Raw genomic sequence first — 114072 nt, 5'->3', positions numbered from 1 at the left:
CACGACGTCGCCGAGGACGGCCAGGGCTTCAAGGTCCTGGTCGATGCGCCCGGCGGGCCGCGCGTCGCAGTCGCCCATGATCGCGGTGAACCGCCGCACCACCTGGCGGGGCGCGGGCGCGGCGCCGGGCGCGCCGAGCGCGGGCAGGTCGCCGGTGACGCCTTCCAGCTCACCGCGCGTGCGCGCCGCGTAGGCCGCGGCCGTGCGGTCGGTCAGCTCCTGGAAGGTCAGCCGCCCCTCGACCGACGCGACGCGGAGCCGCTCCACGACGGCCGCGCGCTCGGCGCCGGACGCGCGGACCGGCGCCGTCCCGTCGCGCGAGGGGACCGGGCCGTGCTGCGGGGTGGGCGTGCTCATGATTCCGAAGGTATGCCCCCGCGGACGCCGGGCAATCCGCCGCGCGGACGAGATGGGGCCGCGCCCTAGGGAGGATGCCGGGGTTGCCGGAAAGAATGAACTGAGGTTCAATCCTTCCCGTGCCCTATCGGAGGACGCCCGGCGTGCAGGCGCGGCTCAGCGCGTCCCGGGACCGCGTCGTCGCCGCCGCGCTCGAACTCGTCGCCGAGCACGGCTACCGGGGCTGCTCGGTCGGCGCGGTCGCCGAGCGCGCGGGCATGGCGACCGGCAGCGTCTACCGGCACTTCCCCGCCAAGGCCGACCTCATGGCGGAGGTGTTCCGGACGGCCTCGCAGCGCGAGGTCGACGCCGTCGCCCGCGCCGCCGAACTGGAGACCACCGCCGCCGCGCGCACCGCCGCCGTCATCGAGACGTTCGCCGGCCGCGCGCTGCGCAACCCCCGGCTGGCGTACGCGCTGCTCGCCGAGCCCGTCGACCCGGCCGTCGAGGCCGAGCGCCTGGTGTTCCGCCGCGCCTACGCCGCCGTCTTCACCCGTTTCGTCGCCGCCGGGATCGCCGCCGGCGAGCTGCCCGAGCAGGACGCGGCACTTTCGGCGACCGCCCTCGTCGGGGCCATCGGGGAGGCGCTGGTCGCGCCGCTGGCGGCCGGCTCGATCGCGCCCGGGACCGTCCCGTCCCTCATCGCCTTCGCCCACCGATCGCTGGGAGTACGACCGTGACGACGCACACCGTGTTCAACCAGGTCCCCCCGCTCGTCGGCCACGACCTCGCCGACGACCCGGCGCTGCTGGCCGGGCTGGAGCGCGAGGGCGCGGGCTGGGCCGCCGGCGAGGTCCACGAGCTGGGCGTCCTCGCGGGCACCGAGCAGGCGCAGGAGTGGGGACGGCTGGCGAACGAGCACCCGCCCGTCCTGCGCACGCACGACCGCTACGGCCACCGCACCGACACGGTCGAGTTCCACCCGGCGTGGCACGAACTGATGAACGTGGCCGTCACCCGCGGCCTGCACGGCGCGCCGTGGGCGGACGGCCGTCCGGGCGCGCACGTCGCCCGCGCCGCGAAGTTCTTCGCCTGGCGGGTCGACGCGGGCCACGGCTGTCCGGTGTCGATGACGTACGCGGCCGTGCCCGCGCTGCGCCAGGCCCCCGAACTGTCCGCGCTCTACGAACCGCTGCTGACCGAGCCTGTTTACGACTTCGGGCTGCGCGCTCCGCTCGGCAAGCGCGGCCTCCTGGCCGGGATGTCGATGACAGAGAAGCAGGGCGGTTCGGACGTCCGCGCCAACACGACCACCGCGACCCCAACGGACGACGGAACGTACCGCCTGGTGGGCCACAAATGGTTCACCAGCGCCCCGATGTGCGACGTGTTCCTGACACTGGCGCAGGCGCCGGGCGGACTGACGTGCTTTCTCGTCCCGCGCGTCCTGCCCGACGGCACCCCGAACCCCCTTCGCCTCATGCGCCTGAAGGACAAGCTGGGCAACCGCTCCAACGCCTCGTCCGAAATCGAATACGAGAACGCGACGGCATGGCGCGTGGGCGATGAGGGACGCGGCGTCCGGACCATCATCGAAATGGTCAACATGACCCGCCTGGACTGCGTGATCGGCGCCGCCGCCGGAATGCGCCAGGGCCTCATCACCGCCGCCCACCACGCCGCGCACCGCAAGGCGTTCGGCTCCTACCTCATCGACCAGCCGCTGATGCGGAACGTCCTGGCGGACCTGGCGATCGAGTCCGAGGCGGCGACCGTCCTGATGACCCGCCTGGCCGGCGCCGCCGACCGCGCCGTCCGCGGCGACACCCGCGAGGACGCCTTCAAACGGCTGGCTCTCGCCGTCGGAAAATACTGGGTCTGCAAACGCTGGCCGTCCCACACGGCCGAGTCTTTGGAGTGCCTGGGCGGCAATGGCTACGTGGAAGACTCCGGAATGCCCCGCCTCTTCCGCGAAAGCCCTCTCAACGGTATTTGGGAGGGCTCGGGAAACGTAGCCGCTCTCGATCTCCTCAGAGCCATGGTGAAAGATCCCCAGACCGTCGAAGCGTTCTTCACCGAGGTGGAGCTCGCCAGCGGGTCCAACGCACACCTCGACACCGCCATCCGGCAGGCCAAGGACTCCCTCACCGACGTCGCCACCGCGGAGCTCCGCGCCCGCCGCATCGCCGAGCGGTTCGCCCTCGTTCTCCAGGCATCCTTGCTGGTCAGACACGGCCACCCAGCAGTAGCGGACGCCTTCTGCTCGACCCGCCTAGGCGGCGACTGGGGCCACGCCTACGGCACTCTCCCGCCGGGCCTGGACCTCGCCCCGATCATCGAACGAGCCACCCCCAAGATCGCCTGAACCGCAACCTCAGGGCTCGCACAAAGACCCGCGCCGGACGGGCCGGGTGATCAGGAGCACCGAGACCGCCCCGCCTGAGAACACCGGGCAATGCGATCTCCACGCGCGCTCATCGCATCTGCCCGCGTCCGGGTAACAACCTTCCGCTCGCCGATACGCCCGGCCGTCTCCCCCGCCCGCCGTTCCGGCACCGGAAGAAAAATCCCGCGCGGGCTTTAATCCGGCGGCCGGACCGCAGTCTCAACCTTCACGATGGTTCACCCCTCAGAAGGACTACACATGCCCAAGCACACCAAAGGCCGTTCCACCTCGCCCGCACAGGACTGACCGTCCGGCACCTACTGGCCCTCCAGCTCTGGGATGGCACTGAACGGCCCTTGAAACGGCGCGCCGTTCCTCGAGTTCGACCTCACATCCCCACCCCCCGGAGTCGTGAATGTTTCATCCAAAGCGAGGGCTCACCGGCCGCGTCACAGCATCATGCGGCGCGTTGATCATCGGCGCGCTGACGGCGTTCGTCACGCCCACACCGGCCACGATGGCCTCGGCCAAGGCCGCCGAGCCGCCCCGCACGTCAGCCGCCGCGCCGACCCTGGCGCCGGGTGACAGTCTGGCGCAGACCCCTCAGATGGGGTTCAACAATTGGAATGCGACCTGGTGCGGCAGGCAGTTCAACGAAGCCATGATCAAGGAAATCGCCGACCTGATGGTCTCTGGGAGGCTGAAGGACGCCGGGTATCAGTACGTCAACCTCGATGACTGCTGGGCGCTGCCCAAGCGCGATAACGCGGGCAACCTTCAAGCCGACCCGGTGCGCTTTCCCCACGGAATCAAAGCGCTCGCCGACTATGTCCACTCCAAGGGCCTGAAGTTCGGCCTCTATTCCAGCGCCGGCACCAAGACCTGCGACAGCCAGGGCTTTCCCGGTGGTCTCGGGTACGAGCAGAAGGACGCTCAACTGTGGGCCTCGTGGGGCGTCGACTACCTCAAGTACGACAACTGCAACAACCAGGGTGTCGACGCGCAAAAGCGGTACAGGGCCATGGGTAAGGCGCTGAAGGCGACCGGGCGGCCGATCTTCTACAGCATCTGCGACTGGGGCGAGAGCAAGCCCTGGACGTGGGCCGCAGGAGTAGGGCACTCCTGGCGTACCACCGGCGACATCGGCGATAGCTGGTCCAGCATGATCTCCATCGCGCACCAGAACCAGCCGCTCGCGTCCTACGCCAAGCCCGGCGCCTGGAACGACCCCGACATGCTCGAAGTCGGCAATGGCGGCATGACCGACACCGAGTACCGCACCCACTTCAGCCTCTGGGCGCAGATGGCCGCGCCGCTGCTCATCGGCAGCGACCTGCGCACCGCGACCCCGGCCGCCCTCGCGATCTTGAAGAACACCGACGTCATCGCCGTCGACCAGGACCGGCTGGGACGGCAGGGGCAGGTGATCTCACGCTCGGACGGCAAGGTGGTGATGATCAAGCAACTGGCCAACGGCGACCGCTCGGTCACGCTCACCAACGAGAACACCACCGCCGTAACGGTCGCGACCACCGCGGCCGCGACCGGGCTGCCATCGGCGCCTTCCTACAAGCTGTTCAACGTGTGGACCAAGGCCGTCTCCAGCTCCACGGGCGCGATCAGCGCCACCGTGCCCGCGCACGGCACGGTCATGTACCGCGTCTCGGTCGGTAGCGGCAGCACCGTCGGCACCGCCCGTCCGCTGGTCGGCGCCTCCTCCAACCGGTGCCTGGACGCCGGGGACGGCACTACGGGCACGAAGGTCGTCATCTCGGACTGCAGCGGCGGCCGGCAGGCGACCACCTTCACCACCGCCGGCGAGCTGCGCCTGTCCGGCGGCACGCAATGCCTGGACGCTCCCGGCACCCGGTCCGGCACCACTGTTCTCGTGTGGGACTGCCACGGCGGCGCAAACCAGAAATGGCGCTTCAACCCCGATGGCACCATTACCGGCGCACAGTCCGGGCTGTGCCTCGACGTGACCGGCGGCGACCAACCCGCAGGTAACCGCAACGGGACGCTGCTGGAGCTCTACACCTGCAACCAGGGCGCCAACCAGAAATGGTCTTTGGGCTGATCAACGCGCTGGAGCCGCCGGGCCGCGGAGGCGAGAACCGCTCCACGGCCCGGCACCAGCCCCGCGATCTACCACCCGGCCTGCTGGGCAGTGCTCGGGGACGTTAGCCCGTTTCAGGACGTCCAGCAGCTCGCGCACGTTCCCTCTCGACACAAGGATCATGACGCGTTCCGCGCCAGCGGCCAGGTCGGCGTCGGTGGTCGAGTAGACGGAAGCGCTCATGTGCGCCCGTCCGGGACCGGCGCGAAACCGCGCGGGTCAGCCGTTCCACGCGGCGGCGACCCCGGCGGCTTGGTCGGCGGCTTGCCGAATGCCCGCCTCGTAGGCGGCCCGGGGGGCGGTGGATTCGAAAAGGGCCATGGAGAACAGCTCGACCGTCGGGGGGTCCGGGCCGATCACGGTGACCTCGGCGTCACCGAGGCGGTCGATCTCCCGTTCCAGTCTGTCGGCCGGGACGAGATGGCGGAGCGGCATCATGACCACGACGCGGTCGCAGCCGGCGGCCAGGTCGGCGTTGGTGGTGGAGTAGGTGTCGCCGTCGATGTAGGCGTGCCCGTCGATCTCGGTGGGCGGGTGCTCGCTCGGCCAGCTCGCCGACGCGCGGACGGCCTGCGGCAGCGTCGCCGTCCCACCGCGCCGCCAGGCGACCCGCTCGCCGGTGTCGGCGTCCACGGCCATGAGGACCAGCGGACGGTCGGGCCAGTCCCGCACGGGCAGGCAATCGGTGATCGGATCCAGCCGGAACGCCCTCTCCCGCGTCGTCGCGCGGCGAGCGACCCGCCCGACGCGCCGCCGCCGCTCCCGGCCCGGGATCGACGTGTCGGACAGGGCGGTGACCACTTCCGTCAGCCGGGCGAAATCGGCGCTGGGGCAGCCCAGCCGGTCGGAGGCCGCGGTGACGTCCTTGATCACCGCGTTCAGATCGACGCCCGAGGCGAGGCAGGCGGCCACCTGCGAGCCCCAACCCGTCCCGACGAACACGTCGGCCGCGCCGAGATCCACTCCGGCACGGCGCAATCCCTCGACCAGACCCGCCTCCCACGGCGCCGCGACCCCGCCACCGCCGCCGATAACCAACGCCCGCCTCACGTCCACGTCCCTCCCCTCCCCGAGATGCCGTCGCCGCCCGTCCCGGTGGACGACGGACGGGATGAGCAGCGGATGCGCCGACCGGTCCGCCGCAATCCCCTCCCCGGGGCGCGGCGATGCCCCCATCGCCGCCCACGACCAGCGCTCACCCCACCTGCACCCGCCTACCCGCCGCGAAACGTCCCCGACGGCGGCGACCCTGATCAGGCCCGCCGGTATCCGCACCTGGCGCCACCGGCCCGGTTTGGCGGAGTCGGCACGCCTGCCATGGACTACCGCAACAGATCGGTGTAATCGCCCGAAGCGATACCAGTCACCAACGATGACGCATCGCATGGCAGCGGAACGATGAGATGACAGGTTGAGGATGAACGTGACGCGAGCCCTCGGAACGGCTGGAACCCACCGACGCCGACCGTTTCGACGGCCACCGGTCCTTTTGCGGCGACTGCCGCGCGCGTCGCGCACCGGCCGCCCGTCACGACTGACGACACCATGCCGCTGACCGTCCTTCTGTTTCCCTTCTTCCCGCCCGCTGGAAGCAATTTTGACCGGAGGCACGGTGCCGCCTATCACTCACCTCCTGCAGCCCGTCGGCCTGGGACCGGTGGAAAGCGATGTCTACCTGCACTTGCTTTCACACACCCAGCAGAAGGTGCCGCAGATCGCCGAAGCGCTGGGCATCGGGGAGCCGCGCGTACGCACTGCGCTGGACCATCTGACGGCCGCCGGCTTGTCCAACCGGTTGAACGGCCGCCCAGCCCGGTGGATCGCCGCACCGCCCCAGGTCGCCCTTGATGCGCTGGTACTGCAGCATCATCACCAACTCGACGAACTACGCGTCCGCGCCCGGGAACTGACCGTGCGCTCCCCAGCCCACCACCACGCGGGGCCGGCGGAACTGATCGAAGTCCTGGACGGGGCGGACGCCGTACGGCAAGCGCTGGGCATCCTGGAACTCGGCGCCCGCACGGAAGTTCTGATCATCGACAGCCCGCCTACCTGGAACGGGCGCTCAACACCAATGAAATGCAGGCGTTGGCCCGCGGCGTCAGCTACCGGACGATCTACCACACACCGGCGCTGGTCGAGCCGGGAGGGATGGAACTCCTCGACCAGTACCTCGCCGTGGGAGAGCAGGCACGTTCCCTTCCCGACGTCCGGATGAAGATGCTCATCGCCGACCGGGAGTACGCCGTCATCCCGACCAGCTTCACCAGCGACGACGCCGCGACCCGGTTGCTGATCCGTCCGTCACCGCTGTTGGACGCGCTGCTCCTGGCTTTCGAAGCACTGTGGGAGCGGGCCACCCCGCTCGGCACCGCGGCCGCGCACGCGCCCGGCGGCGACGGTACGTCCGGCGGAGCCCGGAACCAGCCGACGTCACGCGACCTGGCGATCTTGCGATTGCTGGCCAGCGGCGCCAAAGACCGGACCATCGCCCGCGCGCTCGGAATCACCGAACGCACGGTCCAGCGCCGCATCGCAGAGATCCTGCGCCTGTTGAACGCCTCCACACGGTTCCAGGCGGGAGTCCAGGCCATTCAGCGTGGATGGCTGCCGACGCAACCGCCGATCGACACGCCCGGCTCATCCCCGAGCCTGGCCGCGAGCCTCCAGACACTGATGAACCAGCCTAAAAAAATAGCGCTTTAGCACATCTGCCAGCGCCGGCGCTGCAAGAACGGTAGATTGGATAGCCGCCCCCCTGTCGACAGAAAGCGGGATGGCTTCGTACTACTACTCGCGTGGGGCAGCGCAGAACAACGCTGCCCCACGCTGAGTGCGGGGGTCCCGCGGGGCTTTAGGCGCCCTTGTAGATCTGGTAGCTGAAGGTGGTCGTCCCGAAGTTTCCGTCGGTGTCAGTGGCCTTGACGGTCACGGCGTAGGTACCGACGGTGGTCGGGGTGCCCGACAACAATCCGCTAGTACTGATCCGCACGCCGGGCGGAAGGCCGGTCGCGGTGAAGGACAGGTCTTCACCGTTGCTGTCGGTGGCCTGTATCTGCAGGGGGAACACCGTGTAGCCGGTGAAGCCGAACTGTCCGAGGGGCTTGGTCACGGTGACGGTGCCGCCCCCGCCCCCGCCGCCCTTGACGGTCCAGGTGAAGGTCACCGATCCGGTCTTGCCGACGTTGTCCTTGGCGGTCACGGTGACGGTGAAAGTGCCGGCCGTGGTGGGGGTACCGCTGATCTCACCGGTCGAGGAGTCGATGCGCAGCCCGCCGGGCAGGCCGGAGGCCGTCCAGGTGTAGGGCGCGGTGCCTCCGGTGACCGAATCCTTGACGGGGGTGATGGCTTTGCCGACCGTGCTGCTCTGGTCACCGGGGTTGGCGACGCGCAGGTCACCGGGCGGCGGAGTGACGCCGCCGGGTGTGAACGCCCCGACGCCCTTGGGCGTGCCCAGGCCGGTGGGACCGTCCCATCCGGCGCGGGCGGCGCACATCGGTGCCCCGCAGGTGCCGTTGGTGCCGGTGGTCACGTCGTTGAGCTGGCCGGTGTGGGCGTAGGGGTAGGAGGCCGGGTTGTCGTTGGCGCCCGGGGTGCCGGCGAGCGCGTACATGGCGGTGATCAGCGGTGTGGCCAGGCTCGTCCCGCCGTACTGCTGCCAGCCCGGCGCGGAGTAGGTGTCATAGATGGCCAGGCCGCTTTGCGGGTCGGCGTCGGCCGACACATCGGAGTTGGCCTTGCGCGCGCATCCGGTGCCGACCTTGGCCTGCCAGGAAGACTGTGTGCGGTAAGCCGAGCAGCCCGAGCCCGCGCCGCTCCACACCGATTCCGACCAGCCCCGGGTACTGGAGTCGGATCTGAGTGTCGTCCCGCCGACGGCCAGGGTGGACGTCGAGGAGGCCGGGTACTGTGTGCCGCCGTTGTAGCCGTTGTCACCGGTCGCGAACGCGAACAGCACGCCCGGCACCTTCCAGTGACTCTCGTACTGGCTCTGGCTGGAGTCTTCGGGTGAACTCCAGGAGTTCGACACCAGTTTGGCGCCGAGCTTCACCGCCTGGTCATCTGCGGCGTACATATTCGGGTCGTTGTTGTCGTTCGCCTCCACGAGCAAGATCTTGCAGTTCGGGCATGCCGCCGACACCGCGTCGAGGTCGAGGGTGATTTCCTCCGACCATCCCGCGTCGCCTCTGGGGTAGGAGGTTCCGCCGCGCTGGTCCACTTTGCGGAAGCAGCCGTTGGCGGTGGTGCAGGCCGGCAGCCCGTATTGCTTGCGGTAGGTGGCCAGGTCCGATTCCGCGTTCGGGTCGTCGTAGGCGTCGACGATCGCGACGGTCATGCCGCTGCCACCGCTGGGCAGACCGTAGGCCGACTGGATATCAGCGGAGCTCTTACCCGACGGCGCCGCGGGCTGCACGCCTCGCACGCCTTGCACGCTGGTCAGCCTTTCGGCCCAGCAGTTGGCATGTCCTTTCTGCACGGTCGCGCACGCGGCTTGTTCGACGGCGGGTGTGCCCGCACGGGCCACGGGCGACAGGAACGCCAGGCTCGCGACGACTATCGCCGCCAAGCCGGTCGCACCCATCTTGCGTGGTACTGACGTGGACTTCATGACTGTCCTCTCGCGGGGGGACCGTCGACCCTTTCGGGCCGCCCGCGCTGGATCTGCGCGGAAGGCAATCGACGGCCGGGGGTGACCGCTGCACCGTAAATGCACCGCCCTCGCCCGCGCACCGGCGGAAAACGACAACGTCGGCAATACGACAATCAGCGCGCTCCGCGCAATGCAGGATTCTCCGAAGAGGCGTCGTCCGCTTGGCTGAAAAGGCTGGCTCCCACAGGGGAAAACCATGCGCAAAATTGCCGTTCCAGCGAAAATATTCCTTGTGCTCTGCGCACCGACTCGCCGATGCCTCCCGCGGAGGAGCCGCCGTGTTCTCGGCAGAGCATGCGTGCCTGAGTTCCGCCCTTGCGCGGGTGGCCCTCGGAGCGGGAGCAGCGCCCGCTAGCGCCTTTACTTCCGTCGGCCGGCGGGCGATCCGGGTCGCCGAACCTGGTGCTGCCCGGCATCGGCCGGGCGGCGGGGAGGCGGCCGACCATCGAGGACGGTGTCGCGGGCGCGGTCACCGGTCGTGCCTGCGGAACGCGTCGGGCGGGTCCGGAGGCTTTGACGTCCCGATCCGGTTCCGTTAACGTCAATAACGTTATGAACTATAACGAAATGGGCGAGGGCGGGCCGCCGGACCGGCTCGGTGGATCGACGGGCTTCCTGCTGGCGTGGGTCTCGGCCCAGGCGGGCGAGCGGTACGGCGCAGCGCTCGCGGCCGAGGGCCTCAACGCCCATCACGTCGGCGTGCTGACGCTCCTGACCGGCGGCCCCATGCCCCAGTCGCGGCTCAGTGAGCGCCTCGGCGTGTTCAAACCGGCCATGGTCGGCATCCTGCGGGACCTGGAAGGCATGGGTCTCGTCCAGCGGTCGCCGCACCCCACCGACCGCCGCGCGCTGGAAGTCCATCTCCTCCCCGAGGGGCGACGGCGCGTGCAGGCGATCGAGGCCGTCAACCAGCGCGTCACCGACGAGTTCTTCTCCCCGCTCACGGCCGGCGAACGCGACGTCTTCCACCGGCTGCTGACCAAGCTGGCCGGCCGGCCACCGACCAAGGAGTGACCATGCGCCCAGCACTGCAGCGACGGCTGACCCTGACCGCCGTCATCGGGCTCGCCTACTGGCTGTTCGGCAACCTCTACGAGGCCGTCGTCTTCTCGCCGAACTGGGTCAACGACAGCCCCGACCAGTTCCGCCGCATCAACGCGTTCTTCTCGACGACCGGCCCGACCCTCTACTTCGTCCCGCTCACGATCCTCCCGCTCGTGCTCCTCTGGTTCCTGTGGTGGCGCAACCAGGACCCCGCACTCGCCCCCGACTACCGGCGGGCCGGAATCGCCGCCGTGCTCCTCGCCGCGCTCAACGCCCTCATCGTCTCGACGGTCATCCCGCACATGTTCGGCTCCGACGCGCTCTCCCACCCCGGAAACCTGAACACCGCCGCATGGGAATGGAACATCCTCAACGTCGTTCGGATGATCCTCACCGCCACAACGGCGTCCTTCGGATTCGCCGCCTTCCGTAAACTCGACAGACACTCCACCGGACACCCCGGCGACGCGGCGTCATAGCAACCGGTGCCAGCCCCTGCACGTCGACGGCGGCTGGCTCCTCCTGAACCCGCGCCGACCTGGCTGCAGCCGGAGAGGACGGGCGTCCGTCCCACGAACCGGCTCCAGCCCGTCAACGCGCGCCACGATGAGCCGCAACCGGTCGAGCGGCCCGACCTCGAACCGGACATCGTGCCGATCTGGCAACCCACCGAACGTCTCCCGCTCCCACCGCTGCGCCTCGAACGGCGACCACTGCGGCGGTGCGCTCCTGCACCGTCACGCAATCCCTAAACGCCGTCATGAACGAGACCTGGCTTCTTCCGCGCGGAAGGGCCCCTCTTAATAGACGGACGGGTCCGCCGCCGATTACAGCCGACAGCCGCCGAAAACTTGAAACGCCTGCGAGCTTCTTTGTCGGCACGCCGCGAGGTTGTCACTCGACTTGAGAGCCGCGCCGCCCCGGACTCGTGTTGCGCTCAATCCGCCCTGCTCCCTTGTTTAGTTCAGATGTCGAATACATACTCCCGAACACCATCCCGCAATTCCGTTTTCCCACTGCGTGCGCAGCGCACACCCGGTGCTTGCCCGGCGGCAAGAGCCCGTGCATCTGCCGCCGTCGCGGGGCGTCTGGAGGTTCGATGATTCCGCACTGGACAAAGACCGTTCGCTGGACGAGTTTCATCTGCGCCCCGCTGCTGCATCCGCTGCTGGGCGCGGGGGTGGCGGACGCGTCCGCGGCCCCGGCGCCGCACGGCACAATGCTCCCCCGCCCCGCCAGCGGCGACCACCGCCTCGGCGCCTGGGCCGCCGTCACCGGCAGCGTCCCGGGCGCCACCGGCAAGAACGCCGTCAAGCTCGCAGGCGCGGCGGGAAAGAAGTTCGCGCAAGAGCGCGCCACCGCGCAGCGACAAGGACGCGTCAGCGCGCAGGCCGTGCTCCACCGGGACTGGGGCGCCTACCCGCCGGTCAACGCGTCGAACGGCATGATGGCGACGCAGAGCATCCTTCCCGACAAGCCCATCGGCGGCGGCGACTTCCTCTACGCTCCCACCGCCAAGTCGACCGGCCATTCCTGCATCGAACTCACGACCGCCTACCACGGCGCGGGAGCGGTCCTGTGGGCCTGGGACTGGTGCGGGCAGCCCGGAGCGGCAAAGACCGTCCGCATGGACGCCGCCTTCCGCGCCACCTACACCACCACCGTCAACAGCCGGCCCGCCTACACCATGAGCCAGGTGCGCTCGAACACCGCGCGCAACACCTGGACCGTGTACCTGTACAACTACAAGACCCAGTCCTGGGACACCTTCTGGAGCCAGTCCGGAACCGACAAGACCAACTATTCGTTCGGCTGGAACACCTACGAGATCTGGTCGAACACCAACCCCTCCACCGGCCACGGCTACTTCTGCGACGCCACCCGCAACACCACCATCGAAAGCAGCGACATCCAGATCTACGCCGGCAAATGGACCCCGGCCACGGCGGCCAACGCCCCGCTGTCCTCCCGCCCCCCGGCCGGCTCCTCGTACAACTGCCCGACACTGAACTTCGCCGTCGTATCCCCCAACAACGACTGGACCGCGACCAACCGCTGAAACACTCACCGGCCCGCGCCCACCCTAATTACGAATCGTTCCCGGGCCTGTTCACCCGGCTACCAAATCACCTCGGCCCGAATCCCCGGAAGAACCGCCACCTGGCACCCTGCCGAGCACCTCGACGGCCACCCCGCACGCGTCGCCGCCGTCGAGGTCAATGCCGACTGGCGCCGTCAGGGTCAGCGCCTGCGCGGTGTCCGGGGTGAACTGTCGGTGGTGGGCGTGACAATGGCGCCATGACCAGGACTTCGGGCATGGATCCGGTAGTTGCCGGGATCGCTGATGAGGTCGCGTACGCCGCTGCCGTGCAGACCGCCGTCTCCGCCTCGGCGGCGTACTACGGCACAGGGACGTCGGCGCTCGATGACGACGCCTTCGACCGGCTGGTGCGCGGGATCGCCGCCTACGAGAGTGCTCACCCTGATCAGGTGCTGCCGGATTCTCCGACCGGGAAGGTCGCCGGTGGGGCGGTGGTCGGGGATGTGCCGCACACGGTGGCCATGCTGAGCCTGGACAACGTGTTCCACGCCGATGGCTTGGCAGCGTGGGTCGCGGGTCTGGAGCGGCGGATCGGGCGGCCGGTCGCGCAGTGGAGTGTGGAGCCCAAGCTGGACGGCCTGGCGATCTCCGCCCGGTACCGCCAGGGCCGGCTAGTACAGCTGGTCACCCGCGGCGACGGCGTTGCCGGGGAGGACGTCAGCCACAACATCGGTGCCGTCGCCGGGCTGCCCGAGCGGCTCGGCGAGCCGGTCACGGTGGAAATCCGCGGGGAAGTGCTGATGACCCGGGCGCAATTCGAGGCGGCGACCGCTTCGCGTGCCCAGGCGGGCGGTGTCCCGTTCGCCAATCCGCGCAGCGCCGCCGCCGGTTCCCTGCGCGCCAAAGACCGTGCCTACGCCGTGGAGATGACGTTCTTCGGGTACGGCGCTCTTCCCCTGCCCGGCGGTTCTGGGTGGGGCGCCGGGACCGAGCCCGCGCTGGCGGCGCGGCTGCGGGAGCTGCCGCACAGCCAGGTCATGGAGCTGGCCGCCGGGTGGGGCGTGCAGACCCCGGCCGCGATCGCGGGCGCCCCGGCGGTGTGCGGCACGGTCGAGCCGCTCGTGCAGCGGGTCGAGGCGATCGCGGCACTGCGCCCAGAGCTGGAGTTCGGGATCGACGGCGTCGTGGTCAAAGCGGATCTGGCCGCCGACCAAGCCGACGCGGGAGTGTCGTCGCGGGCGCCGCGGTGGGCGGTCGCCTACAAGCTGCCCGCCGTGGAGAAGATCACCACGCTGCTGGCGGTGGAGTGGAACGTGGGCCGGACCGGGATCATCGCGCCGCGCGCGGTGCTGGAACCGGTCGAAGTGGACGGCGTGGTCATCACCTACGCCACCCTGCACAACGCCGGTGACATCGAACGGCGCGGACTGCTGCTCGGCGACAAGGTGACGGTCTACCGCGCCGGCGACGTCATCCCACGGGTCGAAGCTCCCGTCGCGCACCTGCGCACCGGCGCCGAGACCCCGATCGCCATCCCCGGGGTGTGCCCGCATTGCGGGGATGCGATCGACACGTCGCAGAAGCGGTGGCGGTGCGTGCGCGGCCGGGCGTGCACGGCGGTGACCTCGATCCGGTACGCGGTGGGCCGCGACCAGCTCGACATCGAGGGCCTCGGCGAGAAGATCATCGACCAGCTCGTCGCCGCGAGCCTGGTCACCGACTTCGCCGACCTGTTCACTCTCACCCGCGAGCCGCTGCTGGACCTGGACCGCATGGGCGCCACCAGCGCCGACAACCTGCTGAACGCCATCGAGGCGGCCAAGACCAAGCCGCTCGGCAAGGTGTTCGCCGCACTCGGCGTCCGCGGCACCGGCCGGGCGATGTCGCGGCGCATCGCCCGCCACTTCGCCACCATGGACAACATTCGCGTCGCCGACGCCGCCACGTTTCAGGACGTCGAGGGCATCGGACCGGAGAAGGCCCCGGTGATCGTCGCCGAACTCGCCGAACTCGGCCCGCTGATCGACAAGCTGATCGCGGCCGGTGTGAACATGGCCGAGCCCGGCGCCACTGCTCCGGCCGAGCGCGCCGCCGCCGAAACCGAGTCGCCCGGTGAGTCGGACCCCGCGCCGGCCGATGGTGGCGGCGGTCTGCCGCTCGCGGGCCTGACCGTGGTGGTCACCGGCGCGATGACCGGCCTGTTGGCCGACCTGTCGCGCAACCAGATGAACGAGCTGATCGAGCGGGCGGGCGGACGCGCGTCGTCCTCGGTGTCGGCCAGGACCAGCGTCCTGGTGGCAGGCGAGAAAGCCGGGTCCAAGAAGGCCAAAGCCGAGCAGCTCGGCATCGAGGTCCTCTCCCCCGCCGCGTTCGCCGAACGCCTCACCGGCCTGCTGTAATGCCCGGGTTGCACCACCAGACCAATGGGCTGAGGCGGCACAGGTGAACGAGGGCATCGGCACGTACGTGTACTGGTCCCAGCGCACGATCCAGGCGACGGCCGAATGCAACGGCATTCAGTTGACCGACCGCCGGAAGGGGTCGATCGGGTTCAAGCTCGGCCCGCTGCAGTCCACGCTGAAGACACGGGAACGGGTGACGCGCGACCGGCTGCGCGAGGCCCAGCGTCTCGCGGCAGGGCTCGGCGACGCCGTCACCCGAAACCTGGACGACCCCGAACCCGTCATGTTCGTTGCCGGGGCGGGAGGCTTTGAGTTCGCCCGGTTCGACGATCGGCGCCCCGACGGCATGAGGTCCGCAGTCGTAGTCGAGCCCGCAGCCCCCGGACATCTTCTCCGTGGCGAGCTCCAGCACCGCGCGGGCGATGACGGGGGGCGCGGTCGATCTGTTTCCGCATCTCGCCCCAGGTCACTGCGGAGGTCTTGACCGAAAGGTACAGGGACTTGCGGACCAGGTAGAGCACCTTGCCGGGGACGCCGAGCGTCGGGCCGCGGGGCGGGCGATGTGCGTGCCGATCTGTGGCGGGCCGCACGCGGCGGGCTGGAGATGGCGACCGGCAAAGGCCGCTTTCCCGTGCCGAGTTGCATTATCACCGGTTGACAACGTCCCGGGATTCGTTGTTCAGGCTGGCATTGTCCGCGTCGAGTGTCGTGCTTACCGTTGTGGTCGGCGATGGCGAGCGCGAGGAGCAGTGCGTGGGTCGCAATTTTTCGGCTATCGATGAACAGAAGTCTGGTTTTTGTCACTCAGGTCCTCCAGACAATTACTTTCGGCCATTCGCATGGCGGTCGTGCCGCTCGCCGGACAGGGCGCACGGCGCGAGCCGTCGCCGCGGGGTGACTGCGTGACCCTCGACTTCACAAGCGCCGACGGCCTGCGGCTGCACGTTCATGAATGGCTGCCGAGCGGTGAACCGCGCGGCATCGTTCAGTTCTCGCACGGCATGGGCGAGCATGGCGGGCTGTATTCCGAGTTCGCGGCCGAGTTGACCCGTCACGGTTACGCTTTCTATGTCCACGACCACAGGGGCCACGGCAGGTCCGCGCAGAACGGTTTCGGCCATCTCGGCGTGGACGGCTGGAATCGCCTGGTCTCCGACCTGCGCGCGCTGGCCGAGACCCTTCACCGCCGTCATCCGCGCCTGCCCCTCGTGCTGATCGGTCACAGCATGGGCTCCTACGCCGTTCAGCAATTGCTGCTCGGCCATGCCGATCTGCTGGCCGGCGCGGTGCTGATGGGAACCACGGCTCTGGACGGCCTGGCCGCCCGGCTGGAGCACGAGTCCGATCGCCTCGGCTTTTACAATGCTCCCTTTCAGCCCGTCCGCACGCCTTTCGACTGGCTCAGCCGTGATGCGGCCTTCGTCGACGCGTTCATCGCCGATCCGCTGTGCGCCGCATCGCTCGACGGCGACGGTCTGAAGGACATGTACGCCGCCGCGCCGCGGCTCGCCGCCCCGGCCACCGGCGCGTCCCGCATCCCGCTGTGCGTGATGGTCGGCGACCAGGACCCGCTCAACCTCGGCCTCACCCTGTCCGACCTGCTCGTGCGGCGGTACCGGCGAGCGGGGCTCACCGACATCGTCTACCGCACCTACCCGGGCGCGCGGCACCACCTGCTCAACGAGACCAACGGCGACGAGATCACAGCGGAACTCATCGCCTGGATCATCCGCGTGACCGGCTGAAAAGGAGAACCGCCATGCGGTGCTGTCAGGATTCGCCATGCTAGACATCTCCGGCCTGACCGTCCGGTTCGGGGGAATCAGGGCGCTGGACGGCGTCGGATTCACCGTCCGGGCCCATCACATGGTCGGGCTCATCGGACCGAACGGCGCGGGAAAGACCACGCTGTTCAACTGCCTCACCCGGCGTTATCAGGCCGACGAGGGGACGGTCGGTTTCGAGGGCGTCGACCTGCTGTCGGTGGCCCCGCACTCCATCGCCGCGCTCGGCATCGCGCGGACGTTCCAGAACCTCGGTCTGTTCGCCGAGATGTCCGTCCGCGACAACGTCCTGGTCGGTGCGCACAAGCGCGCAGGTGCGACTTTCCTTTCCGCCGGGCTGCGCCTGCCGTCGGTGCGCCGGGAGGAGTCGAAGCTGCGTGCCGAGGCGGACGCCCTGCTGCGCCGCCTCGACCTCGCCGACGTCGCCGAGTACCCCGCGACGGGCCTGCCGTTCGGGACGCTCAAACGCATCGAGCTGGCCCGCGCGCTGGCCGTGAAACCGCGGCTGCTCCTGCTGGACGAGCCCTGCAACGGGCTGAGCCACGGGGAGGTGGACGAATTCGCCGCCCTGCTGCGCGATTTGCGCGAGGAATACGACCTGACGGTGATCGTGGTCGAACACCACATGGGCTTCGTCATGGGCACCTGCGACCGCGTCGTGTGCCTGGAGTTCGGCCGCAAGATCGCCGACGGGACGCCGGACGAGGTACAGAACGACCCGGCCGTCCGCGACGCCTACCTCGGGCTCTCGGCATGACCGCGCGGACGGGGCGGCCGGGGTTCCTCACCGTCGAGAACCTGCGCGCCGGATACCGCGCGGGCCGGGTGCTGCACGGCGTCGGCCTCACCGTCGCCGAAGGGGAGATCTGCGCGATCCTCGGTCCCAACGGCGCCGGGAAGACCAGCCTGCTGCGCGCGCTGTGCGGAATGATCCGCACCGAAGGCACCTTGCGGTTCGACGGAGCCGACCTGCCGCGCCGCAGGCCGGAGGCGGTCGCCCGGATGGGCGTCGCGCACGTCCCCGAGGGACGCGGCACCTTCGCGCCCCTGACCGTCGAGGAGAACCTGCGCCTGGGCGCCTACACGCGGCGGGACCGCGCCGGCGTCCGGGACGACCTCGAGCGGACCTACGGCTACTTCCCCGTGCTGAAGGAACGGCGCGGCCAGGCCGCGGGCAGCCTCAGCGGCGGCGAGCAGCAGATGGTCGCGATCGGCCGCGCGCTGATGGCGCGGCCCCGGCTGGTCCTGCTGGACGAACCGTCGCTCGGCCTCGCCCCGCTGGTCACCCGCGACCTGTTCCGCATCGTCCGGGCCATCAACGAGGAGAAGCGCACGACCGTGATGCTGGTCGAGCAGAACGCGCACCTGACGCTGGAGTTCGCGCACCGCGCCCACGTCCTGGAGACCGGGCGGATCGTCCTGTCGGGCACCGCCGAGGAGATCCGCGCGGACGAACGGACGGCGCGCGCCTACCTGGGAATCGGGGTGTAGCCGTGGCGGACTTCGCGCAGCAGGTGGTCGAGGGGCTCGGCGCCGGAGCGATCTACGCGAGCCTGGCCCTGGCCCTCGTCCTCATCTACCAGTTCACCGGCATCGTGAACTTCGCGCAGGGCGAGCTGGCGATGTTCTCCACCTTCGTCGCCTGGCAGTTCGTGCACGCGGGCGTGCCGTTCTGGCTCGCGCTCGCCCTCACGCTGGCGGTGTCGTTCGCGGGCGGGACGCTCATCGAACGCGTCCTCATCCGGCCGGTCGAGGGCGCGCCCGAGCTGACGCTCGTCATCGTCACCCTCGGGCTGTTCCTGGTGGTGAACGCGGCGGCCGGCTGGATCTGGTCGTTCCTCATCAAGGACTTCCCGAGCCCGTTCCCGAGCGGCGCGCTGCACGGCGGCGGCGTCGACGTCGGCTACTCGACGCTCGGCGTGCTCGGCGTGGTGGCGGGCGTCATGGGCCTGCTCTACCTGCTGTTCCGCTACACCAAGGTCGGGCTGGCGATGCGGGCCGTGGCGAGCAACCCGCAGTCGGCCCGGCTGTCGGGCGTCCGGGTGAGCCGGATGCTCGCGCTCGGCTGGGGGCTGTCCGCGCTCGTCGGCGCGGTCTCCGGGGTGCTCGTCGCGCCGGTGCTGTTCCTGGAGCCCAACATGATGGGCGGCGTCCTGATCTACGCGTTCGCCGCCGCGACGCTCGGCGGCTTCGACAGCCCGCTCGGCGCGGTGGTCGGCGGGCTCGTCGTCGGCGTCGCCGAGACGCTCGCCGGGGCCTACGTCCACGCGATCGGGTCCGACCTGAAGATCGGCGTCCCGCTGGCCGTGATCCTCGTCGTGCTGCTGTTCCGGCCGCAGGGCCTGTTCGGACGAGCGGCGGTGGAACGGGCATGAGCGCACCGAACCGGGAGGCCGTCCTCCCGCAGGAGACGGCGGCGGCCGTCCCGTCGCGCATCCGCCGGATCGCACGGCACCGGCACCGGACGGTCCCCGTCCTGCTCCTGCTGGCGGCGCTCGTGGCGCCGTTCCAGCTCGTCCCGTTCCGGGTCTTCCAGCTCACGATGGTGTTCGTCTACGCGCTGGCGCTGCTCGGGCTCAACCTCCTGGTGGGGCACACCGGGCAGATCTCCCTCGGGCACGGCGGCTTCTTCGCGGTCGGTTCCTACACCGCCGCGGTGATGATGGACCGCTGGGACGTGCCGTACCTCCTGACCCTGCCGGCCGCCGCGGCGCTGGCGTTCGCGGTCGGCCTCGCCCTCGGCGTCCCGGTGCTGCGCCTGCGCGGCCTGTACCTGGCGCTGGTCACGATGAGCATCGCGATCTTCCTGGTGCCGCTGCTCAAACGGTTCGGGTCGCTCACCGGCGGCTCGATGGGCCTCACGCTGGCCCACCCGGAGGCGCCGTCCTGGACGGGCCTCGCCCAGGACCAGTGGCTGTACTTCGCAGCGCTCGCCGTCACGGCCGCGTGCGCGCTGGTGAACCGGTCGCTGCTGCGGTCGAGGGTCGGCCGGGCGCTGCACGCCGTCCGCGACAACGAGGCCGCCGCCGAGGTCATGGGCGTGCGCCCGGCCCACTACAAGACGCTCGCCTTCGCCTGGAGCGCCATGTTCGCCGGTGCGGCGGGCGCGGTGAACACCTGGGTCATCGCGTTCGTCTCGCCCGACTCGTTCACCGTCAACCTGTCCATCATGCTGCTCGCCGGGATCGTCATCGGCGGGCTCGGCTCGACGTACGGGCCGCTTCTCGGCGGGGCGTTCGTGATGTACGTCCCGACCGTCGCGCAGGGGCTCAACGAGGCCGCGCCCAACGTGGTCTTCGGCGTCCTGATCATCGCGGTGATGTACGTCGCCCCCACCGGCCTCGCGGGCCTGGCGGGACGTGCGGGCCGTTCCTTCGAGCAGATCCAACGGAAGAAGTGAGCCACCATGCGCGACACGAAGTTCCGCTTCGTCCCACCGCTCACCGCCGCCGCCCTGCTGCTCGCGGTCGCGGGGTGCGGCCGGGGCGGTGACGACGGCGGCACCGCCGCCCAGGGCGCGTGCAAAGGCCAGCAGACGACCGGGATCACCGCCACGAGCGTGAAGCTCGGCGGCATCTACCCGCTGTCGGGCCCGACCTCCGCCTACGGCCAGATTCCGAAGGGCATCAAGGCGTACTTCGACTACGTCAACGCCGAGAAGGGCGGCATCGGCGGACGCAAGGTCGACTTCACCGTCCGCGACGACGGATACCAGCCGCCCAAATCGGTGGAGGAAGCGCGCCGGCTCGTCGAGCAGAACCACGTCTTCGCCCTCTTCCAGACCCTGGGAACGCCCACGTCCGCGGCCGTGATGCAGTACGCCAACCAGCAGAAGGTGCCCCAGGTCTTCGTTTCCAGCGGCGCCTCCAAATGGGGCGCGGACCCGGTGAAGCATCCGTGGACGATCGGCTGGCAGCCCAGCTACTCCTCGGAGGGACGGGTCTACGGCCAGTACCTCAAGAAGGACATGCCGAACGCCAAGGTGGCGATCCTCTACCAGAACGACGACTTCGGCAAAGACCTGCGCGGCGGCTTCCTCGACGAGATCAAGGGAAGCGGCGTGACGATGGTCGCCGAACAGAGCTACGAGGTCACCGATCCCAGCATCGACCCGCAGATGCGCCTCCTCGCCGGTTCCAAGGCGGACGTGCTCCTGGACGTCACGACGCCCAAATTCGGCACCCAGGCCCTGGCCGCCGACGCGAACAACACCGGCTGGAACCCGCTGCACATCATCAACAACGTGGCGTCCTCCACGACCGTCCTCAAACCCGTCGGATTCGGCCGGGTGCAGAACGTCGTCTCGGCCGCCTATCTGAAGGACCCGTCCGATCCGCAGTGGGCCGGCGACGCGGAGATGAAGCTGTACGGAGAAAAGCTCAGGAAGTACGCTCCCGGACTCGACGTGACGAACTCCTTCTACACGCTCGGCTGGGCCTCCGCCAGCGCCATGGAAAAGGCCCTCGGCGCGATGAAATGCCCCACCCGCGAGGGCCTGATGGAGTCGGTCCGCAACTTGCGGAACGTCCGCTCGGACCTGCTGCTCCCGGGCGTCGCGATGAACACGTCCCCGCAGGACGGCTACCCCCTGGAGACGCTGCAGCTCCAACGGTTCAAGGGCGCGCGCTGGACCCTGTTCGGCCAGGCCATCGACACCAGGAAGGCCGCGTGATGAGACGAGTCGCACTGAGCGCCGTGCTCGCCGGGGCGGGCCTCGCGGGCCTCGCGCAGAGCCCCGTCGCGGCCGGGACCGCCGGCCCGCCGACCGTGCGCACCGACAAGGGCGCGCTCCGCGGAAAGGCGACCGCGGCGACCGACCAGTTCCTCGGCGTTCCGTACGCCGCACCCCCAGTCAAGAATCTGCGCTGGAAACCGCCGCGGCCGGTGGCACGATGGCGCGGGGTTCGCGACGCCACGAGTTTCTCTCCGAGTTGCGTCCAGAACACGACCGCGCCCGTCTCGGAAGACTGCCTCTACCTCAATGTCTATACGCCGAAAGGCGCGTCCCGGAACGGACGGCGCTATCCGGTGATGGTCTACCTCCACGGCGGCGCGTTCGTGTCCGGCGCGGGCTCACAATACGACCCGGCCGCGATGGTCGAGCAGGGCACGATCGTCGTGACGCTCAACTACCGGCTCGGCGCCCTGGGCTTCCTCGCCCATCCGGCGCTCGCCGCCGCCGACGGCTCCACCGGCAACTACGGCCTCATGGACCAGCAGGCCGCGCTGCGCTGGGTCCGGAGCAACATCGGACGGTTCGGCGGGCAGGCGGGCCGCGTCACCGTCTTCGGCGAGTCGGCGGGCGGCGACAGCGTGCTGGCCCACCTCGCCGCGCCGGGATCCGCCGGGCTGTTCACCGCCGCGATCAGCCAGAGCGGCGCCTACGACCTGCACCTCCAGTCGCGCGCGGACGCCGAGACCGACGGCCAGGCCCTCGCCGCCGCGGCGGGCTGCGCGGACCAGACGGCCTCCTGCCTGCGCGCCCTCCCGCCCTCGGCGCTGCTGGCGCGGCAGCGGCCGGTCACCTTCCTGCAGACCGACGGGGCCGTCCTGCCCCGATCGCTGGACGACGCGTTCCGCACCGGAGCCTTCAACCGCGTCCCCGTCATCAACGGGACGACCCATGACGAATCAACCTTTTTCGTCGCGACCGGCTACGACCTCGCCGGACACCGGGTGACACCGGACAACTACCGCGCCGGAATCCAGGCGATGACCGGCGTCTCCGCGGACGCGGCCGAGAAGGTCGCACAGAACTATCCGCTCGACCGTTATGAAAGCCCGGCGTCCGCACTCGCCGCCGTCGCCACCGACGCGGGTTTCGCCTGCCCTGCGTTCACGCTCGACGGCTGGCTCTCCGAACGCGTCCCGACCTACGCCTACGAATTCAACGACCGGAAGGCGCCGCAGCTCTACCTTCCGCCGGTGACCTTCCCCTACGGCGCGTCCCACGCCTCGGAACTGCAATACCTCTTCACGGTGGGCAACGCCGTGTACCCGGCCTCATTGTCCCCGGATCAGCGGACGCTGGCCGCCACGATGCGCCGACACTGGACCGATTTCGCGAAGTTCGCCCGTCCCGCCGGACGGGCTTGGCCCGCCTTCTCCGGCGCTGCTCCGCGCATGATCTCCTACACGTCCCCCGAACCCGGAAAGGTCGCCGACTTCTCCGGCGAGCACCGCTGCGTCCTGTGGGCCGAGTTGCGAAAGGGATAGGGACTGCTCCGCGAACCACGCGGCGATCTGGGCGCGCGTACGGAAGCCGAGTTTGTCGAGGATGTTATGGACATGGGTGTCGGCGGTCCGCTGAGAGATCACCAGATGGGCTGCGATGTCCCGGTTGGACAGCCCTTCGGCGACCATCCCCGCGACCTGCCACTGGCGCCGGGTCAGCGACCCCGGCCGGGCGTCGGCGGCGGGGCCGTCCGCGCCGAGCGCGAACCGGGCCGCCGCCTCCGGGGACATACCGCGCCCGGCGGCGAACGCCTGGTCGAAGCGGTCCGGCCCGAGCGCGGCCAGGGTGCTCGCCCGGTGGACGCGGCGCGGGCCGGACCCCGCGACCTCGGGCGCCGGTTCGATCGCCCGCCCCGGGGCATCCGCCGTGCCGAACAGGGTCGCGGCGCGGACATGGTCGCCCGTTCGGTCGGCGATCCAGGCGAGGACGTCGAGCACGGACGCGGTGCCGGCCCCCGCGCCGAGCGTCAGATGGTCGCGCAGCGCCGCACGGGCCAGATCCTCGGCGACGGCCGCGTCGCCGTGCTCGACTTCGAGGCGGGCGAGCCCGAGCCGGGCCATCGCGCGGTACCGCGTCTCGCCGAGGGACTCGCAGAGTCCGAGCATGCGGCGCAGAGCGGCATCGTCACCGCACATCCCGAGGATCCAGAGCGGATGCAGTTCCCGCCGGACGTCGCCGCGCGCACGGAACGCCGCCGCCGCTCCGGCGGCGAGGCTGGCCGCGCGCTCGTCCGATCCGACATGGGCGGCGTGGGCGCGGACGTAGCCCAAGAGCGCTTCGTCCGTGCCGACGGTCAGCCGCTCGGCCTCGGCGAGCCGGGCGGCGGCGGCGTTCAGGTCGGCGGTCCAGGCCGCGTGGAGCGCGCAGAACGCCAGGGCCCGGGGACGGTCCGGGTGATCGGACGGCGTCGCGTCGAGCGCCCGGTCGAGCCACCGGCGGCACTCCGCGCTGCGGCCGGAGAACGCCCAGTACTCGTCCAGGCGGGAGGCGATGCGCAGGACGGCGCCCGCCTCGCCCGGTTCGGTCAGCGACCATTCCAGCGCACCGCGCAGATCGGCCCGCGCCGAGTCGAGCGTGGCGATCAAGGCCGGCTGCCCGGGGCCGGCCCAGCGCGCGTCGGCCTTCGCGGTCAGGCCGTCGATCCAGTCCCGGTGCCCGCGCGACACCGGTGTGCGCTCGCCCGCGTCGTCCAGAAGCTCACGGCCGCGCCGGCGGATCGTCTCCAGCATGCGGTAGCGGACGACGTCCCCGTGCTCCTCGCCGAGCAGGACGGACTTGTCGAGCAGGCCGTCCAGGGCGTCCAGCAGTTCCTCGCGCGCCACGCCCGGTCCCGCGCAGACCTGCTCGGCGGCGGGCAGGTCGAACGAGCCGGCGAAGACCGACGCCCGCCGCCACACCGCCCGCTCCACCGGCGAGCACAGCGAATAACTCCAGTCGACGGCCGTGCGCAACCGGGAATCGTCGGTGGGCAGCGGCAACCGGGCGAGCCGGTCGGCGAGTTGCCGGGGCGACAGCGACCGCAGGCTCGCCGCCGCGAGTTCGATCGCCAGCGGCAGTCCGTCCAGGCGCCGGCAGATCCGGCCGATCGCCGCGCTGTTCTCCGGGGTGAGGGCGAAACCGGGACGGACCGCCGAAGCGCGCTCCACCAGCAGGCGCACGGCGTCGGACCGGGCCAGGTCCCCGGGCGAGGACGCGACGGGCGGCACCTCGAAGGGGAGCACCTGGAACAGTTGTTCTCCCGCGACGCCGAGCGACTGCCTGCTCGTCCCGAGCAGCGCCGTGCGCGGACACCCGGCGAGGACGGAGGACGCGAACGCGCCGGCAGCGTCAACCACGTGCTCGCAGTTGTCCAGGACCAGCAGGTGGGGACGCTCGGCCAGCCGGTTCACCACGAGCCGCAGGACGGACCGGCCCGACCTGTCGCGCAGGCCGAGCCGGGCGGCCACGAGATCGGGCAGCAGGGCGCCGTCGCGCAGTTCGGTGAGATCGACGAAGACGACCCCGCCGGCGAACGCGGGTCCCGTCCGCGCCGCCGCCAGCGCGGCGAGCCGGGTCTTGCCCACGCCGCCCGGACCGGTCAGCGTCACCAGCCGCCCCCGGCCGAGGAGGGCGCGCACCTGCGCGGCCTCGTGCCGGCGGCCGATGCAGGCGTCGGCGGTGCGCGGCGGGTCCATGAGGCCATCACCGTAGCCGATCGCGGTCGACCGCGCCACGAATTCATCGGGTCAGCCGAATTCCCCGAGCATTCGGTTTCTCCGCCGGGCGTGCAGCAGGAGATGCATTTCCAGTTGCCTGCGCGGATCGTGCAGATCGTCGCCGAAGAGCGCTTCGAGTTTGCGGAGCCGGTAACGGACCGTCTGCGGGTGCACCTGCAGCATCTCGGCGACCGTGACGGCCCGGAAATGGCATTCGAACAGCGCCAGGAGGGTCACTTCCAGCTCATGCCGCAGCGTGGACCGGACGCGCGTCAGCGGGGCGAGCCGGTCGGCCGCGACGAGGTCCACCAGATCGGCGCCGGACGCCGTCAGCAACGAGGTGAGATGGTCCGACGCCCGGATCGGCCGTCCGTCGGGGTGCGGAACGCGTCCCTGCCGGGCCAGGTCCAGCGTCCGGTCCGCCCAGCGCAGGGAGGTCGCCGCGTTCGCCGCCGCGACCGTCGGGCCGATGACCGCCGTCCGGCCGCGCAGGGCCGCCTCCAGGCGGCCGCGCCGGCCGGGGCCGTCGGGGTCGGGGACGACGGCGCACGGAGGGTCGCGGTGCAGGCCGCGCAGCGCGTCGGACGGGAACACCGGCGCCACCGAGTCCTCCTGCCGGAACACGATCACCGCGAGGCGCCGGGGCACGCGCCACTCGGCCCGCCGCGCGGCCTCCCGGATCTCGGCGGCCGTCGGACGGGCGCCGAGCAGGAGGTCGAGCAGCCTCTGGCGCCGCCGTTCCGGCTGGTCGAGCGGCGACCCGTCGCCCCGGACATGGCCCGCGACGACCGCCTCGGCGATGCGGTCGGTGGCGGCGAACGCCGTCTGGGCGAAGCGTCCGACGGTGCTCGGCTCGACGCCGACTCCCAGCCGTTCGGCGTGCTCGGCGAGCCGCGCGATCGCGATCCCGGCTCCCAGCCGCACCGCCGCGGGCAGGACGTCGGGCCGGCGGTCGGCCGCCGCCTCGTGCGCGCCGGCCGCGCGGGCCCGCCGCACGATCTCCTCCGGTGACGTTCCGGGCTCGCCGAGCAGCGCGACGAAGTGGCCGATGAACTCCTCCACGAAGGCGTCGAGGTGTCCCGCTCCGCCGAGTGCCGGGAATTCGCGCCGGATCCTGACCGTCACCTCCGCCGCCACCTCGGGAACGCAGGAACGGAGCGTCCTTTCGAATACGGTGCCCTGTGGCGTACTACTCACCGTAGCCTCCTCGTCGCTCTCTTGATGCCTGGGAGAAAGGATCCGTCGGGAGGCCCGGTTCGCGCCATCCGCGAAACTACGCGCCTGAGCCCCGGCGCCCGTACGGCGCCGGGGCTCGCCGGACCGATCGGTCACTGCGCGCAGTTCTCCTGATGGGAGGAGAGGAAGGAGTCGGCCGAGACCGGGCACACGAACTGCGCGTAGCGCGAGTCGCCGCTCAGGTACACCTTCAGCCAGGGGACGACGTAGCGGGCGATGTTCGTGCTGGCGGTGAGCACCGTCCCGTGGTTGCCGCCCGCGATGTAGAGCAACTGCTTGGGGGTGGAGGCGGGAATCCCGTTGTAGACGGTCGGGGACTCGGAGCTGAGGGTGTCGTTCTGCCCGGTCAGGATCATCGTCGGCGTCGTCACCTTGCCGAGCTGCGCGGAGGACACCGCGGGCATGTTGACGGGGTCGAGCAGGATCGCCGCCTTGAGGGACGGCTTGGAGAACTCCTCGAGGAGTGACCCGCCGCCGCCGAAGGAGTGCCCCAGGACGCCGACGGAATTGGCGTCGACCCGGCTCTTCACCGTGCTGCTCTGGGTGAGGTAGGTCAGCGCCCTGTCGATCTGCGGCTGCCGCTGCGCCGGGTACAGCATGGTGCTGGTGAAGTTGACCGTCATCGCGACGAACCCCTGCGACGCCAGCGTCTTGCCGTACCAGGACAGGACCGACTGGGAACTGGTGAGGCCGGGCGCGAGGATCACGCCGGGGTAGGGCCCGTCGGTGGTGGAGGTCGGGTAGTAGATGGTGGCCGCACCGAACTGGCCGGTGTTCCGGACGGTGGCGGTCGACGTCTGGTAGGGCCCGGTCAGGGTCTTGACGTTGTCCAGTGTCGGGTCGGGTCCGGCTGCGGCCGTCGCGGGGGCGGTGGCGACGGCGGTCGAGAACAGTCCGGCGGTCGCGAGCGCGGCCACCGCCGCGGTCGTTGCGCGAGCGGCGCGTCTCGTACGGGGCTCCAGCCACGTCTTCATGCGGATTTCCTCCTGGGGTCGCGGCGGGTCCTCGGTGCCCGCCGCTTGGCATGGAGTTTCCGCCGAGCGGCCGATGCGCTGCCATCCGTAGAACTACCTGTCCGCCTACGCGTCCGGGCCGAAGGGCGTGGTCGGCGGGGGCACGGTCGGGTGTCACGCCCAGGCGCCCGACGCGTCCTCGCCATGCCGGACCGTCCGGCCACCGAATCACCGTCGCATCGTGGTGATTGGTGACGGTTCGATAACCCATCGCTCATCGCCGTCGTCCACAGTTACGATCGATCCCCCTCATCCGTGCTCCATCTCACCGGTCGACGCCTTCCTCCCACCCCGTGCTTTTCGGAGGCTCCCGTGTCCGAACCGATCGCACCGCAGGTGCGCGCTGACCGCCGACCCGGCTTTCCGCCGGCCTTTCCCGGCGCCGCCGAGACGGGTGGCGGGCGGCGCGGGCAGTTGCCCGCCGAACTCACCAGTTATGTGGGCCGGCGGCGTGAGCAGGCCGAGTTGCGGGAACTGCTGCACCACGCGCGGCTGGTGACGCTGACCGGCCCCGCCGGAGTGGGCAAGTCCAGGCTGGCCGCTCGCGCGGCGGGCCAGCTCGGCCAGGGATGCGCCGACGGCGCCGTGTTCGTCGGCCTGGCGGAGTTGAGCGATCCGGACCGGGTCCCCGATCTGGTCGCCGGGAGCCTCGGGCTGCGGAACCTGGGCGGCGGCTCGATCTGCGACGTCGTGCTCCATCACCTGCGGGACCGGCAGACGTTCATCGTGCTGGACAACTGCGAACATCTACTGCCGGACTGCACCGAGTTCATCGGAACGCTGCTGGAGCGGTGCGGTCGCGCGGTCGTCCTGGCGACCAGCCGGCAGTCGCTGGGAATGGTGGGCGAGCGCATTCTGCAGGTCGCGCCGCTGCCGGTCCCGGCTGCGGACGGCGGTCGTCCCGAAGAGCTGGAGCAGTACGACGGAGTCCGCCTGTTCGTCGACCGCGCCACGGCCGTCTGCTCGTCCTTTCAGGTGACGCGGGAGAATTGCGCGGACGTCGCCCGGTTGTGCCGGAGCCTGGACGGGCTGCCGCTGGCGCTGGAACTGGCCGCCGCGCGCGTCCGGGTGCTGTCGCCGGGCCAGATCGCCGACCGGCTCACGAACCGGCTCGGACTGTTGACGAAAGGGCCGCGCTCTGCGGCGGAACGGCACCGGACGCTCCGCGCGGCCGTCGAATGGAGCTACGACCTGTGCTCCCCTGCCGAGCAGTTGATGTGGCAGCGGCTTTCGGTGTTCGCGGACGGCTTCGACCTGGAGGCCGCCGAACACGTATGCGCCGATGCGAGAACGCCCGAGAGCGCGGTGATCGACCTGGTCGACGGCCTCCTGGACAAGTCGATCCTCGCGAGCGCCGGGCAGAAGCCGGGCGTCCGCTACCGCATGCTGGCGACGCTCCAGGAATACGGCAGGGAACGGCTGGCCGGATCGGGAGACCTCGCCCGGGTCGCCCGCGCGCACCGGGACTGGTTCGCCGCACTCGCCACCGCCGCCGACGAACGGTGGGTCAGCCGCGCCCAGTCGGAATGGGCGGCACGGCTCTACCGGGATCTCGCCAATCTCCGCACCGCGCTGGAATGGTCGATCGGCACTCCGGGAGAGGCGGGAGCGGCCATGCGGATGATGCGCCGCCTCGGAGACTTCTGGGCCATGCAGGGGTTCAACGCCGAAGGACGGACCTGGCTGAACCGCGCCGTGGCCGCCGCGCCCGCCGACCATCCCGACCGGGCGTGGGCGCTCGCCACCAACGCTTCGTTCACCTTCTGGATGACCGACCTCACCGGAGCGCTGAAACTCCTGGACGAGGCCGACGCGCTGAACGGCGGCGCGGACGAGTTGCTGACCGGGTACATCGCCGGACTGCGGGGCCTGGCCCATCGACGCGATCCGCGCCGCTCGGCCGTGTTCGCGCAGGAGGCCGTGGACATCTTCCGCGAACACGGCGAGGCGCGCGGCGAGATGCATCCGCTCTTCGCGCTCGCCATCGCCCGGGCCTATCTGGGCGATCTCGCGGGCGCGCGTGCGGCCCTGCGGCGCATGACCGCGCTCAGCGAGGCCGCCGGGGACGTCCTCTTCCGCAACATGGCCCGGTTCGCGGTCGTTGCGGTCGAGGTCACCGGGGGCGACGTGGACGTCGCGTCCCGGACCGCGCGCGAGGCGCTCGCGGCGTCCGCGTCCACGCGGTTCCACTGCCTGGATCTGGCGTACTGCCTCGAAGCGCTCGCGTGGACGGAATCGCGGCGCGGAGAGCACCACCGCGCGGCGACCCTGTTCGGAGCCTCCGCCGAGCGCTGGAAAGACCTCGGCATCGAACCGGAGCAGGTCAGCGCCCGAGCGCATCAAATGTTCTCCGCCGCCACCGAAGACTCCCTCGGGGCGGAGGGTTTCGCCGCGGGGTTCGCGACGGGCGGCCGAATGAGCGACGACGAAGCGGTCGCTTACGGGCTCGAAACGACGGGCGCGGCGACGCCCCGTGCCGTCTCCTACGATCCGCTCTCGGAACGCCAGTGGGAAATCGCGCAGCTCGTCGCCGAGGGCCTGACCAACCGGGACATCGCCGCGAAGCTGTTCATCTCGCCGCGGACCGCCGAAGGCCACGTCCAGCGCATCCTCACCCGGCTCGGACTCGGAAAGCGCACGCAGATCGCAGTCTGGGTGACGCGCTGCCGGAACTCCGGCGTCTGACGCCCGTCGGCGATGCCCGCCACCCGCCCAGGCGCCACGGCCATCCCGCCGTGGCCGAGGCCTTCTGGTTCTTCTGCAAGGGGGGAAACCCTCTTCCGGTGGGCTGGGTGCCCCCTTATCGGATTGCGGGTGGCGCTGGGAGGCTGGCGTCGTCCTCACCCCGGGGAGAGGAGAAGGAGAGACATGTGACGTGCGCGCCGGCTGACGGCCGGGCATGAACGGAGGCCATGTCCGGTGCCGCCCGTCCGGACATGGCCTTCTCGTTGGAACGTGCCTTCGTCGTTCAGGCGTTGCGCAGGTAAGTCAGGACGGCCAGCACGCGGACATTGATGTCCGAGCGTTCGTCGTCCTGGGGCAGGCCGAGCTTTCTCGACACCGCCGTAATGCGCTTCTCGACGGTCTTCAGGCTGTAGTTGAGTTCCCGCGCGATGGCGCCGTTGGAACGTCCTTCGGCCATCAGCGCCAGCACGTGCTTTTCGCCGTCGGTCAGGTCGCGGAGCGGGTCGACGGTGCGATGGCGATGCATGACCCGCTGGATCACCTCGGAGTCCACGACCACCTCGCCCTGCGCCACCCGCCGTACGGCGTCGACGAGCCGGTCGGTGTCCTGCACGCGGTCCTTGACCAGGTAGCCGACCGATCTGGTGGCGATCTCCAGCAGGCGGACGGCGTAGGACGTCTCGGCGTAGTGCGAGAGCACCAGCAGGGCGGTGGACGGGTGGTGGGCGCGGATCCAGGTGGCCGCCTGAAGCCCTTCGTCCCGATGCTCGGGCGGCATCCGGATGTCCAGGACCACGACGTCGGGCGGGTCGGCCGCCACCCTGCGCAGCAGTTCGGGCAGGGACGCCGCCTCGCCGGCCACCTCGAAACCGCGCCTGGTGAAGGTTTCGGCGAGCATCTGGCGCAGCAGCCCCGAATCGTCGGCGATCAGCAGGCGCACGGCGTGCTCCCGGTCGGCCGGGTGTGGACAGATGATCGTCCGGCGGGGGCCGCTGGAACACAATGGCGCCGTGTCATCGGACGGCACCCTCGGCGGCGGACGGCGCACCCGCCCGGTACGCGCGCTCGCGCTGGCGGCGGCCGGGCTGCTGACCGCTCTCGTGGTGACCCTGCTGACCTGGCATGACGCTCCGTATCGCGCACCGGTGTGGCTCATGATCGAGTTGCCGGGCGTGTCGTTCACCGTCTCGGGGCTCGTCCTCGGGCTGCGGCGTCCGGGACGGAGCGTCGGCCCGCACATGGCGGTCGTCGGCTGCGTCTGGTACGCGGGGGCGCTCCAGGCGAGCGACCATCGGGCGCTGTTCGTGGTCGGGTACGTGCTGTTCTTTCTGCCGTTGGTGGCGTTCACGCACATGGTGCTGGCGCTGCCGGACGGCCGTCTCACCCGGGGCGAACGGCTCAACGTCGCCGGGCAGTACGTCACCGCCGTGCTGCTCCAGGCGGTGAACCTGCTGCGGGAGGGCACGCCCGAGCCCGAGATGTGGGGACGGCACTCCGAGGATCAGGCCGGCTCGTTCTGGAGCTGGCTGGGCAACGGGATGATGCTCGGGTTCGTCGTCGTCTCGGCCGGCCAGGTCATCCGCAAATGGCGCCGTTCGGGCGGTCCGGAGCGCCGGGAGTTCACGCTGGTCTGGGCGTCGGTCCTCGGCGTCGGCGCGGTGACCGGCGGCACCGCCGTCCTCTACCTGGTCGGCGTGAGCTGGTTCGACCGGCAGCGGCTCGGGGCGGCGTTCGGGCTCAGCGTGCTGGTCATGCCGGTCGCGGTGGCGGTCGGCCTGCTGCGCGCGCGGCTGGCCAGGCTGGAGGTCGCGCGGCTGGTCGTCCGGCTGGACCGGGCGGTCGAGCCCGCCGAGGTGCGGGACGCGCTGGCCCGCGCGCTCGGCGATCCCGGTCTCGAACTGCACTTCCCGCTGCCGGACGGGGGTTTCGTCGGGGTGGACGGAAGAACGGTCCCGTCGCTGATCCGTCCCGGCCAGGCCACGACGGCGGTGGAGCGGCAGGGACGGGTCCTGGCGGTGCTCGTCCACGATCCCGCGTTGCGTCAGCAGCGGTCGCTGGTCGAGTCCGTCGTCGCGGCGGCCCGGCTGTCGCTGGACAACGCGCGCCTGTACGCCGCGCAGCACGCGCAACTGGAGGAGATCCGCGAGTCGCGGGCGCGGGTGGTGGTCGCGTCCGACGCCGAGCGGGCGCGGATCCAGCGCGACCTCCACGACGGCGTCCAGCACAAGCTGCTGGCGCTCGGGCTGTTCTTCGGCCGGGCCCGCGACGGCCTGTCGGACCGCGACGGCGGGCTGGCGCGGCACCTGGACGCCCTCGGCGGCATGATCCGCGAGGTCGTCCGGGATCTGCGCGACCTCGCCGAGGACATCTGCCCGCCCGCCCTCGCCGAACAGGGGCTCGCCGTCGCGCTGGAGTCGGTGGCCGAACGCGCGCCGCTGCCCGTCGTGGTGGACGTTCCGCCGACGCGCTGGCCCGAGCACGTCGAGCGGGTGGCGTACTTCGTCGTCACCGAGGCGCTGGCCAACGTCTACAAGCACGCCGGCGCCGGCGAGGTGGCGGTGCATGTGGCCGACGAACCCCTCCGGCTGGTCGTCACCGTGCGCGATGACGGGCTGGGCGGCGCGGACCCGGACAAGGGGAGCGGTCTCCGCGGCCTTCAAGACAGGGTCGGCGCCCTCGGCGGGACGCTGGCCATCGACAGCGTCCGGGATTCGGGCACCACGCTCATCGCCACATTACCGACGTGACACGGCGCCGGAAGGAGGGATTTCCCTCTTTCCGGCGCGGTGCGGGAATCATTTCAGGAGCGGGCGGCGCGCAGTTCCACGGCGTCGAGGAAGAGGGCCAGCGCGGTTTCGAACTGGTCCTCGGCGTCGGCTTCGGCCAGGTGCCCGGCCACCGCCGCGATCGACGGGTAGCGGTCCGCAGGAAGGGCGCGGTATTCGCGGGACCAGGCTTCGTGGTCGCGGGCGCGGGCGGAGTCGGGCAGCGTCAGATGGACGGCCTCGTAGGTCGAGTACGCCAGCGCCGTGTCGACCAGCGCCCGGTAGCAGGAGGCGGCCTCCCGGCCGCGCAGCCCGGCCTGGAGCAGGGCGCCGAGGACGATCTCGGCGCCGGCGAACTCGGCCGCGCCCCGGGACGTGCGCCCGGCGACCAGGGCCGCCGAGTGCGGGTGGGCGCGGCAGGCCCGGCGGACGCGGCGGGCCAGGTCGGTCAGCGTCCGCCGCCAGTCCGCGGCGGCGACGAAGCCGTCGAGCGATTCGGCGAGCAGCCGGTCGGTGAGGGCGAGCAGCAGGTCGTCCTTGCCGCCGAAGTGGCGCAGGACGGCGGTGTGGTCGACGCCGAGCTCGGTGCCGAGCCGCCGGAACGTCAGCGCCTCCGACCCCTCCCGCTCCATCAGCGCCATGGCCGCGTCCATGATCACTTCCGGGTTGAGGAAGCCCGGGGAGCGGCGGCGCCGCACGGGCCGGGGGGCTGCTTCGGTCATCGCCCCAGGGTAGCGGCCGACCTTGCGCACCACTGTTGACACCACTGGTGCACGGATGTTTCGATCGGGCCTCCCCCCACCGAACGGAGAGCCCGACATGTTCAAGCGAGGCGCCTTCGCGGCCGTTTCGGCCGCCGTCCTCCTGACCTCGGCGCTGACGGCGCCGGTCCGCGCGGACGACGGCCCCCTCCCCCTGCCGCTCCTGCCGCACGTGCCCTTCTACCCGACGACGACGGTCGCGCCCTCGGCCACGCCCGAACCGCTCGCCGTGCACAGCCGGCCCGTCAACCCCACGTACGTCTTCGGCGGACGGACCAGCACGCTGGACGACTTCCTCACCCGGTCCTCGACGCTCGGCTACCTCGTCCTGCACGGCGCGACGATCGTCGACGAGCGCTACTTCTCCGGCTACGGCGCCACCAGCCGCTTCAACTCCTGGTCGGTCGGCAAGTCCATCACCGCCACCGCCGTGGGCGCCGCCCTCGCCGACGGCCGGATCGCCTCGGTCGCCGACCCGGTGACGAAGTACGTCCCCGAGCTGCGCGGCACCGGCTACGACGGCGTCGCGATCCGCGACCTCCTGCAGATGGCGTCCGGCCACAAGTACGACGAGACCGACTACACCAACCCGTTCCAGGGCTCGACGTTCACCACGATCCGCATGGTGCTCGGCACGTCGCTCACGAGCCAGGCGCGCGAGGCCGAACGCGCGTTCCCGCCGGGGACGCGCTGGAACTACGACTCGATGAACACGTTCGTCCTCGGCTGGCTCGTCGCCAAGGCCACCGGCGAGCCCCTGTCCGCCTACGTGCGCGAGAAGATCTGGCAGCCCGCCGGCATGGAGTCCCCGATGCTGATGGGCCGCGACTACCAGGGCAGCGACATCGGCTACTGCTGCTACCACGCGACCGTCCGCGACTTCGCCCGGTTCGGCCTGCTCTACCTGCGCGACGGCCGCGCGGGCGGACGCCGGGTCATCCCGAGCGGATGGGTCGTCGACGCGACCCGTCCCACCGCGCCCTACCTCCAGCCGCACCACCTCACGCCCGACGCGCCCGGCAGCGCCGAGAACGCCTACGGGTACGGCTACCAGTGGTGGATCGGCGACCAGGGCGACTACGCGGCCATCGGCATCCTCGGCCAGTTCGTCTACGTCTCGCCGCGCCGGGACGTCGTCATCGTCAAGACCAGCCAGGATCTGAACTCCGAACTCCACATGGCCGAAGCGCTCCCGGCCTTCCGCGCCGTCGCCGACGCGGTGGCCGCGCCCTGACGCGTATCGCGAGCGAACGGCGCCCTTTTGTGCGGGAAACGGCGCTAGGCTCGCCCGCGGAAAAGGAGCGCTCCCCATGAAACGAATTGCCTTTGCGGCAATCTGCATAGCAATGGCCGGTTTGGCGTGTTTGGTCGGTTTGACCGTCTCACGGTCGTCCACCGTGACGCCCTCGGCCGCCGCCGCGCCGTCCGTCACGTTCAAGGCGCAGCGGATCACCGGCCCGCGCCCGCCGAAGTCGGGAATCGACCACAACGTCGTGGCGCTCGGCACGGTGCGGCTGGCGATGTCGGCGAAGCAGACCGCGTACGTGGTCTCCGCGCTGCGCGCCAACGCGGCCACCGTCCGGACGATGGTGGACAACGAAGTGCGCTGCACCTGGCCGGGCGGAAGCAAGAACCTGGTCATGGGGCAGAACGTCTACGCGGGCACCGGGAAGGACCCGCGGTGGGAGGACATCTGGGTCGTCACCAAGTTCCTCCTGCACCCGGGCGTCGCCACGACCGCCACCTGCACGGCGTACGCGCGGGTCGCCTCGCTCTACTCGCAGCCGTCCTCGGTGATGATCGCGGGCGGTTCGCTTCGGTTCGCCGACACCTCGGTGGCGAACGCGGCGAACGGCAAGCCGCTGGAGTACGACATGCCCTACGGCGACCTGCCCGTCGACGCCAAGCGCCGGACGCTGCGGCAGCCCGCGCTGCCCGTGACCGCCGCGCCCTCGGGGTTCCGGGAGCTCAGCGCGTTCGGCGACGTGGACTTCCAGGTCTGCCAGCGCGGCGTCGCGTGCGACAAGAACGGGTCCACGACGGCCAAGTTCACGCTGATCGTCAATCAGTGGGACTCCAAGGGCACACACCTGTGCCACAGCGACGCGACGACCAGCGTCACGAAGACGGTCCCCTACTGGGTGCACCACGCCGTGGTGCCGCTCTACAAGCCGCACTTCAAGGTGTCGACGGCCGCCGGCTGCGCGCCGAAGTTCAGCGTCTACGTGCGCGTGGACTGGCTGCGCGGCCAGCCCGGCGCGGTGCAGGGCACGGCGGTCGGGCTGCCCGACCGGCGCGGCTCCACCACCACGCACCGCTCGGCGATGAGCCACGCCTACATCGTCCCGGCGTGATCTGACCCCGGCCGGCCCGCGCGGGCCGGCCGGACGGTCAGGCGCTCAGGGTCACCGCGCCGCCGGAGAGGGCGGCGAGGTGGGCCGCGAAGCCCGGGTAGCTGGTGGCGACCGAGTCCCAGCCGTGGATGACGGTCGTGCCTTCGGCGATCAGGGCGTTCACGCAGGCGGCCATCGCGATGCGGTGGTCGCCGTGGCTGTCCACCACGCCGCCGCGGGCCGGGGCGCCGCCCTCGATGACCATGCCGTCCTCGGTCTCGTGCGCCCGCGCGCCGAACGCCCGCAGCATCCGGACCGTGCTGGCGATCCGGTCGCTCTCCTTGACGCGCAGCTCCTGCGCCCCGCTGATCGTGGTCGTGCCGGTCGCGGCGGCGGCGGCGACCGCGAGGATCGGCACCTCGTCGATGATCGACGGGATGTCCGCGCCGGCGATGTCGATGCCGGTCAGCCGCGTGCTGCGGGCGCGGATCAGGCCGGTGGACGCGTCCACGTCGATGTCGGCGCCCATGCGGCGCAGGACGTCGATGAACCCGGTCCTGCCGAAGCCGAGGTAGACGTTCTCGACCGTCACCGACGCGTCCGGGACGATGAGGGCCGCGACGGTCCAGAAGGCCGCCTGCGACGGGTCGCCCGGGACGTCCACGTCGGTCGCGCTGAGCGGGGACGGCTCGATCGTCACGCGCGTCCCGTCGACGGCGACCTTGCCGCCGAAGTCCCGCAGCATCTCCTCGGTGTGCCGCCGGGTGGCCGCGGGCTCGCGGACGCTCGTGGGGCCGCTCGCGCCGAGGCCGGCCAGCAGGATCGCCGACTTGACCTGCGCGCTCGCGACCGGCGAGTCGTAGTCGATGCCGGTGAGCCGCCCGCCCCGGACGCCGAGCGGCAGCAGGTCGCCGTCGCGGCGCCCGTCGATCGCGGCGCCCATCGCGCGCAGCGGGACCGCGACCCGGTTCATCGGGCGGGCGCGCAGGTACTGGTCGCCGGTGAGCACCGCGTAGCCGTCGCGTCCGGCGCACACGCCCGCGAACAGGCGCGTGGCGGTGCCGGAGTTGCCGAGGTCGAGAGGTTCGTCCGGCTCGTCCTGGAGGCCGCCGCGCACGCGCAGGCCGTCGCCCGCCGGTTCGATCTGGACGCCGTAGCTCTCCAGCGCCAGCCGGGTGCGCCGCACGTCGTCGCCGCCGGACAGCCCGGTGATCAGGCTCTCCCCCTCGGCCAGGCCCGCGAGCAGCAGCGCCCGGTGGGAGATCGACTTGTCGCCCGGGACGCGCAGGCTCCCCGACAGGTGTCCGGGCCCCGTCAGCGACACCGTCCTCGCGGCGTCGACGTCCGACGATACGTCCGGTGCCACCACTGCCCGACCTCCCTGGAAACCGAATCCGCCCGTGCCCCGCAACCCTACCGATTCACTGCGTACCGCCGGGCGTGGGACGTCAGCGGACGACGTCGAAGATCTGCTTCTGCACGCCGTTAACGAACGCGGTGCTGATCAGAGTGCGCATGAGGAGTTCCTTTGCGGTTTCAGGCGAAGGCTGTCGAGCCATCGTCTCCACGCCCGCGACGGCGTCGGCGAGCCCCGCGCCGCGCCCGGTTGGGACAACGCGGTCAGGAGACCTTGCGGGCCACCCCGGCGACGAAGATTCCGCTCGCGGGCCGCACCATCGTCGGCACCTCGGGACGCCACAGCGCGACGGGGACCAGGCCGGGGTCGAGCATCTCCCAGCCGTCCCGGCCGAAGAACCCCTGGATCTGGCCGAACGGACGCAGCGCGCCCACGCCCATCTCGCGCTGGTACTCCTCGGCGATCGCCGCGAACTCGGGCCGGTCGATCGCGTGGCTGATCACCAGGTGGCTCCCGACGGGCAGCGCTTCGCGCAGCCGCGCGACGACCGGGTCCGGGTCGGGGATGAAGTGCAGGACGGCGATGAGGTTCACCGCCACCGGACGCGTGAAGTCCAGCGTCTCGGCGGCCAGTTCCACGATGCGGTCGGGGTCGCGCAGGTCGGCGTCGATGTAGCGGGTCGCGCCCTGCGGGGTGCCGGTCAGCAGCGCGCGGGCGTGCGCGAGCACGATGGGGTCGTTGTCGACGTACACGACGCGGGCGTCGGGCGCGGCGTCCTGCGCGACCTGGTGGACGTTCTCCTGCGTCGGCAGGCCCGTCCCGATGTCGAGGAACTGCCGGATCCCGACCTCGCGGGCCAGGTACCGGACGGCGCGCGTCATGAAGCCCCGGTTCTGCCGGACCTCCCACTCGAAGTCCAGGTTCGGGCACCGCGCCGCCAGCCGCCGCGCGAACTCGCGGTCGACGGAGTAGTGGTCCTTGCCGCCGAGGAGGAAGTCGTACACGCGGGCGACGCTGGGGACTCCGGTGTCGACTCCGGGACGTTCGGTTCCCGATTCCATCGCGCCTCACCTCGTCCGCCCGACCGGACGATCAAGGTAACCCATGATCCCCGGCGCCCGCAGCCGGTCGGCGCCCCTAGCCGAACGCCCCGCGTTGCGCCACCGGTTCACCGGACGAGCGGTACCGAAAAATCCGCAGGTCAAGCTAGGTTCCGCCGGAATCCGTACGGAGATCGGTATCGCTACCGATGCACACGCCCCGTCCGGGCCGACACGATGAGAGTCGATGCCGATCCGGGAGACGGTCCCGTCCGGAGCGAAGGGGACGGGCCGTCGGCGGCGGCCGGGTGGGACCGTGCGGCGCACGGCCGGCCGCGGCTCGGAACCCCGGACGGCACTCGGCGCGGCCTTGGCACGGTCGCCGGTCCGGCGGTCGGGGGACTGGGGGGTTCCCGGCCGCCGGACCCATCCCCCGTCGCCGTCCGGGCACGCGGTGGCAAAGCTCGCGAGTTGCCCTCTTCGCCGGGAGTTCATGCGTTAGGGTCGGCCCGCATATCCGGTCGTCCGGGTGCGCCGCGGGTCCCGCACGGCCCGCCGCGCCGCCGGTTCGTCCGCTTTTCGTCCGTGTTCTCTCGATCCCCCCGGGAGCTGGGCCAATGTCGTTCGCGTCGGATGTCTCCCCGCGGCGCGCACGCCGCGCGGGCCGCCTGACCGCGCGGCTGGGCCGCCGCCGCGGCGAGTCCCGCGACGGGGGGCGGCGGGCGCGGCTGCGGGTCCGGCTCGCCCGCTGGCTGGTGGCCGCTCCCGGACACGACCTGGTGGACGACCTCCTCGACGCCGTCGGCCGCACCGGCGGCGGACGCGGCTCGGCCGACGCCTGGCGCACGCTGAACGACGACGTGGGCGCCCGCCTGCTGCTGCTCACCGAGCAGATGCTCCCGCCGCTGACCGCGCTGGAGGCCGACGAGGCCGACGAGGAGCGCATCGCCCACCTGTACGCCGTCGACCACGCGCTCGCGCGGATCCGGCGCGTCGCCCGGGACCTGCGGGTCCTCGCCGACGGGCAGGAGCACGAGGGCGAGGACTTCGCCGTCCCGCTGTACGAGGTCGTCCTGCAGGCGATCTCGCCGGTGCAGTTCCCCGACCGCGTCCGGCACCAGCCCGGCCCCGCCGGGGACGCGGCCGTCCCCGGCTACGCCGCGCACGACGTGGCGATGCTGCTCGCCGCGCTGATCGACAACGCGGTGCGGTACTCCACCGGGCCCGTCCACGTGACCGCGCACCCGTTCACGAACGGCAGCCTGGTCGTCCAGATCGCGGACGCGGGCGTCGGCATGGCGCCGGACCGGGTCGAGCTGCTGAACCGGCTGTTCGCCGGCGAACCGCTTCCCGTCGGCGCCGAGACCGGGCGCCACCTGGGCTTTCCCGTCGCGCACCGGCTGGCGCGGCGGCACGGGATCGGGCTGTCGCTGGCGTCCCGGCACGGCGGGCCGGGCGGCGGGCTGATCGCGATGGTGACCGTCCCGGCGCACCTGCTGACGTCCCCGGCGCCCGCGCGCGACCCCGCGCCGCGCCCGCCCGTCCCCGAACCCGAGCCCGCCGCGCCCCCGGCGGCGCCGGCCGCGCACCCCGCCGACGGCGGCCTCCCGAGGCGCAGCGACTGGCGGCGCGGCGCCGGGACGCCCGGCCCGGACGCCCCCGCCGCGCCGCCCGCCGCGCCCGCGAACACGCTGGCGGGGTTCGCCGACGACCTCGCCGCCTTCACCGCTCCCGAGACCGGCGGCGCGGACTCCCCGGAAGGTGAGAAGTGGTGAGTACCCAGGACACCGTCCCGCTGGACCGCCTGGTCGGCAACCTCCTCGGCTCGGTCCCCGGCATCGCGGGCGCGGTGGTCGCCTCGTCCGACGGGCTGCTGCTGTCGAGTGTCGGCCTGGCCCGCGACCAGGCCGAACGGCACGCCGCCGCCGGGATCTCGCTGCTGGCGCTCGGGCACGCGATGGGCGGCACCACCGGACGCGGCTCGTGCGAGCAGATCCTCCTGCGCTACACGCGGGGGCACCTAGTGTGCATGCGCATCCAGGCACCCGCCGCGCTGATCGTCGAGGCCGAGCCGGGCGCCAACCTCGGCGCCGTCGCGACCGCGATGACCCAGTTCGTCACCAGCGTGGGGCCGGCCTTCGCGCCCGAGCTGCGCGGCGGACGGGAGTCCGGATGACGCGGCGCGCCGGCCTGGACCCGACGCGCTGGGGCCGTCCCTACACCCGCGTCGGCGGACGGATCCGCACGCCCCGGCCGCTGCTCGTCCACACGCTCGTCCACGTCCCGCAGTACGACGCGTCGGTCGCGGCGACGCTGCCGCCGTGGGCGCGCACCCTCTACCAGCGGGCGGCGGCGTCCTCCCCGGTGTCGCTGGCCGAGCTGTCGGCCGAGTGCGCGATCGCGCTCGGCGTCGCGCGGGTGGTGCTGAGCGACCTGTCGGCCGCCGGCCACGTCCATCTCGGCTCGGGCGCGCAGGATCCGCGCGACACGGTCGTCCTCGGAAGGGTGCTCGATGGTCTCCGCAAGCTGGCCTGAACCCCGGCGCACGCCGTCGGCGCGACGGCACGCCACCTCCGTCAAGATCATGGTGGCGGGCGGGCTCGGGGTCGGGAAGACGACCGCCGTGCAGTCCATCTCGGAGATCGCGACGATCAACACCGACAACTGGATGACCGAGTCGGGCCGTCCGCTGGACGCCCTCGCCGACGGGCAGGGCAAGACGACCACCACGGTCGCGATGGACTTCGGCCGGATCACGCTGGAGAGCGACCTCGTCCTCTACCTGTTCGGCACGCCCGGCCAGCCCCGGTTCTGGACGATCTGGGAGGACCTGTGCCGGGGCGCCAGCGCCGCGCTCGTCCTCGCCGACGCCCGGCGGCTGGAGACCAGCTTCCCCGCGATCGACTACTTCGAGCGCGACGCCGACATCCCGTTCGCGGTCGCCGTCAACCGGTTCGACGACGTCCTCGCCCATCCGGTCGAGCGGATCCGCGCGGCGCTGGAGCTGCCCGAGCACGTCCCGCTGACCACGGTGGACGCGCGCAGCCGGTCGTCGGTGGCCCGCGCGCTGATCACCACGGTCGGGCACAGCCTGCGGCAGGCCGTCCTGGCGTCGGGCGGCGACGCGTCCGGCGCCGGCCGGTAGCCCCCCACCCCTGCGAGCACACGGAAGAGAGAACGTCCGACGATGCGCAACATCCTGATCATCGGTGCGGGCCAGGCGGGTCTCCAGCTCGGGCTGGACCTGCTGCGCCACGGCTACCGGGTCACGCTGATGGCGGCCCGCACCCCGCAGGAGACCCGGGCGGGACGGGTCATGTCGACCCAGGTGATGTTCGCGCCCGCCCTGGACTTCGAGCGCGCCGGCGGGCTGCACCTGTGGGACGGGCGGGTGCCCGCGATCGAGGGGATGCGCGTCATGGCGGGCGGGCCGGACGGGTCGGTCGCGCTCTCGTTCAGCGCGCCGTTCGAGCGTCCCGCGCACAGCGTCGACCAGCGGGTGAAGGTCGCGGGCTGGCTGGAGCTGTTCGAGCAGCGCGGCGGACAGGTCGTCTACGGGTCGGTGCTGACGTCCGACCTGGAGGGCCTGACCGCCCTGTTCGACCTGACGATCGTCGCGGCCGGGCGGGGCGACCTCGCCGCGCTGTTCGACCGCGACCCGTCCCGCTCCCCTTACGACGCGCCGCAGCGCGCACTGGCGTGCGTGTACGTGCACGGGATGGAGCCCGACCCGGAGTACCCGGAGCCGCACGTCGGGATCAGCGCGCTGCCCGTCGGCGAGCTGATCACGATGCCCGCCCTCACCGTCGGCCGGGACGGGGACGCCGCGCCGTGCGACATCCTCTTCATCGAGGCCGTCCCGGGCGGGCCGCTGGACCGCTGGGACACCGGCCGCAGCCTGGACGCCGCCGCCCACCTCGACCTCACCCGCCAGGTCCTCGACGAGTACTTCCCGTGGGTGGCGCCGCAGTGCCGCTCCCTGGAGCCCACCGACGGACGGGCCGCGCTCGCCGGGGCGTTCACGCCGGTCGTGCGGCACCCGGTCGGACGCGTCGGCGGCGCCTCGGTGCTCGGGATGGCCGACGTCGTCGTCACCAACGACCCCATCGCGGGCCAGGGCGCCAACAACGCCGCCCACTGCGCCGCGATCTACCTCGCGTCGATCCTGGAACGCGGCTCCGAGCCGTTCGACGCCGCCTGGATGCAGGACACCTTCGACCGGTACTGGGACTACGCGCAGTGGTCCACGGCCTGGTCGAACGCGCTGCTCGGGCCGATGCCCGAGCACGTCCAGCGCGTCCTCGGCACGGCGGCCCAGGACCCGCGCGTGGCGCGGCGCTTCGCCGCGGGCTACGTGACGCCGCCCGAACTCGCCGAATGGATCCTCGACCCGTCCGCGACCGACGCCTACCTGACGTCGCTCACCTGACCCCCCGGGGCGGGGCGGCGGGCGGAAAGGCGGGCGGCGGAAACCCGCGTCGATTCGGCGGCGGGCGCGCGGGCTGACTTTCGTTCACGCGCGGGCGTCCGCAGTTCGGCGGACGGGCATTTGCCGGGGCGGGGAAGGCGGCGGCCGGCGCGGCTTTCCGGGACGGCGGGGATCGGCCGGGTTTTCCTCTGCGGTTCGAACGTTCCCGGGGCGCGGGGCGGCGCCGGGAAGTGCGTCGGCTTCGTCCTGCTTTGCCGGTCCGGCGGGTGCGCGGGCCATTCGGGGCCCGGAACGGGTCGAGGGCCTGACCGGTCCGCGGTCAGGCCCTCTCATGCGGCGCTCCGAACCGTGGAGCGCCATTGGCGGGGACGGCCTAGTGCGCCGCCTCGTACTGCTCGATCACGGTCGCCGGAATGCGGCCCCGTTCGTTCACCGCGATGCCCTGCGACCTCGCCCACTCGCGAATCTCGCCGGACCGCTCGCGGTTGGACTGCGTCCTGGCCGGTCGGCCGGCCTTGATGCCCTTGGGACGTGCCCGGCGGGCGCCCTGCACGAACGGCTCCAGGTTCTTGCGGAGCCGGGCGGCGTGCTGCTCGCTCAGATCGATCTCATAAAGAACTCCGTCCAACGAGAAGCTGACCGTCTCGTCGGCCACGCCACCGTCGATGTCGTCAACGAGGCGTACCTCGACCTTCTGTGCCATGCGGGGCCTCCTTTCCACAGTTCCGAGGTAGCCCGCAGCATAGACGGTCGGACGGTCGATAGCGAGGCCGCGCGTTGAAATTTTCATAAATCGCGCCATAGTTAACTCGGAGGATCGGCGACTAGTCACCATGCCGCGAGCAGCGGCGGACCGGAACGGTCGCGGCACGCGATGTCGGACGGGTGAGATCCCGATCGCCGCGCCTTCTCTCCACCGCACGCGGGGACCCGGGCCGGGGCGTTCAGGAAGCCCTTCCTGCCCAGCGCGCAAAAATCAAGATCGAGTCAACTCCGCGACGCCCGTTCCGAATAGCCGGGCAATGCGCCGGACATACCGGATATGGATGATGTTTCCTTACCGCGCCACCGAACCCCGGCGTCCACCGGCGGCCCCGCGCCGCGAACGGGTGACCAGACCGGTCAGGATTCGAGAAGCGCCGCTTACCGAGCCCCGCCTAGCGTGACATCGAGATCCGCGAACGAAGGAGACATGATGAGCGACACGCCGTCGATCAAGACCGTCCTGCACCCCGTCACCGACCTGGCCAAGGCCAAGGACGTCTACACCGCGCTGCTCGGCACCGCGCCGCAGACCGACTCGGAGTACTACGTCGGCTACGACGTCGGCGGCCAGCACATCGGGCTGCTGCCGGGCGGCGGGCCGCAGGGCTTGACGTCCCCGGTCGCGTACTGGCACGTTCCCGACATCGAGGCGAAGCTCGCCGAGGTGACCGCCGCGGGCGCGGCCGTCACCGAGGCCGCGCACGACGTCGGCGGAGGACGCCTGGTGGCGAGCTTCACCGACCCGGACGGCAACGTTCTCGGGCTCGTCCAGGACCGATGAGCACCGCACCGCCGCGTCCGGGACCGTCCGGACGCGGCGGCACCGCGCCGAGATGCGGCGAACTTCGCGAACCTGGTTGGATCGGACCAGGTCACGACGGGGACGGGAGACCAGCATGGGCACGCCGACGGGGGCGCACGCCGCCGACAGCCACGACCTGATCCGGGTCCACGGCGCACGCGAGAACAACCTGAGGGACGTCAGCGTCGAGATCCCCAAGCGCCGGCTCACGGTCTTCACCGGCGTGTCCGGGTCGGGCAAGAGCTCGCTCGTGTTCGGGACGATCGCCGCCGAGTCGCAGCGGCTGATCAACGAGACCTACAGCGCGTTCGTGCAGGGATTCATGCCGACGCTCGCGCGGCCGGACGTCGACGTCCTGGACGGCCTCACCACCGCCATCATCGTGGACCAGCAGCGGATGGGCGCCGACCCCCGTTCCACCGTCGGCACCGCGACCGACGCGAACGCCATGCTGCGCATTCTGTTCAGCCGTCTCGGGCAGCCGCACATCGGGCCGCCCGGCGCGTACGCGTTCAATGTCCCGTCCGTCCGGGCGAGCGGCGCGATCACCGTCGAGCGCGGCGAGAAGAAGGCGGTGAAAGCGACCTTCACCCGTACCGGCGGCATGTGTCCGCGTTGCGAGGGACGCGGCGCGGTTTCCGACATCGACCTCGGTCAGCTCTACGACGACGCCAAGTCGCTCGCCGAAGGCGCACTGACCATCCCCGGTTATACGCCGGGCGGTTGGAACTACCGCTTGTACGCGTCGTCGGGGTTCGTGGACGCGGACAAGCCCATCCGCAAGTACACCAAGAAGGAACTGGACGACTTCCTCTACCACGAGCCCGTCCGGATGAAGATCGAAGGCATCAACATGACCTACGAGGGTCTGGTGCCGCGCATCCAGAAGTCCATGCTGTCCAAGGACAAGGAGGCGATGCAGCCGCACATCCGGGCGTTCGTGGACCGGGCCGTCACGTTCACCACATGTCCCGAATGCGACGGCACCCGTCTCACCGAGGCGGCGCGCTCCTCGAAGATCGGTGGCATCAGCATCGCCGACGCGTGCGCGATGCAGATCAGCGATCTCGCCGGATGGGTCCCGGGCCTGGACGAACCGTCGGTCGCTCCCCTGCTGGAGGCGCTCGGCGACGCATTGGACTCGTTCACTGAGATCGGGCTCGGTTATCTCTCGCTGGACCGTCCGTCCGGGACGCTGTCGGGCGGCGAGGCGCAGCGCGTCAAGATGGTCCGGCATCTCGGGTCGTCGCTCACCGACGTCACGTACGTCTTCGACGAGCCGACCACCGGCCTGCACCCGCACGACATCCAGCGGATGAACGACCTGCTGCTGCGGCTGCGGGACAAGGGCAACACCGTCCTCGTGGTGGAGCACAAGCCGCAGACGATCGCGGTCGCCGACCACGTCGTGGACCTCGGGCCCGGCGCGGGGACGGCGGGCGGCACCGTCTGCTTCGAGGGCACCGTCGAGGGGCTGCGGAGCGCCGGGACCGTCACCGGGCGGCATCTGGACGACCGGGCGTCGCTCAAGGAGACCGTCCGCAAGCCTTCGGGCGCGCTGGAGATCCGCGGCGCGTCCGCGCACAACCTCCAGGACGTGGACGTCGACGTCCCGCTCGGGGCGCTCGTCGTCGTCACCGGCGTCGCGGGTTCGGGCAAGAGTTCCCTGCTGCACGGGTCTCTGCCCGCCGGAGCCGGTGTGGTGTCAGTCGACCAGGCACCGATCCGCGGATCCCGGCGCAGCAACCCGGCGACCTACACGGGGCTGCTCGAACCGATCCGCAAGGCGTTCGCCAAGGCCAACGGGGTCAAGCCCGCGCTGTTCAGCGCCAACTCCGAGGGCGCCTGCCCCACCTGCAACGGCGCGGGCGTCATCTACACCGACCTCGCGATGATGGCCGGCGTCGCCACGACCTGCGAGGACTGCGAGGGCAAGCGGTTCCAGGCGGCGGTGCTGGAGTACCGGCTCGGCGGACGCGACATCAGCGAGGTGCTCGCCATGTCGGTGGCCGAGGCGGAGGGGTTCTTCGGCGCGGGCGAGGCGAAGCTGCCCGCCGCGCACCGGATCCTCGCGCGGCTCGCGGACGTCGGGCTCGGCTACCTCGGCATCGGGCAGCCGCTCACGACGCTGTCGGGCGGCGAGCGGCAGCGGCTCAAGCTGGCCGTCCACATGGCCGAGACGGGCGGCGTGTACGTCCTGGACGAGCCGACGACCGGGCTGCACCTGGCGGACGTCGAGCAGCTCCTCGGCCTGCTCGACCGGCTCGTGGACTCCGGCAAGTCGGTCATCGTGATCGAGCACCACCCGGCCGTCATGGCGCACGCCGACTGGATCATCGACCTCGGCCCCGGCGCCGGGCACGACGGCGGACGGATCGTCTTCGAGGGCACGCCCGCCGACCTCGTCGCCGCCCGCTCCACCCTCACCGGCGAGCACCTGGCTGCCTACGTCGGCGCCTGACTGGGCGTCCGGCCGTCGGAAGGACGCTCGTCGGCGGGCGGGAGTTCACCGCGTCCGGAAAACCGATTGTCCGCCGTCGCGGGGCCGCACTACGGTGCCCGGGTGGACCTCTTCTCCCGCTCGTGGACGGCCCTGCGCGCGGCCGTGGACGCCCTCGCCGACGACGACTTCGCGCGGCCGTCGGGCTGCGCCGGGTGGCTCGTGCGGGACCTGGTCTGCCACCTGGTGATCGACGCGCAGGACGTCCTGATCACGCTGGTGACGCCCGCCGACGGCGAACCGACCGCGGACGCCACCACCTACTGGGAACTGGTCGACCCGCCGACCGGGGACGATCCGCTCGACGCGCTGATCCCCCGGCTGGCCGCCGCGTACGGCGACCCGGGGCTATTGAAGTTCCATCTGGACGACCTCGGGGCCGCGGCCGGGCGCGCCGCCGAACTCGCCGACCCGTCCGTCCGGGTCGCGACGAAGGACGTCGTGCTGACCGCCGGCGACTACCTGACCGCCTACCTCATGGAATGGACGCTGCACCACCTCGACCTGGTGGCGCACCTGCCGTCCGCCGCCGGGCCGCCCGCCGACACGCTCGCGGCGGCGCGCACGGCGCTGGAGAAGATCGCCGGCGCCGCGTTCCCCGCGTCGTTCTCCGACACCGACGCGCTGCTGGTCGGCACCGGCCGCCGCGCCCCGACGTCCGCCGAGCAGGCCGCCCTCGGCGACCTGGCCGCACGGCTCCCGCTCGTCCTCGGCTGACCGCCCGGACCCCACCGGGGCAGCGGCCTCAACCGGTGACGCCGGCGCGGCTCGGCATTTTGTTCAGGTCCGGTCGGCGCCTGGAGCCGGGTCCGGCGGTCCGTCCTGGTCCGCGTGCTTTGCCGCGTCCGAAAGCTCGTCCGGGACGGCGGACGGAGTCGCGCCCAAGGGGCCGTTCTGGTCGGAGTGGGGCGGTTTGGCCGAGCCGGCGGCGGGAGGCGGTGCGGGCCGGGCCGGGCCTTGGGCGGCTCCCGGGGGCGTGGGGCGGTCGGCGCGCGGAGGTGCGGGGGGCCAGGCTTCGTAGCCCGGGGACGGGTGGGCGCTCATCTCCGTCAGCGCCTGTTCCGCCTCCGCCGCGACGGTCGCCGAGCCGCTGCGGGCGGCGTCGCCGTACAGCCTGCGGGCCAGCGCGTGGTCGCCGCGACGCGCCGCCAACTGGGCCAGCCGCAGCGTCGCCTTCGGCGCGATGTCGTGGTGGCCGGACGCGGCGGCGAGCGAGAACCACCTCCCGGCGGTGTCCAGCGCGCCGAGCTTCTCGTCCATCGCGCCGAGGGTGAGCATGGAGCGGGCGGCGACGAAGCGGTTCGCGGACGTCGCGGCGCGTTCGAGCAGCCGCCGCGCCCGGTCGGTCTCGCCGCGGGCCCGCGCGGCCAGCCCCCGGTCCAGCTCGGTGGACGACGCGAGCGCCGCGTCGGCGTCGGACGCGCCTTCGCCGCCCGCCGGGCCTCCCGCGCCGGGCACGCCCGCCGGTTCCTCCCACGGCAGCGGCGGCGGCGCGCCGGGACCGCCGGGCGGCTGGTGGCCCGGCGGCGGAGTGTTCCCGTATCCGGCGCCCGGCTGCCCGTCCTGCGGCACGAACGCGGCCCGCACTCGGGCCGCCAGCCGGTCCACGTGGCCGAAGATCGCCGGACGTCCGTCCTGGGGGCCGGACGGCGCACCCGGTGCGGCGCCGAACGGCGGCGCGGGCGGCCTGGGAAGCCCTTCGGGCGCCGATCCTGGCGGCCCGCCCGCCTGCGGACCGGACGTCCTCTCGTACGGCCCGCCGAACTGCGGTCCGGACGGCGGCGCGCCGGGCGGCGGCCCGGACGGAACGCCGAACGGCGGCCCGGCAGGCGGATACCCGCCGGGACCGTCCGGCGGCGGACCCGCCGGAGGTCCGGGCGGTCCCCCGCCCTGCGCCTCCTGCGGCGCGCCCGGAAACGGCGCGGGCGGCATGCCGTACGGCGACGCGCCGAACTGCGGACCCGACGACCTCTCGTGCGGCACGCCCGGGGCGCCGTACGGCGGCGCGACGCCGGGCGACGCGGACGGCGCCCCTGCAGGGTCGCCGTACGGGACGCCCGGCGGGGTCCCGTACGGCGACGTGCCGACAGGCCCGGCAGGTGGGACGCCCGGCGTCCCGCCGTACGGCGGGACGCCGGAGGGAGAGGCGGGCGCGGCGCCCGGCGGGGTGCCGTACGAAGGCGCGGGCGCAGGGGGCGGGGTGTCGGTCAGCGCCGCGGCGGTCGTGCGGCGGCGTTCCTCGATCATGCCGACGACCGCGGGCGGCAGCCAGGACGCCGGTGGCGGGGCCGACGCCATCAGGCGGTCGATGACCTCTTCGAGCGGCGGACGGTCCCGGCGGTCCTTGGCCAGGCAGGCGGCGACCACGGCGTGCAGGACGGGCGGAAGACCCGAAAGGTCCGGCTCGGCGTCCAGGATCCGGTACATCACGGCCGCCTGCGGCAGGTCCCCGAAGGGCGGACGGCCCGTGGCGGCGTGGGCGAGCACCGCGCCGAGGGCGAAGACGTCCGTCCGCGCGTCCAGGTCCCGTTCGCCGCGCACCTGCTCGGGCGCCATGTACGCGAGCGTCCCGATGACCGACCCGGTGACGGAGTGGCGCGGCGTGTCCAGGGCCAGCGCGATCCCGAAGTCGATGATGCGCGGGCCGTCTTCCGCGAGGACGATGTTGCCGGGCTTGAGGTCCCGGTGGACGAGCCCCGCGCGGTGCACGGCCGCCAGGCCCTCGGCGAGGTGCGCGCCGAGGACGCGCGCGGAGTCCGGCGGGAGCGGGCCGTACCGGTCGACGGCCTCGTCCAGCGACGGCCCGGGGACGTAGGCGGTGACGAGCCAGGGCGGGTCCGCGCCGGGGTCGGCCTTGACGACGGCCGCGGTGTAGAGCGCGCTCACCCGCCCGGCCGCGCGGACCTCCCCGGCGAACCGGCGGCGCAGTTCGTCACGGCCCTGGAAGTCCGCGCGGATCGACTTGACCGCGACGGCCCGGCCGGTGCGGGTGCGGCCGAGGTAGACGGTCCCCATGCCGCCCTCGCCGAGCCGCGCGAGGAGTTCGTACTCGTCGACCCGCCGTGGATCGCCCGGCCCCAGCGGCTTGATCCCCACCCCGGCTCCCCGTCCTCGGCCCAGCGCCACGTTCCGGACGAATCGTACGGCGGAACGCGGCGCCCCCGCGCCCGTCAGGCGGCCGGGGCGGCGGCCGGACGAGGCCGGGCCGCCAAGGCGCGGTCGCGGACGACCAGCACCGCCAGCGCGATCATCCACACGCTCCAGGCGACGTAGCCGAGGAAGTTGGCGGCGTCCGCGCCGGGCACGTCGAGCGGCACCAGGACCCCGGCGGCGACGGCGAGGGCCGAGACCGCGCCGAGTCCGGCGAACCAGCGCGGGGCGCCGGGCATGGCGCGCAGGACGAGCAGCGTCCAGGACGCCGTGAGGAGGTAGCCGAGGGTCTCGCCGACGGCGGTGCCGAGGTAGTGGTGCAGCACCGTGAAGACGGTCTCGGTCGTGGCGGGGTCGGCGGCGTGCGCGCTCGCGAGCGCCGGGACGGCGAACGGCCACCGCAGCAGCCCGAGCACCTGGACGAGCCCGGCGAGGACCCCGGTGTGCACGGCGAGGGTGGTCGCGGTGCCGGGCGGCAGGCGGCGCCCGAGCAGGACGGCGGCCGGGACGAGCAGCCCCGCACCGAACGCCAGGAGCAGGAACCACCCGCCGATGACGTGCGGGTTCGCGGCGAACCTGTCGAGGATCTTTCCGGCGGGCTCGGCGAGGACGCCGGGGTAGTCGAACACCGACCCGAGGCCGGCGAAGGCCGCGTTCGCGGCGGCGACGCCGCCGACGAGGGCGGCGGCGAGGGTCCATCGTCCGTCACGCATGGCTGTGCTCCCAAAACTCTGAACGGTGTTTAACGTTAAACAGCGTACAGTATTGCCATGCCACCACGGAAGCGCGGCCCGAGAAGATCCGTCGACCGCTCGACGGTCCTGGACGCCGCCCTGGCGCTCGTCGACTCCGGCGGCCTCCCGGCGCTGACGATGCGCTCCCTCGCCGCCGAGGTGGGCCTGACGCCCGGCGCGCTCTACACCTACTTCCCCGACCGCGCGGCGATCGTGTCCGCGCTGGTGGACGCGCTGCTGGCCGAGGCCGACACGTCCGTCCTCGCCACCGCGCGGCCCTGGCGGGAGCGGATCACCACGTTCGCGCTCGGGCTGCGGGACGTGCTCCTGCGGCATCCGGGGATCGTCCCGGCACTGCTCGGCGACGCGTTCCGGGGACCGGTCGCCCTGACCGTCGGCGAGCACCTGCTGGACGCCCTCGCCGACGCGGGCCTGCCGCCGGACGAGGCGGCACGCGCGTCCTACGGCGTGATGGTCTACGTGCTGGGCGCGATCGCACTGGAGGCGGCGGAGATCCCCCCGGGCGCTCCGGCCGCGCCGGAGGACGTCCGGATCGCCGAGCGCCGCGCCGCCCTCGGCCATCTCGACCCGTCCACGCATCCGCGCACGCACGCGGCGGCCGACACGATCGCCGCCTACGTCTCCACCGGGCAGTTCCGCTGGGGCCTGGACCGGATGCTCACGGGTCTGCGCCGCTGACGAACGGGCGACACTTCGGTGACATTCCGTGTGGGAATCCTCACGGGCTGGCACCATGCGCTGCATGGCGCGTGAACGGTCGGCGCGGGCGCGCAGCGCGGGCGCCGCGCTCCTGGCCCTGATGATCGTCGCGATCTGCGGCGGGCTGGTGGCGGTGCTGCGGCGCAGCGGGCTGGAAACCACCGCGAGCTGGGCGCAACTGGCGTCGGTGCCGCTGGCGGTCGCGCCGCTCGTCCCGCTCGTCGTCGGCGGCTGGCGCCGGCACGGCACGGCGGTCAGCACGCCCGAGCAGGTCGACCGCGCGCAGGAGACGCTGGCCGGGCTGGTCGCCGAACAGTGGCGCGCGGAGATCCTCGCGCGGCGCCTGGACGACCCCGCGCCGCTGGCCGTCCGGTGGCGCCTGACCGGGCTGCCCGTCATGGACCGCGCGGCGGCGGGCGGGCGCCGGTTCCTGTCGGCCGGGCCGCGCCTCACCGTCCGCAGCGACCGCGTGGACGACCTCGTCCGCGCCTTCCGCGACCTCCCCCGCCGCCGCCTGGTCGTCCTCGGCGATCCGGGGATGGGGAAGACGACGCTGGCCGTCCTGCTCCTGCGCGGGCTGCTGGGCGACCGGCGGCCGGGCGACCCGGTCCCCGTGCTCGTGACGCTCGCGGGCTGGGCGCCGGACGCCGTGCCGTTCGACGCCTGGTTCGCCTCCCGGCTCGCCGCGATGTACCCCGCTCTGCGCGCGGACGCGTTCGGCCCGGACGCGCCCGCCGCCCTGGTGCGCCGCCGCCGGGTCCTGCCGGTCCTGGACGGCCTGGACGAGGTCCCCGAACCGCTGCGCGCCCCCATGATCACCGCGTTGAACGCCGCGCTGACCGCCGCCGACGGGCTCGTCCTCACCTGCCGCACCGCCGAGTACGCCGCCGCCGTCGCCGCGCCCGGCGGGGACGTCCTGACGGCCGGCGCGGTGATCGAACCGCGTCCGCTGCGGCCCGCCGACACGGCCGCGTACGTGGCGCGGAGCCTGCCGCCGCATCCGCCGGGCGCGTGGCGGGACCTGGTCGCCGTCCTGGCCTCGGGCGAGCGGACGCCCGCCGCCGAGGCGCTGGCGACGCCGCTGGCGCTGTGGCTGCTGCGCAAGGTCTACGCCGACACGCGCACCGACCCGGCCGTCCTGCTGAACCGGACGTACTTCCGGACGCCCGCCGCGATCACCGGCCATCTGCTGGACCATCTCGTCCCGTCGCTCGCCGGGCGGAACCGCGCGTGGACGTCCGGACGGGCGTCGGCCTGGCTCGCCTACCTCGCCCGCCACCTGACGGCCACCGGCACGACCGATCTGGCGTGGTGGAATCTTCGGCTCCGGCACCGCACGCTCGTCACCTCGTCGCTGGTCGGCGTGCTGGCCGGGCTGACGCTCACGCTGACGAACGCCGTCCTCTACGGATTCACGAGCAAGCTCGGCAACGGCCTGTCCTACGGGCTGGGGTTCGCGGCACTGTGCGGGTTCTTCGGGTGGGCGTCGGCGCGTCCGGCCCGGTCGCCGCTGCGCAAGGCCGCGCTGTGGCTCGGGGGCGGGCTGGTGTTCGGGCTGGCGAGCGGGCTCGGCGACGCCGTCACCGACGGTCTCGCGGACGGGCTCACCGACGGCCTCACGATCGGTCTCGCCGACGGCCTGTGCGTCGGCCTCGCCTACGGCCTCGCGACCGGCTTCCGCGCCCCCGCCGCCGCGCCCGCCCACGCCGAGTTCCGGCTGCGCGGCCGGACGCGCGCGCTGCTGCACCACCTGGCGATCTGCCTGACCGTCGGGCTGCTGTTCGGCCCGGCGGCAGGCCTGGTGAAGGTGCTCGCGGGCGAGGCGGGGCACGAGTTGGCCTACGGGCTGTCGGCCGGGCTGGCGGTGAGCGTCCACAGCGCGTCCACGCTCGGCATCGTCTTCGGGCTGACGTTCGGGCCGGCGCTGGCCGTCCGGAACTGGGCGCGGACGCCGCAGCCGACCGGCGGGCCGCAGACCCCGCGCGACTCGCTGCGCCGCGACCTGCGGCTGGCGTGCCTGGAGTCGGCGGCGCTCGGGCTCGCGACGGGCCTGGCGTTCGGGCTGTCGACGGGCCTGGTCGCGGGACCGGTGAACGGGGTGAGCTACGGGCTGCTGTTCGGGCTCGCGTTCGCCGCGATGATCGCGCTGCGGAGCCCCGGCGTGACCTACCTGGTCACGCTGCTGTTCCTGCGGCGGCGCGTCCCGTTCCGGCTCATGCGGTTCCTGGACGAGGCGCACGAGCTGGGCGTGCTGCGGCGTGCCGGGGCCGTCCACCAGTTCCGGCACGCCGACCTGCAAGAACGGCTCGCGGACGTCAGGCCGGCCGCGGGAGCGGCACGCCGCATCGCCGTGTGAGCCGGTTCACCCGTCGGCGAGGCGCTGGATGGTGGCGCTCAGCCATTCTTGGAGTTCGACGGGGTCGCCGAGTTCGGACCGCAGGAATCGGCGGCGGGTCGAGACGCCGAGCACGAAGGCGTCGATCGCGGCGGCCCGCCGGCGGGCGTCCGCGTCGTCCAGTCCGCCGGCGCGGAGAAAGCGGTGCAGCGGCTCCAGCGAGTTCGCGTCGAGGAACGCGGCCAGCGCCTCCGCCGCCTCCGGCCGTTCCCCGGACGCGCGTTGCAGCACGAGCAGCGGGTCCTCTTCCGGCGCGCCGGACCAGCGCCCGACGATGCTCGCCGCGAGGCGCGCGCCCAGCGTGGAAAGGTCGCCGTCGAAGGATTCGGCGACCGGGATCTCCACCCGGGTCGCGGCCAGGAAAAGACCGTCCTTCCCGCCGAAATACCGCGTGATGAGGTTGGGCGACACGCCGGCCGCGTCCGCCACGCCTTTCACCGTCGTCGCCGCGTACCCGTTCCGGGCGAACTGGCGTCGCGCGTGCTCCAGGATGCGCCGCCTGGTGACGGCCGCGTTGCGGGGCCTCATGTGTACGAGCATACACATGAGTGGGTAGGCTGCTGCGCATGAAGGATGAACTGCGCGAACGGCTCCGGCGGACGCGGCGCGTCACGACCCCGTGGAGCGGCGACGGGACGCGCGGCGTCACCGCGGCGCGCCTCGACGAACTGCTCGGACATTGGACGGACGGCTACGACTGGCCCGCGCACGAACGCCGCATCGCCGCGCTCCCGTGGGAGACGCTGCGAAACGGCGGCCTGCGCGTCGTTCACCGGCGGGCCGCGGACCCCGATGCCCCGGTCGTCGTGCTGCTGCACGGCTGGCCGGATTCCGTGCTGCGTTACGAACGCGTCCTGCCCCTTCTCCCGGACATGAACGTGGTGGTCCCCGCTTTGCCGGGATTCCCGTTCGCGCCCCCGCTCACCGGCCCCGGCATGACGATGAACCGGATCGCTGAAATCCTCGCCGCCGCGCTCGGCGAACTCGGCTACGGGCATTACACGCTGTCCGGCGGCGACGTCGGCGGCACCGTCGCCGAAATCCTCGCGGGCCGGCACCCCGACCGGGTGACCGCTCTGCACCTCACCAATGTCGCCCCGTGGCGGACGCTCACGGCCGACCCGTCGAAACTCCCCTCCGACGCGGCGGACTACCTCGGCCGGGCGGCGGGATGGTTCCGGCGGGAGGGCGGCTACATCGCGGAACAGTCCACGCGCCCGAACACCCTCGCCGTCGCCCTCGGCGACTCCCCCGCCGGGCTCGCGGCCTGGATCGCCGAGAAACTGGAGGCGTGGTCCGACGATTCCGCGTTCACGACGGACGACCTCCTCACGTGGATCACCGCCTATTGGGTCACCGGCACGATAGGCACGTCGTTCGCCGCCTATGTGGAACCGGTCACCCTTCCCGAGCGCATCGAGACACCGACCGTCCTTTCGATCTTCCCCCGCGATATCAAGCCCGAGCCGCGCAGCTACGCCGAAGCCTTCCTGAACGTCCAGCACTACGAGGAACACGATTCCGGCGGCCACTTCGCGGCCTTCGAAGTGCCCGAGGCGTACGCCGAGGACCTGCGCCGAGCGGTGAACCTGCGCGCTAGCCGGTCACTCGGGTGATCCAGGCGACGAGGTCGGACTCGACCTCGTCGCGGTTGGTCTCGTTGAGGATCTCGTGGCGGGCGCCGGGGTAGGTGCGGTAGGTGAGGTCCGTCAGGCCCGCCGTGCGATAACGCTGGACGACCAGGTCCGAGTGGGACAGGCCCGCGTTCAGGACGTCCTCTTCGCCGACCATCACGTAGACGGGGAGCGCCGGGCGGACGCTGGACGGCGCGGCGAGGCGCTCGGCGGCGGCCACCGCGAGGTCGCCGGTGCTGGCGTCGTCGATCGCGAAGCCGCACCACGGGTCGGCGATGTAGGCGTCCACCTGGGACTCGTCGCGGCTCAGCCAGTCGGCGTCGGTGCGCGACGGCTGGAACGGCGCGTTGAAGAAGGAGAGCAGGTCGCCGCCGGACGCGATGATCCGTTCCATCAGCGCGTCCACGGCCGTCGTGCCGGACAGGGCCACGCCGGCGAGCAGGTCCGCGTAGTCGAGGACGTACTGCTGCGCGGCGAACGAGCCGAGGCTGTGGCCGACGAGCACGAGCGGCACGCCGGGGTGCCGTTCGCGGACGATCCGCGAGAGCGCCACCATGTCCTCGACGAGCAGGTTCCAGCCGTTGGCGCCGAGGTCGCCGGGGGTGCCCTTCATGGTGTGGCCGTGGCCGCGGTGGTCGTCGGCGTAGACGGCGTAGCCGAGGCGGTTGAGGCGTTCGGCGAGGTGGGCGTAGCGGGCCGCGTGCTCGCCCATGCCGTGGGAGATCTGGACGATCCCGCGCGGTTCGCCGGGGGCGGGCCACTCGTGGACGTGGATTTCCAGCCCGTCGCTGCTGGTGAACGTGAACATCTAGCGGCTCCTCAGCATCTCGGTGACCTGCGCGCGGATCTCGGGGGTGTCCAGGCCGCGCAGGGTGAGGGTGGTCCGGCGGCGGAGGACGTCGTCGGAGGTGGCGGCCCACTCGCGGTCGCGGGCGTAGACGACCTGCGCCCAGATGTCGGGGCCGTCCGGGTGGATCGGGGCGCCGAGCGCCGGGTCGGCCCGGACCAGGTCGGCGAGGTCGAACGCGAGCGTCCCGTAGTGGGTGGCGAGGTGGGCGGCGACGGCCGGGTCCATCGGCGCGGCGGCCAGGCGCTGCGCGACGGCGGCGGGCGAGGCCAGGCCCGGCAGCGGGACGGTCTTCAGCAGTTCCCCGCCGACGCCGAGCCGCTCCAGGATGACCTTGCCGATGTGCCGGTAGGTCGTCCACTTGCCGCCCGCGATGGACAGCATCCCGCCGGGGCCCTCGGTGAGGACGGTCTCGCGCTTGGCGGTGGCGACGTCGCCGGGCCCGCCGGGCAGGACGCGCAGGCCCGCGAAGGCGTAGACGACGTCCTCGCGGCGCAGCCCGTCCAGGCCGACGGCGGCCTCGGCGAGGATCTGGCCGATGTCGCCCTCGGTCGCGCGGACCTCGCCGGGCTCGCCCTCGTACGCCTCGTCGGTGGTGCCGAGCAGGAGGTGGTCCTCCCAGGGGATCGCGAACGACACGCGGAACTTGTCGATCGGGATCGTCAGCGCGGCCTTCCACGGCCGGTGCCGCTTGAGGACGATGTGCGCCCCCTTCGACAGCCGGATGCTCGGCGCGGCGCTGGCGTCCTCCATCGCGCGGAGCCGGTCCACCCACGGGCCGGTCGCGTTGAGGACGAGCCGGGCCGACACGCCGAACTCGGTGTCGTCCAGGCCGTCGCGCAGGTCGGCGCCGACGACGCGGCCGGCGGACATGCGCAGCCCGACGACGCCCGCGTGGTTGAGCACGACGGCCCCGGCGGCGACGGCCGCCCGGACGGTCATGATCGCGACGCGGCTGTCGTTCATCTGGTGGTCGGTGTAGACGGCGGCGGACTTCAGCCCCTCGGTGCGCAGCGCCGGGACCTGCTCCAGGGCGTGGGCCTTGGTGATCACGCGGCCGAGGCCGTCGCCGAACGCCGACAGCGCCGAGTAGAGGAACACGCCCGCGCCGAGCTTGGCGGCGCCGTGCGGGCCGTCAGCGTAGATCGGCACGACGAACCGGCGCGGGTTGACCAGGTGCGGGGCGACCTCGGCGGCGAGGCTGCGCCGCTCGCGGTGGTTCTCGGCGACGAGCCGGACGTTGCCCGTCTGCAGGTAGCGCAGCCCGCCGTGGACGAGCTTGGTGGACGCGCTGGACGTCGCCCCCGCGAAGTCGCCCGCGTCCACGAGCGCGACGCGGAGCCCGGCCTGCGCGGCGGTCCACGCGGCCGAGATCCCGACGATCCCGCCGCCGATGACGAGCAGGTCGAACTTGCCGCGGCCCAGTTCGGCGCGGATCTCCGAGCGTCCCGCGGCCGTGGTGGTCACGTTCATCGCCCCTCCACTTCCAGGTCGTCCTCGTCGATCCAGCCCTTGGCCAGTTCGACGGCCTTGCGGTATTTGCGGAGCATGCGGTCGCGGACGCGGTCGTCCAGCCGGGGCGTCCACTCGGCGGCCCGGCGCCACTCGGCGCGCAGCGCGTCCAGGTCGGGCCAGACGCCGGCGACGAGGCCGGCGGCGTGCGCGGCGCCGAGGCAGGTGGTCTCGGACACGAACGGACGGGTGACGGGCGCGTCCAGCATGTCGGCGATGGTCTGCATGAGCAGGTTGTTGGCGGTCATGCCGCCGTCGACCTTGAGGGCCTTCAGCTCGACGCCCGAGTCGAGCACCATCGCGTCCACGACGTCGCGGGTCTGGAACGCGGTGGCCTCCAGGACGCAGCGCGCGAGGTGGCCCTTCCCGGCGAACCCGGTGAGCCCGACGATGACACCGCGCGCGTCCGGCCGCCAGTGCGGCGCGAACAGCCCGGAGAAGGCCGGGACGAGGTAGAGGCCGCCGTTGTCCTCGACCGACAGCGCCAGGGTCTCGATCTCGGCGGCCGTGCCGATCAGCCCGATGCGGTCGCGGAGCCACTGCGTCAGCGACCCGGTGTTGGCGATGGACCCTTCCAGCGCGTACACCGGGGCGTCGCCGCCGAGCTGGTAGCCGATCGTGGTGATCAGCCCGTGGTGCGACCTGACGGGCTCCTTCCCGGTGTTGAGCAGCAGGAACGATCCGGTGCCGTAGGTGGACTTGGCGTCGCCGACCGAGAAGCACGTCTGGCCGAACAGGGCGGCCTGCTGGTCGCCGAGCGCCGCCGCGATCGGGACGCCCTCCAGCACGCCGCGCCCGGTGCCGTACACCTCGGCGGACGAGCGGATCTCGGGCAGCAGCGAGCGCGGGATGCCGAAGTCGGCGAGGATGCCGTCGTCCCAGTCCAGGGTCCGCAGGTCCATGAGCATGGTGCGGCTGGCGTTGGTGACGTCGGTGACGTGGACGGCCCCGCCGGTCAGGTTCCAGATGACCCAGGTGTCCATCGTGCCGAACAGCAGCTCGCCGCGCTCGGCGCGCTCGCGCACGCCCGGGACGTGGTCGAGCAGCCAGCGAATCTTCGGCCCGGAGAAGTAGGACGCGAGCGGCAGGCCCGTCCGGTCGGCGAAGCGGTCGCGGCCCTCGGTGCCGGCCAGCTCCGCACACAGCGCCTCGGTGCGGGTGTCCTGCCAGACGAGCGCATGGTGGACGGGACGTCCGGTCGCCCGGTCCCACAGCACCGTGGTCTCGCGCTGGTTGGTAATGCCGACGGCGGCGAGGTCGGACGGCCGCAGCCCCGCCTTGCCGAGCGCGCCGGCCACGACCTCCTGGACGCGGGCCCAGATCTGCGCGGCGTCGTGCTCCACCCATCCGGGCCGGGGGAAGATCTGCCGGTGTTCGCGCTGATCGACGGCCAGGATGTGGCTGCTCCCGTCGAAGATGATGCACCGGCTCGACGTCGTTCCCTGGTCGATCGCCGCCACGAAGCGGTCCGTCATCCGCGGCCCCTCCGACTCCTGAGATGGGGTGGTTTACTGAACAGTATCGGATTCGACTATGTCGAACAACAGTCTCGCGTCAGAACATCGTGGCGCCGAGGTCGCGGCTGATCGACCGGGCGGCGTCGCGCACCGCCGCGACCAGCGCGGGCGGGAACCCGCCGTCCCCGGCGAGCCGTTCGACGGCCCCGCCGATGCCGACCGCGCCGAGCGGGCTGCCCCGGTGGTCGCGGATCGGGGCGGCCAGGCCCGCGACGCCGTCCACCGCCTCCTCCCGCTCGCCCGCCCAGCCCAGCTCGCGGATCGCGGCGCACTCGGCGTCCAGCTCGGCGCGTTCGGCCAGCGTGCGGCGGGTGAAGACCTTCAGCTCGTCGTCCAGCTCGCCGGGGGCGGCCGGATCGAAGGCCAGCAGCACTTTGCCCCACGCCGTGGCGTGCAGCGGGAGCATGGACCCGACCTCCAGGACCTGGCGGCTCTCGTCCGGCCGGAACACGTGGTGGATGACCAGCACGCCGCCCTGGTGCAGCACGCCGATCCGCACGCTCTCGCCGGTGACGCGCGCCAGGTCGTCCGCCCACATCAGCGAGCGGGCCCGCAGCTCGTGGACGTCGAGATAGCTGTTGCCGAGCCGCAGCAGTTCCGCGCCGAGCTGGTAGCGGCCCGTCTCCGGGTCCTGCTCGACGAAGCCCTCCTGCTGGAGCGTGCGCAGGATCCCGTGCACGGTCCCCTTCGCCAGCCCGAGCGTCACCGACACGTCCGACAGCGCCAGCTTGCGCTGGCCGCCGGCCAGCAGGCGCAGGATCGCCGCCGCGCGCTCAAGCGACTGGATTGAACCCGGCATCCACCCTCCCTAGACGACTATGGTTCGACATTATCGAACATCCTTCTTGTAAGCCAGCAATTTTGCCCCTAGAGTGTGCGCCACCTCACCCCGAAAGCGGAGGTTCCCACCCCATGCGCTCCAGAACAGCAGCGGCCCTGACGGCGTCCGCAGTCCTCATCACCACCGCCGCCTGCGGTTCCGGCGGCGGGTCCGGCGACGACGCCACGGTCAAGATCGGCGCGATCCTCTCCATGTCGGGCATCTACTCGACGCTCGGCGCGCCGCAGAAGAAGGCCCTCCAGATGGGTGTCGAGGACCTGAACAAGCAGGGCTTCACCGTCGCGGGCAAGAAGCGCACGATGGCGATCAGCTACGCCGACGACAAGTCCGACGCGGCCACCACCGGCGTGACCCAGCTCCGCGAGCTGGTGCAAGCGCAGAAGCTCCCGGTCATCGCCTACGGCCTCGGCTCCGACACCTACGTCCCGCAGCTCAAGCGCAAGCCCGTCGCCATGCTGAACCTCATCGACTCGGTGTATCCGAGCATCCTGCGGCTCAGCCCGCACTTCTGGCGCGTTCGCGGCGACTCCCCCACCTATGTCCCGGGCTGTTTCTACTACGCCAAGCGGCAGCTCGGCATCAAGAGCGTCTCCGTCATCACCGCCAAGGGCGAGGGATACGGCGAGGGGCTCACGCAGCTCGTCAACAAGTTCGCGCCGGCCGAAGGCATCAAGGTCGCGGCGAGCACGCAGTTCCCCGTCGCGTCGACCGACTACAGCAACGCGATCCGCACCGCCGTCGCGGCCAAGCCGGACGCGGTCTACCTGTCCAGCGTCACCGCCGTGATCCTGCCCGTGCTCAAGCAGCTCCGGCAGTCCGGCTACACCGGGCCGGTCATCCACAGCGCGGGCATCAACCCGAACCAGGCCAAGGACATCCTCGGCGCCCAGTTCAACACGATCATGAAGGACAACTACGACTGCGCCGGGACGCTGCCGACGACGTCCGACAACCCGGCCGCCAAGGCGTTCGCCGCCGCCTACCAGGCCCGGTACAACGAGTACCCGCAGGACCTGACGATGTGGGCGCACGACTTCCCGTTCATCGTCGCCGCCGCGATGGCCAAGGCCGGGACGACGACCGACTCGGCGAAGATCGAGAAGGCGCTGGCGGAGATCCCCGTCCCGTCCGGCACCGTCAGCGGCTGGATCGCCGGCGGCGGCGGAAGCCTGTTCACCGAGCGCATGGCCCGGACGGCGTCCGAGGTCACGACCTGGTGCTCGAACAAGCAGACGCTCGCCAGCGCGATGACGTTCGACGTGAACAACGGGACGGTCGTGCAGCCGAACCTGAAGAAGGACGTCTGCTCGTGATCCAGGTCCTCGTCAACGGCGTCTTCCTCGGCTGCCTGTTCGCGGTCGTGGCCGTGGGGCTCACCCTGGTCTACGGGGTGATGGAGGTCCCCAACTTCGCCCACGCCGGAGTGATCGTCCTCGCCGCGTACACGACCTGGTCGGTGAGCCACGCCGGCGCGCCGTTCGTGGTGGCGGCGCTGGCGGGGATCGCGTGCGGCGGGCTGGTGTCGGTGCTCACCGAGGTCGTGGCCTACCGGTGGATCATCACCAAGCCCGCCGCCGCGCCGGCCGTCGCGCTCGGCCTGCTGCTCATCCTCCAGAACGTCGCCCTCCGCCTCTACGGCGGCGAGGGACGGTCCCTGGACACGCCCTACGACACCGTCCTGCTCAAGGCGGGGAGCGTGTCGCTGCCGGGGGTGAAGGCGGCGCTGATCGTCCTCGCCGTCCTGTCGCTCGCCGCGCTGCACCTGCTGCTCTCGCGGACCTCGCTCGGCCGCGCCATGCGCGCCGTCGCGCAGGACCGCGAGGCGGCGGCGATCCTCGGCATCCCGATGCGGCGCCAGTACAGCCTGGCGTTCCTCATCGCCGGGCTGCTCGGCGGCGTCGCGGCCGTCGCCTACGCCCCGACGTTCCAGGTCTCGCCGTACATGGCCGACGACGTGCTGCTCAGCGCGTTCGTCGTGGTCGTCCTCGGCGGGCTCGGCAGCGTGTGGGGCGCGGTGGCCGGCGGGCTCGTCCTCGGCGTCGTCGAAGGGCTCGGCGCGGCGTACGTCAGCGCGGCGTACCAGAGCGCGTTCGGGTTCCTCATCCTCGTCCTGATCCTCGTGCTGCGGCCCGGCGGGCTGCGCAGCACCAACGCGCGAAGGGTGGCCTGACGTGCGCGTTCCCGCATGGACCGCGGCCGGGTGGACCCGGCACGCCGCGACGGCGGCGGGGCTCACCGCCCTCAGCGTCGTCGCCTACCTCCTGCTGAAGGGCGTCCAGGGCGACCGCGGGCAGGTCGTGCTGCTCGTGGTCGTCTGGGCCATCGCCCTGACCGGCCTCAACCTCATCACCGGCCTCGGCGGGTACCCGAGCCTCGCGCACGTGTCGTTCTTCGGCGGCGGCGCGTACCTGTCGGCGTACCTGCTCGGCAAGGGCCTGCCGATGGCGCTGTGCGCGCTGCTCGCCGTGGGCGGGACGATGCTCGCCGGGCTCGTCGTGGCGCTGGTGTTCAGCCGGACGCGCGGCCAGTACTTCGCCATCGGGACGATGTTCTTCACGGCCGTCACGAACCTCGTCCTCACCAACGCCGCCGGGGTCACCGGCGGCCCGAACGGACGGCCCGTCGACCTCGGCTTCTCGCTCGACACGACGCTCGTGCTGCTCGCGGCGTCGCTCGGGCTCAGCCTCGGCGCGTTCTACGTCCTGTCGCGCAGCCGCTTCGGGGACCGGCTGCGCGCCATCCGCGAGGACGAGGACCTGGCCCAGCACGTCGGCGTCCCGACCGCCCGCGTGAAGCTCATCGCGATGGTCGTGTCCTCGGCGTTCGGCGCGTGGGCGGGCGTGCTTTTCGCCCAGTACAACGGCGTCATCGCGCCGTCGCAGTTCACGTTCGTGCAGGGCTTCCTGATGCTCGTCGCGATCGGGCTCGGCGGCGGCGGACGGCTGCTGGCCCCGCTCGTCGGCAGCGCCGTCGTCATCGGGTTCACCCAGCTCATCAAGCTCGGGCCGGGCGTCAGCCAGATCGTGCTCGGCGTGCTGTTCATCCTCGTCACGCTGCTCGTCCCGAACGGGATCCTCGGCGGGATCACCGCGCTGTGGCGGCGGCCCCGGCCGGCCGTGCCGGACGTTCCGGCCGCGCCCGCCCGCGCGAAGGAGGTCGCGTCATGACCGCGCTGCTGACCGTCGACAACGTCGTCAAGCGCTACGGGGGCCTCGCCGCCGTGGACGGCGTGTCGTTCACGCTCGACGCGGGCGGCGTCCTCGGTCTCATCGGGCCCAACGGCTCGGGCAAGACGACCCTGCTCGGCGTCCTCGCCGGGACCCACGACCCGACCGAGGGCACGGTCACGCTCGACGGCCGGGTCGCGTCCGGGCGGGGCGCGCACCGGGCCGTCCGGTCGGGGATCGCGCGGACGTTCCAGACCACCCGCCTGTTCGGGACCTGGACGCTGCGCGACAGCCTGCGCCTCGCGCGCGGCGAGGCCAAGGGCCGCACGAGCGCCGCGTCCGACGACGACATCGCCGAACTGCTCGGCCTGGACGGGCTGCTGGACCGGCCGTGCGGGGCGCTGACCAGCGCGGCGCAGCGGCTCGCGATGATCGCGCTGGCGCTCGCCACCGGCCCGCGCGTCCTGCTGCTGGACGAGCCCGCCGTCGGCATGGACACCGGCGAGTCGGCCGCGCTCGCCGCCGCCGTCCGGCGGGTCGCCGACCGGCTCGGCGTCGCGGTCGTCGTCGTGGACCACAACATGCACTTCCTCATGCCGCTGGCCGACCGGGTGCTCGTGATGGCGGCGGGCGCCGTCCTCGCCACCGGGACGCCCGAGGAGATCCGCTCCGACGAGGCCGTCATCGCGTCCTACCTGGGAGGGGCCTGACCCATGCTCACCGTCACCGACCTCACGGTCGCCTTCGGGAACACCGTCGCCGTGCGCGACGTCGCGCTGACCGCCGCGTCCGGGACGGTCACCGGCATCCTCGGCGCCAACGGCGCGGGCAAGACCACGACGCTGCTCGGGATCCTCGGCCGCGTCCCGCGCCGCAGCGGGACGCTCACCTTCGACGGCCGGGACGTCACCGGGGACGACACCGGCGCGCTCGTCCGGGCGGGCATCGCGCTCTGCCCGGAGAACCGGCGGCTGTTCCCGAACATGTCGATCGAGGACAACCTGCTGCTCGGCGCGTACGGGCACGGCCGCAAGGTGCGGCGGGAGCGGCTGGAGCGCACCTACGCCCGCTTCGGCTGGATCCGCGACCGCGCCGCCGAGCCCGCCGGACGGCTGAGCGGCGGCCAGCAGCAGGGCGTCGCGATCGCGCGGGCGCTGATGTCGGACCCGAAGCTCGTCCTGCTGGACGAGCCGTCCAGCGGCCTGTCGCCGGTCGCGGTGGACGAGATCGGCGAGCTGCTCGCCGGGATCGCCGCCGAGGGGACGGCGATGCTGCTGGTCGAGCAGAACGTCCGGCTCGTCCGGAAGCTGTGCTCGACGGCGTACGTCCTCGCGCACGGCCGGGTGACCGCGTCCGGGCCGGTGGACGAGCTGTTCGACGACGATTCCGTCTCCGACGCCTACCTGGGCAAAGTGGTCTGACCTGCCGGTATCCGTTTCCCTTTCGTTTCGCCTAAAGTCCTGATTTATCCGTCGGCGTCCTGGAGACTGCTCCCATGAAACGCTCCTTCAAGCGCTCCCTGGCGATCGTTCCCGCACTCGCCGCGCTGACGATCCCGGGCGGCCTCGCCGCCGCCTCGCCCCCCGCCTCCGCCACCGCCGTCACCGCCGCGTCGTTCCAGCGCGGCCCCGCGCCGACCCTGTCCGGCATCCGCGCCAAGCGCGGACCGTTCGCCTTCTCCAAGGTGACGGTCACCTCCGACCAGGCCGCGGGCGCGTTCGGCGGCGGGACGATCTACTACCCGAACGACACCGGCAAGGGGACGTTCGGCGGCATCGCCGTCAGCCCCGGGTTCCAGGGGCCCGAGGTGTCCATCGCCTGGCTCGGGCCGCGCCTGGCGTCGCAGGGCTTCGTCGTGTTCACGATCGCCACCAAGACCGTCAACGACCAGCCGGCCGAGCGCGGCGACGAACTCCTCGCGGCGCTGGACTACCTGACCGGCAAGTCCCCGGCGGCCGTCCAGAAGCGCCTGGACCCGAGCCGCCTCGCGGTGACGGGCCACTCGATGGGCGGCGGGGGCGTGCTGAGCGCCGCCAAGGAGCGGCCGAGCCTCAAGGCCGCCGTCCCGCTCGCGCCCTGGCACCTGAACAAGAACTGGTCGACGGTCACCGTCCCGACGCTGATCGAGAGCGCGACGAACGACGGCTGGGCGCCCGCCGACAGCTTCGCCGAGCCGATGTACCAGAGCCTGACGCGGGCGCGGGACCGCGCCTACGCGCAGCTCGCCGACTCCAACCACCTGACGTTCACCCGGGACACGCCGGAGGCCGGCAGCCTGGAGGTCGCCTGGATGAAGCGGTTCCTGGACGAGGACACCCGCTACAACCAGTTCCTCTGCCCCGGCCCGAACGACTCCGGGTACGCCGCGTACCGCGCGTCCTGCCCGATCTCCTGACGGCGGCCCCGTGCCGTGCGCCCGCCCGCACGGCACGGACCGCCCCTTCAGGTGTTTTCAAGGTAATTCGATAGGGATAGGGGATAGTCTCGGTGCCATGCCCGAAACCGCAGGCGGCGAGCGTGATCCCCGGGTCGTCGTGGTGGGCGGCGGGGCCAGCGCGACGCTGACCGCCGTGCATCTGCTGCGCCGCACCGGACCCGTCCCCCGGCTCGTCGTGATCGACCGGCACGGCCGGCACGGGCGCGGCCAGGCGTACGCCACCGAGGACCCCGGCCATCTGCTGAACGCCCGCGTCGCGACGATGAGCGGCCTCCAGACCGACCCGGGCCACCTGCTGGCCTGGGCGCGCGGACGGGGCCTCGACGTCACCGCCGACGACTTCCTGCCGCGTCCGCTCTACGGCCGCTACCTGCGCGACCTCCTCGCCGACGCGCTGCGCGGACGCCCCGACGGCCAGCTCGCCGAGCGCACCGGGACGGTCACCGCGCTGCTCCCGGCGGGCGCGGGCTGGCGGGTCGTCCTGGCCGACGGCGACACGATCGCCGCCGACGCCGTCGTCCTCGCCACCGGCAACCAGGCCCCGGCGTCCTGGCCGTGGGCGCCGGCCGGTCCCCGCTACGTCCCCGACCCGTGGGCGCCCGGCGCGCTGGACGCGATCGGGGACGACGCGCCCGTGCTCGTCGCCGGCACCGGGCTCACGGCCGTCGACCTCGCGACCACGCTCGCCGCCGGACGCACCGTCTACGCGGTGTCGCGGCACGGCCTGCTCCCCCGGACGCACCGGACGCCGCGTCCGCCCTCCGCCCGGCTCGCCGCGCCGCCCGAGCACGCCGACCTGCGCGCACTGCTGCGCTGGGCGCGGCTGGCGGTCCGCGACAACGACGGCGAGTGGCACGGGGTGGTGGACGCGATCCGTCCGCACGTCCCCCGCATCTGGGCGCGGCTCCCCGAACCGGACCGGCGGCGCTTCCTCGACCTGGCCGCGCGGCACTGGGAGGTCCACCGGCACCGGATCCCGCCCGTCACGGCCGACCGGATCGCGCGGCTGCGCGCCGCCGGACGGCTCCACGTCCTGTCCGGGCGGATCGAGGACGTCCGGGCGAACGCCGACGGGCTCACCGTCCGCCTCACCGACCGCGAACTGCGCGTGGGCTGGCTGGTCAACGGCACCGGGCCGGCCGCCGCGCCCGGCGCCGACCCGCTGCTGCGGCGGCTCGTCGCCGCCGGGGTCGCCGCGCCCGGCCCGCTCGGCCTCGGCCTGGACGCCGACGAGGGCGGCCGGGTCCGCGACGCGGCCGGCCGCCCGCGGCCCCGGCTGTTCACGCTCGGCCCGACGCTGCGCGGCCTGCGCTACGAGACGACGGCCGTCCCGGAGATCCGCGCACAGGCCGCCGACCTCGCCGCGCGGCTCGCGGTGCTCGGCGTCGCGGACGCGGCCCCGGTGCCGGTCGCGTCCGCGTGAGCCGTCCTCAGTAGTCGAACCAGCGCGGCAACCGGGCCGCGACGAGCGGATTGCCCCGGAATCTGAGCGTCCGCTCGCGCAGCGCCCGGACGACGTTGAGCCGCCCCGCGCACAGCCGGATCAGCACCGGCGCGGTGACCGTGAGCCGGACGTCCGGCCGCCGTGCCGTGCCCCGCTCGGCGGTCGCGCCGTGGGAGCCGTAGGCGAACCGGTAGGGCAGGTCGCCGTCCGGCATCCGGACGACCCACTGGACGACCCCGGACCGGCCCCGCGCCCGCTCCGGAGAGAAGCGCTCGGCCATGACGCCGAAGATCCGGTCCAGCGCCGGGGCCGCCCCGGCCTGCTGGAGGAACCCTTCGAGGAACGCGTCGTCGACGCCCTCGATCGCGAGCAGCTCGCGCAACTGCGCGGGCGTGCCGATCTGGTCGAGCAGGGCGTTGAGGGCGTCGCTCACGTCAGGCGCTCGTGTCGAACGCGGCGGGCAGCTTCGCGCCGAACAGCATGTCGCCGTTCAGCTTGATCGAGCCGTTCATGAACGCGGTGAGGCCGTTCAGCGTGCCCGCGCAGAGCCGCAGCAGGTCGGGCGCCGACAGGGTGAGCGTGACGCGCGGGTTGCCCGCCGCGCCCCGGCCGGACTCGGCGACGCCGTCGGCGATCGTCAGGTGGTAGATCTGCGGGCCGTCCGGCGTGGTGACGTGCCACTCGATCGTGCCGCGCTCGGTGCGCAGCCGCTCGCCGAGGAACCGGCCCGGCATGAGGTCGAAGACGCGGTCGAGCAGCACGTCGCTGCCCGCCTTGCCGAGGATCTGCTCCACCAGCCGGTCGATCATGCCGGTGTCGTCGCCCGCGAACTCCACGAGCCGGCGCAGCTCGCCGGGCGTGCTGATCTCCTGCGCCAGCCTCGCCACGTCGTCGGCGCCGAGCTTGTCGACCACCGCGTCGGGGCCGGCGGCGGCGGCCTCGGTGAGCAGGTCGTCCAGGACGCCGTTGCCTTCGCTCATCTCATTCTCCATCTCGGTCAGAGCCAGAAGAATCCGTCCCATGGATTTATGGGACGAATACGGATGGGACAGATTGTGCGGATAGGATCATGGAAACGTCAAGACCCCGGATGGAGCGCATGGCGACCTACCGCATCGACGAGCTGGCCCGCACCGCCGGGACGACCGTCCGCAACGTGCGCGCCTTCCAGGAGCGCGGCGTCCTGCCACCGCCGCAGCGGCACGGCCGGACGGGCGTCTACGACGACTCCCACCTGGCCCGGATCCGGCTCGTGGTGCAGCTCCAGGAGCGCGGCTACACCTTCGCCGTCATCGCCGAGCTGATCTCCGCGTGGGAGCGGGGGCACGACCTCGGCGAGCTGCTGGGCCTGGAGAAGGTGCTGACCGACCCCTGGACCGACGAGATCCCCGGCTACGTCACGCTCGTCGAGCTGGGCGAGCTGTTCCTGCCCGGGGAGACCGCGCCGCCGCCCGAGCGCGTCGCCGAACTGCTGCGCCGCGCCGAGGAGCTGGGGTTCGTGGAGCCCGCCGGGGACCGGTACCGCGTGCCGAGCCCCCGGCTGCTCAACGTCGGCGCCGAGCTGGTCGCCGCCGGGATCCCGCTGGAGGCCGTCTTCGACATCGCCGCGCGGCTCGCCGGGGACTGCCGGGAGATCGCGCGGCGGTTCGTCCGGCTCACCGTCGAGCACGCCGACCTGGACGACGTGGCGGGCTACCACGACCGGACGGACCTGCCGGACCTGGCGCAGCTCATCACGCGGCTCCGCCCGCTCGCCCAGTCCGCCGTCCACGGCCTGCTCGCGCGCGGGATGCAGGCCGAGGTGATGACCGCGTTCGGCGAGCGGATCGAGGACCTCGCGCTGCGGGAGGAACCGGACGCGGGCTGACCCCCGCGTTCGACCGCCGGGGTCCCGTCGTGCCATGATGGCGATAATGGTTTTCATTCTCGCCTAGGAGGCGCGCATGTCCGTCCCTGTGGTGCTCGTGGCGGGGCTGCACGGACCCGCCCGCGAGGCCGTGGTCGACCGGCTGCTGCGGGAGCGGCCCGGATCCCTCGCCGTCCACCACGACCTGCGCGCGATCACCGGCGGGAACGCCGTCCGCGTCGTGCGCGACGCCGCCGGGGTGCGCGACCGCGCCGTCGTGCGGCTCGCCCACGGCTGCGTGACCTGCACCGTCCGCGAAGACCTCCTCCCCGTCCTGCGCAGCCACGCCCGGCACGCCGCGCTGCTGATCGTCGACCTGTGGGACGCGGTCGAACCGCGGACCGTCGCCGAGGCCCTGGACGCCGAGGGCCTGCGGGTCACGGGCGTCCTCACCGCGCTGGACCCCGAACTGACCCCGGTGGACGTGTGCCGGGGCGAACCGCTCCAGGCCGTCGGCAAGCCCGGCGCGGCCGGGGACGAGCGGCATCTCGCCGAGGTGCTCGTCCGGCAGATCGAGTACGCGACCGCGCTCGTCCTGCCCGAGGTGCTGCCCGGCGTGCTGCCCGGCACCGATCCCGAGGACGTCGCCCTCTGCGCGGACCTGCTCGGCCACTTCGCGCCGCTGACGCCCGTCCACCGGCCCGGCGACCCGCTGCCGCCGCTGAACGGCCCGCCGCTGTGCACCTGCGACCTCGCCGCCCGCCTCGACCCCGCCACCGCGCAACTCCCGCCCGAGGCGAGCACCGACGCGGCCGACACCGTCGTCTGGCGGCACACCGCGCCGCTGCACCCGGGGCGGTTCTTCGACGCCGCCGACACGCTCGCGATCGAGTCGGTGCGCAGCCGGGGCCGGTTCTGGCTGGCCACCCGCCCGGACCGGATGCTCGCCTGGGACGCCGTCGCCGGGCTCGTCACCGTCGAGGACGCCGGGCCGTGGCTGGCGTCGCTGCCCGCCGCCGCCTGGGACCTCGTGCCGCCGCTGCGCCGCGCGGCGGCGGCCTTGGACTGGACGCCCCGGCACGGCGACCGCGTCCAGCACCTCGTCTTCACCGGCGCCGGCCTGGACCGCGCCCGCGTCCACGCGCTGCTGTCGTCGTGCCTGCTCGCGCCCGGCGAGTCCGCCGCCGGGCTGGACGACCCGTTCGCGCCGTTCCTGGACGTCGGCGAAGCCGCGTGAACCGTGCCGGTACGGGAGGATGACGACGTGTCCGTCGAAAGCCCCGCGTGGGAGGACGACGTCCTTCCCCCGCCCGACTGGGGCAGGAGATCACGTTCGCCGCTCGCCGGCGCGTCCGCGCTGTTCGCCGGGGCCGCCGCGCTCCTGGTCGCCGGACGGCTGTGGATCGCGCCCGCGCTGGACGTCCGCGCCGTGGACGCCTGGACGACCGTGTTCGTCGCCGTCTGCGTCCAGGCGCTCCCGTTCCTCGTGTTCGGGGTGGCGCTGTCGGCGGCGATCACCGCGTTCGTCCCGGCCGGGTTCTGGACGCGCGTCCTGCCCCGCCGGCCGGGCGCGGCCGTGCCGGTCGCCGGGGCGCTCGGCGCGGTCCTGCCCGGCTGCGAGTGCGCGTCGGTGCCCGTCGCGGGCGGGCTGATGGCGCGCGGCGTCGCGCCGCCGGCCGCGCTGGCGTTCCTGCTCGCCGCCCCGGCCGTGAACCCGGTCGTGCTGGTGTCGACGGCGGTGGCGTTCCCGGGGCGTCCGGAGATGGTCGCCGGACGGTTCGCGGCGTCGCTGCTCACCGCCGTCGTCGCGGGCTGGGCGTGGCTGGCGTTCGGCCGGGGGTCGTGGCTGCGCGTGCCGCAGCGCCCGGCCACCTCCGGGGACGGCCGGTGGGACGCGTTCCGGAGCGCGATGGCGCACGACGTCCTGCACGCCGGGGGCTTCCTGGTCGTCGGCGGGGCCGCCGCCGCGACGATCAACGTGGCGCTGCCCGCGTCGTGGGTCGCGTCCGTCGCGGGGATCCCGGTCGTCTCGGTCCTCGTCCTCGCACTGCTGGCGGTGCTCATGTCGATCTGCTCGGAGGCGGACGCGTTCGTCGCGGCCAGCCTCACCGGGTTCTCCCCCACCGCGCGCCTGGTGTTCCTCATCGTCGGGCCGATGGTCGACCTCAAGCTGATCGCGCTGCAGACCGGCTTCTTCGGACGGGCGTTCGCGGTGCGGTTCATCCCGCTCACGTTCGCGCTCGCCGTCGTGTCCGGGACGGTCGTGGGGAGCGTGCTGCTGTGAGCCGGCCCGCGCAGAACCTCCTGCTCGTCGCGCTCGGCGCGGCGGCGCTGTGGATCACGCTCGCGACCGGGGAGTACCTGAGCTACGTCCGGCCTGGGTTCCGGCTTCCGCTGGCGGCGGCCGGGGCGGTGCTCGTCGTCCTCGGCGGCGCCGGGCTGGTGCGCGACCGGCACGCCGCTTCCGCGCACCACCACCACGGGCCGGGCGTGGCGTGGCTGCTCGCCGTGCCGGTCGTGGCCGTCGCCGTCGTCGCGCCGCCCGCGCTCGGGTCGTTCACCGCCACGCGCACCGCGTCCCGTCCGGCCCCGCCCCCGCGGCCGCCCGACGAGGGGTACGCGGCGCTGCCCGTCACCGCCGAGCCCGACGACATGTCGCTCGGCGAGTACATCGGCCGCGCCTTCCAGGCCCGGGACGGACGGCCCGAGGTGCTCGGGGACGCGACCGTCCGGCTCACCGGCTTCGCCAGCCCGCGCAAGGGCGGCGGCTGGTTCCTCACCCGGATGGTCATCGCGTGCTGCGCGGGGGACGCCGTGCCGTTCCGCGTGGTCGTCCACGGGGCGCCCTCGCCCGGGGCCGACCGGTGGGTGCGCGTCACCGGCACCTGGCACCGTCCCCCGGCCGGGCTCCGGGCGACGACCGAACCGGCGCTCGACGCGCGGCGCGTGATCCGCGTCCCCCGGCCCGCGCATCCCTACGAATGAAACGTCCGGAATCTAGAGTGTCGCCATGAACGACATCCGGACGAGCGCGTGGCGCGGCGTCATGACCGGCCGCGACCCCGGCGAGGAGCACCGCGCCTCGACCCCGCTGGAGCTGCTGTTCGACCTCTGCTTCGTCGTCGCGGTCTCCCAGGCCGCCGCGCAGTTGCACCACTCGCTCGGCGAGGGCCACGCCGGGGCGGGCGTGCTCGGTTACGCAATGGTGTTCTTCGCGATCTGGTGGGCGTGGATGAACTTCACGTGGTTCGCGTCCTCCTACGACACCGACGACGTCCCGTACCGGCTGCTGACGCTGCTCCAGATGGCCGGGGTGCTCGTGCTGGCCGCCGGGGTGAGCGACGCCCTCGACCACTACGACTTCACGCTGATCACCGTCGGCTACGTGATCATGCGGGTCGCGATGGTCGTCCAGTGGGCGCGCGCCTCCCGCGAGGATCCGGCGCGGCGCGGGACGGCCCTGCGGTACGCGGCGGGGATCGCGGCCGTCCAGGTCGGCTGGGTGGTCCGGCTCGCGCTGCCGCACCCGTTCGACTACGCGGGCTTCGCGCTGCTGGTCGTCGCGGAGCTGGCGGTGCCCATCTGGGCGGAGTCGCGGGGACCGTCCGTGACGCCCTGGCACCCCGGGCACATCGCCGAGCGGTACGGCCTGTTCACGATCATCGTGCTCGGCGAGGTGATCCTCGCGACGCTCACCGGGATCCGGTCGGCGGTGAGCGAGCACGGCCTGTCGGTGTCCCTCGGCCTGATCGCCGGGGGCGCGCTGCTGTTGGTGTTCGCCCTCTGGTGGATCTACTTCACCGGCTCCGAGGCGCAGTTCCCCACGCTGCGGACCGCTTTGACCTGGGGCTACGGGCACTACGTCGTCTTCGCGGCGGTGGCGGGGCTCGGTGCGGGCCTGGAGGCGGCCGTGGGCGCCGCCGAACACCACGGGCACCTGTCCCCCGAACACGCGGCCTGGGCCGTCGCCGTCCCGGCGGCCGTATACCTGCTCGTCCTCGCCGTCCTGCACCGCGTCGGCGGCACGGCCCCCCAGGGCCCGCCGATCCCGGCCGTCGCCGGCGCCGTCGCGCTGCTCGTCCTCGCCGCCCTCGCCGGCCCGCTCGGCCTCGGCGGCGCGATCCTCGGCATGGGCCTGACGGTGACGGCCGTCCTCGCGGGCTACCTCATCACCGACCGCCGCGCCCGAGCCTGAAACGACGAATGGCCCCGGCGGTGTGCCGGGGCCATTCGTTGGAAGTGCTTATCCGAGGGGCTTGGGCGTGCCCTTCTTGCCGGGGCCGTGGCCCCACTTCAGGACCTCGTACTTCACGCCCTCGATGTGGCCGGCGTCGGTGCCGGTGACGTACTTGCTCGCCGGCTTCTTCCCATCGACCAGGTGCCGGAAGGTGTAGGTGTCCAGGTCCAGCATCACCCCACGATGCGAGGGCTCACCCGGACCCACATCGCCGACGAACCCGGTGACACTGCGGCCCTGGTAGCTGACCTTGACCTTGGTGTTCATCGGCCACGACGGGCTGGCGAACATCCCCTTCTGCATCGGCTTACCCGACGCCGGAGCACCGGTGTCGCCGTTCACACCCGAACCGTCGTCCCAGAAGTAGGACGCGGTGGTCTTACCGGTCAGCAGCGCCTTCTTCTTGGCGGGGGCCTTCTTCGCGTGGGTGGTCTGCGCGGCGGCGGCGGTCGTGCCCGTGGCCTTGACGGTGTGGTCCTCGGTGCTGGCGTTGACCACGCCGGCGACCATCATGCCGGCCAGAGCCGACCCGGTGACCGTGGCCAGAAGGGCGTTCGTCGCTCGCTTGTGCATGAAGAATCCTTTGTTCGGCGGACAGAACGACCGCTCCAGGCCCGGACACGGGCATGCGTCATCCGCAGTGCGGAGTGCGTGTGGAGCGGCGGCCGGGAAAGACATCCCGGCGCGGGCGCCGTGCGAAGGAGGGAGAAGAAAGCCGCCACAGAAAGGCGGTACACGACGCTTCAAGTGGTGCTGGGTTGCATCAACGCCAGCCCCGTCCCAACGATTCCCCTCGAAAGGTAAAGAGGTGCAGGTGGGAGCCACCCTGTCGTTGGGATCTGCCGGTTATAACCCGCCGACGCCTCAAACCATGCCCCGCAAAAGGTAAAGAACCTCGGGGCGCTCGACCATTGGCCGAAAACGGCGTAGAGAAAGGCGAGGAGACCGGTCGTCCGGCGCGAGGGTCCGGACATGCGTCCGTCCTGGCTCTCAGGAACTCCTGAAAGCCAGGACGGACGCGGTTCAGTCCAGGGCCGTGAGGCCGTCCGGGGCGAGCCGATAAGCGGAACGCGGATCCGGATCGGTGGCGAGGGCGACGACGGCGGCGCCGACCTGGCCGGGCGTGAGGACGCGGCCGAGGCGCGCGGTGAAGTCCCCGACCGCGAGGCCCTCGTGGGCGGCGTAGGCGGCGACGGCCTCCGCGCCGAGCCCCGTCACGGGCGTGAGCGCCGGGAGCAGCGCCGTGAACCGGACGCCGAGGCGCGCCCGCATTGCCTCCCCGGCCGCGTACGCGGCGGTGAACCGGACCGTCGCCTTGGCCCCGGCGTACCCGCCGCTCAGCGGCGATCCGCCGAGCGCCGCGCCGCTGGACACGGCGACGACCGTGCTCCCGGCCCGGAGCGGCAGCAGCAGCGCCGCCCGGATCCACGCGAACGCCTGCCGGACGTCGGTCTCCCACGCGCGGCCGAACGTCTCCCAGGTCTGCTCGGTGAGCGGGAGCATCGCCGGGCGCGCCCCGGCCGCGAGGACGACCGTCGCCGGCCGGTGCGCGGCCAGCAGCCGCTCCGCGACGCCGGGCTCGGCGGCGTCGCCGGGTTCGGCGGTGAACGCGGCGCCGTGTTCGCGGCGCAGCGCGGCGAGACGGCCGGCGTCCCGGCCGACCCCGACCACATGCGCCCCGGCCGCGACGAGCGCGGCGACGACGCCCGTCCCGAACCCTCCGCCCGCGCCGGTGACGAGCGCGGTGGTGTCCTTCAGCCCCTTCACGCGACCGCCTCCTTCTCAGCGGCGGCGGCCGGTGCCCTGCGGACGCGGCCGGGCGCGAGCAGCGCGACGGCTACCCCCGCCGCCGAGACCCCGGCGGCGGCCCATTCGGCGGGGACGAACCCGTCGAGGAACCGGTCCGGCGAGCCGTAGCCTCCGTGCGCGGCGAAGACGGCCGCGACGAGCGCGATGCCGAAGACGCCCGCGACCTCGCCGACGGCGCTGTTGGTCCCGGCGGCGACGCCCGCCTCGTCCGGCGGCACCGCCGACACGACGAGCCCCGCGACGGTCGGGAAGCACAGCGAGATGCCGATCCCGGCGACGATCAGCGGCAGCACGAGCCCGCCGTAGCCGGCGTCGGGCGCGGCGACGGCCGCCAGCCAGCCGAGACCGGCCGCCTGGAGGGCCAGTCCCGCGGCCATGAACGGACGGAACCCGAACCGGTCGGCGAGCACGCCCGCGACCGGCGCGACGAGCATCGGCATCGCCGTCCAGACGAGGATCCGCAGCCCCGCCTGCAACGGCGAGTAGCCCATGCCCGTCTGGAAGAGCTGCGCGATGAGGAACAGCGACCCGATCAGCGACACGCGCTGGAAGAACGCCACCCCGTTGGCCGTGGCGAACCCGCGGTCGCGGAAGTACCGCAGCGGGAGCATCGGCTGCCGGGCGCGGCGCTCCCACGCCACGAACGCCGCCATCAGGACCGCGCCCCCGGCCAGCGCCCCGACGACCTGCGCGCTCCCCCATCCGGCGGACGGCGCCCGCACCGGCCCCCAGGTCAGCGCGAACAGCCCCGCGCCCGCGAGGACGAGCCCGGGCACGTCCAGCCGCGACCGCGGCCCGCGCGACTCGGTGAGCAGCAGCGCCGACAGCGGCATCAGCGCCAGCCCCACCGGCACGTTCAGCCAGAAGATCCACTCCCAGGACACGCCCTGCACGACCACGCCGCCGACCAGCGGCCCGGCCGCGACGCCGAGCCCGGTGACGCCGCCCCAGACGCCCACGGCCGCGCCCCGCTTCTCCGCCGGGAACGCGGCGGTGATGAGGGTGAGCGTCAGCGGGAGGACGACGGCGGCCCCCGCGCCCTGCACGATCCGGGCGGCGATCAGCCCGCCGGCCGTGGTGGAGAGCGCGGCGGCGGCGGACGCGGCGGTGAACAGCCCGACACCAGCGACGTACGCGCGGCGGCGCCCGAACCGGTCGCCGAGGGCCGCGCCGGTCGGGATCAGGCAGGCGAAGACCAGGTTGTAGGCGTTGATCGTCCATTCCAGATCCGCCAGGTCGGCGTGCAGCCCGACCCGCATGACGGGCAGGGCCGTCGCGACGACGACCACGTCGAGCGTGGTCAGGAACACCCCGAGGGACGCCAGTGCCAGCGTCCATCCCGGGCGGGACGGTCGGTCGTCCATGGCCCCTCCAAGTTATTTAGCCGATTGGCTGAACGATCGCACGGCCGCTAACATTTCGCAATGTGGCTGAACAACTGGAGGCGCTGGACCTGACCTACGCCGCGCTGGCCCATCCGACCCGCCGCGCGATCCTCGAACGCGTGCGCGCCGACCCGGTGCGCGTCACCGACGTCGCGCGGGAGTTCCCGATGGCCCTGGCGACGGTGTCCAAGCACATCGGCGTGCTGGAGCGCGCCGGGCTGGTGCGGCGCGACGTCCGGGGCCGCGACCACTACCTGAGCGCCGCGCCCGGCCCGCTGGCCGAGGCCGAGGCGTGGATCGCCCGCTACACCGCGTTCTGGGAGCGCAGCGCGGACGCGCTCGCCCGCCATCTGGAGGAGGACGCATGACCGACGGAGCCGTCCGGGTCACCAGGACGCTCAAGGCCGGGCCGGGCGACGTCTTCGCCGCCTGGACCGACCCCGACCGCCTCCGCCGCTGGCTGATGCCCGGCCCCGGCACGGTCGCCGAGGCCGCGACCGACCCGGTGCCCGGCGGGAGCTTCCGGTTCGCGAAGCTGTTCCCGTCCGGCGTGGACGAGGTCACCGGCGAGTACCTGGTCGTCGATCCGCCGCACCGGCTCGTCTTCACCTGGCGGTCCCCCGGCACGACCGGCGGCCGGGACTCGGTGGTGACCGTCACGCTCCGCCCGGACGGCGACGGCACCGAGATGACGATCATTCACGAACGCCTCCCGGCCGAGAGCTACCAGAATGGCGCGCAGAGCGCCTGGACGGCCGTCGCGGGGAACCTCGACGCGCACCTGGCCGAGCGCTGCCGCCCCTGAGAGCGCGACCGGATGAGGCCATGACAGGGGCGCCGGGACGCGGTTAAGGTCTCGGCAAGTGAGCGTCTATCCGTGGATCGCCTGGTTCGCGTTGCGCCGGCAGGCCGCCTACCTCGGAATGGCGCTCGCCGAAGGACTCACGAACGCGTTCTTCGGGCTGCTGCGGGCCTTCATCCTCATCGCGCTGTGGCGGGAGCGGCCCGGGCTCGGCGGCTGGGACGCGGCCGACGCCGTCACGTTCTCGTTCGTCACGCAGGCGCTCCTCGGGGCCGTCCAGGTGTTCGGCGGGCTGGACCTGACGGCCCGGATTCGCAGCGGCGACGTCGCCGTCGACCTGTACCGCCCGGTGAGCCTCCAGGGCTGGTGGCTGGCCGACGACCTCGGCCGTGCGACGGGCACGCTGTTGCTCCGCTCGGGGCCGCCGCTGCTGTGCGGGGCGCTGGTGTTCGGGCTGCGGGTGCCGGGGCCGGGCGGGCTCGCGCTGTTCGCGGCGTCGTTCGTCCTCGCCGTGCTGGTCAGCTTCGGGCTGCGCTACCTGGTGGCGCTGTCGGTGTTCTGGCTGCACGACGACCGGGGCATCCAGCCGATCGCGCTCGTCCTGACCCTGTTCTTCTCCGGGATGACGGTGCCGCTCGTCGTGTTCCCCGGCCCGCTGCGCGCGGTCGCCGAAGCGCTGCCGTGGTCGGCGCTCGTCCAGGTCCCCGGCGAGGTGTTCCTCGGACGCGGGAACGCCGCCGCCGCGCTCGCCTTCGAGGCCGGGTGGGCGGCGGCGCTGCTGCTGGCGGGCGCGGCCGTGACCGGCGCGGCGCGGCGGCGGCTGGTGGTGCAGGGTGGGTGACGCGCTGCGCACCTACGGGACGCTCGCCCGGGTGTGGCTGCGCGCCGCCGCCCAGTACCCGGTGTCGATGGTGCTGCTCGGCGTCGCGTCCGCCGCGATCGCCGGGCTGGACGCGGCGGGGATCGGACTGCTGTTCGCCCGCGTCCACCGGCTCGGCGGGTTCGGCGCCGCGCAGGTGCTGTTCCTGTACGCGACGTCGCAGCTCGCGTTCGTGCTGTCGGACGCGCTGCTCGGGAACGCCGACCTGCTCGCCCGGCACGTCCGGGAGGGGACGTTCGACGCGATGCTGCTGCGTCCGGTGAGCCCGCTCGTCCAGGTCGCGACCGAGGAGTACAGCCCGCGCCGGTTCGCGAAGCTGGTGCTGCCCGCGGTGCTGCTGGCGGTCGTCCTGCCCCGGCTGGACACCGACTGGACGGCGGGCCGCGTCGCGATGGTCCCGGTCATGGTCGTCTCCGGGACGGCGATCTTCTGCGGGTTCTGGGTGCTGGTCGCGTCGGTGCAGTTCGTCCTGCTGGAGAGCCACGGCGCGGGCAAGGCCCTGACGTTCGGGGGCTCGTTCCTCACCCAGTACCCGATGAGCGTGTTCGCGCGGGACTTCGTGCGCGGCGTGACGTTCGCCGTCCCGCTGGCGTTCGTGAACTGGCAGCCCGCCCTGTACGTCCTGGACCGGCCCGACCCGCTGGGGCTCCCGGCGGCGGCGCGGCTCGCCTCCCCGGCGGTCGCGGTCGCGGTGTGCGGGCTGGCGGCGCTGGCGTGGCGGGCGGGGCTGCGCCGCTACCGATCGACGGGGAGCTGACGATGATCGAGGCCGGGGACGTCCGCAAGACCTTCACCGTCCGGGAGCGCTCCGGGCGGCTGCGCCGGACGCGGCGGCGGGTGAGCGCGGTGGACGGCGTGTCGTTCACGGTCGCGCCGGGCGAGTTCGTCGGCTACCTCGGCCCGAACGGCGCCGGAAAATCCACGACGATCAAGATGCTGACCGGGATCCTCACCCCGACGTCCGGGACCGTCCGGGTCTGCGGGCTGGACCCGTCCCGGCAGCGGACGGCCCTGGCCCGCCGCCTCGGCGTCGTCTTCGGGCACCGGACGACGCTCTGGTGGGACCTGCCGCTGCGCGACAGTCTCGCGCTCGTGCGGCGGCTGTACCGGGTGGAGGCGGGCGCGCACCGGGAGCGGCTGGACGAGCTGACCGCGCTGCTGGACCTCGGCCCGTTCCTGGCGACGCCCGTCCGGCAGCTCAGCCTCGGCCAGCGGATGCGCGGCGACCTGGCCGCCGCACTGCTGCACGCGCCCGACCTGCTCGTCCTGGACGAGCCGACGATCGGCCTGGACGTGGTCAGCAAGGCGACCGTCCGCGCGTTCCTGGAGCGGCTGAACACCGAGCGCGGCACGACGATCCTGCTGACCACGCACGACCTCGGCGACATCGAGCGGCTGTGCCGCCGCGTCATGATCGTGGACCACGGACGGCTGGCGTTCGACGGCTCGCTGGACGCCCTGCGCGCCACCGCCGGGTCGGGCCGGATCCTGGTGGTGGAGCTGGCGCGCCCGGAGCCGCCCGTCGCGGTGGACGGCGCCGTGGTCGAGCGCGTCGAGGGACCCCGGCAGTGGCTGCGGCTGCCCGCCGAGGCGAACGCGGCGGCGGTCGTCGCGACCCTCGCGGCACGGCACGAGGTCCGCGACATCGCGCTGCGCGAACCGGACATCGAGGAGATCGTCGCGCGCCTCTACCAGGGGGAGATCCCGTACTCGGCGGCGCGCTAGACCGGCCGGGCGCGGACGGCGGCGAACCGCAGTTCCAGCCCGTCCAGCAGCGCGGTCAGCCCGGTCTCGAAGGCCGCCGCGTCGATCTCCCGCTGGCGCCCCGCGAGCAGGTGCGCCTGGTCCAGCCGGGGGTAGGCGCCCGCGTAGACGGCGGCGTCGTCGGGAAACCCGCCCGCGAACGTGCCGAGCGCCGAGCCGGTGATGAAGTAGCGCAGCAGCGCGCCGACGCGGGTGGCCTCGCGGCGCGGCCAGCCCGCGTCCACCAGCCCGCCGAAGACGGCGTCGGCGAGGCGCAGCGCGTTGGGCCGCCCGCCCCGGGGCTGCCCGATCGCGGGCACGACGTTCGGGTGGGCGGCGAGCGCGGCGCGGTAGGAGCGCGCCCACGCCTCCAGGGACGCCCGCCAGGACGGCCCGGGGAACATCGACAGGTCGACCTCGCCGAGGACGGCGTCCACGACGGCGTCCAGCAGCTCGTCCTTGGTGGCGACGTGGTTGTAGAGGGACGGCCCGCTGACGCCGAGGTCCGCCGCGAGCCGCCGGGTGGACAGCGCCTCCAGGCCGTCGGCGTCCACGAGCGCCAGCGCCGCCGCGACGATGCGGGCGCGGCTGAGCAGCGGTCGACGCGGCCGGGCCACGGGTCACCTCCGAACCGGAAACTTGCGGCGCTAGTTTAGCGTGCTAGCCTGCGATAAAACTCGCATTGCTAGTTTTCGGGAGCCGTCATGGACCTGGGACTGTCGGACGAGCAGGAGGCCCTGCGCCGCCTGGCCGCCGAGTTCGTGGACCGCGAGATCGTCCCGCACGCCGCCGCGTGGGACCGCGCCGAGGAGGTGGACCGGAGCATCGTGCCAAGGCTCGGAGACCTCGGCTTCCTCGGGATGACGCTGCCCGAGGAGCACGGCGGATCCGGCGGCGACCACCTGTCCTACTGCCTGGTGCTGGAGGAACTCGGCCGGGGCGACTCGGCGGTGCGCGGCATCGTGTCGGTGTCGCTCGGCCTGGTCGGCAAGTCGATCGCCGGCCACGGCACCGACGAGCAGAAGCGCGAATGGCTGCCCCGCCTGACGTCCGGCGAGGCGCTCGGCTGCTTCGGCCTCACCGAGCCCGGCACCGGATCGGACGCCGCGAACCTCACCACCCGGGCCGTCCGCGACGGCGGCGACTGGCTGCTCACCGGCACCAAGATGTTCATCACCAACGGCACCTGGGCCGACGTCGCGCTCGTCTTCGCCCGCACCGGCGGGCCGGGGCACCGGGGCGTGACGGCCTTCCTCGTCCCGACGGACGCGGAGGGGTTCGAGGCCCGCGTCATCCACGGCAAGCTCGGGCTGCGCGGGCAGGCGACCGCCGAGATCGTCCTGGACGGCGTGCGCGTCCCGGACGCGGCACGGCTCGGCCCCGAGGGCAAGGGCTTCACGGTCGCGATGAGCGCGCTCGCCAAGGGCCGCATGTCGGTCGCGGCGGGCTGCGTCGGCATCGCGCAGGGCTGCCTGGACGCCGCCGTCGGGTACGCCGCCGACCGCGACCAGTTCGGCAAGCCGATCGCGTCGTACCAGCTCGTCCAGGAGATGCTGGCGCGGATCGCCCTCGACGTGGACGCCGCGCGGCTGCTGACCTGGCGCGTCGCCGACCTGATCGACCGGGGGCTGCCGTTCGCGACCGAGTCGTCCAAGGCCAAGCTGTTCGCCAGCGAGGCCGCCGTCCGCGCCGCCAACGACGCGCTCCAGGTGTTCGGCGGCTACGGCTACATCGACGAGTACCCCGTCGGCAAGTACCTGCGGGACGCCCGGGTGATGACGCTCTACGAAGGCACGAGTCAGATCCAGACGCTGCTGATCGGCCGCGCGCTGACCGGGGTGAGCGCGTTCTGACGGCGTCTGGCACGATGGGGGCGTCGGCAGCCCGGCCGCCCTCCCCCGGAGACCGCCATGGACCGTGAACGCGTCATCGCCTCCGACACGCCCGCCGAGACTCTTCCCGACATCGTCCCGGACGCCGCCCGCATCGAACGGCGGATCGCCGCCGAGCACCCGGCCGCCCGCGAACTGACCGCGATCACGGCCGTCCAGGACGGCCCGCCGCACCGGCTCTGGCTGGACGAGGACGCCGGCCTGCTCCTGCACCTCAGCCCGGAGTCCCCGGCCTTACGGTGCATTCGGGTGCGGAACCCGGCCTGGAACCGCGTTCTCGCCGCGCTGATGGAACGTCCGCTGGAGCGGCTGGCCGCGCCCGGACGGCGCTACCGGAGCCGGGCGCACGCCGCCGCCGACCTCGGCGCGCTCGCCGACCTGTTCCGCGCCCGGCTCGTCCGGCTGCGGGCGGCGCGCGACGACCCGGCCGCGATCGTCCGCGCCGCGCGGGACCAGATCGCGCGGGCGCGCGACGAGGAGGACCAGGCCCGCCGCCGCGCGTTCCTCGGCTGGTACCTGCGGCACGCGTTCGGCGACGGCCCGGGCGCCGCGACGGCCGCCGCCGCGGTCGTCGGCGACGAGCCGGTCGGCGCCCTGTTCACGGCCTGGCCCGACTACTGCGCCGAGGTCAAGGCGATGGTCGCCGACGATGACGACGACCTGGACGAGTGGGCCGAGTGGGCCGCCGCCCGGCGCGGCGCGCTCCGCCGCTACCACGAGTTCCGGACCGTCGGCCGCCGGCTGGACGGCGCCCGGGTCGCGGCGCTGCGCGCGGCCGTGCCGGACGCCGACATCGGCCCCGGCCGGCTCCTGTTCGACCGGATGATCGACCCGGACCGCGAGGACCTCGGCTGGGACCCGGGCCGCGTCTTCGGCGACTGCTTCGACGCGGGCCTGTCGTTCGACCAGCGCGGCCCGCGCAGCCTGCGGTTCCGGCTGCCCGGCTCCCTCGCCCGGCGGGTCGAGCCGTACCGGATCCTGTTCGGCGTCGCGCTGGCGGTGCGCGACGGCGACGTCGTCGTCGAACTCGAACGCTACGAGGAGGACCGGGAGACCGCGTACGCGGGCACCGACCCGGCGCCGTGGCTGGCCGAGCTGCTGCCGCTGCGCGCCGCGCTGCTGGACGGCGACCTGCGCGCACTCCACCTGGCGTGGGCGCACGGCGCGCAGGAGAGGCACAACCGGGACCGGGCCGTCCGGCCGCACGGCGCCCCCGCCCTGGACCCGGACGCGTTCACGCCCGAACTCCACGCCCTGGACCGCTTCCTCAACGCCGCTCCCTGACCGGCGCGGAAAGCGCGATGATCAGTCGTCGCCCGTCCAGCGCAGCACGACGAAAGGCGCGTGGCGGGACGGATGGTGCACGCGCTCGCGCGTGATGCGGTACCGCGCCCGGCCGCCGAAAGCCTCGGTGGGGTCCGGGATCTCGACGGCGCCGACCTCCTGCTCCACCCGGACGAGCGCGCCGTGGTACGGCCCGTCGAGGCAGAGGGCGTTCCGCTCGCCGGTGATCACGTCGCGAGGCCGCCGGACGACGACAAAGAATGCTCACCCATGTCGTTAATTTACCCGCTCGCCGGCGCGGCGCAGGAACCGGGGAAAGGCTAGGAGACCGAGGACGATTCGGCCGGATCGCGGCGAATGACGATCATCGCGACGTCGTCTTCCCGGTGCCCGAACTCGGCGATCACCCGGTCGCTGAACCGTTCCAAGTCCTCGTCCACACGGACGGCCACGTCGCGGAGCCGTTCGAGATTGTCGGTCAGCGAGACCCCGCGGTCCTCGATCAGCCCGTCGGTGATGAGCATGACCATGCCGCCCGGCGGCACGACCGTCTCCTCGATCTCGATGCGCTCCGCCGGGAACCCGAGCAGCAGGCCGCCGCCCCGGCCGTAGCGGGCCGCGCCGTCGGCGACGAACAGCGGCGGGAGGTGCCCGCCGCTCGCCACCCGCAGCCATCCCGTCCGGGGATCCAGCGTCATGATGCAGACGGTCGCGGTCTGGTCGTCGTGGTAGCGCTGCATCACGCCGTTGAGCAGCCGCAGGATCGTCTCGCCGTCGTGGCCCTCCTCGGCGAACGCCCGCAGCGCGTGCCGGATCTCGGCCATCACCGTCGCCGCGACCAGCGAGTGCCCCTGCACGTCCCCGATCGCGATGAGGACGTGGTCGCCCCGGTCCAGCACCTCGTAGAAGTCGCCGCCGACCTCGGCCTGGTCGCTCGCGGGCTCGTACCGGACGGCGAACTCCCATCCGGGCACCGACGGCCGCAGCGCGGGCAGCAGGCTGCGCTGGAGCGTCAGCGAGATCAGGTGCTGCTCGGTGAAGGACCGCATGGCCTCCATCGCGAGGGCGAGCGTCTGCCCGAGCTGGCGCAGCAGGTCCAGGTCCTCCTGGCCGGGGACGCCCTCGACGTGGATCGCCACGCAGATCGGCGGCCGTCCCCGCTTCACCCGCGACAGCACCAGCGCGACGTCGCCGTCCACCACCGTGTCGGGGACGAGCGCCTTCCAGCGCGGGCCGTCCAGCGGCAGCACCTTCGTCCCGGTGGCCTCGCCGAGGTCGGTCAGCGACGTGAGCCGCCCGAACCGCTCCGGCGAGCACTGCCGGAACTCCGGCCCCGCGCGGTGCCCGACCGTCCGGCGGACGCGGCCGTCGGGCGGCATCAGGAACACCGACGCGGGCACGCCGAAGATGTCGTAGGCGCTGTCGGCCGCGACGAGCGCCAGCTCCTCGAACGTCTCGGCGGCGTTGACGGCCAGCGAGTGCCGGGTCAGCGCGGCCGTGCGCTCGGCCAGCCGCTCCGCGCGGCGCAGCGCCCGGTAGTACCGCAGCATCGCCTCGACGGTCGCGAGGAACTCCGTCGGGTCGATCGGGTCGGTGAGGTAGGCGTCGGCGCCGCGCCGCAGCCCGTGCGCGCGGTCGGCGGCGTCCACGGCCGCCGCCGAGATGTGGATGACGGGCGTGGACGCGGTCGCGGGATCGGCGCGGATCCGCTCGCAGACCTCGACGCCGCTCATGTCGGGCAGCCGGACGTCCAGCACGACGAGGTCCACCGCGTGCTCGGCCAGCCGCTCCCAGGTCTGCGCCGCCGACGACGCCTCCAGCACCGTGTGCCCGGCGCGGCGCAGCCAGCTTCCGATGATGTACCGCTTGGTGGCGTTGTCGTCGACCACCAGCGCGGTGACCGCCTCACTCCGGCTCACGTCGCTACTCCTTCCGCGTGCGGCAGGACCAGTGTGACGGTCGTACCCGTCCCGAGCACGCTGTCCAGCAGAAGGTCTCCGCCGAGGACGCGGGCGAGCCGCCGCGCGTACGGCAGTCCGAGCCCGGTGCCGCCGCCTCCGGCGCCCGGAACCTGGTAGAACTCCTCGAAGACCCGCTCGCGGTCGCCGGCGGGGATGCCCCGGCCGGTGTCGGCGACGACGAACACGACCCGTCCGGGCTCGGCGCGGACGGTCGCGCGCACCTCGCCCGCAGCGGTGAACGTCAGCCCGTTCGCGAGGATGTTCCGCAGGACGCGGGCGAGCATCGTCTCGTCGGTGACCAGGACGTCCGGCGCGTCCGCCGTGTCCACGACCAGCGCCACGCCGGACCGCGCGGCCATCGGCGCCAGCAGCCCGGACAGCATGGCGAGCAGCGCGCGGACGTCCACCGGCGCCGGATGCGGCTCCAGCAGGCCGCGTTCGGCCTTGGCCATGTCCAGGAGCTCGTTGACGAGCGACAGCATCGTCCCGCCCGCCTGGGCGATCAGGTCGAGCTGGTGGCGCTGCTCGGCGGTGAGCGGGTCGGCGCCGGGGTCCAGCAGCAGCCGGGCCAGCCCGATGATCCCGTTCACCGGCGTCCGCAGCTCGTGGCTGATCGTCGCCCAGAACCGGCTCTTGGCCTCGCCCGCGTCGACCAGCAGGTCGGACTTCTCCTCCAGCTCGGCGTACAGCGCGACGACGCCCCGGTTGGTCTCCTCCAGCTCGGCGGAGATCTCGTTGTAAAGGGCGAGCACGCCCCGGTTGGTCTCCTCCAGCTCGGCGTTGAGGGCCCGCAGGTCCTCCCGCTGCCGCCGGACGTCCTCCAGCGCCTCGACCAGCTCGGCGTTGCGGTTGCGCAGTTCCTCCAGCGCCGGGAGCGGCACGAGCCGTTCCAGCCGGGCCCGCAGCGGGCCGAGCACCCCCGGGCCGGGGGTGCGGGCGCCCGGCGGCAGGCGCTTGACGAGCCGGATGTCCGCGTCGTCCTCGGCGACCTCGTCCATCAGCCGGGCGCCCGCCCGGACGCCCTCGCCGGACGGCCCCGCCTCCCCCTGCCGGGTCAGCTCGATCACCAGCTCCCGGTCGCCGAGCCGGAACGTCACCGCGGCGCCGCCGCCCGACTGGAACAGGTCGCGGCCCACCTCGCTCAGCGCGGTCGCGACGCGGACCTGGTCCGACGCGTCCAGGCCGGCGGCGGCGGCGACCTCGCGGCCCGCCTGGCGCAGCGCGACGACGCCCGCCTCGTCGACGACGTCGAACCGCAGCAGCACGACCGACGTCATCGCCGTCCCGCCCCGATCACGAGCACCGACCGGTCGTCGTGCCGCGTCCCGGCGTCGCGCAGCAGCGCCCCCGCCGCGAGCAGCGGGTCCCGGCCGAGCAGGTCCGGACGCGACGACAGGTCCCAGCGGCCGGTCAGCCCGTCGGAGTGCAGCACCACCGCCGCGCCCGCCGGAAGGTCGTAGCCGTGCTCGCGGTACCCGCGGCCCCGCACCCCGGCGATCCCGGGCGTCGAGATCATGCCCCGGCGGCGTCCGGGCGCGACGATCCAGCCCGCGATGTTGCCGAGGCCCGCGAACACCACCCGCCGGGCCGCCGGGTCCACGGTGACGGCCGCGACCGCGGCGCCGCGCGTCCCGGCCAGCCCCCGGTGCATCCGGTCCAGCAGTTCGCCGGCCGCGGTCGGCGCGTCGATCCCGCGCACCGCGCGGACCGCCTCGGCCGCCGCCCGCGCGGCGAGCGGCCCGTGCCCGAGGCCGTCGCACAGGATCGCGTGGACGACGCCGTCCAGCTCGCGCGCGGCGTAGGCGTCGCCGCACTCCTCCTCGCCGTCCAGCGGGCGGGTCAGCCCCGCGAACGGCGGGCCGGCGGACGGGCAGGCGTCCGGGCCCTCGCCCGGTTGGCGGAACCGCGCGAACAGGATCGTCCCCTCGCCCGGCCGGGAGTGCAGGCCCGCGTCGTCGGCGAGCCGCCCGATCATGCCGAGGCCGATGCCGAGCGAGCCGCTGGTGGACACGCCGTCGCGCAGGGACTCGGGCACGTCGGCCATCCCCGGCCCCCGGTCGACGCTGACGAACTCCAGCATCGCCCGCTCCCCGCCGCGCACGACGCGCACCAGCATCTCGCCGCGCCCGGCGTGCTTGACGAGGTTCGTCGCCGCCTCGGTCACCGCGAGCCGCACGTGCTCCAGGCGCTCGCCCGCGAACCCGAGCCGCTCGGCCAGCGCCGTGGCCCGGCGCCGCACCCCGGCGGGCGCGCTCGTCTCCTCCACCCGCGCCCACGCCGACTCCCCGGTGGACGGGCTGACCGACCAGTCCCCGCTCAGCGCGGCCACTTGGTCACCGTCACGGTCGTGCCCGCACCCGGCTCGGTGCGCAGGTCGAACTCGTCCACCAGGCGGCGGGCGCCGGGCAGGCCGAGGCCGAGGCCGCCGCCGCTCGTCCAGCCCTCGGTGAGCGCCCGGTCGATGTCGGGGATGCCCGGGCCGTCGTCGGTGAAGGTGACGCGCACGCCGGGCCGGCGGCCGGTCCGCTCGGCCGGCTCGACCCGCGCCGACCCGCCGCCGCCGTGGACGAGCGTGTTGCGGGCCAGCTCGCTCGCCGCCGTGACGATCTTGGTCTGGTCGACCAGCGACAGCCCGGCCGCCGTGGCGGCGGTCCGGACGAGCTGCCGGACGCGCACCACGTCGTCGTTGGACGCGATCGTGATCTCGCCCGTCGTCTCGGGCGTCACCGGCCGTCCGTGCCGGGCACGGCCGCGCCGAGCAGCCGCATGCCCTTCTCCAGGTCCAGCGCGGTGCGCACACCGCCGAGGGACAGGCCCAGCTCGACCAGCGTGATCGCCACGGCCGGCCGCATCCCGACGACGACGGTCTCGGCGTCCATCAGCCGGGACATCGCCGCGATCGTGGCGAACATCCGCCCGATGAAGGAGTCCACGACCTCGACGGCGGTGATGTCGATGATCACGCCGCGGGCGCCCGTCCGGGTAATCCGGTCGGCCAGGTCCTCCTGGAGGGCGAGGACGGTCTGGTCCTGCAGGTCGATCTGGATCGAGACGAGCAGGACCTCGCCGATCTTGAGAATCGGCACGCGGTCCATCAGGCGCCGTCCCCGACCCGGACGCCGCTGCGTTGCAGCGTGTAGGCGAGCGCGTCCGCCAGCGTCGACTTGGTGACGATGTCGCCGAACTCGATGCCGAGGCCGACGATCGTCTGGGCGATCTGCGGGCGGATGCCGGAGATCACGCAGTCGGTGCCCATCAGCCGCGCCGCCATGACGGTCTTGAGCAGGTGCTGGGCGACCTCGGTGTCCACGGCGGGCACGCCGGTGATGTCGATCACGGCGAACTGCGAGCCGGTGTCGACCAGCATCTGGAGCAGCGACTCCATGACCACCTGGGTGCGGGCCGAGTCGAGCGTGCCGACGAGCGGGACGCCGAGGATCCCGTCCCACAGCTTCACCACCGGCGTCGACAGCTCCAAAAGCTGCTCGGCCTGGTCGACGATCACCTGCTCGCGCTCGGCGGCGTAGGTCTCGAAGGTGACGAGCCCGAGGTCGTCCACGAACGCGGAGAACTGGACGAAGTCCGCGTGTCCGGCGCCCTTGTCCTCGATGACCTCCAGCACGGCCTGCTTGAGCGCGAACACGCCGACGGCCGTCTCGGTCGGGCTGAAGCCCTGCCGCGCCCGGTCGCGCGAGATCTCCGCCAGCGCCGCCCGCAGCTCGCCGCGCACCGAGCCGTCCTCCTCGGCCAGGGCGCGGACGAGCAGGTCGAACAGCTCCGACAGCTCCGCCCGCAGCTCCCGCTCGGTGATCCGGCCCCGCACGTTCTCGGCGACCAGGCCCACCCACCGGTCCAGGACGCGCTCGGCATCGGCCCCGAGCAGCTCCGCCATCGGGGCCGTCGCACCCGCCGCCTCTGTCGCCAAACCCTGCTCCTCCGCCATGCTGTCCGTTCTGTCCGGACGTTCTCCGGCGGGAAGCGTACCGCCCGCCGGGGACCGTCCGGTCCGACGTCCTCTTCTCCATCTCGTGGGTTTTCACACCTCCCGCCAGGGAACACTTCCCGTCCCTCACGCCACGGGACCCCGCGGTTGCACCCCGTGTCCCGGGGGCATCATCCGGACGGCCCCACCCCAGGGAAGCGAAGGCGGGTCACGCCGTGATCGAGGGACAGGCGCCCCGGGACACCGTCGTGCCGCCGGGCGACAAGCGGTACCCGGCGCTCAGCCGCGGGTTCAACCAGCGCTGGATCGCCGAGCCCGAGTACGTCCGGCTCGTCCGGTCGCCGGAGGAGGTGCGGGTCGCGCTGGCCGACGCGCTGCGCGAACGTCCGCGCGACCCCCGGCGCACCCGGATCACCGTCCGGTCGGGCGGGCACTGCTACGAGGACTTCGTCTGCGGCGACGACGTCCGCGTCATCCTGGACGTCAGCCCGATGTGCGCGATCGCCCACGACCCCGTCATGGACGCGTACATGGTCGAGGCGGGCGCGACGAACTGGCACGTCTACAGCCATCTGTACCCGTTGAGCGGCACCGCGCTGCCGGGCGGGTCGTGCTACTCGGTCGGGCTCGGCGGGCACATCACCGGCGGCGGGTTCGGGCTGCTGTCCCGGCAGCACGGGCTCACGGTCGACTACCTGTACGCGGTGGAGGTCGCGGTCGCCGGGCCGGACCGGTCCGTCCAGCTCGTCACCGCCACCCGCGACGACGACGGCGACCTCGGCGAGCTGTTCTGGGCGCACACCGGGGGCGGCGGCGGGAACTTCGGGATCGTCACCCGGTTCTGGTTCCGGGACCTGCCCGAGCCGCCCGAGCGCGTCCTGCTCACCGGCCTCGCGTGGAACTGGGCCGACTTCACCGCCGAGGACTTCACCGCCCTGCTCACCGCGTACGGCGAGTACTTCCGCGACCACCAGGACCCGCGCGACGCGTCCGGACGGCTGTTCGCGCTGCTCAAGCTCAACCACGTCAGCAACGGGCAGATCGGGCTCATCGCCCAGGTCGACCTGGACGACGGCACCGGCGCGGACGCGATGGCCGGGTTCCTGGAGGCCGTGGACGGCCGGATCCGCCCGCCCGCCGGGGCCATGTTCGCGCCGATGGGCGAGCACGCGCCGGTCGCGCACGCCGCGCTCCCCCGCGTCCTGCCCTGGCTCACGGCCACCCAGGCGCTCAACGCCAGCGGCGAGAACCGCTGCGGCAAGTACAAGTCGGCGTACTTCCGCGAACCGTTCGACTCCGGGCACATCGCGGCGATGTGGGACTACCTCGGCAACGACAAGTTCCGCGACTACCGCAACCCGCAGGCGCTCATCCAGGTGGACTCCTACGGATCGGCGATCAACACGCCCCGCCACGACACGGCCGTCCGCCAGCGCGACTCGATCCTCAAGCTCCAGTACCAGGTGTACTGGACGCGCGGCGACGTGGACGAGCCCGACCACGTCGACTGGATCCGGCAGACCTACCGGGCGACGTTCGCCGACACCGGCGGCGTCCCGGTCGTCGGGGACGCCACCGACGGCTGCTACATCAGCTACCCCGACGCCGACCTGAGCGACCCGCAGTGGAACGCCTCCGAGCAGCCCTGGTCGACGCTCTACTACAAGGACGCCTACCGGCGGCTCCAGCGCGTCAAGGAGCAGTGGGACCCGCTCGACGTGTTCCGCCACCGCCAGTCCGTGCGCCCCCGGCACTGACCGTCGCAGCGGACCCCGTCCCACCGGACGGTAGAGTTGCGGGGTTTCGTTCGTCGGTGGGGGTCGTGCCGGGAGGGCCATGAGGCGGGAATGGCTGCGGGTGCCGATCGGCCCGCAGGCCGCCCGGTGGGCCACCCGCCGCCCGGAGCGGATCGTCCTCGCGGTCGTCCACAATGTGACGTCGTTGACGCGGCTGCTGGACGTCCTCGACGTTTTCTCGCCCGACCCTCGGGTGCAAGTCGTTTTCACGTGGACGGGGTCGTCGCCTTTCACGCACGACGTGGCCGGCTTTCTCGCCGATCTCGGTTCGCTGGTCGTCCCGTGGGACCAGGCGCTCGCCGAGACGTTCGACCTCGCGGTGACCGCAAGCTATGGCGGGGAACTGCATCTCGTCAATGCGCCGATCATCGCCGTTTCACATGGAATCGGTTACAATAAAACGCTCGCCACAGAACACAGAACACAGAACACAGAACACAGAACACAGAACACAGAACACAGAACACAGAACACAGAACACAGAATCCGGTGTTCGGCCTTTCGGCGGAGTGGCTGCTGGCGGACGGACGGCTCGTCCCGTCCTCGATCGTCCTGTCGCACCCCGAGCAGCGCGACCGGCTCGCCCGCGCCTGCCCCGAGGCGGTGGACGCGGCCGTCGTCGCCGGGGACCCGTGCTTCGACCGCATCCTGGCGAGCCTGGCGCACCGCCGCCGGTACCGCGCCGCGCTCGGCGTCCCGGACGGCCGGCGGCTCGTGCTCGTCAGCTCCACCTGGGGCCCGCGCTCGCTGCTCGGCCGCGCCCCCGGGCTCGTCGCGCGGCTGCTCGCCGAGCTTCCGGCGGACGAGTACACGGTCGCGGCGGCGCTGCACCCGAACATCTGGCACGGCCACGGCCCCTGGCAGGTGCGGGCGTGGCTCGCGGACGCGCTGCGCGCCGGGCTCCTGCTGCTCCCGCCGCGCGACGGCTGGCGGGCGGCGCTGGTCGCGGCCGACGCGGTCGTCGGGGACCACGGCTCGGTGACGTTCTACGGGGCGGCCCTGGACCGTCCCGTCCTGCTCGGCGCGTTCCCGCACGACGACCTCGACCCGGACTCGCCCGTCGCGGCGTTCGGCCGCGCCGCCCCGGCGCTGGACACGGGCCGTCCGCTCCGCCCGCAGCTCGACCGCGTCCTCGCCGGGCACGCGCCGGGACGGTACGCCGAGGTCACCGCGTCCACGACGGCCGTGCCGGGGCGGTCCGCCGCGCTGCTGCGCGCCGAGATGTACCGGCTGATGGGCCTGGACGAGCCCGCGTCGCCGCCGGTGGTCCGCCGTCTGGACGAGCCCGGACGCCCCGAGTCCGCCGACGTCACGGCGCTGCTCACCGAGGTCGAGTGGCGCGGCGCGACGGCCGTCCTGCGCCGCCTGCCCGCCGCCGTCGCGCTCGACCGTCCCGACGCGGCGAAGGGCCACCTGGCCGCCGACCTGCGCGAGACCGACGAGCGGATGCTGAAGCTGGCCGACGTCCTGCACGGCGGCCCGGGCGACGACCCCGCCGACGTCCTCGCGGCGTTCCCCGGCTGCCATGTGGCGGCGTCCGGGCCGGTGGACGGCGTGTGCGCCGTCCGGGTGCGCGACGCGCCGCCGCTGACATGCCGCACGGACGCGCCGGGCCTCGCCGCGTCGGCCGTCTACGGCTGGCTGGCGGCGGGCCGCCCGCTCACCGCGCTGCCGCGCACCGCCGTGCTCGTCACCGGGCCGGAGCGCCGCACGGCGGAATTCACCCCCTGAGCCCGTCCAGCCGCGCCCGGACGGCGTCCGCGCGCGGCTTCCCCGCCAGCAGCTCCAGCGCGGCTTCGAGCGCGGCGACGGCGGCCGCGCGGTCGCCGTCGCGCTCGGCGAGGGCGCTCAGCGTCTCCAGCACCGTCGCCCGCTCGGCCGCGTGCCGCTCGGCGGGCAGCAGCTCCAGCGCCGCGTCCAGCGCCGCGCGGGCCTCGTCGGACCGTCCGGCGCGCACCTGCGCCTGCCCGAGGTCGCCCAGCGCCTTGCCCGCGTTGTAGGTGTCGCCGAGCGCCGTGAGCAGGTCGTGCGCCCGCCGCAGATGGGCGACGGCCGCGTCGTGGTCCCCGGTCGCGCCGAGCGCGCGGCCCCGGTGCCGCCAGGCGAGCGCGACGGCCCGGTCGTCGTCGGCCGCCTCGCTCATCGCGAGGTTGAGCCGCAGGTTGTCGGTGAGCAGGTCCAGGGCCTCGGCGGCGAGGTCCGGGCGCGTCGCCGCCAGCGCGGGCGGTTCCTCGGCCCCGCAGCGCCGGAGCTGGAGCAGCCCCAGCGACTCGACGGCGGTGGCCTCGCCGCGCGCGTGCCCGGCGGCCCGGTCGGCGGCGCGGGCGGCGGTGAACGCGGCGGCGGCGTCGTCCGGACGGTCCAGCTCCAGGTAGGCGAAGCCGAGCTGGCAGCGGACGCGTCCCTCGAAGCGGGGGTCGGACGCGTGCGGCGCGACCGCGGCGGCCCGCCGGTGCGTGTCCAGCCAGTGTTCGTAGTGCTTGCGCTGGAAGCACAGCGCCCACTGCGCTTCGACGAGCTGCACGGCGAGATCCGCCCACCCGTGGTCCGCCGCCGCCTGGACGGCCGCCCGCAGTTCGGCCCGGTGGCCCTCCAGCCACGCGCCCGCCGCGTCCGGGTCGATCTCCGGCGGACGGCCGAGCAGCGGCGCGAACGCGGGCCCGAGCCGCCACCGGCCCGGCATGAGCGCGTGGTCGGCGACCGCCGCGCGGTGCAGGTACCAGCCGAGGAGACGGCGCAGCGCCGCGTCCCGTTCGGCGGGCGCGGCGAGGGCGCGGGCGTGGTCGCGGGCCAGCTCGTGCAGCCGGTACCGCCCTGCGCCCACCTCGGTGATCAGCCCGGCGCGGCGCAGGTCGTCCAGCAGCGGGACGGGGTCGGCCGCGCCGGTCAGCGCGGCGGCCGTCTCGATCGTGACCTCGGCGCCGAACAGCACGCCGAGCGCCCGGTACAGCGCGGCGGACGGCTCGGGAAGCTCCTCGTACCCGGTCGACAGGACGGCGGCCACGGCGTCCGGCGCGGCGGGCGCCGACCGCCGGATCTCGCGGGCGACGTCGGCGGCCGGGCGGGACGCGAGCCGGCTCCCCGCCGCGCACAGGCTGAGCGGACGGCCCGCGCACAGCTCGGCGAGCGCGTCGAAGGCCGGGTCGTCGGCGCCGGCGAGGTCGCGCAGCAGGCTGCGGGCCGCGTCGCCCGCGAGCGGCGGCACCGGGACCTCCACGGCGCCGGGCAGGTTCGGCAGCGGGTCGCGCGCGGTCACCGCGAGCACGCTCCCCGGCGCGGCGGGCAGCAGGCTCCGCACCTGCGCGGCCACCGTGACGTTCTCCAGCAGGACGAGCGCGGGCTTTTCGCTCGTGCGCGTCCGGAAATGCCCGACCATCTCCGGGAAGGCGCGCGGAATGTCGGCGGCGGGCACCCCGAGCGCACGCAGGAATCCGCGTACGACGTCGTCGGCGGTGCGCGCTCCGCCGAGGGCCATGTCGTCCCAGAAATGCGGGCCTTCGGCGTCTTTCCCGAGCGTTTTCAGCCACTGGTACGCCAGTTCGCTCTTGCCGATCCCGCCCGGCCCGGTGAGCACGACGACGAGCGGCACCCCCGCCCGCACGGCCCGCTCGCGCGCCCGCTCCAGGCGGCGCAGCGGCTCCTCGCGGTCGGTGAAGTACAGCGTCGGCGCGGGCAGTTGCCGGGGCAGCGGGACGGCCGGGGAGAGCGAGCCGATGTTGATGTCCCGCCCTTGGATGACCACATGGGCGGACGACGCGTCGATCCGGTTGTTCGTGCCGTCGCCGGGCTGGGACACGTCGACCTCCGCTGAAGACACGAGCCGTCCGGCACCGCACGATACCGTGAAATGCGGATCCCGCAGTGTGGTTGTTTCGGTCGTTGTTTCCCGCCGAATTACCGCCCGTCCCTTTTCCCGGCTACGCTCGGTTCACGATGACACCGGGAATGACGACGCGGACGCTCGGGCCGTACTTCGCGTTCGAGACCGGCGGGCCGGAGCCCGGGTGGCGGACGCTCGGCGCGCTGTTCGGCGACGTCCCGTGGACGGCCCGGCGGGTCGCCGACGTCGCGGACGTCCTCGGCACCGGGGACCTGCGCGTCGCCGCGTCGATCTGGCAGCTCGGCATGGCCGCGCGGCTGTGGAGCCCGGTCGTCGGCGCGCTCGTCGCCGAGGGCGTCCTGCTGGACCTGGACCCGGGACGGGTGTGGTGGCGGCCCGTCGCGTCCGGGCCGCTGCCGCTGCGGATCCCCGCGCCGGCCGTCCGTCCGGGCACGTCGGCCGCCGACGTCGCGGACGTCATGGGCGGCCTGCTGGACCCGCTGGCCGCGCTCACCGGACGCGTCGCGCGGCTCGCGCCGGGGCTGCTGCGCGGGAACGCCGCGTCCGCGCTGGCCGGGGCCGTCCGGACGGTGGCCGCCGCGCGCCCCGACCTCGCCCCCGCCGCGCTCGACCTCGGCCGCCGCCTGCTCGGCCACGGGACGCTGCGCGGCACGGGGACGTTCACCGGCGGGTCGTTCGTCCGCCGGAGCTGCTGCCTCTACTACCGCGTCCCGGGCGGCGGGACGTGCGGCGACTGCCCGCTGACGGGCCGTCCGGTCACACGCGCTTGACGCCCACGCCGACGAGCCCGGCGAACCGCTCGGTGTCGGGCGGCCCCGGCTCCGGACGCCACGCGTTCGGCCCGACGAGCCCGGGGTCGAGCAGCTCGAACCCGGCGAAGAAGGACAGGATCTCGGCGCGGGTGCGGGCGCCGAGCGGGACGTTCGCCCCCTGGTAGACCTGCTCGGCCCGCGCCATCTCGTCCGGGAAGGCGTCCGAGGCGAGGTGCGACAGGACGAGATGGCTGCCCGGCGCGCACGCGTCCCGGTAGGCGGCGACGATCCGGGCCGTCTCGGCGGTGCCGGCGACGAAGTGCAGGACGGACACGAACAGGATCGCGACAGGCTCGTCCAGATCCAGCAGCCCGCTCACGTCCGGATGCGCCAGGATCGCATCCGGCTCACGCAAGTCCGCCTGAACGAACCGCACGCGCCCCGCCGTCGCCAGTAACGCCCGCCCGTGGGCCGCCACCGCCGGGTCGTTGTCCACATAAACGACGCGGGCGCCCGGCCCGGCCACCTCATGGACGTTCTCCCGCGTCGGCAGCCCGGACCCGAGATCGAGGAACTGCCGGACCCCGGCCGCCGCGGCCGTCCGCACCGCGCGCCCGAGGAACGCCCGGTTCAGCCGCACGCCGCGCAGAACCTTCCCGCCGGAGATCCGGACGATCTCGTCCGCGCTCTCCCGGTCCGCCGCGAAGTGGTCCTTGCCGCCTAACCAATAATCGTACATACGGGCGATATTTGGCGTCTGTAGAGCCATGACCGATTCCTACCGCACGGCCGTCTCCAGCCGCGCGCCGTCGGCCGATCAAGGCCATCACCGCGCCAAACCCGCTCGAGCAGCCCGAGACGGACATGGTGCCGGCCGCGCCGACGTGGCCGGCATCGGCAACGAGGCCCCGTGGTGGACCCGAACCCCCTCAGGGCACCGCGACCCTGCGTGACCGACTGACTATGGGCCATGACTGTTCGATCTGTAGCTGCATCGAAGCCATCAGTGACCCAAACCTGATCAGACGCCCTTGTCATAGCCGAGGTTTACCCAGGATCGCGATTGATCGCGACGAGGAACTCCGCTACGTTCTGCACCCACCACGCCCTGTTTGGGCGTTTTGTCCTTCTGTCCTCCCAGCGGGGACCTCGAAAGGTTTCCATGCACTACCATTCGCGCGGCCACAGGCTAGGGGCATGCCTTGTGGCCGGCCTCTTGGTCGCCGGGCTAGCCTCGGCCGTCGCCGCCACCGAGACGGCCACCGCACGACCCGCGGCGGCGAGCCCCGAAGACTCGCCGATCAGCGCGTCACCCGAAGCCGGGCAGTTCTACCCGACCCGTGTCCGCATCATGGACAACGCGCAGGTACCGGCCCGTGGAACCACCACCATCCAGGTCACCGGCCAGGGCGGCCTTCCCACAGCGGACATCTCCTCCGTGGCATTGAACATCGGCGCCAAGGGGGACTGGTTCAACAACGGCACCCTGACGATCTACCCTTCGGGGGCGCAGGAGCCGACAGCGACGGCCGTCAGCTACAACCCGAACTACTACGCCTCCAACATGGTGATCACCAAGGTCGGGGCGGACGGAAAGATCAAGGTCGCCAACAAGAGCGACCAGCCCGTCCGGGTGTATCTGGACGTCCACGGCTACGCCCTGTCGACGCCGGGAAGCGCGCCCGGCAGCACCTACAATGGCCTGCCGCCCGCCCGCCTCGTCGACAAGACCAAGATCGCGTCCATGGGGAACTTCGAGCTCTCCCCGCTCGGCGAAGGGGGAGTTCCCGCCTCCGGCGTCGACGCCGTCGCGGTGAGACTGACCCTCAAGGGTGAACAGACCGGCACTGTCCGCGTTTACGCTGCCGGTGACGTGTGGCCCGCCGACGCCAACGTCGACTATCCGCAGAACATCACCGCCCAGACCTTCTCCATCGCCAAGATCGGCCAAGACGGCAGGATCAACGTCCACAACCTCAGCGGCGGCGCGGTCGAGGTCTCGGTGGACGTCGTCGGCTACTTCACCAAGGCGCTCAAGCAGGGCGCCACGATCGTCACGCTCCAACCTGGCCGGCTCGCCGGCAACGTCACGATTCCCGCGAACGGGGACTACGCTCTCGCGCCCCGCGGCAAAGCGGGGATTCCGGACTCGGGAACGTCCACGGTCGGGATCAACGTCACCGCCAGCAGCGCGGGAACCGGGGCCCTGAGCGTAACTCCTTCCAGCACGAACGAAACCGCCGTCGAGACCGTCGCCTACGCCGCGGGGAGGCCGACCACTGGTTTCACCACCGCCCGCCTGGGCGGTGACGGAAAAGCCGTCATCCACAACAGCGGTACCTCGCCCGTCACCATCTCCGTCGACGCCTTCTCCTACTACGCCGACCCGCAGCACGACATCACCGCCGAAGTCGCTGACGGCACCCTGAAGCTCGCTTGGCGCCCTCGGCAAGGAGCCGGTGAGTACGTTCTCATGGACGCCGGAAACGAAGAGGTGGCCTGGCGCGGAAACTCGACCTCCACGAACCTGCCCATGCCCGCACCCACCTTCCGGACCCTGATCCTCGCGGCCGTCGAACCCGGAACCACGATCAGCTACCTTGGCAAGATCCTTGCCACGGCGCCGGACCCCCAATCGGAAGTCGCTCCGATGACCGTTGTCACCTCCGCATCGGGAACTGACATCAAGTGGGCATCGGATCCGCCGGGCACCGACGTCCCGCCCATTGACAGCACTCTCGAACACCGGATCGCCGCCGACGACGGAACAGTCGTGGACGTCCCGCTGAGCCGGGCCTCGACCACGACCGCACTCGGGCAGTCAGCCACGTTCACCGTGGCGACCGGCGGCGCGGAAGTCCCCGAAAAGGTCGACGACGAGAACTCGCCGGACGCTCCCGCGGACCCGCCCGCCGGCACTTTCCCCGACGACCCTCCAGCAGTGGAGACCGGGGACGGCGTGCCCATCGACGATCCCACGACGCCGACTCCGGCACCTAGCGCATCCACTCAGGTCGAGGCGGGTCCGGCGACAACGGACGACGGCGGCGAAGATCCGAATTCCGTCCTCAACGACGTTGTCATCAGCCCACCCGCAATGACCGTCGACGAATTCGCCGCCCTCGCGGGACTCGGCACGCCGTCACAGACATCCATTCAGGCCCGGTCGGCCGAGGTCGGCGCCCAGGGACTCACCAAGGGATCGACCTGGGTCGACTACGAAACCTACATTCCCTCCGCCAAGGTCCATGTCATTCCGGGTGCGGCTCTGGCTTGCTTGGCTCTCAAAGGCCAGTGGTACGCCGGAGACGGCCGCGGAGTAGGACACAACACCGGAAAATACCGCACCCGTGTGGCGATCAACCTGGACTGGAAGGACAAGAAGAACTTCGCCTACCGCGACGTCCACTCCACCCACCGACTCGCTCCGACCTACGCCACCAAGACGGCCTCGGTGTCAGGAATCACCTTCAAGGCGTCAAAGAACACCGGCAAGTACGCCAGGATCTTCATCGACCATGGCGTGGGAAACCCCTTCTGTTACATCACCAGCATCGAGTACAGGATGTGGCTGGAGTTTTATAAAAATGGAGAACACTGGGTTTACGGCAGGCATGTCCGGATGCCTTCACATCAGGTGTACCAGGAAGATTTCTACTACGACAGTGCCGGATGGCATCACTACGGTGCCCGGCTCATGTTCAACCACCCGGCCGTCGCCGCCATGTGCCTAGCCGCTTTCGGCGCTCCAGCCGTTTGTGGCTACAAGAAGACTCAAGTGGTCCAGTAGGATCGAGTATCTGGTTGCCCGCTTCCGGCGAGAGGTCGTGGACCTCTCGCCGGAAGCGGGTTGCCCAGGAAAAGAGGGCGGCGATTTTGAATCCCCGAATGTCCGCAATACTACGTTCAGCAGTGGGATACATTTCCCTTGTCGCAGGGTTTGGCGTGTCGGTTTTCGTCGCCCTGCTCACGGGAATGTTCCTCGACGAGCACGAGTCAGGAATGGAGCGCCTCAGTAACGTTTATACGTGGATCATCTATGTCTGGTCGGCCCTGATCGGACTCGTCGCCATTGCGATCTTTCGCGGAATTCTCCACAAGAACATCGGCTCCTGGTGGCTGACCTGCTGTCTCATTCCCTCGATCGCGTCCGCGCTGCTACTCGCGGGCGCGGGATAACACCACCGCGGCCTTCGACAGACCCGTCGTCATGCACGCTCGGCAGACGACTGGTCGTACATGCGGGCGATGTTGGGGGTCTCCATGCCCGATTCCTACCGGACGGCCGTCCATTCCGCCTCCAGGCGGGCGCGGTCGGCGGGGTCGGCGCCGGGCCACATCCGCAGCACCTCGCGCAGGCTCCACGCGCGGACCTCGGCGAGCCGGGACGGCGTGCCGTGGACGTCGTCCTGCTCCACCAGGCGGAGTTCGGGCGTCGCGCAGCGGATCCGGTCGAAGTCGAACGGCGGGACGATCTCGTCGCGGCGCGCGGTGACCATCGCCAGCGGGACGGTCAGGGAGCGCAGGTCGTCCTCGCCGAGCGGCCAGTCGCGCAGGTGCTCGAAGACCTCCTCGGCGGGCACGCGGGTCAGGTGCGCGAGCGTGTCGCGCGTGGAGCGCGGGAGCCCGGCCTGCCAGACCGGGTCGGTGAAGAACGTGTCGACCGGCGGACCGTTCCCGACGACGCCCCGGATGCGGGGGTCGCGCAGCGCCGCGAGGATCGCCGCGTGCCCGGCGAACCCGGACGCGAGCAGGTACGTCTCGGCCGTGCGGGCGCGGTCGGCGAACGCGTCGAGGATCGCCGAGAACTGCCGGTGCGGGGTCTCCCAGTCGTAGCGCAGCGGGTTCTCCCCTACGCCGGGCAGCTCGGCGACGACGCCGGCCAGCCCGAGGTCCGCGACGCGCGGCAGGATCGGCGCCCACAGCTCCTTGGGGCTCTGCAGCCCGCCCACGACGACGAGCAGCGGCCGGGGCGCCTCGCGCGACAGCCCGGTCGTCCAGACGCGGACGTCGACGCCGTCGACCGCCACGGCCTCCGGCTCGATCCCGCGGTCGCGCCGCCAGCGGTCGAACGCCTCGACGGCGCGGGCCTGGGCGCGCTTGCGGCCGGGGCCGTCCACGAACGGGAAGCGTCCGCGCAGGTAGCACTGGAGCGCGGCGAGCGGCTCGCCGGCCGCGTCGTGCTCCTCGCCGGCGCGGATCCACTCGTGCGGCCATGATCCCGGCTCGTCGCCGGCGTCGGCGACGATGCGGGCGAGCACGTCGCCGGTGTCCGGCTCGGTGACGACGGTGTGGCCCGTCACCAGGCGTTTCAGCTCGTCCAGGTCGTTCACCGGACCGTCCTTCCGCAGCGCGCGGACGGCACGCCCCGCCCGCGGTCCCGACGTCGCGTGACGTCCGGCCACGCTAGGCCGCCCAGCTTAAGGAATTCTGAAGTGGATTGGTAGGAAATACTAGAGTGAGGGGCATGTCCGACGTCTTCACCGTGCCCGTCGCCGTCCGCGGCTACGAACTCGACACGCAGGGCCACCTCAACCAGGCCGTCTACCTCCAGTACGCCGAGCACGCCCGCTGGGAGTGCCTGCGCGCGGCGGGCGTCGGCCTGGACGAGCTGCGCGCGAGCGGGGTCGGGCCGGTGGTCCTGGAGACGACGGTCAAGTACCGGCGGGAGCTGCGCGGCGGCGACGCCGTGACGGTGAGCTGCCGGTTCACGGGCGGAAACGGAAAGACGTTCCGGATCGTCCAGGAGATCGTCAAGGCCGACGGGACGGTCGCCGCCGAGGTGACCGGCGTCGGCGGCCTGCTGGACCTGGCCGAGCGGCGGCTCGTCCCCGATCCGGCCGGGCGCCTGCGGAGCCTCGCGGGCGATCCGGCGGTGCTCGGCCTGTAGCGCCGTCCCGGACGGCGGGCGTTCACCCGCCGACCGTAAGCTTTCGGTCATGTCCCCCGGCGGTCCGCCCTGCAACTGCGTGCTGTGCCACGACTACGGCGACCGGCACCGGATGGACACGTTCCTGCTGCGGACGATCGTCCACATCAGCGAGTACGGCTGGAGCGTCGTGCTCGTCCAGCCCGAGCGCGACCGGCCCGGCTGGGCGTACACGATCGGCCTGTGGCACAGCCACCGCGCCCCCGAACTGGCGATGTTCGGCGCGGACGTCTACGAGACCGAAGAGATCCTGAACACGCTCGGCCGCGCGTCCGCCGCCGGCGCCGGCCCCCTGGACGGCGAGCGCCGCCCCGAGACGGTGCGCGGCCACGACGCGGTCTTCCGTTCGGTCGACGCCCGCTGGTACCGCCCGCTGTTCCCCGGCGCGGTGTCGTTCCACCGCCGTCCGCCGCTCCCGTTCCTGCAACTCGTCTGGCCCGACGACGCGAACGCCTTCCCGTGGGATCCGGACGGCAAGCGCACCACCCAGCCCTGGACCTGGCTGCCCCCCGCGCACCACCCCCCGTCCCCCTGGCTCCCCCGCTGACGGCGTCAGGCGCGGACGGCGGTCGCGAGGACCAGGACGAGCGTCAGGGCGGCGCCGAGGCCGTGGATGAGGACGGCCGCCGCCGGGAACGTCGCGCCGCGCGCGTGGCGCCCGTCGTGGCCGACCAGCCAGCGGGTGAACAGGACGAAGCCCTGTAGCGCCGTGGCGACGAGGACGGCGAAGGCCGCCCAGGCGCACCAGCGCGTCCCGGTGGTCAGGTGGACGGCCCACAGCACGAAGCCCGCCAGCGCGGCCGGGGGGTGCCCGCCGAGCAGCAGCAGCGGATGACGGGTCACCTTCGCGGCCGGGCCGCGCAGCCCGCCGTCGCGGACGAGCCGGGACAGCAGGTGCACGCCGGCGGCGGCCGTCAGCAGCCAGGCGATGAGCGCGGCGACGTCCACGGCCCTCCCTCCCGGCGGCGCCGAGGGCCAGTGTGCCGCGCGGCGGGGGCCGGGCACGGCGGTTCCGGCGAAGTCGCGGCCGATCAGCGCAGCCGGTAGCGGAGGAACAGGACGCCGTCGTCCTCGTAGACGGCGGCCGGACGTACCGGGACTTCGGCGTCCAGGGCCCCCAGAAGGGGCGTATGGTGCGCGCTGCCGTGCAGCGCGGGCGCGAGGTTGAGGCACAGCTCGTCGGCCAGCCCGGCGCGCACGAGCGACGTCGTCAGGGCCGGACCGCCCTCGCACAGCAGCCGGTCCAGCCCGTGGTCGTCGCGCAGCGAACGCACGGCCGCGCCGAGGTCCACCGCGTCGTCGCCCGCCACGACGGCCGGCACCGGGAGCCGGCGGCCGGACAGCGCGGACGCGCACGTCACGACCAGCGTCGGCGTCTCGGCGGCGGTGAACAGCGGCAGCGTCCAGTCCAGGTCCAGCGACCGGCTCACGACGACGATCGGCGCGGGCGGGCCGCCCCGGCGCTCCCGCAGCTCGGCGCTCAGCCGCGCGGGGCCGAGCCGCCGCGTCCGGACGGTCGACGCCCCGACCAGGATCGCTCCGGCGAGAGCGCGCAGCACGCGGAACACGCGGAAGTCGGCGGCGCCGCCGAGCCCGTCGGTCCAGCCCTCGGCGTCGGTGACCGTCCCGTCCAGGCTCGCGACCATTCCGATCCGCAGCGGCGGGACGTCCGCGCCGTACTCGTCGTAGGGGTCGACGGACGCGGCGGGCGACGGGAGGAGACGGCGCATGACCTGCAAGGTTAGCCCAGCCCCGGTGCCGCGTTCTGTCGGTGGCAGGGCGCAGGATGGACGCATGGACCTGCCGATCAGCCTGCCGCTCGAACCGATGCTCGCCAAGGCCGTCGCGACGATGCCGGAGGGCGACGTCCTGTACGAGCCGAAGTGGGATGGTTTCCGGTGCATCGTCTTCCGGGACGGCGACGAGGTCGAGCTGGCCAGCCGGGGCAAGAAGCCGCTGACCCGCTACTTCCCCGACGTCGTCGAGGCGGTGAAACGCGAGCTGCCCGAGCGCTGCGTCGTGGACGGCGAGATCGTCATGCGGCACGGCACCCGGCTCGACTTCGACCGGCTCCAGCAGCGCATCCATCCGGCGGCGTCGCGGATCCGGCTGCTGGCGGAGGAGACCCCGGCGTCGTTCGTCGCGTTCGACCTGCTCGCCCTCGGCGACGAGAACCTGATGGACGCCCCGCTCGGCGAACGGCGGAGACGGCTCACCGAGGCACTGGCCGGCGCGAACCCGCCCGTCCACGTGACCCCGGCGTCCGATTCGCACGCGCTGGCGTTGCGGTGGTTCGAGACGTTCGAGGGCGCGGGCCTGGACGGCGTCATCGCCAAGCCCCTCGACCTGCGCTACCAGCCGGGCAAGCGGCTGATGTTCAAGGTGAAGCACGAGCGCACGGCCGACTGCGTGGTCGCGGGGTTCCGCTGGCACAAGTCCGGCCCGATCGTCGGGTCGCTGCTGCTCGGCCTCTACAACGCCGACGGGCGGCTCCAGCACGTCGGCGTGTCCGCGTCGTTCACGATGAAGCGCCGCGCCGAGCTGGTGGACGAGCTGGCCCCCTACCGGATGGACGACTTCACCGGCCATCCGTGGGAGGAGTGGGCGCGGCAGTCCGAGGCCACGGCGGACCGGATGCCCGGCGCGGTGTCGCGCTGGTCGGGCGGCAAGAACCTGGACTGGGTGGCGCTGCGGCCCGAGCTGGTGGTGGAGGTCGCCTACGACGCGATGGAGGGCGACCGGTTCCGGCACACGGCCCGGTTCCGCCGCTGGCGGACCGACCGTGTGCCGGAGTCCTGCACGTACGAGCAGTTGGAGGTGCCCGTCGCCTACGACCTGGACGCGATCTTCTCCGATCCGCATCCCCGGCCGGAGTGAATCAGGCGGGCTCGGTCTCGTTCGCGATCGTCTCGCGGATGATCTGGTCGTCGGAGCGGCGGTCGGCGGCCCGCACCGTCTCGTACGGGCGCAGGTACGTCCGGTGGAGGCCGGGCACCCGGTCGTGGATGACGAAGGTGGCCTTGGTGGACGCGGCGGCGTCGTGGTTCCGGACGGTCGGAACGGTCCGGAAGTCGGCCTTGATCTCGTCCTTGCCGATCTTCGTGAACACGTAGCCGCGCTGGTTGTTGTAGAACTTCAAATGCGGGTTGATCTTGAGGTAGGGGTGGTCGGCGGGGTTGGAGTCCTTGCCGTCGCCGCCCGAGGTGATCGACGTGCAGACCAGCTCCGACCCGACGGTCTTCGAGTGCGGGTCGTCGTAGTTCAGCTTGAGGTCGCTCGCCCAGTGCGCGTGGACGTCGCCGGTGAGCACCACGGCGTTGCGGACCTTGGCGTCCACCCAGCCCTTGGTGATGCGGGCGCGGGACGCGACGTAGCCGTCCCAGGCGTCCATGCTGGTGATCTTGGCGGGGCCGGCGTCGCTGTCGCGCTGGGCGAAGAAGACCTGCTGGCCGAGGATGTCCCAGCGGGCGGCGGACCGGCGGAAGCCCTCCACCAGCCACTTCTCCTGCCGGGCGCCGGTGATGGACCGGCTCGGCGCCGCCGCCTCCGGGCAGTTCTTGTTGCCGTCGCCGCACGCCTGGTCGTCGCGGAACTGGCGGGTGTCGAGCATGTGGAAGTTCGCGAGCCGTCCCCACGCGACGTTGCGGTAGAGCTGCATGCCGGGGCCGCGCGGGATCGAGGTGCGGCGCAGCGGCATGTTCTCGTAGTACGCCTGGAACGCGGCGGCGCGGCGCTTGAGGAAGTCGGCGGTGTCGGGCGTGTCCGACCCGTCCTCGGGGACGTTCCCGGCCCAGTTGTTCTCGACCTCGTGGTCGTCGAACACGACGAGCCACGGCGCGACGGCGTGCGCGGCCTGGAGGTCCGCGTCGGCCTTGTACTGCGCGTGCCGCTGCCGGTAGTTGGCGAGCGTGACGGTCTCGGGGCCGGCATGGTCGCGGACGTTGCCGCCCGGCGCCACGTAGTGGTCCTTCTTGTACTCGTACTGGTAGTCGCCGAGGTGCAGGACGAGGTCGGGGTGCTGCTCGGCGAGCCGCCGGTACGACGTGAAGTATCCGTGCTCGTACTGGGAGCACGAGACGAACGCCATCGCGAGCGCGGACCCGAACGTGTCGGCGCGCGGCGCGGTGCGGGTGTGGCCGGTGCGCGAAAGGTACGTTCCAGTCTTGAACCGGTACCAGTACTGGGCGCCGGGCCGCAGGCCGTGGACCTCGACGTGGACGCTGTGCGCGGACGCGGCCGACGCCGTCGCCGTGCCGCGCTTGACGATCTTCTTGAACCGCGCGTCGGCGGCGACCTGCCACTCGACGGCCACGGTGCCCGACGGCATCCCGCCGAGCCCGTTCTCGGCCAGCGGGTCGAGGGCGAGCCGGGTCCAGAGCACGAACCCGTCGGGCGCCGGGTCGCCGGACGCGACGCCGAGGGTGAACGGGTTCTTCTTCAGGGTTCGGCTGCGCAGCGGCGCGGCGTCGGCGGTTCCGGGGAGCAGCAGCGAGCCCGCCGCCGCGGTGCCCGCCGTGAGCCCGGTCGTGACGAGGAATGATCTACGGTCGAACGACTGGGGCGTTTCGGCCATCAGGGCGACCTTTCGGTGTCCGGGGTTGATCACCGGACAGCCTCACCAGGGCCGATGGCCAGCACATTGTGCATGGGTGTCCGCTTCCTCAACACGAGAGATCGAGTACGCGCGGACGATGCTACGCTGAGAGTTCGTCTCGACGAGCGACAACACACCCAGCTTGATGAGGAGATTAGCAGACATATGCGAGCGGGTCAAGTCAAGCCCTCGTCCGGAAATAATTCCGAAGCCGCCCGTGCCGCGGCCCTGGCCACCGAGCAGGAGCGGGTGGCACGCGTCTACGCCCGTCTCGACACCGAGCGGGCCGCCGCCGAGCGCGCCCTCGCGGCCGGACCCGGCGAGGGCGGCGGCGCGGGCTTCCAGGCCAAGGTGGAGCGGGAGACGGTCGTGGCCGAGGCCGCGCGCCGCCTCGCCCGGCTGAACGGCGTCGAACGCGCGCTCTGCTTCGGCCGCATCGACCACCGCGGCACCGCCGAGGAGCCCGGCGACACCTTCTACATCGGCCGGATCGGGCTGCGCGACGACGACCGCGAGCCGCTGCTCATCGACTGGCGCGCGGCGGCGGCGCGGCCCTTCTACACCGCGACCGCGAGCGACCCGGGCACGCTCGCGCGCCGCCGCCACCTGCATCTGCGCGACCGGACCGTCCGGCGGGTGGACGACGAGGTGTTCGACCTGGACGGCCTGCGCCCCGGCGACCGGTCCGCGATCGTCGGCGAGGCGGCGCTGCTGGCCGCGCTGCGCCGGGGCCGCACCGGGCGGATGGGCGACGTCGTCGCGACGATCCAGGAGGAGCAGGACCAGGTCATCCGGTCCGGGCTCCAGGGCGTGCTGGTCGTCCAGGGCGGGCCGGGCACGGGGAAGACCGTCGCGGCGCTGCACCGCGCGGCCTACCTGCTCTACACCTACCGGGACGTGCTGGAGCGGCGCGGCGTCCTGATCATCGGGCCGAACACGACGTTCCTGCGGTACATCGAGCAGGTGTTGCCCGGCCTCGGCGAGACCGACGTCGCACTCGCGACCGTCGGGGAGCTGTACCCGGGCGTGCGGGCCTCCGCCGAGGACCCGCCCGCCGTCGCCGTCGTCAAGGGCGACGCACGGATGGCCGACCTGATCGAGACGGCCGTGCGGTCCCGGCAACGCGTCCCGGACGGCGGCCTGACCGTCGAGGCGGACGGCCTGACGCTGCACGCGGACGAGGAGACGTGCCGCCGCGCGCGGGACCGGGCGCGGGCGCTGCGGGCGGCGCACAACGTGCAGCGGCGGATGTTCGTCCACGAGATCCTGGACGCGCTGGCGGCCGACCGGGCGCGGCAGTACGACGCGCTCGCCGACGAGCCGATCGAGCAGATGAAGCGGGAGGGGAACATCCCGGCGTGGCTGCTGGAGCTGATCGTCAACGCCGACGAGAACCCCATCCTGGACCCCGAGGACGTGCGGCTGTCCAAGGAGATGCTGTGGGAGCAGCCCGCCGTCCGGTCGGCGATCGACGAGCTGTGGCCGGAACTGACGCCCGAGCGCCTGCTGACCGGCCTGTTCGCCGACCCCTCGGCTTTGCGCAAGGCGGGCGGCGCGTTCGCTGAATCCGAGTTGGAGCTGCTGCACCGCGACCCGTCCGCGCCGTGGACGGTCGCGGACGTCCCCCTGCTGGACGAGGCCGCCGAACGCCTCGGCGACGACGACCCGGAGGAACGCGCCCGCGCCCGCGCCGCCGCCGCCGAACGCGCGGCCGGTGAGCGGTACGCGCGCGAGGTGCTGGAGTCGGCGGGCGTCGACGCCGACCTGGTGGACGCCGCCGAGCTGGCCGCCCGCAACGCCGACGACGGGCCGCAGCGGACGACCGCCGAACGCGCCGCCGCCGACCGCTCGTGGGCGTACGGGCACGTCATCGTGGACGAGGCGCAGGAATTGTCGGCGATGGCGTGGCGGGCGGTGATGCGGCGCGTCCCGACCCGCTCGCTGACGGTCGTCGGCGACGTCGCGCAGACCGGCAGCGCGGCGGGCGCCGCCTCCTGGGGCGAGATGCTCGACCCGTACGTGGCGGGCCGCTGGCGCGAGCACCGCCTGACCGTCAACTACCGGACCCCGGCGGCGATCATGCGCCTGGCCACCCGCCTCCTCGCCCAGGTGGCCCCCGACCAGACCCCGCCGGAGCCGGTCCGCGACGACGGCCCACCGCCCGCCTTGATCCCCGTCTCCCCCGCCGAACTCCCCACCCGCGTCCCCGAACTCGTGATGGCCGAACTGGGCGAGATCCTCAGCGAGGGCGACGACACCGCGGGCCGCCTGGCCGTGATCGTCTCCCCCGCCCACCACGCGGCCGTCCTCGCGGCCCTCCCCGACGCCGGCGCGGGCACGACCCCCGAAGCACTGGACGCCCCCGCCGTCGTCCTCACCCCGTCGGAGGCGAAGGGCCTCGAATTCGACTCGGTGATCATCGTGGACCCGGCGGGAATCCTGGCGGCGTCCGCACGCGGCGGCCAGGACCTCTACGTGGCCCTGACCCGCCCCACCCGTCGCCTGACGATCGTCCACGACGACGACCTTCCCGACGTCCTCGGCTGACCCGCGCGTCCCCGTCCGGTGCGCGGCCGGACGGGGACGCTCACGGCCACAGGTTCATCAGCGCGGCCGTCACGGCACCCCCGGCCCCGCTCTCCAGGACGGCGCGCAGCGAGTTCCCGAGCGCGCGCATCCGTCCCCGGTCGGGCGCGGGCTCCCGCGCCTCGGCGACGATCCGCTCGGCGATCTGCCGGGCGATGTCCTCGGACGGGCCGAGGTCCAGTTCCGCCAGCCGGTCGCGGACCGTCCGCGCGAAGACGGCCAGCACCTCCGTGTCGTCGCCCGCCGCGTTCATGACGACGTCGTTGCCGTCGCCGACGACGATCTGCGCCCGCTGCACCGGGCCGTCGATCCGCACGCGGTGCCCGCGCGAGTCCCGCTCCGTCATTCGCTGCCTCTTCCTCTCACGGGGTCGCGCTCGGACCCGCCTGGACGTGGAGCGTGACGTCGGTCTCACGACCCGACGCCTCCTGTGAGATGTGGACGCGGAGTCTTCCGTTCCGCGCGTCGTCGGGCACGCGGAGGGTGAACTCGATCGTTCCGTCGTCGCGTCCGGACGTCGCGTTGCCGTAGCCGGGGTAGTACCACTGGACGTTCCAGCCGGGCGCGAAGCCGGTGCCGCTGATCGTGACCGTTTCACCGGGTTGCACGGGGTCGTGGTCGGGCCGGGCGGACAACCGTCCGACCGCCTTCGCCAGTTGGTAGTGAACGGTCGCGTGGGCCTCGCGTTTCGATTTCAGCCCTTCGGCATGGACCGTCACGTTCCGGTCCCCGGTCGCGGGCTCCCATCCTTCGCCGAACACGGCGACCGCGACGCCCGAGGCGTTCGCCTTGGCTTCGCCGCCCGCGCCGCCGTGCCCGTAGCGCGTCATGCCCATGTAGAAAAGGACGGTTTCGCCGGGCTCGAAGCCCGACGCGGTCGCCTGGATCGGGTCCCGGAACCGGGGCGCGGACGGGCTCAGCCGCAGCGTCGGAGCGCCGAGGTCCGCGGCGCCCTCGACGGTCAGCGGGGCCGACGCGCCGCGGCCGGACCGCCGCCCCGTCGCCCGGATCGTGTAGCGGCCCGGGTCGGTCGCCGCGCGGACGTCCGCCTCGGCGGTCCCGTCGCGGTCGGCCGTGAGCGTCTCGGCCCGGCCCGACGCCGGTCCGGTCCACGAGAGGACGACCGTTTCGCCCGGCTCCATCCCGCCGACGCGCGCCCCGTAGTGAGCCCCGGCCTTCACCGACGCGGCCGACAGGCGCAGCCACGCGTCCGACGGGCTCATCGTCGCGGACGGCGTCGTCCGCGACCAGGACGGCACCGGCGCCGCCACGGGACGGTCGACGTGCGGCGGGGGCCCGTCGTCGCGCGCGGCGGCCACGCCGAGCCCGGCGATCGTCAGGGCGAGGACGGTCGCCGCGCCGAACGCCACCGGGTGCGCCGACACCACGCCGCCGCCCTTCGCGCCGAACAGCGCGAACAGGCCCCCCGCCGCCGCGCCGCCCGCCGTCGCGCCCGCCAGTCCGAGCACGCGCCTGCGGACGTTCTCCTCGTGCCGGAAGTAGTGCAGGTCGTCGGCCGAGTTCAGCTCCCGCGCGGCGACGAGCCCGAGTGCGAGGACCGTCCGCCACGACCCCCAGCGCAGCGACCGCTGGAGCGCGGGGGCGGCGGCGCGGGCGAGGTCGCGGGCCGTCGCGTGCTCGCCGCCCTCGACCGCCGCCGCGAGCAGCCGCGTCACGATCGCCGCCTCGTCGGCGATCTCGTGCGCGGACGCCGTGGCCGCCCAGTCCGCCAGCCGGCGGAAGTACAGCGCGAGGTCGTCCGCGGCCGGGCTCGGCCGGTCGGTTCCGTCGTCGTCGGACGGCGGGACGCGCCGGTACGCGCCCCGGGTGGGCACGGCGAGTTCGGCGTCGGCGAGCCGCTCAAGGGCCCGGACGGCGTCCCCGGCCTCCGCGCCGGTCAGCGTGGCGAGCAGCGCGGCCGACAGCGGCGCGGCGTCCAGCAGCGACAGCACGAGCAGGGCCTCGCGGGCCACGCCGTCCAGCCCGTCCACCAACGCGCGGGCCACGACAGCCGGGTCGGGCTCGAACCCGAACTCACTGTCCGCGCCTCGGGCCGCGTCGACGGCCCGGCGCAACGCGCGCGGATGGCCGGACGCGGCCCGGCACAGTTCCCGCGCCGGCGCGTCCTCCTCGTCCCGCAGCGGACGGCCCAGTTCCGCCTCGATCAGGGCGAGCGCCGCGTCCTCACCGAGGCCGGTCAGCTCCAGCGACGCGCCGCTTCCGCCCAGGCACGGACGGCCCGTCGCGATGACCAGGTCTCCCCCGGGCGTGGCGGCGAGCAGCCGGTCGACGTTCTCCGCCGAGCCCGCGAAGTCGTCGATGAGGAACAGCGCGTCCACCGCGCCCATCAACCGGCCCAGCCGCGCCGGGTCGGGCTGGTAGTCGTCCGCGTCGTAGCAGGCGACGAACAGCTTGCGCAGCACGTCCGCCACCGGGAGGCCCGACGCCGACAGGTACACCACGTGCCGTCCCTCCGCGCGGCGGGCCTCGGCGAGTTCGCGGAGCAGCGCGGACTTGCCGACGCCGGGCACGCCGCGGATCTCGACGGGCCGGTCGGCGGCGAGCCAGGCGTCCACCCGCGCGATCTCCGCGTCCCGGCCGTGCGGCACCGCGCCCGTGCGGGGCAGCCGGTCGCCGCCGGGCTCGTCCCGGAGCGTCACCGGGGGCGGGCCGCCCTGGTGGACGCTCACGGTGGAGCCCTTCGCGGCGTTGATGACGCAGTTGTGGTCGCCGACGACGACCTGGCCGCCGACACGGCCGGTCCTGACCTTCGCCATGGCATCCGCTCTGTGCTGGGCCGCGAGTCGAGAGGCTCTCATGCTCGCAGCGCCCCCACCGGCCGGTGGGGGCGTGGCCGCATCCGGAATGGCGGTGGCGCGTTCCGGCCACTGTCTGTAGGGACGCCGGGGCATCGGCGTGACGAGTCGTTGGTCCGGACGCATCCGGAGCCGACCGGAATCGTCGCCGCCGTGGCCAGCCGCCCGTCCCGCAGGAGGGGAAAGCCAACGAGGTCCCTTCCGCCGCGCGGAAGGGACCTCGGATGCTCTGTTGGGGGCTTACCAGCGGCCGTCGAGCACACCGTCCCTGACGTGCGCGAAAAGCGCCGCCGCCGACTCCACGGGCAGCGTCAGGTGACCCGCGCCCGGAGCCTTACTGTCACGTACACCCACCACACGCGCAGCCTGCGCCAGCTCAACGCACTGCCCGCCCGAGGAACTGCTGCGCGAACTCTTACGCCACCGGACATCTGACAGAGCAGACTCACTCACCGGGTACTCCTCCAGCATCGTCGTGGCACCGTTACCAGCGGCCGTCAAGCGCGCCGTCCTTGACGTGCGCGAAGAGTGTCGCCGCCGCCTCCACCGGCAGCGTCAGATGACCCGCGCCCGGAGCCTTACTGTCACGCACACCCACCACACGCGCCGCCTGCGCCAACTCGACGCAAGCCCCGCCCGAAGAACTGCTGCGCGACGCCTTGCGCCACCGAACAGCCGGAAAATCGGACATGCTCACCGGTACCCCTCCAGCGCCTTCTCGATCACATTGCGGGACGCGCCAATGGGAAGCGCTTCACCCGATACCAGGGTGAAGCGTACTACCGTGTCCGCGACGATGATCGGGTCATCGGTCAGGCTGGCCACGTGCCGCGCCTCCAGATACGCGAGACGCTGACCCTTCGGAAGTTCGAGCATGATGAATGAGCCGTCGGTCCCGGCCCACGTGAAGGACTTGCTCGGCACGATCCGCACCTGGATGTTCGGCTTTTCGGTCACGCTCAGAAGGTGCTCCAGCTGCTCGCGCATGATCGCCGAGCTTCCCACCTGCCGGCGAAGGGTTGCCTCGTCGAGGACGAACCACGCACGCAAGGGCAGCGGCCGAACGAGGGCCCCCTGGCGCTCCATCCGCTGCTCGACCAGCGCCTGAATTTCGCTGACAGGCCGCCCCGTGTCGAGGACCGCACGCGCGTACGCCTTGGTCTGGAGCAGTCCGGGAATGACGTGCGCCTCGAAGCAGTCCATGCCGACCGCCTGCGCTTCACGCTGGACGAAGGCCGGGAAGCCGGGAGGCGTGAGGAGATGCTTGCCCGCTTCCTTGATTTCTTTCCAGAGTGTCCAGAATGTCCGGGCCGGGGTTTTGAAGAACGTGTCGAGGTCATCAGCGGTCGCTTCACTGAGCGGCTTTCGGGCCGCCTCCAGCGACTCGATCCACTGCGCCGTGCAACCGAGCGCTGCGGCGAGTTCCGCCCGACTGATGCCGCGGTCTTCCCGGTAGACCCGGAGCAGTCGCGCGACCGCGCGCACGAGCGGGTCGCGCGTGAGTTCATCTTCCGAGGGCATTCCGACCTCCACGGGGGGCGCGAGGCCGCTCGATCGGCCTCGGGGGGACATCTCTTCGCAGAGAGTAGCCCCAGACGGACGCCCCGAAGGGCTTCTTTCGGAAACACGCGGAAAGCGATGTCGATTCCCACTAACGATCACGAGACGCGTCGTCGCGGAAACACAGTCCTTCCTGGAGTTCACCAATCCGATCCATTACCACTGGTCACCCAACTCCGTCGACAACCGCAAGACAACCGATCCGCTAGTTAACCGAAGCGCCTACCAAGCACCATTGCGATACACGGATCTCAGCGGGAGAGACAAGCCGACGCGGCACGAGCCGACAACCCGCCCGCGAGGCCGGAAGAGCCCAGAGGGCGGCTTCCATCAGAAGGCAAGCGGGTCCGGCCGACGAACCACGGTCGGCGGGCGGCACGCGCCGTCAACGGAACCCCCGCACCCGGCCGCACCAACACGCGCCGCGACACGCGAGTGCGCGCACGGCAGGGCAGAACGGGCACGGGCCGCACGGCACGGGCCGCGCCGGTGGGCCACGCCGGTGCGCCACGCCGGTGCGCCACGCCGGTGCGCCACGCCGGTGCGCCACGCCGGTGCGCCACGCCGGTGCGCCACGCCGGTGCGCCACGCGGGTACGCCGTGAGGACGCGCCGTGAGGACGCGCCGTGGGAACGCACCGCGAGAACGCCCCGCGAGGGTGCGCGTGAGGGTGCGCGTGAGGGTGCGCGTGAGGATGCGCCGCGCGGGGTGTCCGGGCGGGGTCAGGCGCCGGACGGGGACGGGGACGGGATGTCGGTGCGGTCCAGGCCCGTGTCGGCGTAGGAGACCGGGTCCTCGATCGGTTCCAAGTGCGTCAGGACGGTGATGTGCGGGAGGGCCGTGCGGAGGGCCGCCTCCACCTCTTCGGCCTTGTCGTGGCCGCGTTGGACCGTCCAGGCGCCGGGCACGAGCAGGTGCAGCGACACGAAGCCCCGGCTACCCGACTGGCGGGTGCGGACGGCGTGGAACGCCACGCCCTCGCGCTCGAAAGCCGCCAGAACCTCGGTGATCCGGTCTTGTTCGTCGGTGTCCAGTGCGCGGTCCATCAGGCCCGCGCCGGAGCGGCGGATCAGGTCCGCGCCCGTCCGGACGATGTTGAGCGCGACCGCCAGCGCGATCACCGGGTCCAGCGTCGTCCAGCC

The 114072-nt window shown here is 72.7% G+C and carries 101 protein-coding genes and 2 pseudogenes (2 of these 103 running past the window's edge); 60 read left to right on the top strand and 43 right to left on the bottom strand.

Going from position 1 to position 114072, the window contains the following annotated elements; genetic code table 11:
• A protein-coding gene (locus BTM25_RS26315; protein ID WP_103565750.1) for a DUF1707 domain-containing protein crosses the window boundary here: on the bottom strand, positions 1-357 show its 5' portion. It extends 285 nt beyond the left edge of the window; 357 of the gene's 642 nt are visible here — the first part of the coding sequence; it begins with the start codon at positions 355-357; its stop codon lies off the left edge, out of view.
• A gap of 119 nt (positions 358-476) precedes the next feature.
• On the opposite strand from BTM25_RS26315, the gene BTM25_RS26310 reads away from it, so the two are divergent.
• The 3 genes from BTM25_RS26310 to BTM25_RS26300 all read left to right on the top strand — a co-directional run bounded on the left by BTM25_RS26310 (position 477) and on the right by BTM25_RS26300 (position 4799).
• The gene (locus tag BTM25_RS26310) at positions 477-1076 is read left to right on the top strand and encodes a TetR/AcrR family transcriptional regulator (protein ID WP_103565748.1); all 600 of its coding nucleotides are present in this window, start codon (positions 477-479) and stop codon (positions 1074-1076) included.
• A complete protein-coding gene (locus BTM25_RS26305; protein ID WP_103565747.1) occupies positions 1073-2701 on the top strand; it encodes an acyl-CoA dehydrogenase family protein in 1629 nt (542 codons plus the stop codon). Before BTM25_RS26310 ends, BTM25_RS26305 begins: the two co-directional genes overlap by 4 nt.
• Positions 2702-3191: 490 nt before the next feature.
• Positions 3192-4799, top strand: a complete 1608-nt coding sequence (locus BTM25_RS26300; RefSeq protein ID WP_205648281.1) for a glycoside hydrolase family 27 protein — start codon at positions 3192-3194, stop codon at positions 4797-4799.
• Positions 4800-5057: 258 nt separating this feature from the next.
• On the opposite strand, the gene BTM25_RS26295 is transcribed toward BTM25_RS26300, so the two are convergent.
• Positions 5058-5894, bottom strand: a complete 837-nt coding sequence (locus BTM25_RS26295) for a patatin-like phospholipase family protein (protein ID WP_235828684.1) — start codon at positions 5892-5894, stop codon at positions 5058-5060.
• A gap of 556 nt (positions 5895-6450) precedes the next feature.
• Here BTM25_RS26295 and BTM25_RS31000 point away from each other — a divergent pair.
• Both BTM25_RS31000 and BTM25_RS30080 read left to right on the top strand, forming a co-directional pair.
• Positions 6451-6612, top strand: a pseudogene (locus BTM25_RS31000) (helix-turn-helix domain-containing protein); the annotation flags it as partial.
• Between the two features lie 305 nt (positions 6613-6917).
• Positions 6918-7544: a helix-turn-helix transcriptional regulator gene (locus tag BTM25_RS30080; RefSeq protein WP_235828678.1), complete on the top strand. Its 627-nt coding sequence runs from the start codon at positions 6918-6920 to the stop codon at positions 7542-7544.
• A gap of 148 nt (positions 7545-7692) precedes the next feature.
• Here BTM25_RS30080 and BTM25_RS26285 read toward each other — a convergent pair whose 3' ends face one another.
• Complete coding sequence (locus tag BTM25_RS26285; protein ID WP_205648278.1) at positions 7693-9447, bottom strand: putative Ig domain-containing protein; 1755 nt, start codon at positions 9445-9447, stop codon at positions 7693-7695.
• Positions 9448-10041: 594 nt separating this feature from the next.
• On the opposite strand from BTM25_RS26285, the gene BTM25_RS26280 reads away from it, so the two are divergent.
• The 12 genes from BTM25_RS26280 (at position 10042) to BTM25_RS30560 (ending at position 22976) form a co-directional block, all read left to right on the top strand.
• A complete protein-coding gene (locus tag BTM25_RS26280) occupies positions 10042-10503 on the top strand; it encodes a MarR family winged helix-turn-helix transcriptional regulator (protein WP_205648277.1) in 462 nt (153 codons plus the stop codon).
• Positions 10504-10505: 2 nt separating this feature from the next.
• Positions 10506-11012: a hypothetical protein gene (locus BTM25_RS26275; protein ID WP_103565743.1), complete on the top strand. Its 507-nt coding sequence runs from the start codon at positions 10506-10508 to the stop codon at positions 11010-11012.
• A 620-nt stretch (positions 11013-11632) separates the two neighbouring features.
• A complete protein-coding gene (locus BTM25_RS26270; RefSeq protein WP_103565742.1) occupies positions 11633-12592 on the top strand; it encodes a carbohydrate-binding protein in 960 nt (319 codons plus the stop codon).
• A 239-nt stretch (positions 12593-12831) separates the two neighbouring features.
• Positions 12832-14973, top strand: a complete 2142-nt coding sequence (gene ligA, locus BTM25_RS26265) for an NAD-dependent DNA ligase LigA (RefSeq protein ID WP_235828676.1) — start codon at positions 12832-12834, stop codon at positions 14971-14973.
• A gap of 43 nt (positions 14974-15016) precedes the next feature.
• Positions 15017-15460 (top strand): hypothetical protein, encoded by a 444-nt coding sequence (locus BTM25_RS26260; protein ID WP_103565739.1) that lies wholly within the window; start codon positions 15017-15019, stop codon positions 15458-15460.
• A 418-nt stretch (positions 15461-15878) separates the two neighbouring features.
• Entirely contained in the window at positions 15879-16721 is an 843-nt protein-coding gene (locus BTM25_RS26255) for an alpha/beta fold hydrolase (protein WP_235828675.1), read from the top strand.
• 37 nt (positions 16722-16758) lie between these two features.
• Complete coding sequence (locus BTM25_RS26250; RefSeq protein ID WP_103565736.1) at positions 16759-17517, top strand: ABC transporter ATP-binding protein; 759 nt, start codon at positions 16759-16761, stop codon at positions 17515-17517.
• Entirely contained in the window at positions 17514-18251 is a 738-nt protein-coding gene (locus BTM25_RS26245; protein WP_103565734.1) for an ABC transporter ATP-binding protein, read from the top strand. The genes BTM25_RS26250 and BTM25_RS26245 overlap by 4 nt, the downstream gene beginning before the upstream one ends.
• A 2-nt stretch (positions 18252-18253) precedes the next feature.
• Positions 18254-19135 carry a branched-chain amino acid ABC transporter permease gene (locus BTM25_RS26240; protein ID WP_103565733.1) on the top strand — a complete coding sequence of 294 codons (882 nt, stop codon included), beginning with the start codon at positions 18254-18256 and terminating at the stop codon, positions 19133-19135.
• The gene (locus tag BTM25_RS26235; protein WP_103565731.1) at positions 19132-20160 is read left to right on the top strand and encodes a branched-chain amino acid ABC transporter permease; all 1029 of its coding nucleotides are present in this window, start codon (positions 19132-19134) and stop codon (positions 20158-20160) included. Before BTM25_RS26240 ends, BTM25_RS26235 begins: the two co-directional genes overlap by 4 nt.
• Positions 20161-20166: 6 nt before the next feature.
• Positions 20167-21432, top strand: a complete 1266-nt coding sequence (locus BTM25_RS26230) for an ABC transporter substrate-binding protein (RefSeq protein ID WP_103565730.1) — start codon at positions 20167-20169, stop codon at positions 21430-21432.
• Positions 21432-22976, top strand: a complete 1545-nt coding sequence (locus BTM25_RS30560; RefSeq protein WP_103565728.1) for a carboxylesterase/lipase family protein — start codon at positions 21432-21434, stop codon at positions 22974-22976. The genes BTM25_RS26230 and BTM25_RS30560 overlap by 1 nt, the downstream gene beginning before the upstream one ends.
• A gap of 27 nt (positions 22977-23003) precedes the next feature.
• Here the strand turns inward: BTM25_RS30560 and BTM25_RS30760 are convergent.
• The 3 genes and pseudogenes from BTM25_RS30760 to BTM25_RS26210 form a co-directional block, all read right to left on the bottom strand.
• Positions 23004-23225 (bottom strand): annotated as a pseudogene (locus BTM25_RS30760) (LuxR C-terminal-related transcriptional regulator); the annotation flags it as partial.
• A 1995-nt stretch (positions 23226-25220) separates the two neighbouring features.
• Positions 25221-26315, bottom strand: a complete 1095-nt coding sequence (locus BTM25_RS26215; RefSeq protein ID WP_146059158.1) for a PucR family transcriptional regulator — start codon at positions 26313-26315, stop codon at positions 25221-25223.
• A 203-nt stretch (positions 26316-26518) separates the two neighbouring features.
• Positions 26519-27400, bottom strand: coding sequence for an alpha/beta hydrolase family protein (locus tag BTM25_RS26210; protein WP_146059157.1), 882 nt, complete (start codon positions 27398-27400; stop codon positions 26519-26521).
• A 351-nt stretch (positions 27401-27751) separates the two neighbouring features.
• On the opposite strand from BTM25_RS26210, the gene BTM25_RS26205 reads away from it, so the two are divergent.
• Entirely contained in the window at positions 27752-30124 is a 2373-nt protein-coding gene (locus tag BTM25_RS26205; protein ID WP_146059156.1) for an ATP-binding protein, read from the top strand.
• A 283-nt stretch (positions 30125-30407) separates the two neighbouring features.
• Here BTM25_RS26205 and BTM25_RS26200 read toward each other — a convergent pair whose 3' ends face one another.
• Positions 30408-31064, bottom strand: coding sequence for a response regulator transcription factor (locus BTM25_RS26200; protein WP_235828673.1), 657 nt, complete (start codon positions 31062-31064; stop codon positions 30408-30410).
• A 70-nt stretch (positions 31065-31134) separates the two neighbouring features.
• On the opposite strand from BTM25_RS26200, the gene BTM25_RS26195 reads away from it, so the two are divergent.
• Positions 31135-32871, top strand: a complete 1737-nt coding sequence (locus BTM25_RS26195; RefSeq protein WP_205648275.1) for a sensor histidine kinase — start codon at positions 31135-31137, stop codon at positions 32869-32871.
• 53 nt (positions 32872-32924) lie between these two features.
• Here the strand turns inward: BTM25_RS26195 and BTM25_RS26190 are convergent, their stop codons facing one another.
• On the bottom strand, positions 32925-33611 hold the full coding sequence (locus BTM25_RS26190; RefSeq protein ID WP_103565719.1) for a TetR/AcrR family transcriptional regulator C-terminal domain-containing protein: 687 nt from the start codon (positions 33609-33611) through the stop codon (positions 32925-32927).
• Between the two features lie 97 nt (positions 33612-33708).
• Between BTM25_RS26190 and BTM25_RS26185 the strand changes: the two genes are divergently transcribed.
• Both BTM25_RS26185 and BTM25_RS26180 read left to right on the top strand, forming a co-directional pair.
• Positions 33709-34884 carry a serine hydrolase domain-containing protein gene (locus BTM25_RS26185; protein ID WP_103565718.1) on the top strand — a complete coding sequence of 392 codons (1176 nt, stop codon included), beginning with the start codon at positions 33709-33711 and terminating at the stop codon, positions 34882-34884.
• A gap of 163 nt (positions 34885-35047) precedes the next feature.
• Positions 35048-36004 carry a hypothetical protein gene (locus BTM25_RS26180; protein ID WP_103565716.1) on the top strand — a complete coding sequence of 319 codons (957 nt, stop codon included), beginning with the start codon at positions 35048-35050 and terminating at the stop codon, positions 36002-36004.
• Positions 36005-36041: 37 nt separating this feature from the next.
• Here BTM25_RS26180 and aroA read toward each other — a convergent pair whose 3' ends face one another.
• Positions 36042-37349 carry a 3-phosphoshikimate 1-carboxyvinyltransferase gene (gene aroA / locus BTM25_RS26175; RefSeq protein ID WP_205648274.1) on the bottom strand — a complete coding sequence of 436 codons (1308 nt, stop codon included), beginning with the start codon at positions 37347-37349 and terminating at the stop codon, positions 36042-36044.
• Between the two features lie 254 nt (positions 37350-37603).
• A complete protein-coding gene (locus BTM25_RS26170) occupies positions 37604-38401 on the bottom strand; it encodes an SAM-dependent methyltransferase (RefSeq protein WP_103565715.1) in 798 nt (265 codons plus the stop codon).
• A 596-nt stretch (positions 38402-38997) separates the two neighbouring features.
• Here BTM25_RS26170 and BTM25_RS26165 point away from each other — a divergent pair.
• From BTM25_RS26165 to BTM25_RS26145, 5 genes are read left to right on the top strand one after another with little or no spacing between them, the layout of a single operon-like run.
• Positions 38998-40155, top strand: a complete 1158-nt coding sequence (locus tag BTM25_RS26165; RefSeq protein ID WP_103565713.1) for a sensor histidine kinase — start codon at positions 38998-39000, stop codon at positions 40153-40155.
• Positions 40152-40556: a roadblock/LC7 domain-containing protein gene (locus BTM25_RS26160; RefSeq protein ID WP_168212245.1), complete on the top strand. Its 405-nt coding sequence runs from the start codon at positions 40152-40154 to the stop codon at positions 40554-40556. The genes BTM25_RS26165 and BTM25_RS26160 overlap by 4 nt, the downstream gene beginning before the upstream one ends.
• Positions 40553-40915, top strand: coding sequence for a DUF742 domain-containing protein (locus BTM25_RS26155; RefSeq protein WP_103565710.1), 363 nt, complete (start codon positions 40553-40555; stop codon positions 40913-40915). Before BTM25_RS26160 ends, BTM25_RS26155 begins: the two co-directional genes overlap by 4 nt.
• The gene (locus BTM25_RS26150; protein WP_103565709.1) at positions 40893-41525 is read left to right on the top strand and encodes a GTP-binding protein; all 633 of its coding nucleotides are present in this window, start codon (positions 40893-40895) and stop codon (positions 41523-41525) included. Before BTM25_RS26155 ends, BTM25_RS26150 begins: the two co-directional genes overlap by 23 nt.
• A 42-nt stretch (positions 41526-41567) precedes the next feature.
• Positions 41568-42809, top strand: a complete 1242-nt coding sequence (locus tag BTM25_RS26145; protein ID WP_103565707.1) for a styrene monooxygenase/indole monooxygenase family protein — start codon at positions 41568-41570, stop codon at positions 42807-42809.
• 373 nt (positions 42810-43182) lie between these two features.
• On the opposite strand, the gene BTM25_RS26140 is transcribed toward BTM25_RS26145, so the two are convergent.
• The gene (locus BTM25_RS26140; RefSeq protein WP_103565706.1) at positions 43183-43512 is read right to left on the bottom strand and encodes a histone-like nucleoid-structuring protein Lsr2; all 330 of its coding nucleotides are present in this window, start codon (positions 43510-43512) and stop codon (positions 43183-43185) included.
• Positions 43513-44004: 492 nt separating this feature from the next.
• On the opposite strand from BTM25_RS26140, the gene BTM25_RS26135 reads away from it, so the two are divergent.
• The 3 genes from BTM25_RS26135 to BTM25_RS26125 all read left to right on the top strand — a co-directional run bounded on the left by BTM25_RS26135 (position 44005) and on the right by BTM25_RS26125 (position 47593).
• A complete protein-coding gene (locus tag BTM25_RS26135; protein WP_146059161.1) occupies positions 44005-44355 on the top strand; it encodes a VOC family protein in 351 nt (116 codons plus the stop codon).
• A 115-nt stretch (positions 44356-44470) separates the two neighbouring features.
• Positions 44471-46837 (top strand): ATP-binding cassette domain-containing protein, encoded by a 2367-nt coding sequence (locus BTM25_RS26130; protein ID WP_103565702.1) that lies wholly within the window; start codon positions 44471-44473, stop codon positions 46835-46837.
• Between the two features lie 102 nt (positions 46838-46939).
• Positions 46940-47593, top strand: a complete 654-nt coding sequence (locus tag BTM25_RS26125; protein WP_103565920.1) for a maleylpyruvate isomerase N-terminal domain-containing protein — start codon at positions 46940-46942, stop codon at positions 47591-47593.
• 63 nt (positions 47594-47656) lie between these two features.
• Here BTM25_RS26125 and BTM25_RS26120 read toward each other — a convergent pair whose 3' ends face one another.
• Positions 47657-49972 carry a serine/threonine-protein kinase gene (locus tag BTM25_RS26120; protein WP_103565700.1) on the bottom strand — a complete coding sequence of 772 codons (2316 nt, stop codon included), beginning with the start codon at positions 49970-49972 and terminating at the stop codon, positions 47657-47659.
• 74 nt (positions 49973-50046) lie between these two features.
• Positions 50047-50739: a DUF4386 family protein gene (locus BTM25_RS26115; RefSeq protein ID WP_103565699.1), complete on the bottom strand. Its 693-nt coding sequence runs from the start codon at positions 50737-50739 to the stop codon at positions 50047-50049.
• Positions 50740-50796: 57 nt separating this feature from the next.
• Here BTM25_RS26115 and BTM25_RS26110 point away from each other — a divergent pair, with 57 nt between their 5' ends.
• Together BTM25_RS26110 and BTM25_RS26105 are read left to right on the top strand one after the other, a co-directional pair.
• Entirely contained in the window at positions 50797-51459 is a 663-nt protein-coding gene (locus BTM25_RS26110) for a TetR/AcrR family transcriptional regulator (RefSeq protein ID WP_205648273.1), read from the top strand.
• A gap of 64 nt (positions 51460-51523) precedes the next feature.
• Positions 51524-53836, top strand: coding sequence for an NACHT domain-containing protein (locus BTM25_RS26105; RefSeq protein ID WP_205648272.1), 2313 nt, complete (start codon positions 51524-51526; stop codon positions 53834-53836).
• A gap of 6 nt (positions 53837-53842) precedes the next feature.
• Here BTM25_RS26105 and BTM25_RS26100 read toward each other — a convergent pair whose 3' ends face one another.
• Complete coding sequence (locus BTM25_RS26100) at positions 53843-54403, bottom strand: TetR/AcrR family transcriptional regulator (RefSeq protein ID WP_103565696.1); 561 nt, start codon at positions 54401-54403, stop codon at positions 53843-53845.
• Positions 54404-54441: 38 nt separating this feature from the next.
• Here BTM25_RS26100 and BTM25_RS26095 point away from each other — a divergent pair, with 38 nt between their 5' ends.
• Entirely contained in the window at positions 54442-55491 is a 1050-nt protein-coding gene (locus BTM25_RS26095; protein ID WP_103565694.1) for an epoxide hydrolase family protein, read from the top strand.
• Here the strand turns inward: BTM25_RS26095 and BTM25_RS26090 are convergent.
• The 4 genes from BTM25_RS26090 to BTM25_RS26075 all read right to left on the bottom strand — a co-directional run bounded on the left by BTM25_RS26090 (position 55472) and on the right by BTM25_RS26075 (position 60184).
• Positions 55472-56317: an alpha/beta fold hydrolase gene (locus BTM25_RS26090; RefSeq protein WP_103565692.1), complete on the bottom strand. Its 846-nt coding sequence runs from the start codon at positions 56315-56317 to the stop codon at positions 55472-55474. The genes BTM25_RS26095 and BTM25_RS26090 overlap by 20 nt on opposite strands.
• Positions 56318-57829, bottom strand: coding sequence for a glycerol-3-phosphate dehydrogenase/oxidase (locus BTM25_RS26085; RefSeq protein WP_103565690.1), 1512 nt, complete (start codon positions 57827-57829; stop codon positions 56318-56320). It abuts the gene before it with no gap.
• Positions 57826-59343, bottom strand: coding sequence for a glycerol kinase GlpK (gene glpK / locus BTM25_RS26080; protein WP_103565689.1), 1518 nt, complete (start codon positions 59341-59343; stop codon positions 57826-57828). The genes BTM25_RS26085 and glpK overlap by 4 nt, the downstream gene beginning before the upstream one ends.
• Before the next feature lie 79 nt (positions 59344-59422).
• Positions 59423-60184, bottom strand: coding sequence for an IclR family transcriptional regulator (locus tag BTM25_RS26075; RefSeq protein ID WP_103565687.1), 762 nt, complete (start codon positions 60182-60184; stop codon positions 59423-59425).
• A gap of 113 nt (positions 60185-60297) precedes the next feature.
• Between BTM25_RS26075 and BTM25_RS26070 the strand changes: the two genes are divergently transcribed.
• The 7 genes from BTM25_RS26070 to BTM25_RS26040 all read left to right on the top strand — a co-directional run bounded on the left by BTM25_RS26070 (position 60298) and on the right by BTM25_RS26040 (position 67253).
• On the top strand, positions 60298-61539 hold the full coding sequence (locus tag BTM25_RS26070; protein WP_103565685.1) for an ABC transporter substrate-binding protein: 1242 nt from the start codon (positions 60298-60300) through the stop codon (positions 61537-61539).
• Entirely contained in the window at positions 61536-62396 is an 861-nt protein-coding gene (locus BTM25_RS26065; protein WP_103565683.1) for a branched-chain amino acid ABC transporter permease, read from the top strand. Before BTM25_RS26070 ends, BTM25_RS26065 begins: the two co-directional genes overlap by 4 nt.
• Position 62397: 1 nt before the next feature.
• Positions 62398-63393 carry a branched-chain amino acid ABC transporter permease gene (locus BTM25_RS26060; RefSeq protein WP_103565682.1) on the top strand — a complete coding sequence of 332 codons (996 nt, stop codon included), beginning with the start codon at positions 62398-62400 and terminating at the stop codon, positions 63391-63393.
• Positions 63390-64103 (top strand): ABC transporter ATP-binding protein, encoded by a 714-nt coding sequence (locus tag BTM25_RS26055; RefSeq protein ID WP_103565914.1) that lies wholly within the window; start codon positions 63390-63392, stop codon positions 64101-64103. The genes BTM25_RS26060 and BTM25_RS26055 overlap by 4 nt, the downstream gene beginning before the upstream one ends.
• A 3-nt stretch (positions 64104-64106) precedes the next feature.
• A complete protein-coding gene (locus BTM25_RS26050; protein WP_103565680.1) occupies positions 64107-64814 on the top strand; it encodes an ABC transporter ATP-binding protein in 708 nt (235 codons plus the stop codon).
• A gap of 74 nt (positions 64815-64888) precedes the next feature.
• Positions 64889-65788 (top strand): dienelactone hydrolase family protein, encoded by a 900-nt coding sequence (locus BTM25_RS26045; RefSeq protein WP_103565678.1) that lies wholly within the window; start codon positions 64889-64891, stop codon positions 65786-65788.
• 97 nt (positions 65789-65885) lie between these two features.
• Complete coding sequence (locus BTM25_RS26040; RefSeq protein ID WP_103565676.1) at positions 65886-67253, top strand: FAD/NAD(P)-binding protein; 1368 nt, start codon at positions 65886-65888, stop codon at positions 67251-67253.
• A 7-nt stretch (positions 67254-67260) separates the two neighbouring features.
• Here BTM25_RS26040 and BTM25_RS26035 read toward each other — a convergent pair whose 3' ends face one another.
• Together BTM25_RS26035 and BTM25_RS26030 are read right to left on the bottom strand one after the other, a co-directional pair.
• Positions 67261-67707, bottom strand: coding sequence for an SCP2 sterol-binding domain-containing protein (locus BTM25_RS26035; protein ID WP_103565674.1), 447 nt, complete (start codon positions 67705-67707; stop codon positions 67261-67263).
• 1 nt (position 67708) lies between these two features.
• Positions 67709-68254 carry an SCP2 sterol-binding domain-containing protein gene (locus BTM25_RS26030; RefSeq protein WP_103565672.1) on the bottom strand — a complete coding sequence of 182 codons (546 nt, stop codon included), beginning with the start codon at positions 68252-68254 and terminating at the stop codon, positions 67709-67711.
• Between the two features lie 89 nt (positions 68255-68343).
• Between BTM25_RS26030 and BTM25_RS26025 the strand changes: the two genes are divergently transcribed.
• The 5 genes from BTM25_RS26025 to BTM25_RS26005 all read left to right on the top strand — a co-directional run bounded on the left by BTM25_RS26025 (position 68344) and on the right by BTM25_RS26005 (position 73315).
• Entirely contained in the window at positions 68344-69141 is a 798-nt protein-coding gene (locus tag BTM25_RS26025; RefSeq protein ID WP_235828672.1) for a MerR family transcriptional regulator, read from the top strand.
• A 76-nt stretch (positions 69142-69217) separates the two neighbouring features.
• Positions 69218-70357: a GTP-binding protein gene (locus BTM25_RS26020; protein ID WP_103565670.1), complete on the top strand. Its 1140-nt coding sequence runs from the start codon at positions 69218-69220 to the stop codon at positions 70355-70357.
• A gap of 27 nt (positions 70358-70384) precedes the next feature.
• Positions 70385-71404 carry a permease gene (locus tag BTM25_RS26015; RefSeq protein ID WP_235828670.1) on the top strand — a complete coding sequence of 340 codons (1020 nt, stop codon included), beginning with the start codon at positions 70385-70387 and terminating at the stop codon, positions 71402-71404.
• The gene (locus tag BTM25_RS26010) at positions 71401-72105 is read left to right on the top strand and encodes a TIGR03943 family putative permease subunit (protein WP_103565666.1); all 705 of its coding nucleotides are present in this window, start codon (positions 71401-71403) and stop codon (positions 72103-72105) included. The genes BTM25_RS26015 and BTM25_RS26010 overlap by 4 nt, the downstream gene beginning before the upstream one ends.
• 25 nt (positions 72106-72130) lie before the next feature.
• Complete coding sequence (locus BTM25_RS26005) at positions 72131-73315, top strand: low temperature requirement protein A (protein ID WP_205648271.1); 1185 nt, start codon at positions 72131-72133, stop codon at positions 73313-73315.
• Between the two features lie 48 nt (positions 73316-73363).
• Here BTM25_RS26005 and BTM25_RS26000 read toward each other — a convergent pair whose 3' ends face one another.
• The 3 genes from BTM25_RS26000 to BTM25_RS25990 all read right to left on the bottom strand — a co-directional run bounded on the left by BTM25_RS26000 (position 73364) and on the right by BTM25_RS25990 (position 76530).
• Positions 73364-73930, bottom strand: coding sequence for a hypothetical protein (locus BTM25_RS26000; RefSeq protein ID WP_103565664.1), 567 nt, complete (start codon positions 73928-73930; stop codon positions 73364-73366).
• Positions 73931-74380: 450 nt separating this feature from the next.
• Complete coding sequence (locus tag BTM25_RS25995) at positions 74381-75124, bottom strand: SDR family NAD(P)-dependent oxidoreductase (protein WP_103565663.1); 744 nt, start codon at positions 75122-75124, stop codon at positions 74381-74383.
• Complete coding sequence (locus BTM25_RS25990; RefSeq protein ID WP_103565661.1) at positions 75121-76530, bottom strand: DHA2 family efflux MFS transporter permease subunit; 1410 nt, start codon at positions 76528-76530, stop codon at positions 75121-75123. Before BTM25_RS25990 ends, BTM25_RS25995 begins: the two co-directional genes overlap by 4 nt.
• A 62-nt stretch (positions 76531-76592) precedes the next feature.
• Between BTM25_RS25990 and BTM25_RS25985 the strand changes: the two genes are divergently transcribed.
• Genes BTM25_RS25985 through BTM25_RS25965 form a run of 5 tightly spaced genes read left to right on the top strand, consistent with a single transcriptional unit; the run spans position 76593 to position 79958 of the window.
• Positions 76593-76919, top strand: coding sequence for an ArsR/SmtB family transcription factor (locus BTM25_RS25985; protein ID WP_103565659.1), 327 nt, complete (start codon positions 76593-76595; stop codon positions 76917-76919).
• The gene (locus tag BTM25_RS25980; protein WP_103565658.1) at positions 76916-77356 is read left to right on the top strand and encodes an SRPBCC family protein; all 441 of its coding nucleotides are present in this window, start codon (positions 76916-76918) and stop codon (positions 77354-77356) included. Before BTM25_RS25985 ends, BTM25_RS25980 begins: the two co-directional genes overlap by 4 nt.
• A 58-nt stretch (positions 77357-77414) precedes the next feature.
• Positions 77415-78194, top strand: coding sequence for an ABC transporter permease (locus BTM25_RS25975; protein ID WP_103565656.1), 780 nt, complete (start codon positions 77415-77417; stop codon positions 78192-78194).
• The gene (locus BTM25_RS25970; protein ID WP_235828665.1) at positions 78187-78990 is read left to right on the top strand and encodes an ABC transporter permease; all 804 of its coding nucleotides are present in this window, start codon (positions 78187-78189) and stop codon (positions 78988-78990) included. The genes BTM25_RS25975 and BTM25_RS25970 overlap by 8 nt, the downstream gene beginning before the upstream one ends.
• A 2-nt stretch (positions 78991-78992) precedes the next feature.
• Positions 78993-79958, top strand: a complete 966-nt coding sequence (locus BTM25_RS25965; RefSeq protein ID WP_103565654.1) for an ABC transporter ATP-binding protein — start codon at positions 78993-78995, stop codon at positions 79956-79958.
• Here the strand turns inward: BTM25_RS25965 and BTM25_RS25960 are convergent.
• A complete protein-coding gene (locus tag BTM25_RS25960; protein ID WP_103565653.1) occupies positions 79955-80593 on the bottom strand; it encodes a TetR/AcrR family transcriptional regulator C-terminal domain-containing protein in 639 nt (212 codons plus the stop codon). The genes BTM25_RS25965 and BTM25_RS25960 overlap by 4 nt on opposite strands.
• An 87-nt stretch (positions 80594-80680) precedes the next feature.
• On the opposite strand from BTM25_RS25960, the gene BTM25_RS25955 reads away from it, so the two are divergent.
• Together BTM25_RS25955 and BTM25_RS25950 are read left to right on the top strand one after the other, a co-directional pair.
• Complete coding sequence (locus BTM25_RS25955; RefSeq protein ID WP_103565651.1) at positions 80681-81829, top strand: acyl-CoA dehydrogenase family protein; 1149 nt, start codon at positions 80681-80683, stop codon at positions 81827-81829.
• Between the two features lie 57 nt (positions 81830-81886).
• Positions 81887-83152, top strand: a complete 1266-nt coding sequence (locus BTM25_RS25950) for a hypothetical protein (RefSeq protein ID WP_103565650.1) — start codon at positions 81887-81889, stop codon at positions 83150-83152.
• 21 nt (positions 83153-83173) lie between these two features.
• Here the strand turns inward: BTM25_RS25950 and BTM25_RS25945 are convergent, their stop codons facing one another.
• The 7 genes from BTM25_RS25945 to BTM25_RS25915 all read right to left on the bottom strand — a co-directional run bounded on the left by BTM25_RS25945 (position 83174) and on the right by BTM25_RS25915 (position 89038).
• Complete coding sequence (locus BTM25_RS25945) at positions 83174-83383, bottom strand: hypothetical protein (RefSeq protein ID WP_103565648.1); 210 nt, start codon at positions 83381-83383, stop codon at positions 83174-83176.
• Positions 83384-83472: 89 nt separating this feature from the next.
• Positions 83473-85071 carry a fused response regulator/phosphatase gene (locus tag BTM25_RS25940; RefSeq protein WP_103565646.1) on the bottom strand — a complete coding sequence of 533 codons (1599 nt, stop codon included), beginning with the start codon at positions 85069-85071 and terminating at the stop codon, positions 83473-83475.
• On the bottom strand, positions 85068-86390 hold the full coding sequence (locus BTM25_RS25935) for a sensor histidine kinase (RefSeq protein WP_103565645.1): 1323 nt from the start codon (positions 86388-86390) through the stop codon (positions 85068-85070). Before BTM25_RS25935 ends, BTM25_RS25940 begins: the two co-directional genes overlap by 4 nt.
• A complete protein-coding gene (locus BTM25_RS25930; protein ID WP_235828664.1) occupies positions 86387-87442 on the bottom strand; it encodes an ATP-binding SpoIIE family protein phosphatase in 1056 nt (351 codons plus the stop codon). Before BTM25_RS25930 ends, BTM25_RS25935 begins: the two co-directional genes overlap by 4 nt.
• Positions 87430-87840: an anti-sigma regulatory factor gene (locus BTM25_RS25925; protein WP_103565643.1), complete on the bottom strand. Its 411-nt coding sequence runs from the start codon at positions 87838-87840 to the stop codon at positions 87430-87432. Before BTM25_RS25925 ends, BTM25_RS25930 begins: the two co-directional genes overlap by 13 nt.
• Positions 87837-88208, bottom strand: coding sequence for an STAS domain-containing protein (locus BTM25_RS25920; protein ID WP_168212244.1), 372 nt, complete (start codon positions 88206-88208; stop codon positions 87837-87839). Before BTM25_RS25920 ends, BTM25_RS25925 begins: the two co-directional genes overlap by 4 nt.
• Complete coding sequence (locus BTM25_RS25915; protein ID WP_235828662.1) at positions 88208-89038, bottom strand: STAS domain-containing protein; 831 nt, start codon at positions 89036-89038, stop codon at positions 88208-88210. Before BTM25_RS25915 ends, BTM25_RS25920 begins: the two co-directional genes overlap by 1 nt.
• A gap of 233 nt (positions 89039-89271) precedes the next feature.
• Between BTM25_RS25915 and BTM25_RS25910 the strand changes: the two genes are divergently transcribed.
• Together BTM25_RS25910 and BTM25_RS25905 are read left to right on the top strand one after the other, a co-directional pair.
• Positions 89272-90813, top strand: coding sequence for an FAD-dependent oxidoreductase (locus tag BTM25_RS25910; RefSeq protein WP_235828661.1), 1542 nt, complete (start codon positions 89272-89274; stop codon positions 90811-90813).
• A 528-nt stretch (positions 90814-91341) separates the two neighbouring features.
• The gene (locus BTM25_RS25905; protein ID WP_103565640.1) at positions 91342-92583 is read left to right on the top strand and encodes a hypothetical protein; all 1242 of its coding nucleotides are present in this window, start codon (positions 91342-91344) and stop codon (positions 92581-92583) included.
• Here the strand turns inward: BTM25_RS25905 and BTM25_RS25900 are convergent.
• Positions 92573-94648: a tetratricopeptide repeat protein gene (locus tag BTM25_RS25900; protein ID WP_103565638.1), complete on the bottom strand. Its 2076-nt coding sequence runs from the start codon at positions 94646-94648 to the stop codon at positions 92573-92575. The two genes, BTM25_RS25905 and BTM25_RS25900, sit on opposite strands and share 11 nt — an antisense overlap.
• A gap of 137 nt (positions 94649-94785) precedes the next feature.
• Between BTM25_RS25900 and BTM25_RS25895 the strand changes: the two genes are divergently transcribed.
• Positions 94786-95463: a (2Fe-2S)-binding protein gene (locus BTM25_RS25895; protein ID WP_103565636.1), complete on the top strand. Its 678-nt coding sequence runs from the start codon at positions 94786-94788 to the stop codon at positions 95461-95463.
• Here BTM25_RS25895 and BTM25_RS25890 read toward each other — a convergent pair.
• A complete protein-coding gene (locus tag BTM25_RS25890) occupies positions 95450-96184 on the bottom strand; it encodes an SAM-dependent methyltransferase (protein WP_235828656.1) in 735 nt (244 codons plus the stop codon). The two genes, BTM25_RS25895 and BTM25_RS25890, sit on opposite strands and share 14 nt — an antisense overlap.
• A 465-nt stretch (positions 96185-96649) precedes the next feature.
• Between BTM25_RS25890 and BTM25_RS25885 the strand changes: the two genes are divergently transcribed.
• Both BTM25_RS25885 and BTM25_RS25880 read left to right on the top strand, forming a co-directional pair.
• A complete protein-coding gene (locus BTM25_RS25885) occupies positions 96650-99235 on the top strand; it encodes a hypothetical protein (protein WP_146059153.1) in 2586 nt (861 codons plus the stop codon).
• 122 nt (positions 99236-99357) lie between these two features.
• Positions 99358-99624: a hypothetical protein gene (locus BTM25_RS25880; RefSeq protein WP_146059152.1), complete on the top strand. Its 267-nt coding sequence runs from the start codon at positions 99358-99360 to the stop codon at positions 99622-99624.
• Between the two features lie 95 nt (positions 99625-99719).
• On the opposite strand, the gene BTM25_RS25875 is transcribed toward BTM25_RS25880, so the two are convergent.
• Positions 99720-100778 carry an alpha/beta hydrolase family protein gene (locus BTM25_RS25875; RefSeq protein ID WP_205648270.1) on the bottom strand — a complete coding sequence of 353 codons (1059 nt, stop codon included), beginning with the start codon at positions 100776-100778 and terminating at the stop codon, positions 99720-99722.
• A 134-nt stretch (positions 100779-100912) separates the two neighbouring features.
• Between BTM25_RS25875 and BTM25_RS25870 the strand changes: the two genes are divergently transcribed.
• Positions 100913-101335 carry an acyl-CoA thioesterase gene (locus tag BTM25_RS25870; RefSeq protein ID WP_103565629.1) on the top strand — a complete coding sequence of 141 codons (423 nt, stop codon included), beginning with the start codon at positions 100913-100915 and terminating at the stop codon, positions 101333-101335.
• A gap of 49 nt (positions 101336-101384) precedes the next feature.
• Positions 101385-101921: a DUF4262 domain-containing protein gene (locus tag BTM25_RS25865; RefSeq protein WP_103565628.1), complete on the top strand. Its 537-nt coding sequence runs from the start codon at positions 101385-101387 to the stop codon at positions 101919-101921.
• Between the two features lie 5 nt (positions 101922-101926).
• On the opposite strand, the gene BTM25_RS25860 is transcribed toward BTM25_RS25865, so the two are convergent.
• A complete protein-coding gene (locus tag BTM25_RS25860) occupies positions 101927-102322 on the bottom strand; it encodes a hypothetical protein (protein ID WP_103565626.1) in 396 nt (131 codons plus the stop codon).
• Between the two features lie 83 nt (positions 102323-102405).
• Positions 102406-103104, bottom strand: a complete 699-nt coding sequence (locus BTM25_RS25855; RefSeq protein WP_103565625.1) for a dihydrofolate reductase family protein — start codon at positions 103102-103104, stop codon at positions 102406-102408.
• Between the two features lie 64 nt (positions 103105-103168).
• On the opposite strand from BTM25_RS25855, the gene BTM25_RS25850 reads away from it, so the two are divergent.
• The gene (locus tag BTM25_RS25850) at positions 103169-104251 is read left to right on the top strand and encodes an ATP-dependent DNA ligase (protein WP_103565623.1); all 1083 of its coding nucleotides are present in this window, start codon (positions 103169-103171) and stop codon (positions 104249-104251) included.
• Position 104252: 1 nt separating this feature from the next.
• Here the strand turns inward: BTM25_RS25850 and BTM25_RS25845 are convergent, their stop codons facing one another.
• The gene (locus BTM25_RS25845) at positions 104253-105947 is read right to left on the bottom strand and encodes an alkaline phosphatase D family protein (protein ID WP_103565899.1); all 1695 of its coding nucleotides are present in this window, start codon (positions 105945-105947) and stop codon (positions 104253-104255) included.
• 186 nt (positions 105948-106133) lie between these two features.
• Here BTM25_RS25845 and BTM25_RS25840 point away from each other — a divergent pair, with 186 nt between their 5' ends.
• On the top strand, positions 106134-108515 hold the full coding sequence (locus BTM25_RS25840) for a HelD family protein (RefSeq protein ID WP_103565621.1): 2382 nt from the start codon (positions 106134-106136) through the stop codon (positions 108513-108515).
• 40 nt (positions 108516-108555) lie between these two features.
• Here BTM25_RS25840 and BTM25_RS25835 read toward each other — a convergent pair whose 3' ends face one another.
• From BTM25_RS25835 to BTM25_RS25810, 6 genes are all read right to left on the bottom strand, one after another.
• The gene (locus tag BTM25_RS25835) at positions 108556-108900 is read right to left on the bottom strand and encodes a hypothetical protein (protein WP_103565619.1); all 345 of its coding nucleotides are present in this window, start codon (positions 108898-108900) and stop codon (positions 108556-108558) included.
• A 16-nt stretch (positions 108901-108916) separates the two neighbouring features.
• A complete protein-coding gene (locus tag BTM25_RS25830; protein ID WP_103565618.1) occupies positions 108917-111331 on the bottom strand; it encodes a hypothetical protein in 2415 nt (804 codons plus the stop codon).
• A 279-nt stretch (positions 111332-111610) separates the two neighbouring features.
• The gene (locus BTM25_RS25825; RefSeq protein ID WP_103565616.1) at positions 111611-111841 is read right to left on the bottom strand and encodes a DUF397 domain-containing protein; all 231 of its coding nucleotides are present in this window, start codon (positions 111839-111841) and stop codon (positions 111611-111613) included.
• 13 nt (positions 111842-111854) lie between these two features.
• Positions 111855-112061, bottom strand: coding sequence for a DUF397 domain-containing protein (locus BTM25_RS25820; RefSeq protein WP_103565897.1), 207 nt, complete (start codon positions 112059-112061; stop codon positions 111855-111857).
• 2 nt (positions 112062-112063) lie between these two features.
• Complete coding sequence (locus BTM25_RS25815) at positions 112064-112891, bottom strand: helix-turn-helix domain-containing protein (RefSeq protein ID WP_168212243.1); 828 nt, start codon at positions 112889-112891, stop codon at positions 112064-112066.
• A gap of 761 nt (positions 112892-113652) precedes the next feature.
• A protein-coding gene (locus tag BTM25_RS25810) for a cation diffusion facilitator family transporter (RefSeq protein ID WP_103565613.1) crosses the window boundary here: on the bottom strand, positions 113653-114072 show its 3' portion. Its footprint extends 519 nt past the window's final position; 420 of the gene's 939 nt are visible here — the last part of the coding sequence; its start codon lies beyond the right edge, outside the window; it ends in the stop codon at positions 113653-113655.

The organism is Actinomadura rubteroloni (assembly GCF_002911665.1).
Lineage (GTDB): Bacteria > Actinomycetota > Actinomycetes > Streptosporangiales > Streptosporangiaceae > Spirillospora > Spirillospora rubteroloni.
This window is presented reverse-complemented; position numbering and strand designations above follow the sequence as displayed.

What these genes read in the sequence shown, in the direction of transcription:
- BTM25_RS30080 (WP_235828678.1), top strand. Translation starts at nt 6,918, where the DNA reads ATGCAGGCGTTGGCCCGCGGCGTCAGCTACCGGACGATCTACCACACA.
- BTM25_RS26285 (WP_205648278.1), bottom strand. Translation starts at nt 9,447, where the DNA reads ATGAAGTCCACGTCAGTACCACGCAAGATGGGTGCGACCGGCTTGGCG.
- BTM25_RS26280 (WP_205648277.1), top strand. Translation starts at nt 10,042, where the DNA reads ATGAACTATAACGAAATGGGCGAGGGCGGGCCGCCGGACCGGCTCGGT.
- BTM25_RS26275 (WP_103565743.1), top strand. Translation starts at nt 10,506, where the DNA reads ATGCGCCCAGCACTGCAGCGACGGCTGACCCTGACCGCCGTCATCGGG.
- BTM25_RS26270 (WP_103565742.1), top strand. Translation starts at nt 11,633, where the DNA reads ATGATTCCGCACTGGACAAAGACCGTTCGCTGGACGAGTTTCATCTGC.
- ligA (WP_235828676.1), top strand. Translation starts at nt 12,832, where the DNA reads ATGACCAGGACTTCGGGCATGGATCCGGTAGTTGCCGGGATCGCTGAT.
- BTM25_RS26250 (WP_103565736.1), top strand. Translation starts at nt 16,759, where the DNA reads ATGCTAGACATCTCCGGCCTGACCGTCCGGTTCGGGGGAATCAGGGCG.
- BTM25_RS26245 (WP_103565734.1), top strand. Translation starts at nt 17,514, where the DNA reads ATGACCGCGCGGACGGGGCGGCCGGGGTTCCTCACCGTCGAGAACCTG.
- BTM25_RS26235 (WP_103565731.1), top strand. Translation starts at nt 19,132, where the DNA reads ATGAGCGCACCGAACCGGGAGGCCGTCCTCCCGCAGGAGACGGCGGCG.
- BTM25_RS26230 (WP_103565730.1), top strand. Translation starts at nt 20,167, where the DNA reads ATGCGCGACACGAAGTTCCGCTTCGTCCCACCGCTCACCGCCGCCGCC.
- BTM25_RS30560 (WP_103565728.1), top strand. Translation starts at nt 21,432, where the DNA reads ATGAGACGAGTCGCACTGAGCGCCGTGCTCGCCGGGGCGGGCCTCGCG.
- BTM25_RS26210 (WP_146059157.1), bottom strand. Translation starts at nt 27,400, where the DNA reads ATGAAGACGTGGCTGGAGCCCCGTACGAGACGCGCCGCTCGCGCAACG.
- BTM25_RS26190 (WP_103565719.1), bottom strand. Translation starts at nt 33,611, where the DNA reads ATGACCGAAGCAGCCCCCCGGCCCGTGCGGCGCCGCCGCTCCCCGGGC.
- BTM25_RS26185 (WP_103565718.1), top strand. Translation starts at nt 33,709, where the DNA reads ATGTTCAAGCGAGGCGCCTTCGCGGCCGTTTCGGCCGCCGTCCTCCTG.
- BTM25_RS26170 (WP_103565715.1), bottom strand. Translation starts at nt 38,401, where the DNA reads ATGGAATCGGGAACCGAACGTCCCGGAGTCGACACCGGAGTCCCCAGC.
- BTM25_RS26165 (WP_103565713.1), top strand. Translation starts at nt 38,998, where the DNA reads ATGTCGTTCGCGTCGGATGTCTCCCCGCGGCGCGCACGCCGCGCGGGC.
- BTM25_RS26155 (WP_103565710.1), top strand. Translation starts at nt 40,553, where the DNA reads ATGACGCGGCGCGCCGGCCTGGACCCGACGCGCTGGGGCCGTCCCTAC.
- BTM25_RS26150 (WP_103565709.1), top strand. Translation starts at nt 40,893, where the DNA reads ATGGTCTCCGCAAGCTGGCCTGAACCCCGGCGCACGCCGTCGGCGCGA.
- BTM25_RS26145 (WP_103565707.1), top strand. Translation starts at nt 41,568, where the DNA reads ATGCGCAACATCCTGATCATCGGTGCGGGCCAGGCGGGTCTCCAGCTC.
- BTM25_RS26140 (WP_103565706.1), bottom strand. Translation starts at nt 43,512, where the DNA reads ATGGCACAGAAGGTCGAGGTACGCCTCGTTGACGACATCGACGGTGGC.
- BTM25_RS26135 (WP_146059161.1), top strand. Translation starts at nt 44,005, where the DNA reads ATGAGCGACACGCCGTCGATCAAGACCGTCCTGCACCCCGTCACCGAC.
- BTM25_RS26130 (WP_103565702.1), top strand. Translation starts at nt 44,471, where the DNA reads ATGGGCACGCCGACGGGGGCGCACGCCGCCGACAGCCACGACCTGATC.
- BTM25_RS26115 (WP_103565699.1), bottom strand. Translation starts at nt 50,739, where the DNA reads ATGCGTGACGGACGATGGACCCTCGCCGCCGCCCTCGTCGGCGGCGTC.
- BTM25_RS26110 (WP_205648273.1), top strand. Translation starts at nt 50,797, where the DNA reads ATGCCACCACGGAAGCGCGGCCCGAGAAGATCCGTCGACCGCTCGACG.
- BTM25_RS26105 (WP_205648272.1), top strand. Translation starts at nt 51,524, where the DNA reads ATGGCGCGTGAACGGTCGGCGCGGGCGCGCAGCGCGGGCGCCGCGCTC.
- BTM25_RS26100 (WP_103565696.1), bottom strand. Translation starts at nt 54,403, where the DNA reads ATGAGGCCCCGCAACGCGGCCGTCACCAGGCGGCGCATCCTGGAGCAC.
- BTM25_RS26095 (WP_103565694.1), top strand. Translation starts at nt 54,442, where the DNA reads ATGAAGGATGAACTGCGCGAACGGCTCCGGCGGACGCGGCGCGTCACG.
- BTM25_RS26090 (WP_103565692.1), bottom strand. Translation starts at nt 56,317, where the DNA reads ATGTTCACGTTCACCAGCAGCGACGGGCTGGAAATCCACGTCCACGAG.
- BTM25_RS26085 (WP_103565690.1), bottom strand. Translation starts at nt 57,829, where the DNA reads ATGAACGTGACCACCACGGCCGCGGGACGCTCGGAGATCCGCGCCGAA.
- glpK (WP_103565689.1), bottom strand. Translation starts at nt 59,343, where the DNA reads ATGACGGACCGCTTCGTGGCGGCGATCGACCAGGGAACGACGTCGAGC.
- BTM25_RS26075 (WP_103565687.1), bottom strand. Translation starts at nt 60,184, where the DNA reads ATGCCGGGTTCAATCCAGTCGCTTGAGCGCGCGGCGGCGATCCTGCGC.
- BTM25_RS26070 (WP_103565685.1), top strand. Translation starts at nt 60,298, where the DNA reads ATGCGCTCCAGAACAGCAGCGGCCCTGACGGCGTCCGCAGTCCTCATC.
- BTM25_RS26055 (WP_103565914.1), top strand. Translation starts at nt 63,390, where the DNA reads ATGACCGCGCTGCTGACCGTCGACAACGTCGTCAAGCGCTACGGGGGC.
- BTM25_RS26050 (WP_103565680.1), top strand. Translation starts at nt 64,107, where the DNA reads ATGCTCACCGTCACCGACCTCACGGTCGCCTTCGGGAACACCGTCGCC.
- BTM25_RS26045 (WP_103565678.1), top strand. Translation starts at nt 64,889, where the DNA reads ATGAAACGCTCCTTCAAGCGCTCCCTGGCGATCGTTCCCGCACTCGCC.
- BTM25_RS26040 (WP_103565676.1), top strand. Translation starts at nt 65,886, where the DNA reads ATGCCCGAAACCGCAGGCGGCGAGCGTGATCCCCGGGTCGTCGTGGTG.
- BTM25_RS26030 (WP_103565672.1), bottom strand. Translation starts at nt 68,254, where the DNA reads ATGAGCGAAGGCAACGGCGTCCTGGACGACCTGCTCACCGAGGCCGCC.
- BTM25_RS26025 (WP_235828672.1), top strand. Translation starts at nt 68,344, where the DNA reads ATGGAAACGTCAAGACCCCGGATGGAGCGCATGGCGACCTACCGCATC.
- BTM25_RS26020 (WP_103565670.1), top strand. Translation starts at nt 69,218, where the DNA reads ATGTCCGTCCCTGTGGTGCTCGTGGCGGGGCTGCACGGACCCGCCCGC.
- BTM25_RS26005 (WP_205648271.1), top strand. Translation starts at nt 72,131, where the DNA reads ATGAACGACATCCGGACGAGCGCGTGGCGCGGCGTCATGACCGGCCGC.
- BTM25_RS26000 (WP_103565664.1), bottom strand. Translation starts at nt 73,930, where the DNA reads ATGCACAAGCGAGCGACGAACGCCCTTCTGGCCACGGTCACCGGGTCG.
- BTM25_RS25990 (WP_103565661.1), bottom strand. Translation starts at nt 76,530, where the DNA reads ATGGACGACCGACCGTCCCGCCCGGGATGGACGCTGGCACTGGCGTCC.
- BTM25_RS25980 (WP_103565658.1), top strand. Translation starts at nt 76,916, where the DNA reads ATGACCGACGGAGCCGTCCGGGTCACCAGGACGCTCAAGGCCGGGCCG.
- BTM25_RS25965 (WP_103565654.1), top strand. Translation starts at nt 78,993, where the DNA reads ATGATCGAGGCCGGGGACGTCCGCAAGACCTTCACCGTCCGGGAGCGC.
- BTM25_RS25955 (WP_103565651.1), top strand. Translation starts at nt 80,681, where the DNA reads ATGGACCTGGGACTGTCGGACGAGCAGGAGGCCCTGCGCCGCCTGGCC.
- BTM25_RS25950 (WP_103565650.1), top strand. Translation starts at nt 81,887, where the DNA reads ATGGACCGTGAACGCGTCATCGCCTCCGACACGCCCGCCGAGACTCTT.
- BTM25_RS25935 (WP_103565645.1), bottom strand. Translation starts at nt 86,390, where the DNA reads ATGACGTCGGTCGTGCTGCTGCGGTTCGACGTCGTCGACGAGGCGGGC.
- BTM25_RS25920 (WP_168212244.1), bottom strand. Translation starts at nt 88,208, where the DNA reads ATGGACCGCGTGCCGATTCTCAAGATCGGCGAGGTCCTGCTCGTCTCG.
- BTM25_RS25895 (WP_103565636.1), top strand. Translation starts at nt 94,786, where the DNA reads ATGACACCGGGAATGACGACGCGGACGCTCGGGCCGTACTTCGCGTTC.
- BTM25_RS25890 (WP_235828656.1), bottom strand. Translation starts at nt 96,184, where the DNA reads ATGTACGATTATTGGTTAGGCGGCAAGGACCACTTCGCGGCGGACCGG.
- BTM25_RS25870 (WP_103565629.1), top strand. Translation starts at nt 100,913, where the DNA reads ATGTCCGACGTCTTCACCGTGCCCGTCGCCGTCCGCGGCTACGAACTC.
- BTM25_RS25865 (WP_103565628.1), top strand. Translation starts at nt 101,385, where the DNA reads ATGTCCCCCGGCGGTCCGCCCTGCAACTGCGTGCTGTGCCACGACTAC.
- BTM25_RS25855 (WP_103565625.1), bottom strand. Translation starts at nt 103,104, where the DNA reads ATGCGCCGTCTCCTCCCGTCGCCCGCCGCGTCCGTCGACCCCTACGAC.
- BTM25_RS25850 (WP_103565623.1), top strand. Translation starts at nt 103,169, where the DNA reads ATGGACCTGCCGATCAGCCTGCCGCTCGAACCGATGCTCGCCAAGGCC.
- BTM25_RS25845 (WP_103565899.1), bottom strand. Translation starts at nt 105,947, where the DNA reads ATGGCCGAAACGCCCCAGTCGTTCGACCGTAGATCATTCCTCGTCACG.
- BTM25_RS25840 (WP_103565621.1), top strand. Translation starts at nt 106,134, where the DNA reads ATGCGAGCGGGTCAAGTCAAGCCCTCGTCCGGAAATAATTCCGAAGCC.
- BTM25_RS25835 (WP_103565619.1), bottom strand. Translation starts at nt 108,900, where the DNA reads ATGACGGAGCGGGACTCGCGCGGGCACCGCGTGCGGATCGACGGCCCG.
- BTM25_RS25830 (WP_103565618.1), bottom strand. Translation starts at nt 111,331, where the DNA reads ATGGCGAAGGTCAGGACCGGCCGTGTCGGCGGCCAGGTCGTCGTCGGC.
- BTM25_RS25825 (WP_103565616.1), bottom strand. Translation starts at nt 111,841, where the DNA reads ATGCTGGAGGAGTACCCGGTGAGTGAGTCTGCTCTGTCAGATGTCCGG.
- BTM25_RS25820 (WP_103565897.1), bottom strand. Translation starts at nt 112,061, where the DNA reads ATGTCCGATTTTCCGGCTGTTCGGTGGCGCAAGGCGTCGCGCAGCAGT.
- BTM25_RS25815 (WP_168212243.1), bottom strand. Translation starts at nt 112,891, where the DNA reads ATGCCCTCGGAAGATGAACTCACGCGCGACCCGCTCGTGCGCGCGGTC.